The organism is Amycolatopsis sp. CA-128772 (assembly GCF_002904295.1).
GTDB lineage: Bacteria > Actinomycetota > Actinomycetes > Mycobacteriales > Pseudonocardiaceae > Amycolatopsis.
Genome location: NZ_PPHG01000067.1, coordinates 1 through 113,103 on the forward strand (window position 1 = coordinate 1; position 113,103 = coordinate 113,103).

A 113,103-nucleotide genomic window follows, 5' to 3' on the forward strand; every position below is an offset into this window, starting at 1 on the left:
CCGCGCGCGGCAGTAGCGGACCACCACGGGCTCGATCATCTGGAGCAGCGAGTGGATGGCGGCCGGATCGCCGTCGCCCGCGTCCTTCACCAGGGGGTCGAGGTCCTCCTTGGTCAGATGGCCGGCGGATCGCGGCATCGATTCCGGAGTGCGGTAGTCGCGGGCGGGGGACACGGTCTTGAACTGTGGGGCCGGTTGCGCCAGAGCCCGTTCGGCAACTGAGGCGGCAAGTGCCGGATCCGAGTGTCGTCGGATCGACCGGGCCCCGGCCGTGCCGAGCGAGGAGCGGCTGATCAGGTCATCGGAGTTGAGGACGGAGGTGACGGCAACCATGGGTGCTTTCTGGGTCATGACGTAGTCCCTCCGTACCATGCGACACCCGAACGTCTCTGCTGACGATTGATCCTCGCGCGCACGGCTCCCGGAGTTATCGGATCTCCGGCTGCTGTGAGCAGTTCGGCGATCTCGACGTAGTTGTAGCCGAGCGCGCGGTAGAGCACCGCTTTTTTGATCTCGTCGTTGGGGAGGTCACCGAAAGCGGTCCAGGCGTCCATCCAGCTGAGAACCGCACCGTCGGTTGCCGGAACCGCCGGCTCTTCGAAGTGTGTGTTGTCGACTGGGTACGGCGTGTACTTGCGTGCGGTGGCAGTCTTGCGGCATTGGTTGGGAAAACTGAGAAGACAGGCGTTGACGAAGTAGGTGGTGAGGCTCGCCCCGCTGCGGGGATCCCACTTCCCTTTGAGCAGGCCGTCTCGTTGGAAGAGTGCGATGCCGTCGATGACTGTGTCGTGGGCGAGTGATCCCCGTTCGTCGTCATCGGGAGGAGGGACGAGAGGGTGGACGTGCCAGCAGAGCTTCCCGCTGAGGCTGTAGATCTCTCCGCTGCGAATCCACGCGGTGATGACAGCGACGCCGTACTCGGCGAGCTCACCGACCAGTCTGCTCCAGAGTATGCTGTCGAAGCCCTGCTTGAGAAGGGCGTCCCGGAGCTCGTGATCGTGCTGCATGTCCGTGTCGATCTCGGAGGTTTGGTGCGGAACGTCGGTTCTCCTGCGCCCGGTGAATCGCGTGGATGCTCGTGAGAGGACGCGCCGCGCCAGAGAGTTGGACGCGGGATCGCGGTCCTGCTGATCACCCTGTGCCATACGCTTTGGCCCTTCGTGGGGAGATGTGCTCGCTGCGTCGGCTGAGGCGAGCTGGTCGTACCCACTCTTATGTCGTGCCGTCGCGGCAAGCGTACGACTGCGCGCAACATTCCTGCCCTGCCATCAACTGGCCAGAAAGAGGACACCCCGGTTCTTCAACGACTACCGAGGGCGGAATGCAATAGCGACATGAATTTTCACTCGATAAGGTGAAGATCCAAAGGGAAAGCTGACTTACAGCCCTGGCCGGAGGTAATGGGACGCTCCCAGAATGTCCTTCGGCTGAAATGAACTAGACCATGCCGGAGGGGGGCGCCTGGCCGCAGCAGGCGCCCCGACGTCCTCGGTGATTCAGCCTCGCCGGGCCTGGGTGAACTCCCAGGCGTCCCGCACGATGCCCGCCAGGTCGGTCCGCTCCGGCTTCCAGCCGAGCTCCTCCCGGGCCCGGTCGCTGGCCGCCACGAGTACCGAAGGGTCGCCCGCGCGGCGGGGGGCCACCGCGGCCGGGACCGGGTGGCCGGTGACCTCGCGGCACGCCTCGATCACCTCGAGAACGGAGAATCCCGTGCCATTGCCCAGGTTGTAGATGCGGTGCTCACCCGCCGTGGCGTGCTTCAGCGCCAGGAGGTGGGCGTCCGCGAGGTCCACGACGTGGATGTAGTCGCGGACCGCCGTGTGGTCCGGCGTCGGGTAGTCGTCGCCGAAGATCTGGATGCGCTCGCGGTCGCCCGTGGCGACCTGGAGAACGAGGGGGATGAGATGGGTTTCCGTGGTGTGGCGCTCGCCGAAGGTGCCGTACGCGCCCGCGACGTTGAAGTAGCGCAGGCTCACCGCGGCCAGGCCGTGCGCGACGGCGAAGCTGGTGATCGCCGCGTCGATGGCGAGCTTGGTGGCGCCGTAGGTGTTGGTCGGCCGCGTCGGCGCCGACTCCGGGATCGGCGACTGCTCCGGCTCGCCGTAGGTCGCCGCGGTCGAGGAGAACACCAGCCGGGGCGTGCCGTGCTCGCGCATGGCCTCGAGCAGCCGCAGCGACGTGACGACGTTGCCTTCCCAGTACTTCGCCGGGTCCGTCATCGACTCGCCGACCAGCGACTTGGCCGCGAAGTGCAGCACGCCGTCGAAGCCCTCGGCCAGCAGGCTGCCCGCCACCTCGTTGGCGTCGCCTTCGACGAACCGCGCGTCCGGGTGAACGGCGTCGGCGTGCCCGGTGGACAGGTCGTCGACGACGGTGACCTGGTGCCCGGCCTCGACCAGCCGGGCGGCGCAGACGCTGCCGACGTACCCCGCTCCGCCCGTCACGACCAGCTTCAGGGCGTTGCTCTGCTCCGACACGTCCAGGCCTTTCTGCCGAGGGTGGTGGCGGTCCGCCACGGTGCGACCAGTGTCCCGCCCCGGCGACGCGCGGTTCCGCGCGGGGGTTGCCCCGGGCGGACCCGCGCGGCCTCAGACCTCGTCGCGGCCGGCGCCGCGGGAGGGCACCGCAGTGAACATCCGCGGCCGCCGGTAGCCGGCCTTCTCGTACGCCGCGTCGACGGCCGCCTTGACCCCGTCCAGGTCCGCGTCGCGGACCAGGGCGATCGCCGAACCGCCGAAGCCGCCGCCGGTCATCCGCGAGCCGAGCGCGCCGGCCGCCCGCGCCGAGCCGACCGCGAGGTCCAGCTCGGCCGTGGAGATCCGGTAGTCGTCGCGCATGCTGACGTGCGAGGCGTCCAGGTACGGGCCGATCTCGGCCAGCCGCCCGGCGCGCAGCAGCTCGACCGTCTCGAGCACCCGCTGGTTTTCGGTCACCACGTGCCGCACGAGCGGCGCCAGCTCGGTCGGCAGCCGGCCGAGGGCGTCGTCGAGGCCCTCGACGGTGATGTCGCGCAGCGCCTTGACCCCGAGCAGCTCGGCCGCCCGTTCGGTGCCGCGGCGGCGTTCGCCGTACCCGCCTTCGGCGTGCGAATGCTTCGTGCGGGTGTCCATGATCAGCACCTGCAGCCCGGCGTCGGCCAGGCCGAACGGCACCTGCTCCTGCTCGCCCGAGCGCACGTCCAGGAACAGGACGTGGGACTCGGTGCAGCAGAGGGACGCCGTCTGGTCGAGCAGGCCGGTCGGGGCGCCGACGAAGTCGTTCTCCGACCGCTGCACCCAGCGCGCCACCTGGGGCCGCGTCGGGACGCGGTCGCCGGGGCCGTCCAGCTCCAGGCCGGACAGCCCGAGCAGGGCCAGCGACACCGCGCATTCGAGCGCGTGGGAGGAGGACAGGCCCGCCCCCGACGGCACGTCCCCGGCGACGACCAGGTCGGCGCCGGCCGTGAAGCCCTGGTCGCGCAGCACCCAGGCGACCCCGGCCGGGTACGCGGCCCACCCGTCGACGCTTCCCGGCGCCAGGTCGGCGATCTTGAGCTCGCCGGTGCGCTGGATCTGGCCGTCGTCGCCGAGGGTGGCCACGGTCAGGACGCCGTCCTCGCGGGGCGACGCCGCCGCGGCCAGCCGGTGCGGCAGGGCGAACGGCAGCACGAAGCCGTCGTTGTAGTCGGTGTGCTCGCCGATCAGGTTGACCCGGCCGGGCGCCGACCAGACGCCGGCCGGCGCGGTGCCGTAAACCTTGCGAAACGCCGCCACGGCCTCCGAGGCCGGGCTCATCGGGCCTGCGCCAGGACGGCGTGCAGCGCGGAGCTGGCGACCTGGGCGGTGGTGTCCCCGCCGGTGACCTCGATGGTGCCGCCGTTGGCCTTGCCGATGGTCACCGTGCCGCCCGGCACGATGCCGACGGACTTGAGCTCGGTCATCAGCGACTCGTCCAGCTGGACGTGCTCGGCGATGCGCCGGATCTCGACCCGGCCGCCACCGGTGCGGGCGAACTCGTCGAGCCGGACGAGGTCGGCCTCCGCGGGAGGCGCGGGGTCGCCGTCGCCCAGCTTGTCCAGGCCCGGGATCGGGTTGCCGTAGGGGGAGGTGGTCGGGTGGTCGAGCAGTTTGACCAGCTTGCGCTCGACGGCCTCGCTCATCACGTGCTCCCACCGGCACGCCTCGTTGTGCACGTGCTCCCACTCGAGCCCGATCACGTCGACGAGGAGGCGCTCGGCGAGGCGGTGCTTGCGCATCACCGCGATGGCGAGTTCGCGGCCGTGGTCGGTCAGCTGGAGGTGCCGGTCGTCGGCGACCACGACCAGCCCGTCACGCTCCATGCGGGCGACGGTCTGGCTCACGGTCGGGCCGCTCTGCTGCAGGCGCTCGGCGATGCGGGCGCGCAGCGGGACGACACCCTCTTCTTCGAGCTCGTAGATGGTACGCAAGTACATCTCGGTGGTGTCGATGAGATCGTTCACGCTGTCCCCTTCGTCCGCGTTGCTCATCGTAGTCGTTGACCTCGGCAGCGGCGGCGGGCCTCACGGGTAACAACTCGCCGGTGGGGGATATGTCCGCACCCCGGCGCGGCCGGGTGACCGGCCGCTGGAAGATGGGAGGCATGCGTCCGCTGATCAGCACCACCGACCTCGCCGCCGCGCTGGCCGGCCCGGCCGGGGACCGTCCCGTGGTCCTCGACGTCCGCTGGCGCCTGGCCGGCCCGCCCGGCGCCGACTCCTATCGGGAGGGTCACGTACCCGGCGCGGTGTTCACCGACCTCGACCGCGTCCTTGCCGCCGAGCCGGGCGAGGGCGGCCGCCACCCCCTGCCCGACCCGGCGGACCTGCAGCGCGACCTGCGCGCGGCCGGTGTCCGGGCGGGCACGCCGGTGGTGGCCTACGACGACAAGGACGGTTCGGTGGCGGCCCGCGCCTGGTGGCTGCTGCGCTGGGCGGGGCACCAGGAGGTGGCGGTCCTCGACGGCGGTTACGCGGCGTGGACGGCCGAGGGCCGACCGGTGAGCACGGAGCAGCCGAGCCCGGAGCCGGGCGACCTCACGGTCCACCCGGGCGCGATGCCGGTCCTCGACGCGGACGAGGCCGCCGCCCTGGCCCGCGACGGCCTCCTGCTCGACGCCCGCGCAGCCCAGCGCTACACGGGCGAGACGGAACCGGTGGACCCCCGCCCGGGCCACATCCCGGGCGCGGTCAACGCCCCGTTCGCCGGCCACAACCGCGAGGACGGCCACTGGCGCACGCCGGAGCAGTTGGCGGCTCGCTTCGAGGAGCTGGGGCTGCGGCCGGGGGAGCCGGTGGGCGCGTACTGCGGGTCCGGGGTGACGGCCGGCTCGGTGGTCCTGGCGTTGGAGCTGGCGGGCCACCCGGGCGCGGGCCTGTACGCGGGCTCGTGGTCCCACTGGTCCCGGGACCCCGGGCGCCCCGCGGCCACGGGCACCCTCCCCGGCTGAGGGACGGCGGCCCGGCCCGGGCTGAGTCGGGGCCGCCCGAGGCGAGCGGCCCGGCCGAGCCGCGCCCGCGCAGCCGAGACTGCCGCCGACAGCCGCCGTCCCCTGCTCACCAGGGTGCCGTGCGCCTCCCACTCCACGGATTGCCCCCGATCGCACTACAGTCGGGTGGTATGTCGCCGGCCGTCGTTTGGGACCGTGCTCTGCTGGGTTATGACCTCGGCGGGGATCACCCCTTCAATCCCGTCCGGCTGGAGCTCACCGTCCGGCTGGCCGCCGAGCTCGGCGTGCTCCAGGACGTGGAACTGCTCGTTCCCACCGCCGCCGGGGATGACGAACTGCTGCGGGTGCACGCGCCCGAATACCTCGCCGCCGTGCGGGAGGCGCCGCTTGTCGGGTGGGATGTCGGGCACGGGCTCGGGACCTCCGACAACCCCGTCTTCCCCGACATGCACGACGCCTCCGCCCTCGTCGTCGGGTCCACGCTGCTCGCCGCGCGGAAGGTCGCCGAGGGCGAAGCGAACCGGGCCGTCAACATCGCCGGCGGGCTGCACCACGCCATGCGGGACCAGGCGGCCGGCTTCTGCGTCTACAACGACTGCGCCGTCGCCATCTCGTGGCTGCTCGACCACGGCTTCGAGCGCATCGCCTACATCGACACCGACGTCCACCACGGCGACGGCGTCCAGGCCGCCTTCTACGACGACCCGCGCGTCCTCACCATCTCCCTGCACCAGCACCCCTTCACGCTCTGGCCCGGCACCGGCTACTCCGCCGAGACCGGCCGCGGGAAGGCCGACGGCACCTCCGTCAACGTCCCGCTGCCGCCGCGCACCAGAGACCCCGGCTGGCTGCGCGCGTTCAACGCCGTCGTCCCGTCGCTGCTCGCCGACTTCGAACCGCAGCTCCTGTTCACCCAGTGCGGGGTCGACTCCCACGAGGAAGACCCCCTGGCCGACCTCTCGCTGTCCGTCGACGGCCACCGCACCATCTACGCCACCCTGCGGGACCTCGCCGAGACCTACGCCGGCGGCAAGTGGATCGCCGTCGGCGGCGGGGGCTACCAGCTGATCCGCGTCGTCCCCCGGTCCTGGACGCACCTGATCGCCACCGTCCTCGACCGGGACGTCGACCCGGCGACGCCGCTGCCGCCCGGCTGGCGGGAGACCGTCATCAAGGCCGCCCCGCACGCCGAGCTGCCGCAGACCATGTCCGACGACCGCGACACGGAGTTCAAGCCGTGGGGCGACGGCGAGGACGACCCGGTCGACATCGCCGTCCGGGACACCCGCCGCGCCGTCTTCCCGCTGCACGGCCTCGACCCGGACGACCCCAGGGACTGACCATGGCCGGACGGGACCCCTTCGACTACCCCCGCGACTGGGAGGCCGACGTCGTGCTGTCCGACGGCGGCACCGTCCACCTGCGCCCGATCGTCCCCACCGACGCCGACGGCCTGGTCGCTTTCCACGCGAAGCTCTCCGAACGCACGCGCTACTTCCGCTACTTCGGCGCCTACCCGCGCATCCCGGAGAAGGACCTGAAGCGCTTCTCCACCGTCGACCACCACGACCGGGTCGCGTTCGCCGCCTTCCTCGGCGACGACATCGTCGCCGTCGGCCGGTACGAACGGCTCGACCACGGCCCCTCGGCGGAGGTCGCCTTCGTCGTCAGCGACGCCCACCAGGGCCGCGGGGTCGGCTCGATCCTCCTGGAGCACCTCGCCGCGGCCGCGTCGGAGTGCGGGCTGCGGCGGTTCGTCGCCGAGGTGCTCGCCGAAAACGCCGCCATGGTGCGGGTCTTCCGCGACGCCGGGTACCAGGTCAGCCGCGAATTCGAGGAAGGCGTGCTGCACCTGGAGTTCGACATCGACGCGACCGAGGAGTCCCTCGCCGTCGCGCGCTCGCGCGAGCAGGCCGCCGAGGCGCGCAGCGTCCACAATCTGCTGCACCCGTCCTCGATCGCCGTGATCGGCGCGTCCGCGGAGCCGGGCAAGGTCGGCCACGTCGCCTTCGTGAACCTGCTGGCCGCCGCCTTCACCGGCACCGTCTACCCGGTCAACCCCGAGCACCGCGCGATCCGGGGCGTCCGCGCGTACCCGTCCGTGCTGGACATCCCGGACCCGGTCGACCTGGCCGTCGTCGCGGTGCCCGCCGAGGCCGTCGAGTCCGTTTTGGACGCCTGCCTGGCCAAAGGCGTGAAGACGCTGCTGATCCTGTCCAGCGGGTTCGCCGAAGCCGGCCCGCACGGCCTGCACGCCGAGCTGCGGCTGGTCGGCGAGGCGCGGGCGCACGGCATGCGGGTCGTCGGCCCGAACGCGCTCGGCGTGCTCAACACCGCCCCCGCGATCCGGCTGAACGCCACCCTCGCGCCGCGGCTGCCCGGCCGCGGGCGCACCGGCTTCTTCTGCCAGTCCGGGGCCCTGGGCACGGCGATCCTCGCCGACGCCGAAGCGCGCGGCCTCGGCCTGTCGACGTTCGTCTCGGCCGGCAACCGCGCCGACGTCTCCGGCAACGACCTGCTCCAGTACTGGGAAACCGACCCGGACACCGACCTCGTCCTGCTCTACCTCGAGTCCTTCGGCAACCCGCGCAAGTTCGCGCGGCTGGCCCGCCGGCTCGCCCGGACGAAACCGATCGTCGCGGTCAAGTCCGGGCGGCACGCGGTCCGGCCGCAGCTGGCGGCGACGTCGACGGAGATCGACGAAGCCAGCGTCCAGGCGTTGTTCGAACACGCCGGGGTCGTGCGGGTGGAGTCGCTGGCGCAGCTGTTCGACACCGCGCTCGTGTTCGCCCACCAGCCGCTGCCCGCCGGGCCGCGGGTCGGCATCGTCGGCAACTCCAGCGCGATCGGCCTGCTGGCCGCCGACACCGCGCGGATGCAGGGCCTGCGGCTGGCGTCGGACCCGGTGGACGTCGGCCCGCAGGCCGGGCCGGAGGAGTTCGCCAAGGCGGTCCGCGAGGCCCTCACCTCGCCGGAGACCGACGCGCTCGTCGTCGTGTTCGCGCCGCCGATCGCCATCCCCGGCACCGCGTATGCGCGGGCGCTCCGGGAAACCGTCGTCGAACTGGGGCAGCGCAAGCCGATCGTTTCCACGTTCCTCGCCGCCGAAGGCGTGCCGGACGAACTCGCGGTCCTGAAAGACGGCGTGCCGACGCGGGGCTCGATCCCGTCGTACCCGAGCCCCGAACGCGCGGTCAACGCCCTCGCCCGGGTCGTGCGGTACGCGGCGTGGCGGCAACGCCCGCAAGGCACGCTGGTACGGCCCGCGGGGATCCACACCGAGCAGGCGCAGGGCATCGTGCGCGAGCTCCTCGAAGCCGACAGCGGCAAGACGACGCTGCTCTCGGACGCCGAAGTCGTGCGGCTGCTGGACTGCTACGGCATCGACGTCGTCCCCTTCCGCATTGTGTCCACTATGGACGAAGCGGTGGCGGCGGCGGGCGAGCTGGGTTACCCGGTGACGCTCAAGGCCGTCGACGAACGGCTGCGCGGCCGGCCCGACCTCGCCGGCGTCCGGCTCGACCTGGCCTCCGAAGACTCGGTGCGCACCGCCTACGAGACGCTGCGCGAAGTCTCCGGCGACGACGAGGTGTACGTCCAGCGGATGGCGCCCAAGGGCCTGTCGTGCGTGATCGGGCTGCAGGACGACCCGTCGTTCGGCACGCTCGTCTCGTTCGGGCTGTCCGGCTTGGTCAGCACGCTGCTGGGCGACCGCGCCTACCGGGCCGTGCCGCTCACCGACGTCGACGCGGCGACGCTGCTGCGCGAGCCGCGGACGGCGCCGCTGCTCACCGGCTACCGCGGGGACGAGCCCGCCGACCTGGCCGCGCTGCAGGACATGGTGCTGCGCGTGGCCGCGCTGGCGGAGGACAACCCGGAGGTGCGGTCGCTGGTGCTGGACCCGATCCTGGCGTCGCCGGACGGGGCCTTCGCCGCCAACGCCCGCCTCGTCCTGGGGCCGCCGCCGTCGCGGCCCGACACCGGCCCGCGCCGGCTGCGGGCGATCAACCCCCTGGCCTGAGCACCTTGTTCCGGTCAGGACGGCGCCACGGAACGCACCCCGCCCGCACGAGCCGAACCTCGCGCCGGCCGACGGCAGAATGAGGATCCGAGCATGTCCGAGCTGTCCGAGCTGCTGACCCGACACACCGGCGACCTCCCGGGCGCGGTGGCGCTCGTGGCCCGCGGCGGCCACGTCGAAGCCGCGGCGGCCGGCTCGGCCGGCGCCGGGGGCACCGTGCCGATGGCCCGGGACTCGCTCTTCCGCATCGCGTCGCTGACCAAGCCGATCACGGCCGCCGCGGTCCTGCTCCTCGTCGACGACGGCGAGCTGACCCTGGACGCGCCGGTGGCGCGGTGGCTGCCGGAGCTGGCGTCGCCGGTGGTCGTCCGGACGCCGGCGGGCCCGATCGACGACGTCGTGCCGGCCGTCCGCCCGATCACCGTGGCCGACCTGCTCACCTTCCGCTGCGGCTACGGCCTCGCCGCCGACATGACGCTGCCCGCGGTCGACCTGCTGCTGCAGGTCCTCGGCCACCCGGCCGCGTCCCCGCGCGCGCTGTCGCCGGACGCGTGGCTGGCGGCGCTGGCGCAGGTGCCGCTGCTGCACCAGCCGGGCGCGGCGTGGCTCTACGACACCGGTTCCGACATCCAGGGCGTGCTGGTCGCGCGGGTCTCCGGCCGGCCGCTGCCGGAGTTCCTGGCGGAGCGGCTGTTCGAGCCGCTGGGGATGGCCGACACCGGGTTCACCGTGCCGACCGCGGCGCTGGGCCGCTTCACCAGCGCGTACCGCCGCGGCGAGGAGGGCCTGCGGCTGATCGACTCGCCGGAGGGCCGGTGGAGCGCCCCGCCGCCGTTCCCGTCGGGGTCCGCCGGGCTCGTCTCGACGGCCGACGACCTGCTGGCGTTCGCGACCTTCCTGCGTGACGAGGGCACGGCGGGCGGCCACCGGCTGCTGAGCCGCGAGTCGGTGCACCGGATGACGACCGACCACCTGACGCCGGCCCAGCGCCAGGCCGCCCGCCTGTTCCTGCACGGCCAGGGCTGGGGCTTCGGCGGCTCGGTGGACGTCGACCCGACGGAACCCTGGGAGGTCCCGGGCCGCTACGGCTGGGTCGGCGGCGCGGGCACGGCCCTGCACCTGGTCCCGTCGACGGGCACGATTTCGGTGCTGCTGACCCAGGTCGAGCTGACCAGCCCCGCCCCGACGCCGCTGATGACGGAGTTCTGGACCTACGCGGCGAGCTAGCCGTCCGCGAGGAGGTCGCCCAAGGCCAGGAGCTGGGGGGTGGCCGGGCCGAGCTCGAACTCCAGTCGCTTCGCCGCCGCGAAGTAGCGGTGGACCACGTGGTCGACGTCGATGCCGACGCCGCCGTGGACGTGGACCGCCGTGTGGGCCACGCGGTGGCCCGCTTCGGCCGCCCAGAACTTCGCCGTCGCCACCGCCGCCGCGGCCGGGACGCCCGACGAAAGCTGCCACGCCGCCTGCAGCGTCGTCAGCCGGACCGCCTCGACGTCGAGGTACGCGTCCGCCAGCCGCTGGCGGACCGCCTGGAACCCGCCGATGACGTGGTCGAACTGCTTCCGCCCGGCCGCATACGCCGCGGTCAGCTCCAGGGCCCGCTCGACCACGCCGAGCTGCTGCGCGCACACCCCGGCCGTTCCGCGCAGCCGCAGCCATTCGCCGATGTCGCCCAGCGACACCCCCGGCGCTTCGGACAAGGAAAGCAGCGCCGCGTCCGCGTGGTCGACCGTCTGCTGCGGCCGCACCGAGACCCCGGGCGCGGCCGCGTCGACCAGGAACACCTCGTCCGGCGCCGCGACCAGGAACCCGTGCGCGAACGCCCCGAACGGCACCGCGGTCCGCGTGCCGGACACCCGGCCCTCGGCGGCCGTGAACCCGTCCAGGGCCACCGCGAGAACACGTTCTCCCCGCAGCACCGGCAGCACCCAGCGGTCCACCAGCTCCGGCGTGCCGAACTCCGCCAGCGCCGACGCCGCCATGGTGATCGACGGCAAGTAGGGGACCGCCGCCACCGCCCGGCCGATTTCGGTGAGCACCGCGCACTGTTCCAGCAGGCCGAACCCGCCGCCGCCGAGCGACGACGGCAGGGCCGCGTCCAGCACGCCCGCCTGGCCGAGGGCCGTCCACGCCACCGCGTCGAAGCCGCCGGTTCCGTGCGGGTCGTGGGTGGCCTTGTCGGTCAGCAGCCGCCGGGTCAGCGCGGCGAGGTCGGCCGACGCCTCGGAGGGGGTAAAGTCCATGGGTTCTCCTAGCGCGTGACGGGCAGGCCGAGGGCGGTCGCGGCGATCATGTCCCGCTGGATCTCGTTGGTGCCGCCGCCGAAGGTGAGGATCAGCGCCGACCGGTGCAGCCGCTCGATCCGGCCGGCCAGCAGCGCACCCGGCGAACCTTCGCGGACGACGGCGGCCGCGCCGAGCACCTCCATCAGCAGCCGGTAGGCCTCGATGGCGAACTCCGTGCCGAACACCTTCGTCGCCGACGCCTCGGCCGGCCCGAGCTCGCTCGCCGCGGCGGCCCAGGCGATCCGCCAGTTCCGCAGCTTCAGGTACTCCGCGCCCGCGTGCACCCGCGCGAGGTGCAGCCGCACCCATTCCTGCTCGATCGCGCCCGTCTCCCGAGCCCACGCCAGCACGTCGGCGAGGGCCTTGCGGATCGGCGCCGACGACGTCAGCGCGACCCGTTCGTGGTTGAGCTGGTTGGTGATCAGCGGCCAGCCCGCGTTCTCTTCGGCCACCCGCGCCGACACCGGCACGCGCACGTCGTCGTAGTAGGTCGCGCTCGTCCCGGCGCCCGCGACCGTGTGCACCTTCGTCCACGAAAACCCGGGCGCCGACGTCGGCACGATGAGGATCGACAGCCCGCGGTGCTTCTTCGCCGCCGGATCGGTCCGGACCGCCAGCCAGACGTAGTCGGCGTACTCGATCAGGCTCGTCCACATCTTCTGCCCGGTGACGACGTACTCGTCGCCGTCGCGCTCGGCGCGCGTCCGCAGCGACGCCAGGTCGGTGCCGGCTTCCGGTTCGGAGTAGCCGATCGAGAAGTGCAGCTCGCCCGCGGCGATCTTCGGCAGGTAGAACGCCTTCTGCTCGTCGGTGCCGTAGCGCATGATGGTCGGCCCGACGGTGTTCACCGTGAGGAACGGAACCGGGACGCCGGCGACGGCCGCCTCGTCGGTGAAGACGAGCTGGTCGAGCATCGGCCGGCCCTGCCCGCCGTACTCGGGCGGCCAGCCGAGCGCGAGCCAGCCGTCCTTGCCCAGCTGCCGGACGATTTCCTTGTACGCCGCGCCGTCGCCGTACTCGCCGCCGCCCGAGCGCAGGCCCTCCCGCCGCTCGGGCGTCATCAGCTCGGCGAAGTACGCCCGGAGTTCCGCGGCCAGCGCCGCCTGTTCCGGTGTGTAGTCGATCCGCACAGTCACCTCGATCCGGCGTTACAATAGAACCTGTTCTAGTTGTACCAGGGCTCACGTGGCGGAGGAAGCATGGAGATCGGCGTCGACCGGCTGGCCTGCGAGGCGAACGCGGTGTGCGTCGGGCTCGCCCCGGACGTGTTCGACCTCGACGACGACGAGGAGCTCGTCATCGCGCCCGGCGCGGTGCCGGCGGACCAGGTGGAACGTGTTTCCGATGCGGTCCAGGCGTGCCCGAAGAACGCGCTGTTCATCACCGGTTAGCGGTGGTCACCGAACCGCTTGCCCAAAACGAGAACAGATTCTAGTGTAAGCGCGAGATCCAGGACTCGATGAGGAGGCCTCGCGTGAGCCTGACCGGCAGGACAGCGATCGTCACCGGCGCCGCCGCCGGGCTCGGCCGGGCCGAGGCGCTCGCGCTGGCCGCCCGCGGCGCGACCGTCGTCGTCAACGATCTCGGCGAACCGAAGGACGTGGTCGCCGAGATCGAAGCGGCCGGCGGCAAGGCCGTCGCGGTCGGCGGCGACGTCGGGGACCGCGCCACCGCCGACGCGCTGACGCAGGCCGCGCTGGACCTCGGCGGGCTCGACATCGTGGTGAACAACGCGGGCGTGCTGCGCGACCGGATGCTGTTCTCGATGTCCGACGACGACTGGGACACCGTGCTGCGGGTCCACCTGCGCGGGCACTTCCTGTTGTCCCGCAACGCCGCGAAGCACTGGCGCGAGCAGTCCAAAGCGGACGGCGCGCCGGTGTACGGGCGGCTGGTGAACACCGCGTCCGAGGCGTTCCTCATCGGCTCGCCCGGTCAGCCCAACTACGCCGCCGCGAAGGCGGGCATCACCGCGCTCACCATGTCGGCCGCCCGCGGCCTGGCCAAGTACGGGGTCCGCGCCAACGCGATCTGCCCGCGCGCGCGGACGGCGATGACCGAAGGCGTGTTCGGCGCTCCTCCCGAGAACACCTCAGCGGGTGCCGATCCCCTCTCGGTCGAGCACGTCGCCCCCTTCGTCGCCTACCTCGCCTCCCCGGCGGCCGAGCACGTCAACGGCCAGGTTTTCGTCGTGCACGGCGGCACGGTGGCGCTGGTGGAGCCGCCGAGGATCGAGCAGCGCTGGCGCCTCGACGAGCTCGAGACGTCGATGAGCACCTTCTTCGCCGGCCGCGACCCCGGCCGGATGTTCGCCGCCACCGAAATCCTGGAGGACCTGTGAGGCTGGACGGGAAGATCGCCATCGTCACCGGCGCCGCGCGCGGGCAGGGCGCGGCCGCCGCGCGGGCGTTCGTCGCCGAGGGCGCGAAGGTGGTGATCGCCGACATCCTGGACGACGAAGGCAAGGAGCTCGCCGCCGAACTCGGCGAGCAGGCCGTCTACCAGCACCTCGACGTCGGCGACGAGGACGGCTGGGCCGCCGCGGTCGAGCGCGCCACCACGGAGTTCGGCCGGCCGAACGTGCTGGTCAACAACGCCGGCATCCTGCACTTCTCCGAGCTCGGGCAGACGACGCTGGCCGATTACGAACGCGTCATCCGGGTCAACCAGATCGGGGCGTTTCTCGGCATGCGTTCGGTCGTTGAACCGATGACCGCCGCCGGCGGTGGCTCCATCGTCAACGTGTCCTCTGTGGAGGGACTGGCCGGGATGCCCTACCTCGTCGCCTACACCGCGAGCAAGTTCGCGATCCGCGGCATGACCAAGGTCGCCGCGATGGAACTCGGCAAGAAGCACATCCGCGTCAATTCGGTGCACCCCGGCGCGATCGACACGAAGATGGTCGAGACGGCGGCGGGTGGCCAGAAAGTCGACATGTCGTACGTCGGCAAGAAGGTCGCCCTGAAACGGGTCGGGCAGCCGGAGGACATCGCGAAGCTGGTGTTGTTCCTGGCCAGCGACGAGAGCGCGTACTGCACGGGTGCGGAATTCGTCGCCGACGGCGGCGCCACGGCGACGCACGCGCTCAATTTCTGAACGGTTAACGACGCTAACGAAAAGCGGGCACCGGGTGTGGAGAAGACTCGGGGGTGACTGAGCACGGGGAGGTCCGGGTGAGCGAAAACGCCGGTACGGTGCCGGGAACCGCGGCCCTGACCCAGGTCGGCCGCCTGGCGACACTTTCCTGGGAGGTCCTGCGCGCGATTTTCAAGCGGCCGTTCCAGGCGCGGGAATGGATCCAGCAGTGCTGGTTCTTCGCCAGCGTCACGATCCTGCCGACCGCGCTGGTGGCCATCCCGTTCGGCGCGGTGATCGCGCTGCAGCTCGGGTCGCTGACCGCGCAGATCGGCGCGCAGTCGTTCACCGGCGCGGCCAGCGCGCTGGCCATCGTGCAGCAGGCCAGCCCGCTGATCACCGCGCTGCTGGTCGCGGGCGCGGGCGGCAGCGCGGTCTGCGCGGACATCGGCGCGCGCAAGATCCGCGAAGAGATCGACGCCATGGAGGTCCTCGGCGTCAACCCGATCCAGCGCCTGGTCGTGCCGCGGGTGCTCGCCGCGATGGTCGTCTCCGTGCTGTTGAACGGCTTGGTCAGCGTGGTCGGCGTGCTGGGCGGCTACTTCTTCAACGTCGTCCTGCAGGGCGGCACGCCGGGTGCGTACCTGGCCAGCTTCAACGCCCTCGCGCAGGTCCCGGATCTGTGGGTCAGCGAGATCAAGGCGCTGCTGTACGGGTTCGTCGCCGGGGTCGTCGCGGCCTTCCGCGGGCTTAACCCGGCCGGCGGGCCGAAGGGCGTCGGCGACGCGGTGAACCAGGCCGTCGTCATCACGTTCCTGCTGCTGTTCCTGATCAACGTCGTGCTCACCGCGATCTACCTGCGGATCGTCCCGCCGAAGGCGATGTGATGACCGCCGAACCCCTGGACGCCGACCGGACGCTCGAGTACCTCGCGCGCCCGGGCCAGAGCCTGGAAGGGCTCGGCAAGCAGCTGGCGTTCGCCGCGAAGGCGCTCGCCTGGTCGCCGCGCACGATCCGCCGCTACAGCCGGGAAACGCTGCGGCTGCTGACCGAGGTCTGCTTCGGCACCGGCGGGCTCGCGGTCATCGGCGGCACGCTCGGCGTGATGATCGGGATGACCCTGTTCACCGGCCTCATCGTCGGCCTGCAGGGCTATTCCGCGCTCAACCAGCTCGGCACGGCCGCGCTGACCGGGTTCATCTCCGCCTACTTCAACACCCGCGAGGTCGCGCCGCTTTCGGCCGGGCTCGCCCTGTCCGCCACCGTCGGCTGCGGCTTCACCGCCCAGCTCGGCGCGATGCGGATCTCCGAGGAGATCGACGCCCTGGAAGTCATGGGCGTGCCGAGCATGCCGTACCTGGTGACGACCCGGGTGCTGGCCGGCGTCGCCGCGGTGATCCCGCTGTACGCGGTCGGCCTGCTGTCGAGCTACCTGGCGTCCCGGCAGATCACCATCTGGCTCTACGGCCAGTCCGCGGGCACCTACGACCACTACTTCACGCTCTTCCTGCCCCCCGGCGACGTCCTGTGGTCGTTCGGGAAGGTGATCGTGTTCAGCGTGCTCGTCATCCTGTCCCATTGCTATTACGGCTTCACCGCGAGCGGCGGCCCGGCCGGGGTCGGCGTCGCGGTGGGCCGCGCGGTGCGGACGTCGATCGTGCTGATCTCGGTGCTGGACTTCTTCCTGTCCCTCGCGATCTGGGGTGCGAACACGACGGTGAGGATCTCGGGATGAGGCGCGAGGTGTGGCAGCGGCTCCGGTTACCAGGGGTTGGGCCTGGTCTTCCTGCTCGTCGCCGCGTTGTTCATCGCCTTCACCCTCGCCGTCTACCACCAGGCGTTCACGCCGGTGACGCTCGTGAAGCTGGAGACCGACCGCGTCGGCAGCCAGCTGCGCACCGGCGGCGACGTCAAGGTCCGCGGCATGCTCGTCGGCGAGGTCCGGTCGGTGCTGGCGAAAGGCGACCACGCCGAGCTGGAGCTGGCCCTCGACCCGGACAAGACGCCCGTCATCCCGAAAAACGTCTCCGCGCGGCTGCTGCCGAAGACGCTCTTCGGCGAGCGGTACGTCGCCCTGCAGCTGCCCGAGGCGCCGGAGGCGCCGATCAAGGCCGGCGACGTCATCCCGCAGGACCGCAGCAGCGCCGCGATCGAGCTGCAGAAGGTCCTGGACGACGTGATGCCGCTGCTGCAGGCGGTCCAGCCGGAAAAGCTGTCGAGCACGCTGACGGCCGTGTCGGCCGCGCTCGAAGGCCGCGGCAAGCAGCTCGGCCGGACCCTGGTGCAGCTGAGCGACTACCTCGGCAAGCTCAACCCCTCGCTGCCGGACATCAAGGCCGACATCACCGGCCTGGCGAACGTCGCGGACACCTACGACCGGGCCGCGCCGGACCTGCTGCAGGCGCTGTCGGACCTGACGACGACGAGCCGGACCATCGTCGACCAGCGCGCGCAGCTGGCCGACCTCTACGCGACCGTCACCGCGGCTTCGGTGGACCTGACGAGCTTCCTGCAGGTCAACGAGGACAACCTGATCCGGCTCACCACCGCCGTCCAGCCGACGCTGGACGTCCTCGCGAAGTACGCGCCCGAGTACCCGTGCCTGATGCGGCAGCTCGCCGAGTCGGTGCCGCGCGCGGAACTGGCGTTCGGCAAGGGCACCGCGCACCCCGAGGTCAGCCGGGTCACCATCGAGTTCGCCGCCGGCCGCGGCAAGTACCGGCCCGGCGTCGACGAGCCGAAGTACGAGGACAAGCGCGGCCCGCGCTGCTATCCGTCGGTGCCGAAGCCGGGCGTGTGGCCGCAGTACCCGCCGGACGGCGCGATCGAGGACGGTTCCAGCAAGCCTCCGCCGCCGAAGTACCCGCCCGAGACGCTGCCCGCCGGCGGTGGCGCCGTCGGGGGCGACGGCACGATCGTCGGGTCGGCCTACGAGAACGACCTGATCGACCTGCTCGCGTCGCCCGCACTCGGCACTTCGCCGGGTGCCGTGCCCGGCTGGGCGGGCCTGCTCGTCGGCCCGCTCTACCGCGGGGCGGAGGTGGAGCTGAAGTGAGGAGTTTCCTGCCGTCCCTGCTCAAGCTCGGGATCTTCGCGGTCGTCACCGTGCTGCTCACCGGGATCCTCGCCGCCACCATCGCGAACACCAACTTCGGCGAGACGTCCGGGTACCTGGCCGGGTTCACCGACGCGTCGGGGCTCAAGGAAGGCGACGACGTCCGGATCGCCGGGGTCAAGGTCGGCCAGGTCGACGCGATCGAGGTGGTCGAGGGCGAGCGGAACCTGGCCCAGGTGCGGTTCGACGTCGAGCACGCCTACCGGCTGCCGGAGACGGTGACCGCGACGATCAAGTACCGCAACCTCGTCGGCCAGCGCTACCTCGCGCTCGGCACCGACGTCCCGGGCGATCGCGCGTTGCCCGAAGGCGGCACGATCCCGCCCGAGCGCACGAAGCCGGCGCTCAACCTCACCGTGCTGTTCAACGGCTTCAAGCCGCTGTTCAAGGCGCTCAGCCCGAAGGACGTCAACCAGCTCTCGGCCGAGATCATCAGCGTCTTCCAGGGCGAGGGCGGCACGATCACCAGCCTGCTGCAGCACACCGCGTCCCTGACGACGGCGATCGCGAGCAAGGACCAGGTGATCGGCCAGGTGATCGCCAACCTCAACACGGTGCTCGGCACGGTCAACGCCCACGGCCCGCAGCTCGGCGACCTTATCGAGCAGACCCAGAAGCTGGTCAGCGGGCTGGCCGAGCAGCGCAAGCCGATCGGCGACGCGGTCAGCGCGCTCGGCGACCTCGCCGTGTCGACCACCGGGCTCCTGGCCGACGCGCGCCCGGCCCTCAAGGACGACGTGGCGCAGCTCGGCGTGCTGTCGCAGCACCTCGGCGACTCCGGGCCGCTGCTCAACCACCTCCTGGAGGTGCTGCCGGGCAACCTGCAGAAGTTCACCCGGACCCTCAGCTACGGCAGCTGGTTCAACTACTACCTGTGCGGGATCACCGGCACCATCGGCATTTCCTCGCTCGACATCACCCTGCCGATCATCCCCATCCCGGGAACGCAGCGCGCGGAGAGGTGTGGCCCATGAGTCGTTCGGGGGGTCCCGGGGGGCTTGCCCCCCGGCTGGGGTCTGGGGCTCGGCCCCAGCGGACATGGAAGCCGCTGAAGGAACGCAACCAGGCCGCGGTGGGTGCGGTCGCGCTCGTGCTGATCGTGCTCGTCACGGCCACGACGTACTTCTCCGGCCAGCTCCCGTTCTTCGGCAACGGCACGACGTACTCGGCGTACTTCGGCGAGTCTGCCGGGCTGGCGGCGGACAACGAGGTCGAGGTCGCCGGGGTCAAGGTCGGCACGGTGTCGTCGGTGAAACTGGCGGGCAAGCAGGTGCTCGTGAAGTTCCGGGTCAAGGACGTCCGGGTCGGCGACGCGACGACGGCGTCCATCGAAATCAAGACGCTGCTGGGGGAGAAGTACCTCGCGCTCGACCCGAAGGGCGGCGGCGCGCAGGAACCGGACCAGACCATCCCGCAGGCCCGCACGCGCACGCCGTTCCAGCTGCAGGACGCCTTCGAGCAGCTGTCGACGACGGTCGGCGACATCGACACGAAGCAGCTCGCCGACAGCTTCAACGCCCTCTCCGACAGTCTCAAGGACAGCCCGCAGTACCTGAAGGACACGCTGAACGGGCTGTCCTCGCTGGCTCGCACGGTCTCTTCACGCGACGCCGACCTGCACACGCTCCTGGCCAACACGAGCCAGGTCTCGAAGACGCTGTCGGACCGCAACACGCAGCTGCAGCGCGTGATCAGCGACGGCAACCTGCTGCTCACCGAGCTGCAGAACCGCAAGCAGGCGATCAACGCGCTGCTCACCGGCACCCAGCAGCTCTCGCAGCAGCTGACCGGGCTCGTCCAGGACAACCGCGCGCAGCTCAAACCGACGCTCGACAAGCTGAGCAAGGTCACCGACATCCTGCAGCGCAACCAGGGCAACCTCGACAAGAGCCTGCAGCTGATGGCGCCGTTCGCCCGCGTCGGCGCGAACGCCACCGGCAACGGCCGCTGGTTCGAGGGCTACCTGTGCGGGCTGCTGCCGCCGACGATCACCGCCGGCGGCCTGCACATCAACCCCGAGGGCTGCACCCCGCCGATCGCGGCGCCGAACCAGGGGGTGGGCCGCCGATGACCATCCACACTTCCCGCGGCCGCAGCCTGGTGACCTGGCTGGCGTTCGCGTGCGTCCTCGCGCTGCTCGTCACCGCGGGGCTGTACCTGGTGTTCCGCGGCTCCGCCGGCACGACGCTGTCGGCGTACTTCGGCAAGACCGTCGGGCTGTACGCGGGATCGTCGGTGCGGGTGCTCGGCGTGCCGGTCGGCGAGGTCACCGACGTCACGCCCGAAGGCGACGCCGTCCGCGTCGACCTGCGCGTCGACGACGTGCCGCTGCCGGCGGACGTCGGCGCGGTCGTCGTCGCGCCCAGCCTGGTCAGCGACCGGTACGTCCAGCTGACCCCGGCCTACGACAGCGGGCCGACGCTGGCGACCGGCACGGTGCTGCCGCGCGACCGCACGGCCACGCCGGTGGAGCTGGACGACCTGTATTCCAGCCTCGACAAGCTGTCCATGGCCCTGGGCCCGAACGGTGCCAACAAGAACGGCGCGCTGTCCGGCGTGCTGGACACCGCGGCGAACACGCTGAAGGGCAACGGTGCTTCGCTGAACTCGACGGTCGGGCAGCTCGCCGAGCTGGCGAAGACCCTCGACGGCTCGAAGGACGACCTGTTCTCGACCGTGCAGAACCTGAACTCCTTCACCGGCGCCCTGGCCCAGAGCGACCAGCAGCTCAACGAGTTCTACGGCCGCGTCGCCGACGTCAGCCGGTTCCTGGCGGCGGACTCGGACGACGTCGGGGCGGCGCTGCAGTCCCTGGGTGGCGCGCTCGGCGACGTCCAGCAGTTCGTCAACGACAACAAGGCGGCGCTGGAGTCCAACGTGGACAAGCTGGCGTCGCTGTCGAAGGTCCTCGTCGACCAGCGCGCCGCGCTCGCCGAGGTGCTCGACATCGCGCCGACCGGCGCCACGAACTTCATCAACTCCTACGACGCCGCGTCGGGCACGATCGCCGTCCGCGACAACCTGAACGAGCTGACCAACCCGCCGATCCTCACCGTCTGCCGGCTGATCAGCTCGGTCACGCCGAAGGAAGTCCCCGACGCGCTGGGCAACATCTGCAAGCAGCTCGCGCCGGTGCTGGACGGCGCCCTGAAGCTGCCGACCATCCCGCAGGTGCTCAACTCCCTGCAGAACGGCACCCTTCCGCCGTTGCCCCTCCCGCTCGTCGACGTCATGGAGCAGCTGTCGGGTGGTGTGAAGTGAACGGGCGCAAGCGGATCGCCGGGGCACTGGCCGGGGTGCTCGTGCTCGCGGGCTGCAGCGACGGCGGGTTCAACGGCCTCTACGGCACGCCGCTGCCGGGCGGTGCCGACGTCGGCGACCACCCGTACCACGTCACCGCGCTGTTCACCGACGTGCTGGACCTGGTGCCGCAGTCGAGCGTCAAGGTCAACGACGTCGCTGTCGGCCGCGTCGACAAGATCACCCTGACCCCGGACACGCGGTCGGCGCTGGTGGCGATGACCGTCAACGGCGACATCGCGCTGCCCGCCAACGCCCGCGCCGAGCTCAAGCAGTCTTCGCTGCTGGGGGAGAAGTTCGTCGAGCTGAGCGTGCCGACGGCCGAACCGGCGTCCGGGAACCTGGCCGACGGCGGGCAGATCCCGCTCGGGCGCACCAACCGCAACCCCGAGGTCGAGGAGGTGCTCGGCGCGCTGTCCCTGCTGCTCAACGGCGGTGGGGTCGAGCAGATCCAGAAGATCAGCCACGAACTCAACGACGCGTTGTCGGGCAACGAGCCGGAAATCCGCGCGCTGCTGTCGCGAGTGGACGAACTGGCCACGCAGCTCGACGGGCACAAGACGGAGATCCTGCGCGCGATCGACGGGCTCGCGAGGCTGTCGAAGACGCTGACCGGCCAGACGCAGAGCTTGACGAACGCGCTGGACGACCTCGCGCCGGGGCTGAAGATCGTCACCGACCAGCGTGACCAGCTCGTCGGGATGCTGACCGCGCTGAACACCCTGTCCGGCGTCGCGGTCGACACCGTCACGAAGAGCCGCGACCAGCTGGTCGCGAACCTGAAGGCGCTGCAGCCGACGCTGGCGAAGCTCGGCGAGGCCGGGCAGAACCTGCCGAACGCGCTGCAGATCCTGCTCACGTACCCGTTCCCGGACTACGCCGGCAACGTGATCAAGGGCGACTACGCGAACGTCGAGGCGAACGTGAACCTCGACCTGGACACGCTGATCTCCAACTTCACGAACTCCTCGCAGCCGCCGATCGCGCTGCCGCAGGCCATCGGCGGCGGGCCGCCGTCCGCCGCGCTGCCGCCGTTGCCGCTGCCCGACCTGGGCACCGCCCCGCCGGCCGCCGGGTCCGACCTGCTGGGCGGGCTGCTCGGCCTGATCGGGGGCGGCCGGTGACCCGCAAGATCCGGATCCAGCTGTTCGCGTTCGTCGTCATCGCGGTGGTTTCGGTCGTCTACGCCGGCGGCCGGTACGCCGGGCTGGACCGGCTCTTCGGCCACCGCGGCTACGTCGTCACCGCGCAGCTGACCGACTCCGGGGGCATCTTCGTCAACTCCGAGGTCGCCTACCGCGGGGTCACGGTCGGCCGGGTGACGTCGATGACGCTGACCGAGCACGGCGTCGACGTCGCCCTCGACATCGACGCGGGCGCACCGGACATCCCGGCCGACGCGCACGCGCAGGTGGCGAACCGGTCGGCGGTGGGGGAGCAGTTCGTGGATCTGCTCCCCGCAACCAACGGCGGCCCGTTCCTGAAGGACGGTTCGGTGATCACGGTGGACAAGACGTCGCTGCCGCCGTCGCCGGACACCGTGCTCAGCCACCTCGACGACCTCGTCGCGAGCGTGCACCCGGATTCGCTGCGGACGGTCGTCGACGAGACGTACAACGCGTTCGCGGGCGCGGGGCCGGAACTGCAGCAGCTGCTGGACAGCACGGGCTCGCTGACCGCGGTGGCCGCCCAGTACGTCCCGCAGACGCAGGGGCTGCTGGCGAATTCGCGGATCGTGCTCGGCACGCAGGAACGGCAGGCGGCGAACATCACCGACTTCGCGTCCGGCCTCCGCACGATCGCCGGTCAGCTCAAGAAGTCCGATCCGGACCTGCGGCGGGTGATCGCGCAGGCGCCGCGGCTGAGCCGGCAGATCAGCGACGTGCTCGCCGCGTCGGGCACCGACCTCGGCGTGCTGTTCGCGAACCTGCTGACCACCGCGCAGATCACGACGTCCCGGAAGGACTCCATCGAGGAACTGCTGGTGGCTTACCCGATCATTTCGGCGTTCTCGCCGTCGACGTCCCCGGACGGCACCGGCCACCTGGGCGTGGTGTTCAACTTCTTCGACCCGGCTTCGTGCACGAAAGGCTACGAAGGCACGAAACAGCGTCCGGCGAACGACGAGACCGAAGCGCCGGTGAACATGAACGCCTACTGCGCCGAGCCGCCGGGCAGCCCGACCGGGGTGCGCGGGGCGCAGAACGCGCCGTACGCGGGGAAGCCGCCGGCGATCCCGGCCGCGCCGTCGCAGACCGCGTCGGCACCCGCGCAGGCCCAGTTGCCGGGAATGCTGAGCCTGCTGACCGGGCCGTCTTCGGGTGGGCTCGGCAAGCTGCTGGGCGCGCCGTGAAGCAGCGTCTCCTGGTCGTGCTGGCGGTCTTGTCGGTGCTGGCGGCGGCTTTCTCGGGCTGGTCCTGGTGGCGCGCGGCGGCGGACGACTCCGCCGCGCGCGGCCGTGAGCGCGACGCGGTGCTCGCCGCGGCGGGTCCCCAGCTGGTCACGTTGAACACGATCGACTACCGCACGGCGGCGGCGGACGTGGACCGCTGGATCGCGGCGACGACGGGCCAGTACGGAACGGACCTGGCGGGCGACCGCCAGCTCCAGATCGACCGCGCCTCGGCGGCCCGCACGGTCTCGTCCGCCTCGCTGGTCCAGGCGGCGGTGACGGAGATCGACCCGTCCCGGGGCGCGGCGCGTCTCCTGGCGGTGCTGGACGTCCGGATCTCCACGGCCGGCGGCGCGGCGTCGCCGAAGACGAACCGGCTGACGGTGGACGCGTCCCGGTCCGCGGACGGCTGGAAGATCGCCGGCGTCCAGGCGGCGGGCTCGTGAACCGCGTGCTGGTCGCGGTGGTGGCGCTCACGCTGGGTTGCACGGCGTGGTTCGCCATCGAGACGGCTTCCCTGTCACCCGGCGACAACCTCGCCTTGGTGGATGCCTCGGCGACGGCCAAGGTTTCGGCGGAGGTGAGCGACGCGGTGAAGGCGGTGTTCTCCTACGACTACGCGAACCTGCCCCGCACCGAGCGAGCGGCTTCCGAGGTCTTGACGGGAGAGGCGGTCCGGCAGTACCAGGCCCAGTTCGCCGCGGCCCGCACCCGCGCGACGACGGAGAAGCTGATCCGCACGACCACGGTCCGCGCGGTGGGCGTCCGGTCGCTACACGGCGACGAGGCATCGCTGTTGTTGTTTCTGGACCAGCAGACGGTGGCCCAGGGCGGCGGCGCACCGTCGTCGTCGGTGGCCCAGCTGGCGGTGACGGCGAAGCGGGTGGACGGGCACTGGAAGCTGGCGAGTCTGACGGCCCTTTAGCCGTCCCAGACTCCCGCGCCTTGGCGCAGGACCTCGACGCCGGACGGCGACGAAACCGGCCACAGCTCCACCACGTACCGGTAGTGCTCGCCGTACTCGTGGTCGTTCCAGTCCGCCGGCGGCGGACCGGCCGGCACGTACGAAACCCGCGCCCGGTACCGGCCCGGCAGCACCGAAAAGTACTTCTGCTGCGACGGGTAGTCGGCCGGACCGGAGATCACCAGCCGTCCGGTCGGAACCGGAAGGTCCGCTTCCACCACGTGCTCGGCGGAAGGCGACAACGGCGGCGGCGAGGGCAGGAGCGTCACCGAGGACTCCACCAGGTCCGAGCGCGCCGTCGCGATGGCGATCCCGCCGGCCTCCACCCCGATCCGGTGATGTTCCACCGCTTCGGGAGACCAGCCGCTGCCGTCCAGCCGGGAACCGGAGTCGCGCAAGGAGAACTGCCGCTGGTCGGCGTGGACGACGAGGTGCACACGAACCACCCTAGCCAGGACCCGCCCCGGAATGGTATCGACACCGGGTTTAGCGTTGACCCCATGACCACTGCTTCCGTCGACGTCGACACGGCCCGCAGCGAGTACGCGGCCCTGGTCGGCCGAGGCCTCTCCCTGGACATCACCCGCGGCAAGCCGTCCCCCGAGCAGCTCGGCCTTTCGAACGCGCTGCTCGGCCTCCCCGGCGACGGCACCTTCAAGGCCGAGGACGGCACCGACGTCCGCAACTACGGCGGCCTCAACGGCCTGCCCGAGCTGCGCCGCATCTTCGCCGGCGCGCTGCAGGTGCCCGCCGCGCAGCTGCTGGCCGCGGGCAACTCCAGCCTCGAGCTGATGCACGACGCCGTCGTCCAGGCCCTGCTGAGCAAGGTCCCCGGCGCCGAGCGCCGCTGGGCCGACGAGCCGCAGGTGAAGTTCCTCGCGCCGGTCCCGGGTTACGACCGCCACTTCGCGCTCACCGAGCGGTTCGGCATCGAGCTCGTCGGAGTCGCGATGACCGACGAGGGCCCCGACATGGACGCGGTCGAGACGCTGGTCGCCGAGGACGCGAGCGTCAAGGGCATCTGGTGCGTGCCGAAGTACAGCAACCCCACCGGGGTCACGTTCAGTGACGACGTGGTCAAGCGGCTCGCCACCATGCGCACCGCGGCGCCGGACTTCCGGATCTTCTGGGACAACGCCTACGCCGTGCACCACCTCACCGACGCCGAGCCGGAGCTGGCCGACCTGCTGGCCCTGGCCACCGAGGCCGGCCACGCCGACCGCGTCTTCGTCTTCGGCTCGACCTCGAAGATCACCCTCGCCGGCGCCGGCGTCGGCTTCTTCGGTGCCTCCGAGGCCAACCTCGCCTGGTGGACCGGCAACGTCGGCAAGCGCACGATCGGCCCGGACAAGGTCAACCAGCTGCGCCACGCGCACTTCCTCAAGGACGAGGAGGGCGTGCGCGCCCACATGCGCAAGCACGCCGAGATCATCGGCCCGAAGTTCGCCGCCGTCGACCGCATCCTCGGCGAGGAGCTGGCCGACCTGGCGTCCTGGACCAAGCCGACCGGTGGCTACTTCATCACGCTGACCGTCCCGCAGGGCACCGCGAAGGAGGTCGTGCGGCTGGCGAAGGAGGCCGGTGTCGCGCTGACCCCCGCCGGGGCGACCCACCCGCACGGGAACGACCCGGCCGACGCGGTCATCCGCATCGCGCCGACTTTCCCGAAGCTCGCCGAGGTGGAAGAGGCCGTCCGCGCGCTGGCCGTGTGCGTCCGGCTCGCCGTCGCGCAGCGCAGCTGACCAGGCAAAACGGAAGTCGATCAAAAATTTTCCCGGTTTGACCGAGCCGGGGGGCGCCCTCGTACGTATGACCGGTGGGTGAGGTGGACGAACTCGTCACGAGAGGACGTCCCCCGGTGTTCGGAAAACGCTACACAGAGCAGCTGATCGAGCGCAGCGCGGAGAACGCGACCGACCGCCGCCGCTTCCTCAAGGCTGCGGGAGCGGCGGGGCTCGGCGTCGCGGGTGCCGGCGCGCTCGGCACGGCGCTGTCGCTGGGCCTCGGCTCGGCGGGTGCCACGTCGCAGTACGGTGCGCAGGGAGGTGACAAGGCGAAGGAGGCGGCGAGCGACGCCGCCGTGCTGAACTTCGCGTTGAACCTCGAGTACCTCGAGGCGAACCTGTACTCGTTCGCCGTCTACGGCTACGGGCTGAACGAGAAGTACGTCAACGGCGTCGGCAACCTCGGCAAGGTGTCCGGCGGGCACGCGGTCAAGTTCAAGAGCGAGCACACGAAGCAGCTCGTCCAGGAGATCGCCGGCGACGAGGTCGCGCACGTCAACTTCCTGCGCAAGGCGCTCGACAAGGCCGCCGTCGCGCAGCCGGAAATCGACTTCCAGAACAGCTTCACCGCGGCCATGCAGGCCGCCGGGGTGATCAAGCAGGGCCAGACGTTCGACCCGTTCGGCAGCGAGAACAACTTCCTGCTCGCCGCCTACCTGTTCGAGGACGTCGGCGTGTCCGCCTACAAGGGCGCCGCCCCGCTGGTCAACAACAAGACGTTCCTCGACGCGGCCGCGGGCATCCTGGCCGTCGAGGCCTACCACGCCGGGATCGTCCGGTCGGCGCTGTTCGAGCGCGGCCTGGGGGACATCACGAACAAGATGTCCGACGCCCGCGACAGCCTCGACGGCAAGGCCGACGACGACGAAGGCGTCATCAAGGACGGCAAGGCGAACCTCGTCCCGGCCGACGCCAACGGCATCGCGTTCGGGCGGTCCGCCGAGCGCGTGCTCAACATCGCGTACCTCAACCCGGACAAGGTGTCTTCGGGTGGCTTCTACCCGCGCGGCCTGAACGGCGACATCGCCACCAGCGGTGCGAAGGAGAAGTAGGCGCCGCGTGCCGCCGTCACGGTAACGTCGACGACGGCGGCACGCGGAGTCGAGGGGGCGCGAAGTGCGGGTACTGGTCGCGGGTGGCGGGATCTCGGGCACGGTGACGGCGATGGCGCTGCGGCTCGCCGGGCACGAGGCGATCGTGTACGAGGCCTACCCCGCGGGTGGGGACGACATCGGCGCGTTCCTCACGATCATGCACAACGGCATGGACGCCCTGCGCGCGATCGGCGCCGACGGGCCGGTGATCGACAGTTCCTTCGCGGCGTACGGCGTCGAGCTCGTCGCCCCGAACGGGGAGACCGTCGGGCGGCGCGAGTTCGACACCGAAGGTCTCGACGGCCCGCGCACCCTGACCCGCGCGACGCTCTACGGCGTCCTGCAGGACGAAGCCGCGCGCCGCGGTGTCCCGCTGGAGCGCGGCCGCCGGCTGGTGGGCGCCCGGCCGGGCCCGGACGGGATCACGGCGGAATTCGCCGACGGCACCACGTCGACCGGTGACGTCCTGGTCGGCGCGGACGGCCTGCGTTCGGTGGTCCGGCGGCTGATCGACCCGGCGGCGGACGAGCCGCGGTACACCGGGCTGACCGTCGTGTACGGCTACACGCGCGCGCCCGGGCTGCCGGCAGCACCGGGGATCTACCGGATGGTCCGCGGCAGCCGGGCGGCCTTCGGGTTCACCACGGACCCGGATGGCGCCACGTTCTGGTTCGCCCGCATCCCGGACCCCGAGCGGTCCCGCGAGGACATCGCGGCGGTGACCCCGGCGGGCTGGCGCGAGTTCGCCCACGCGGCGTTCGACGGCGACCCGTTGCCCTGCACGGACATCATCGCGGCAACCGGCGACGAGGTGTTCGGCGGCCACTCCTACGACGTCCCGGAGACGCGGGTGTGGTCGACGCCCGAGATGGTCCTCGTCGGCGACGCCGCGCACGCCGCATCACCGGCCGCGGGCCAAGGGGCGTCGATGGCGCTGGAGGACAGCGTGGTGCTGGCCCAGTGCCTGCGCGACCTGCCGGACCCACCCTCGGCTTTCGCGGCGTACGAAGCACTTCGCCGCGAGCGGGTGGAGAAGCTGGTGAGGGCGAGCGCGGGCGGAGACGTCGGCGAGGAACGCGGCTGGCTGTACTCGCACCACATCGACTGGGAAGCCAAGATCACCGGTTAGCCCCGCTCGCCCCCCGCCGCCCCAATGTGGCGTTGGTGGCGTCCAGCGCACCCAATGTGGCGTTCGGTGCGTCCGACGCACCCAATGTGGCGTTGGGTGCGTCCGACGCACCCAATGTGGCGTTCGGTGCGTCCAACGCACCCAACGCCACATTGGGGCGCTTTGGCCTAGCGGACCGGGCGGGAGCCGCACGAGCCGCGGATCACCAGCTTCGTCGGCAGCTGCACCGGTTCCGGCACCTCCGCGCTCCCGATCATCCGCAGCAACGCGCCCGCCGCCGCGGTGCCGAAGCCCGGCTTGTCCTGGGCCACCGTCGTCAGGGCCGGGTCCACCAGGGACGCCACCTCGATGTCGTCGAACCCCACCACCGCCAGGTCGGCCGGCACCCGCAGCCCCGCCGCGCGGGCCGCCAGCAGGGCACCCACCGCCATCTCGTCGCTCGCCGCGAACACCGCCGTGGGCGGGTCCTTGCGGGCGAGCAGCCGCCGCATGCCGACGAAGCCGCTCTCCCGGTAGAAGTCTCCCGTGATCACCAGGTCCTCGCGCACCGGCAGGCCCGCCTCGGCCAGGCCGCGCAGGTAGCCCTCGGTGCGGGCGGTCGCCGGGGCGTTGCCGCGCGGGCCGGTGATCGTCGCGATGCGGTGGTGGCCCAGGGCCGCCAGGTGCCGGACCGCCGCCGCCGCGCCGCCGGCGTTGTCCGACGTCACGTAGGTCGCCCGCGGGCCGGCCAGCGCCACGTCCACGGCGACGCACGGCAGCCCCGACTGGGCGAACGCCGTGAACGCGTCGGCGTCCGTCCCGCTGTCGATCAGCACCAGCCCGGCCAGGTGGTGGCGCCGGGTCATGCTCACGTAGGCGAGCGGGTCGGCCAGTGACACGCCGGGGTGGCGGTCGCGGGCGTCGTCGCTCGTCGCCAGCATCAGCAGGTGGTAGCCGTGCGAACTCAGCGCGGACTTGAGGCCCAGCAACAGGTCCTGCAGGAACGGGTGCCGCCAGCCGGGCCGCCGGTGGTCGGTGTCCCAGACCAGCCCGACCATCGCCGACTGCTGCCGCGACAGCGCGCGCGCCGACTCGTTCGGCGAGAAATCGAGGTCCCGCGCCACGCGTTCGACGCGTTCGCGCGTCGTCGCGCTGACCGTGGTCGGGCGGTTGAACACCCGCGACACGGTGGCGACGGAAACCCCGCAGAGCTGCGCGACCTCGCGAGCCGTGACCATGGTGTTCTCCGTTCTTGTAACCGGTTACATCATTAGCACACCATCTCAGGCTGCGTAAACGCCGGAGTGGGTTATCATTTCGTTACTTGACGGATGGCTGCTGGGAGCGCTCTCATGGGACCCGCGTTTTCCCGACCGGCCCGTAGAACAACGGAGATCTCATGCGCCCGAAAACGAGAAACCGCCGGATCCGCCTGCTCGCCGGGGTGGGCGCCACCCTGGTCGCGCTCACCGCGCTGAGCGCCTGCGGGGACAGCGGTGCCGCCGGTGGCAAGGTCAAGCTGAGCCTCGGCCTGTTCGGCAACTTCGGCTACACCGACCTGATCAAGGAGTACCAGGCGGCGCACCCGGACATCGAGGTCACCGAGCGGACCGCCGCCTACTCCGACCACCACAAGAACCTCGCCGCGCACCTGGCCACCGGGGCCGGCGCCGCGGACGTCGAGGCCATCGACACCGGGTACGTCGCCCAGTTCAAGGCGACGCCGGACAAGTTCGTCGACCTGAACACCGTCGGCGGCGACCAGCTCAAGGACCGCTGGCTGGGCTGGAAGTGGGCGGCCTCGCTGGCCAAGGGCGGCCAGCAGATCGGCTACGGCACCGACGTCGGCGGCCTGGCCATCTGCTACCGCCGCGACATGTTCAAGACCGCCGGGCTGCCCGAGGACCGCGACGCGGTGTCCGCGCTCTGGCCGACGTGGCAGGCGTTCTTCGAGACCGGCAGGCGCTTCCAGGCGCAGGCGCCGAACGGCGTCAAGTTCATGGACGGCGGCCCGACCGTGCTCAACGCGATCGTCGGGCAGGCGCCGCAGGGCTACTACGACCAGAACGACAAGATCATCGTGGCCGACAACCCGGCGCTGCGCCAGGGCTGGGACCTCGTGGTCGACGCGGTCAAGGCGAACCTCAGCGCCGGCCTGCTCTACAGCACGCCGCAGTGGAACACCGGCTTCACCCAGGGGCAGTTCGCGACCGTCACCTGCCCGGCGTGGATGATGACCAAGATCAAGGACCAGGCGCCGGACACCGCGGGCAAGTGGGACGTCGCGGCCGTGCCCGGTGGGGGCGGCAACTGGGGCGGTTCGTACCTGACCGTGCCGAAGCAGGGCAAGCACACCAAGGAAGCCGCCGACCTCGCCGCGTGGCTGACCGCGCCCGAGCAGCAGGCGAAGGTGTTCACCAGCAAGGGCCTGCTGCCGTCGGCGCCGTCGCTCTATGCCGACCCGAAGATCACTTCCTACACCAATCCGTTCTTCACCAACGCGCCCGTCGGCAAGGTCTTCACGGATGCGGCGAAGAAGCTGAACCCGCAGTACCAGGGCCCGAAGGCCGGCGACGTGCAGACCGAGTTCGGCAACGCGATGCAGCGCGTCGAGCAGGGCAAGCAGGACGGCCCGGCGGCGTGGCAGCAGCTGGTCGGTGACGTCGCGAAGATCAAGTGATGGCGCTGACCTTCGCCGAGCGGCGGCAGAAGTGGGACGTCAAGCTGTCGCCGTTCGGTTTCATCAGCCCGTACTTCCTGATCTTCGGCGTCTTCGGGTTGTTCCCGCTGCTCTACACGGCGTTCGTGTCGCTGCAGCAGCGCAACCTCATCGACGCCGAGGGCGCGAAGTTCATCGGGTTCGGCAACTACGAGCAGCTGCTGTTCCACGACCCGTACTTCTGGAACTCGATGGGGAACACGGTCAGCCTGTGGCTGCTGACCACGGTCCCGCAGATCCTGTTCGCGCTCGGCATCGCGCACCTGCTCAACCGGCGGCTGCGCGGGCGGATGTTCTTCCGGATGGGGATGATCCTGCCCAACATCACCTCGGTGGCGGCGGTGACGATCATCTTCGCGCAGCTGTTCGGCCGGGACTTCGGGCTGGTCAACTGGGTGCTGAGCTGGTTCGGCGCCGGCCAGGTCGACTGGCAGGCCGGCACGGCCAGCTCGCACACCGCCATCGCGGCGATGGTGGTGTGGCGCTGGACCGGCTACCACGCCCTGATCTTCCTGGCGTCGATGCAGGCGATCCCGTCGACCATGTACGAGGCCGCCACCCTCGACGGCGCCAAGGGCTGGCAGCAGTTCTGGCGGATCACCGTGCCGCTGCTGCGGCCGCAGATCATCTTCTCCACGGTGATCGCGACGACCGGGAACATGCGGCTGCTCGCCGAGCCGCTCCTGTTCAACCCCGGCACCGCGGCCGCCACCGGCGGCTCCGACCGGCAGTTCCAGACCGCCGCGCTCTACCTCTACGAACAGGGCTTCACCAAGTACGACTTCGGCTACAGCTCGGCGATCGCGCTGATCCTGGCCGTGGCCACGATGCTCGTCGCGGGCCTGTCGTACCTGGTGACCCGGCGGATCCAAACGGACTGAGGAGCGACATGACTTCCGTGCTGACCCCGGCCGCGCCCGCGCCGCCGGCCGCCTCGCCCGGACGGCTCCGGCGGATCTCCCGGCGGGTCGCGAGCCCGTGGACCTACGCCGCGCTCATCGCGATCCTGGCCGGCTCGGCGTTCCCGGTGTACTGGTCGTTCGTCGTCTCCTCGCAGACGACGGAGGCGGTCGGGAAGGTGCCGCCGGTGCTCGTGCCGGGCGGGCACCTGTTCGAGAACATCGCCCGCGTCTTCGACGAGACGGACTTCGCGCTGGCGCTGGGCAACTCGCTGATCGTCGCGGGCACGATCACCGTCTCGGTGGTGCTGTTCTCGACGCTGGCCGGGTTCGCCTTCGCCAAGATGCGCTTCCGCGGGCGGACCGCGCTTTTGCTCGTCGTGGTCGCCACCCAGGCGATCCCGACCGAGCTGGGTGTCGTCCCGCTGTACATGATGATGGCCGACTTCGGGTGGGCCGGGCAGCTGCAGGCGGTGATCGTGCCCGGCCTGGTCACCGCGTTCGGCGTGTTCTTCATGCGCCAGTACTTCGAGCGGGCGCTGCCGCTGGAGCTGCTGGAAGCCGGGCGGATGGACGGCTGCGGCTCGCTGAGGCTGTTCTGGCACGTGGCCTTGCCGGCCGCCCGCCCGGCCGCCGCGGTGCTCGGGTTGTTCACGTTCATGCAGGCGTGGAACGACTTCTTCTGGCCGCTGGTGGTGCTCGTGCCGGAGAACCCGACCGTCCAGACCGCACTGTCCACACTGGCCAGTGGCTACACCACCGACTACACGCTCGTGCTCACCGCCGCCACCATCGGCACCGTCCCCGTCCTGATCGTGTTCCTGCTGTTCGGCCGCCAGATCGTCGGCGGCATCATGCAGGGCGCGCTCAAGGGCTGATTCCCCGGGAGCAGACAGTGACCAGCAGTGACAACCGGGGCTTCGCCCCGGGCCGGGGGCCTCGCCACCCGGACCCCCGAAAAGCCGGCTTCCCGCCCGGTTTCCGCTGGGGCGTCGCGACTTCGGCGTTCCAGATCGAGGGCGCCACCACCGCGGACGGCCGCGGACCGTCCATCTGGGACACCTTCGCCGCGGTGCCCGGCGCGGTGGCGGGCGGCGACACCGGCGAACCGGCGGCCGACCACTACCACCGCTGGCCGCAGGACCTGGCCCTGCTGACGGACCTGGGCGTCGACTCCTACCGGTTTTCGGTGTCCTGGCCGCGGATCCAGCCGGACGGGCGCCGCGCCGAGCGCCGCGGCCTCGACTTCTACCGGCGGCTCGCGGAAGGGTTGCGGGAGAGGGGGATCGAGCCGTTCCTGACGCTCTACCACTGGGACCTGCCCCAGGCCCTGGAAGACGAGGGCGGCTGGCGGAACCGCGACACGGCGTCGCGGTTCGCCGACTACGCGGCCCTGGTGCACGCGGAGCTGGGCGACCTGGTCGAGCACTGGACGACGCTGAACGAGCCGTACCCGTGCGCGGTCGCGGGCTACGGCGAAGGCCGCCACGCGCCGGGGGCACGGGAGGGCGACGGCGCGCTGGCGGCCGCCCACCACCTGCTGCTCGGCCACGGCCTGGCGGTGCGCGCGATGCGGGCGCTGGCCCTGCCCCACCACCAGTTCGGCATCGTGCTGAACCAGTCGCCGGCGGTGCCGGTCTCGGATTCGGCGGCGGACACGGCCGCAGCGGCCCGCCAGGACACGCTGCTGCGCCGCCAGTTCACCGATCCCCTGTTCGGCGGCCGCTACGCCCCGGGACTGGCGGCGATGTTCAGCGGGGTCTCGGACTTCTCGTTCCGCCACGACGACGACCTCGAGACGATCGCCGCGCCCCTGGACTACCTGGGCGTCAACTACTACTACCGCCTGCACGTCGCGGACGCCCCGCACCGCGAGCCGGACCCGGCCCTGCGCACGGTGGCCGACATCGGGGTGGACACCACGCGCCTGCCGGACGTCCCGCGGACGGGCATGGGCTGGCCGGTGGAGCCGGAGGGCCTCACCGAAGCCCTGGTCGGCCTGCACAACCGCTACCCCGGCCTGCCGCCGGTGTACGTCACGGAGAATGGCTGCGTGTACGCCGACCGCAGCGATTTCGCGGACTACGAGCGCATCACGTTCCTGAACGAGCACATCGAGGCGGCCCGCACGGCCGCGGCGGCCGGGGTGGACCTGCGCGGCTACTTCTGCTGGTCACTGCTGGACAACTTCGAGTGGGCGCACGGGTACAAGCACCGGTTCGGGCTCGTCCACGTGGACTACGAGACGCAAGAGCGCACACCGAGGTCGAGTTACCGCTGGTACCGCGACTTCATCGCGGCCCAGCGGGGCTGAAGGCGCCACGCGCACGCCGGGCACCACGAGCAGTGGTGCGACGACCGCCACCGACCTACTTCTTGTACAGCCCTTCGATGTCGGTGGCGTAGTTCTTCGAGACCACGTTGCGCTTCAGCTTCAAGCTCGGCGTGATCTCGCCACCGGCTTCGGTGAAGTCGTTCGCCAGCACGGTGAACTTCTTGATCGCCTCGGCCTTGGACACCGACTTGTTCGCCTCGTCCACCGCGGCCTGGATCTCCGCCAGGAGGTCCGGGTCCGCGGCCAAGTCCGCCACCGTCGCCGAAGAAGGCTTGCCGTGCTGGGTCTTCCAGGACGGGAAGTACTCCTCGTCCACCGTCACCAGTGCCGCGATGAACGGGCGCTGGTCGCCCACCACCATCGCCTGGCTGATCAGCGGGGACGCCTTGATCGTGTCCTCGAGGCCGGACGGGGCGACGTTCTTGCCGCCCGCCGTCACGATGATCTCCTTCTTGCGGCCGGTGATCTTCAGGAACCCGTCGGTGTCCAGCTCGCCCAGGTCGCCGGTGTGGAACCAGCCGTCGGTGAGCGCTTCCTTCGTCGCCTGCGGGTTGTTGTAGTACGCCCGGAACACGACGTCGCCCTTGAGCAGCACTTCGCCGTCCTCGGCGATGCGGACCGACGTGCCGTTGACCGGCTTGCCGACCGTGCCGACGCGGAACGCCGTCTGGGTGTTGACGTTCGCCGCCGCGGACGTCTCGGTCAGGCCGTAACCCTCGAACACCGGGACGCCGATGCCGCGGAAGAAGTGCGCCAGCCGCGCACCCAACGGCGCGCCGCCGGACACCGCCGCGACGCAGCGGCCGCCGAGGGCCGCGCGCAGCTTGCCGTAGACCAGCTTGTCGAACACGAGGTGCTTCAGCTTCAGCGCGAACCCGGCGCCGCCGTGGTCCTGCGCCTGGCTGTACTCGACCGCGACCGCCTCGGCGGCGTCGAAGATCTTGCCCTTGCCGTCGCCGTGGGCCTTCTGCTTCGCCGAGTTGTAGACCTTCTCGAACACGCGTGGCACGGCGACGACGAACGTCGGCCGGAACGTGCCCAGGTCGGCGACCAGGTTCTTGACGTCGGGGGTGTGCCCGAGGGTGACGCGGGCGGTGAGCGCGGTCACGGCGATCGCGCGGGCCAGCACGTGCGCCAGCGGCAGGAAGCACAGCAGCGAGTTGCCCTGTTCCATCAGCTGCGGGAACGCCTCGATGTCGGCGCGGATCTCGGCCAGCAGGTTGCGGTGGGTCAGCTCGACGCCCTTGGGGCGGCCGGTGGTGCCCGAGGTGTAGACGATGGTGGCGAGCTCGTCCGCGGACACCTCGCGGCGCCGGTCGTGCAGCTCGTCGTCCGACAGCGAAGCGCCCAGCGCGGAGAGTTCCTCGACGGCGGGGGAGTCGCCCTCGATCTGCCAGGTGGTGGCCAGGTCGGTGAGCCGGTCCCGGATCTCCTCGACCGCCGCCGCGTGGCCGTTCGTCTCGACGAACACGCCCTTCGCAGCCGAGTCGGAGAGGATCCAGTACACCTGTTCGGGGGAGGACGTGTCGTAGATCGGGACGGTGACCGCGCCGGCCGCCCAGATCGCGAAGTCGATCAGCGTCCACTCGTAGCGCGTCTTCGACATGATCGCGACGCGGTCGCCGCGGCCGATCCCGGCCTTGGCCATGCCCTTCGCCACGGCCAGCACCTCGGCCGCGAACTCCTTGGCGGTCACGTCCAGCCAGCTGCCCTCGACCTGGCGGCGGAAGCTCACCACGTCGGAGAACCGCTCGGCGTTCGCCCAGACGACATCGGACATGTTCTCGTCGTCGGCCACCGGCTTGCCGGCGGGAGCGCTGTATTCGCGCACGTGGACCTCCGTGTTCAACGCGTGCGGCAGGCGACACCGCTGTTACCCGCCAGTCAACTTAGCGTGGTGAGCACCTTAAGACCATGCTGATCGCCGTCGCGCGGCGAGGCCGTGACATTCTTCGCACGTGACCGCGCCACCCTCCCTCGACATCGTCGACGAGACCTTCCTCGCCGTGCCACCGGCCACCGTGGCCGCGGTCTTCGCCGAGCCGGCGTCCTGGCGGCGCTACTGGCCCGACCTGGTCCTCGAGGTCTACACCGACCGGGGCGACAAGGGCCTGCGCTGGACCGTGCGGGGCGCGCTCGTCGGTACGATGGAGGTCTGGCTCGAGCCGGTGCTCGACGGCACCCTGCTGCACTACTTCCTGCGGGCGACGCCTGCCGATGCGGCCGGGACGCCGCGTGCGCTGGGTCCGCGCGAACTGCGCCGGGAGTTCGACCGGCGGGCCCGCGCGGCGAAGGCGATCGCGCTCGGGCTGAAGGAGATCCTGGAGGACGGGCGCGAGCCCGGGGTTCCTCCGCGCGGCGAGGGCTAAGGGGACCAGGGGTGCGAGTTCACGTCGTCTCGGACGTGCACGGCAACGCCGACGCGTTGAAGCGGGCGGGCGACGGGGCGGACGCCCTGGTCGTGCTCGGCGACCTGATCGACTTCGTCGACTACCGCGACCACGAGAAGGGCATCATGGGCGCCCTGTTCGGCGCGGACAAGGTGGGCGAGTTCGCCCGCCTGCGCCGCGAGGGCACCCGTGACGAAACCGTTGCCTACTCGCGCACGCTCTGGGCGGGCCTCGAAGACCCGGCCGGCGCGGTCGACGAGGCCGTCCGCGCCCAGTACGCCACCCTCTTCGCGGCGATGACCGCGCCGACCTACGCCACCCCCGGCAACGTCGACACCCCGGACCTGTGGCCCGAGTTCGCCGGCGAGGGCATCCGGGTGCTGGACGGCGAGGTGGCCGAGATCGGCGGCCTGCGGTTCGGGTTCGTCGGCGGCGCGCTGCTGCCCGACGGCGTCGTCCCGCGCCGCCGCAAGGGCGCCGCCTGGCGCCCCTACCTGCGGGATCGCGAGGACTACGACCGGAGCGTGGCCGCACTGACCGACGTCGACGTCCTCTGCACGCACGGCCCGCCGGCCCTGCCCGAGCTGGTCTACGACGTCGTGGCGCGGCGCAGCGAGATCGGTTCGGCGGCGTTGCTGGAGCTGATCCGGGTGCAGCGGCCGCGCTGGTCGGTGTTCGGGCACGTGCACCAGCCGCTGGCGCCGCGCGCCCGGGTCGGCCTGACCGAGTGCCGTAACGTGGGTCACTTCAAGGAGACCGGGCAGCCGTACGTGCTGCGCTGGTGACCAACCGCGGCGGCTACGCTTCGACCCATGGCCGAGCAGTCCACACAGTCCATCGAGGTCGACGCCGAGCCCAGCCGGGTGATGGCCGTGATCGCCGACTTCCCCGCCTATCCGGAATGGGCCAAGGCCGTCCGGGAGACCGAGGTCCTCGACACCGACGCCGGCGGGCGGGCCAAGCAGGTCAAGCTCACCCTCGACGCGGGCCCGATCAAGGACGTCTACACCCTCGAATACGACTGGGACGAAGACGGCCTCGGCGTCAGCTGGCACCTGGTCAAGGGCCAGATGCAGAAGGCGCAGAACGGCCGCTACGCGCTGGCCGACCTGGGCGGCGGCCGGACGCGGGTCACCTACACGCTCTCGGTCGAGCTGGCGCTGCCGATGATCGGCCTGCTGCGCCGCAAGGCCGAGAAGATGGTCATGGACACCGCGCTGAAGGAGCTCAAGAAGCGGGCTGAGGGGTAGCGTGCGGATCCTGCTGTTCACCGGCAAGGGGGGTGTCGGGAAGACCACGCTGGCCGCGGCCACCGGCGCCGCCCTCGCCGCCCGCGGCAGGAAGACCCTCGTCGTGTCCACCGACCCGGCGCACTCCCTCGGCGACGCGTTCGCCCGGCCGCTGGGCGCCGAGCCGTCCGAAGTGGACACCCTGCTGTCCGGCGTGCAGATCGACTCGCGCACCCTGGTGGACGCCACCTGGGCCGGCCTTCGCGGCGAGCTGCGGGCGGTGCTGGCCGGTGCGGGCCTGGACGACCTCGACGCCGAAGAACTCACCGTGCTGCCCGGCGTCGACGAGCTGCTCGCGCTGACCGAGGTGCGGCGGCTGGCCGAGGACGGGCCGTGGGAGACGGTCGTCGTCGACTGCGGGCCGACGGCCGAGACGCTGCGGCTGCTGGCCCTGCCCGAGGCCTTCTCCGGCTACCTGACCCGCGTGTTCGGGCGCCGCGTCACCGAGCCCGTGCGTCGCCTCGGCGCCCACCTCGACGGCCTGCGCGGGCTGCTCACCGACCCGGCGGTGACGACGGTCCGGCTGGTCCTGACCCCGGAGCGGGTGGTCGTCGCCGAAGCGCGGCGCACGCTCAGCTCGCTGGCCCTGCGCGGCATCGCCGTCGACGGGCTGATCGCGAACCGCCTGATGCCCGCGCCCGGGATGTGGCGCGGCGCCGCCGCGTCGTGGCTGCGGACGCGCCGCACCCAGCAGGACGCCGTCCTCGCCGGGCTGGCCGCGGCCGGGATCACCCCGGTCACCCGGGTCGAGCACCGCGCCGCCGAGCCGGTCGGGCTGCCCGCGCTGCTGGAGATCGCCGCCGAGCTGTACCGCGACGGCGACCCGCTCGACGGGAACGGCACCCCGGTGACCCCGCTGCTGCGCGTGCGGCCGGGCCCGGCCGGGTACACCCTGCGCGTCGCGATCCCGCTGGCGCGGGACGCCGAGGTCGACCTCGCCCGCGTCGACGACGACCTGGCGATCACCGTGGACGGCTTCCGCAGGCTCATCGCCCTGCCGGAGCCGCTGCGGCCGTGCCGGATCACCGGCGCGGAATCCGACGCCGACGGCCTGGTCGTGCACCTGGCCGGGAACCGGGGACGCGGGTGAGCGAAGAGGAACACGGGCCGCGCCTGGCGGAGGAGATCCGCCTGCTCGCCGAGCTGGTCGCGGAGAAGGCGGCGCCGTGGCTCGACGGGGTGCTCGCCGCCGGGCACGGCAGCTTTTCGGGGGTTCCGGGTGGCGGAGCCCCCGGCTCGGGGCGAAGCCCCGGGGATCACAGCACCCCTGACGAGGCGAACCCGGACGGTTCGGCGTGCGGCTGGTGTCCGCTGTGTGCGATCGTCGCCGTGGTGCGCGGTGAGCGGCCCGAACTCCTCGTGCGGCTGACCGAGCAGCTCGCCCAGCTGGTCGCCCTGCTGCGCGCGGTGCTCGCGGACCGCTGGGAACCGGAGGAGGGCGTGCACATGCCCGGGTTCAAACCCGCACCGCGGCCCGCCGCGGACGCCACGGTGCCGGCCAGGGTGCAGCACATCGCCGTCCGCCGGCGCGACGAGTGGGAGAGCTGAGTGCGGACGATAGGGGTGGACGTCGGCGGGACGAGTGTCCGGGCCGGCGTGGTGGACGAACGCGGCTCGCTGCTCGACACGGCCCGCGTCGCGACGCCGACCGAGGAAGGCGCCCTCGAGGACGCGATCGCCGGCGTGGTCGAGGACCTGCGCAACCGCCACGAGGTGGCCGGGGTGGGCCTGGCCGTGGCCGGTTTCGTGGCGCGCGACCGCCGGTCGGTGATGTTCGCCCCGCACCTGGCCTGGCGCGGCGCCCCGGTGGCGGACCGGATCGAGAAGCGCGTCGGCCTCCCGGTGCTGCTGGAGCACGACGTCAACGCGGCCATGGTGGGCGAGCACCGCTTCGGCGCGGCCCGCGGCGCCCACGTGGCGGCACTGGTGGCCCTGGGCACGGGCATCGGCGCCGGGCTGCTGCTGGACGGCAAGCTGTTCCGCGGCGCGTACGGAGTGGCCCCGGAGCTGGGGCACCTGACGGTGGTCCGCGGCGGCCGCCCCTGCCCGTGCGGCAAGTACGGCTGCTGGGAGCGCTACTGCAGCGGAACGGCCCTGGCGGCCACGGCGGTGGAGCTGCTGGCCCGCCACCCGGGCCGTTCGACGGTGCTGGCCCCCCAGGTGGCGGGCGACCCGGGCTCGGTGACGGGCCGCCGGGTGGCGGGCGCGGCCCGGGACGGCGACCCGATCGCCCAGCTGGCGATGGCGGAGCTGGCCAAGTGGCTCGGCGAGGGCCTCGCCCTGGTGGCGGACGTGTTCGACCCGGAGATCATCGTGATCGGCGGCGGAGTGTCGGAGTCGGCGCCGTTGTTCTTGGACGAGGCCCGCGAACACTACGCGGGCGCGATCACGGGCGCGAGGCACCGGCCCCTGGCGAGGATCCGCACGGCCCACCTGGGCGACGACACGGCGATCGTGGGCGCGGCGGCCTTGGCGCTGGAGGCGGCGAAGACCCCGGTCTGACCCTGTGGATGGCACCCGCCGCAACCAGACGGCGATCGTGGGCGCGGCGGCGCTGGCGCTGGAGGCGGCGAAGACCCCGGTCTGACCTGGTGGGGGTGCCCGCGGCAACCAGCTCCGCGCGCACGGAACTGTCGGTGCCTCCCGGTAACGTGGAAACCGGGGGCGGGCCCGCGAGGGGTTCGCCCGTTCCCGGCACTGGGTACTCCCCGGCCATGGGGATCGCGATCGGGCTCGGGGCGTGCTGCTGCTGGTGGCCGTGGCAGCGGTCGTGCGCCGGAAGACCCGCCGCCGGTGGGTGGACGTCACCGCGTCCCAAGTGGCGCTCGCCGGCTGGGTGGTGGCCGCCCACTTCCTGCTCCAGCCCCTGATCCCCGCCTCGGTGCTCGCCGTGGTCATCCTCGCCGGCAGCACGCTGGCCATCCTGCTCACCGCCGTCATCGGCGGCCGCGCTCACTCCTCGGGGAAGCCGGCCGACGGCACCAGGCCCTCGGCGAACGCCCGGAACGTCGGCGCCAAGGCCAGCTCGGCACCCAGCTCCACGTCGAACCACGTCACCGACGGCTCCGCGGACTTTCGGTAGTCCAGCGCGATCCACGTGTGGCCGTCGCCCGACAGCACCACCACCCGCTTCGGCAGGTCCCACTCGCCGCTCAGGTACGGCGAGTCCAGCAGCGACAGCCGGCCGCCGACGCCGAGCAGGTGGTCGAACGGCACGTGCGTGTCGCTGTACGACGTCGGCGCGCTCGTCGGGAAGGCGTCGAACGGGGCCGCCACCGTGCCGCCGTTGCGCAGGCCGAGCAGTTCGCCCAGCTCGAGCGGCAGCCGAACGCCCAGTTCGCGGCCGGCGTGGGCGAAGGTGCGGGCACTCAGCGGCTCGCCGGGGCCGGCGTCCCAGAAGGTGGGCTTGAGCCGATCGAACGGGGTCACGCCCGCGAGTGTGACAGGCTGGCCGGGTGAGTGCCCCCACCGCGAGCGTGTTCGTCAAGTGCTCCTGCGGGCACGTCCACTGGGGCCGCTACGGTGCCGCCGGCCTGCTGCTCGTCGACCCCGCCCGCGGCGTCCTCCTGCAGCGCCGGGCCTGGTGGGTGCACCACGGCCGGACCTGGGCGCTCCCCGGCGGGGCCATCGAAGCCGGCGAAACGGCGCGAGGAGCGGCCGCCCGCGAAGCGTTCGAAGAAACGTCCATCCCCGCCGATGCCTTCCGCGCCGTCTCGGCCTCCGTGGTGGATCATGGGGACTGGAGCTACACCACCGTCCTCGCCCTCGCCGAGGGCGCCGAGGCGCGGGTCGCCAACACCGAAAGTGCGGAGGTGCGCTGGGTGGATCCCGACGACGTCCCCGGGTACCGGCTGCACCGCGACTTCGCCGCCGCCTGGCCGGACCTGCGCGAGCGCGTCGGGCAGGAGCTCGTCCTGGTCGTCGACGCGGCCAACGTCGTCGGCTCGCGCCCGGACGGCTGGTGGCGTGACCGGCACGGCGCCGCCGAGCGCCTGCGCGACCAGCTCGCCAAGCTCGCCGAAGCCGGCGTGCCGGACCCCGGGGACCCGGCCGTCAGCTGGTGGCCGCGGATCATCCTGGTCGTCGAGGGCCAGGCCAAGCACGTCACGCCGGCGACCGGGGTCGAGGTCGTCGCCGCGGACACCGACGGGGACTCGAAGATCGTCGAAGTCGTCGCACGGCAGCAGGCCAGGGTCCTGGTCGCGACGGCCGACCGGGAGCTCAAACGCCGCGTCGAAGCGCTCGGCGCGGAAATCCTCGGCCCCGGCACCCTCCGCCGGCAGCTCGACGAGCTCTAACCGCGAAGGATCCCTTCGCGCATCTCGGCGACCAGGGACGCCGTCACCGCCTTGAGGCTGCCCTTGTGCCGTTCCGCCACCGCCCGCTGCCGCCGGTAGCTCGGCCCGTGCCGCAGGATCGTCTCGACGTCGCGCAGCTCCGCCACGCAGTCCAGGCGCCGCGCCACCGGCTCCAGGCGGTCCAGCAGGTCGGCCACGTCGTCGGTGACCAGCCGTTCGCGCCCCGCCGCGTCCAGGATGACGATCGCGTCCGTGCCGTAGCGCGCCGCGCGCCACTTGTTCTCCTGGACGTGCCACGGCGGCAGCGTCGGCAGGATCTCGCCGTCTTCGAGGCGCTCGACGAAGTCGTCCACCAGGCACTGCGTCAGCGCCGCGATCGCGCCGACCTCCTGCAGCGTCGGCAGGCCGTCGCAGACGCGCATCTCGATCGTGCCCAGGTGCGGGGCCGGCCGGATGTCCCAGCGGATCTCCGAGAAGTGGTCGATCACGCCGGTGGTGAACATGTCCTCGACGTAGCTCTCCAGCTCCGCCCACTTCCGGAACTGGAACGGCAGCCCGGCCGTCGGCAGCTGCTGGAACATCAGCGCCCGGTTCGACGCGTACCCGGTGTCCTCGGCGCCCCAGTACGGCGACGACGCCGACAGCGCCTGCAGGTGCGGCGCGTAGTTGAGCAGCGCGTCGAGGACCGGCAGCACCTTCTCGCGGTGGTCGACCCCGACGTGGATGTGCACGCCGTAGATCAGCATCTGCCGGCCCCACCACTGGGTCCGGTCGATCAGCTTGGCGTAGCGCTCCTTGTCGGTGACCTTCTGCTGGTACCAGTTCGAGAACGGGTGCGTCCCGGCCGAGAACATTTCCACGCCGAGCGGGTCGGCGATGCCGTGCACGACGTCGAGCGAGTCGTTCAGGTCGGCCTTGATCTCGGCGATCGTGTCGCAGACGCCGGTGATGATCTCGATCGTGTTGAGCAGCAGCTCCTGCTTGATCTTGGGGTGCTCGGCCTGCCCGTCGGGCCGGACGGCGTCGAGGATCTGCTCGGCCACCGAGGACAGCTCGCCGCTGCGGCGGTCGACCAGGCCGAGCTCCCATTCCGCGCCGACGGTCGATCGCCGCGAAGGGCTGAACTCGATGTGCATCGCCGTCGCGTCAGACCTGGGCGCCGTTGCTGGGGTCCGCGCCGGGCGGCGGACCCTGCCGCACGCGCAGCAGCAGCAGCGCGATCGCCGTCGCGAGCGCGAGGATGCCCAGCGGCGTCGCCACCGTCGGGCCGACGCCGATCGCGCCGGGCAGGATCAGCAGGAACAGCCCGGCCAGGAACAGCAGGAGGATGAGGAACGCGCCCATCTTCGGCCGGGGCAGCGGCGGCGGCTCCGGCGGCACGTAGTGCTCGTCGTCGTCCGCCGGGTCGTCGGAGAACATCGTGGTGTCCCACGACGTCCCTCCGCCGGACCGCCAGCCGGGGTCCGGCGTCGAGTCGGCGGCCGGCGGCTCGGCGGGCCGGTCCGGCGTCTTCCGCGGCTCGTTCCCGGCCCCGGTGGCGCCGGCGCTCTCCGTGGTGCCGGTGGTGTCGGCGGTGTCGTCTTCGGGCAGCCCGAACCCGCCGGCGCGCAGGTCGGCGACGATCTCGGCGAACGTCGCGTCGACGTCCTCCGGCCCGTCCTTCCCCCGGCTCATGCGGTCTCCTCCGGCTGGGCGGCGTGCGCCTGCGCGAACTCGACGCTGCGCGTGAAGATCACTTCGGCGTCGTTGTCCTGCGTCGCCACGTGGTAGCTGTTCTCCAGCACGACCTCGGTGACGTCGGTGCTCGAGACGCCCTGCAGCACCAGCTGCGAGTTCACCGGCTCGACGACGTGGTCGACCGACGAGTGCAGCAGCAGCACCGGCTGCGTCACTTTCGCCAGGTCGGCGCGCACGACCGTCCACAGCTTCGCCAGGCTCGCGGCGGCCCGCACCGGCGTGCGCGGGTAGGCCAGCTCCGTCTCGCCCGGCTTCTTGATGTCGTTCGCGATCGCCGGCACCGACGGCACGATCCGGCCCAGCACCGGCAGCAGCCGCGTGTCCCACTTCAGCCGCGTCACCGACGGGTTGACCAGGACGATCCCGGCGATCCGGTCGCCGAACTCCTCGGCCAGGCGCAGCGTGAGCGTGCCGCCCATGGACAAGCCGCCGACGAACACGGTCCGGCACGTCGAGAGCAGCGCGAGCAGGGCCTCGCGGACGGCGCCGTACCAGTCCTCCCACGTCGTGCGGTTGAGGTCCGGCCAGCGGGTCCCGTGTCCCGGCAGCAGCGGGCAGCGCACCGTGAACCCGGCCTCGGCCAGGTGGTCACCCCAGGCCCGCATGCTCGCCGGGGTACCGGTGAACCCGTGGCAGAGCAGGAACCCGGTATCGGCCGAACCGGTGTGGCCGAACGGTTCCGCGCCGGCGAGCACGCCCATGCGATCGCCTTCCGTGTGAGCGGGGCAGTCCCTCCATGCTCTCACGGCCGGCGGACGTTGTGGGGGTCCGCCCGGGCCCGGAATTCGCTGTGAGATCGATCGCTGCCGAAGTGGTAACCGGGTGGTCCGCGTTGTGCGGCGGCCACCGGTGTTCGTAGGCTGTTCGTCTCGGGTGAACAGGGGCTGCGCTGCGATGGAGGACTGAGGCACCGGTGCTGTACTGGCTCATGAAGTGGGTATTCATCGGACCGCTGCTCAAGACGCTGTGGCCGACCAAGGTCGTCGGCGCGGAGAACATCCCCGAGACGGGCGGCGCGATCCTGGCCGGCAACCACCTGGCGGTCGCCGACTCGTTCTTCATGCCGCTGCGGGTCAAGCGCAAGGTGACCTTCCCGGCGAAGTCGGAGTACTTCACCGAGCCCGGCTTCAAGGGCACGCTCAAGAAGTGGTTCTTCACCGGCGTCGGCCAGTTTCCGATCGACCGCTCCGGCGGCAACGCCGCGCAGGCCGCGCTCGACACGGCGATCCGCCTGGTCAAGGCCGGCCACCTGCTCGGCATCTACCCGGAGGGCACCCGCTCCCCGGACGGCCGCCTCTACAAGGGCAAGACCGGCGTCGCCCGGATCGCCCTGGAGTCCGGCGGCGTCGTGGTCCCGGTGGCCATGGTCGGCACCGACAAGGTCAACCCGATCGGTTCGAAGATGTGGTGGCCCCGCCGCCTCGAAGTCCGCTTCGGCAAGCCCTTGGACTTCTCGCGCTACGAGGGTCTCTCGGGTGACCGCTTCATCGAGCGGTCCATCACGGACGAGATCATGTACGCGCTGATGGAGCTGTCCGGTCAGGAGTACGTGGACATCTACGCGGCGAAGGCGAAGGAACTCCTCGCCGCGGAGGCGGCCGGTGTGAAGCCGAAGGTGCCTTCCCAGCCCGCCGCGCGTGATGCGGCCCGGGTGCCGGATTCCAAGGTCGGCTGACCCACCACCGCCCTCAACGGAGGCGCCGCGCGCCACTGCTAGTTTTCACCGGTGCGTTTTTTCTACGACACCGAGTTCATCGAAGACGGCGTGACCATCGATCTGGTGTCGATCGGGGTGGTGGACGAACGCGGCCGCGAGTTCTACGCGGTCTCGACGGAGTTCGACCCCGCGAAGGCCGGGCCGTGGGTCCGCGACAACGTCCTCGACAAGCTGCCGTCCCCGGCCGACCGGGCGTGGCGCAGCCGCGAGAAGATCCGCACCGACCTGCTCGAGTTCTTCGGCAAGCCCCCGGGCGGCATCGAGCTGTGGGCCTGGTTCGCGGCGTACGACCACGTGGCGCTGGCCCAGCTGTGGGGCCCGATGCCCGCCCTGCCCCGGCAGCTGCCGCGGTTCACCCGCGACCTGCGTCAGCGCTGGGAGGACGCGGGGAAGCCGAAGCTGCCGGCCGCGCCCACCGACCAGCACGACGCCCTGGCGGACGCGAAGCACAACCTGGCCCGCTGGGAAGTCATCGAGGAGTACTTCCACCGCCGCTGATGCGCGCGGCGATGCCGTCGAGCAGGAACTCGAGGCCCAGCCGGAAGGTTTCGCCGGCGGTCAGGTGCGGGCCGTCGCGAACCATCGAGGCCACCGCGGGGAACCGGCCGGTGGCGAAGGTCCGCTGCAGGTAGGGCCCGTAGGCGGCCTGCCACTGCCGCTGGTCCAGCCCGCTGACCCGTTCGGCCCGCCGCTCGCCGATCTCCCGGCGCACCGCCCCGATCACGTACGCGTTGACCGCGGCGACCGCCGGCACGACGACGTCCAGGTCGATGCCGCTCAGGCCGGCCAGCACGGCGTCCCCGCCGGCGAGGGTGTTCGGCCCGAGCTGCGGCCGCCCGCCGATCAGGTCGGCGAGCCATTCGTGCCGGTGGACCGCCCGGCGGACGGCTTCGGCGTGGGAGCGCAGCACCTCGCGCCAGCCGTCGCCGTCCGCCCGGATCCCGGCGTAGACCGCGTCGACCATCAGGTCGAGCAGCTCTTCCTTGGTGTCGATGTAGCCGTACAGCCGCATCGGTCCGACGTCCAGGGCGCCGGCGACCTTGCGCAGGGAGACCGCGTCCAGGCCGTCCGCGTCGGCCAGCCGGATCGCCGCGCGGACGATCGCCTCCCGGCTCAGCGGCCCCGGCGCCGGCCGCTCGGGCGGCTCGGGTCGTTCCCACACCAACATGCCGGGGACGATACATCGCCTCCTGCGATACGGTGTATCGATATGTACAGCGTATTAAGGGGACGACCATGACGATCGCCATCATCGGAGCCGGGATGGGTGGCCTGGCCCTGGCCCGGGTGCTGCACGTCCACGGCATCGACGCCGCCGTGTACGAGCGTGAGCCGTCGCGGGGCGCGCGGGACCAGGGCAGCATGCTCGACATCCACTCCGGACAGCGCGCGCTGCGCGAGGCGGGGTTGCTCGAAGAGTTCTTCACGATCGCCCGCGGCGAGGGGCAGGACATGCGGCTCCTGCGGCCGGACGGCACCCTGCTGCTGCAGGAGGACACCCCCGACGACGCACCGCTCCTGCGGCCGGAAGTGGACCGCGCCGACCTCCGCAACCTGCTGCTGGATTCGCTCCCCGAGGGCGCCGTCCACTGGGGACACGCCTACGAGTCCGCCGCCGACGGCGTGGTCCGCTTCGCCGGCGGCGGCAGCGCGCGGTACGACCTGCTGGTCGGCGCCGACGGCGCGAAGTCCCGGGTCCGCCGGCTGGTGACCGACGCCCGCCCGGAGCACCTCGGCCAGAACGCCGTCGAGATCGGCATCCCGGACATCGACCGCACCCACCCGGACCTCGCGGCGATGGTCGGCCGCGGCAACTACTGGGTGCTCGGCGACGGGATTTCCCTGGCGGCCCAGCGCAACGGCGACGGCCGCGTCCGCATCGGCGTGAGTTTCTACAACACGGGCGAGGACTGGTTCGCGACGAGCGGCATCCCCTTCGACGACCCGGCGGCGGCCCGCGCCCGCCTGATCGAGCTGCTCCCAGGCTGGGACACGAGGATCACGGCGTTGATCGAGGCGTGCGACGACCGGATAGCGCCCCGCACGCTCACGACGCTGCCGGTGGGCTTGACCTGGCCATCCCACCCGGACGTGACCCTGCTCGGCGACGCGGCGCACCTGATGCCCCCGGTGGGCGAGGGCGCCAACATGGCCCTGCTGGACGGCGCGCTGTTGGCTCTGGCGCTGGTGGCGCACCCGGACGACCAGGTGGCGGCGGTGGCGGAGTACGAGAAGGAGATGTTCGAACGCACCGAAGCGGCGGCCCGGATGTCGGCGGGGATGCAGGAACTGCTGATGTCCCCGGACGCGGCGCAGCGGCTGCTGGAGTTCTTCCAGCCGGGCTGAGTCCCGGGCGGTTCGGGTCCGTGCGGACCGGGTGGGCCCGGCTCGCACGAACCGAAACTGTCGGTGCCTATCGGTAACGTGAAAGCCGGGGATCCCCCGGGCGGGGACCCCCGGCTGGCGCGCGCGCCGCCGAGAGGCCCCGAAGCGGCTCGGCGGCGCGCCGCCGAGAGGTCCGGACGCCGAATCCCCTCCGGCGCGCACCCGACAAGCCCGACCCGAATCCCGTCGCCGGCGCGCACCCGCCCAGCCCGACCCGAACCCCGCCAGCTGCGCGCCGCCGAGAGGCCCGGAAGCCGAGCCCCCTCACCGGCGCGCACCCCCCGCCAAGCCCGACCAACCCCCGTCAGCGGCGCGCCCGCACCGCCGAAGCCAGCTCCTCCAGCAGCGGTGCCGTGTCGTCCCAAGCCAGGCACGCGTCCGTGATCGACTGCCCGTAGGTCAGCTCCTCCGCCCGCCCCAGCGCGAGCTCCTGCCGCCCGCCGGCGATGAAGCTCTCCATCATCAGCCCCGAAATCCCGCGCTCGCCGCCCGCGATCCGTGAAGCCAGCTCCCGCACCACCGCGCCCTGGCGCACGTGGTCCTTGCCGCTGTTGCCGTGCGATGCGTCGATGATGACCCGCTCCGGCAGCCCCGCCTTCGCCAGCCGTGACAGAGCGTCCACCACCGAAGCGGTGTCGTAGTTCGGGCCGCCGTTGTGGCCGCGCAGGATCACGTGGCAGTCCGGGTTGCCCGCCGTCGTCAGGAGGGCCGCCAGGCCGTCCGTGTTGATGCCCGGGAACACGTGGCTCGCCGCCGCCGCCCGGGTGGCGTCGATCGCCACCTGGACGTCGCCCTCCGTCGAGTTCTTGATGCCCACCGGCATCGACAGGGCGCTGCACAGCTGGCGGTGCACCTGGCTCGCCGCCGTGCGCGCGCCGATCGAGCCCCACGTCACGATGTCCGCGATGAACTGCGGCGTGATCGGGTCGAGGAACTCGCAGCCCACCGGCAGGCCCAGCGCCGACACGTCGAGCAGCAGCCTGCGGGCCAGCCGCAGGCCCTTGTTGACCGCGAACGTGCCGTCCAGGTCCGGGTCGTTGATCAGGCCCTTCCAGCCCAGCGTCGTGCGCGGCTTCTCGAAGTACACGCGCATCACGACGTGCAGTTCGCCGCGCAGCTCCTCGGCCTTCGCCGACAGCCGGCGGGCGTAGTCGAGGGCCGCCTCGGGGTCGTGGACCGAGCACGGGCCGACCACGACGAGGAGCCGGTCGTCGCGGCCCTCGAGGATGTCGACCGTTTCGGCGCGGCCGTGCCGCACCACCTTCGCGACGGCGGCGTCGACCGGATGGTCTTCGCGCAGCAGCGCGGGCGAAATGAGCGGACTGATCGACGTGGTGCGCGCGGCGTCGAGGTCACCGATGGTGGCCGGTCCGGCGGAGAGCGTCATGGCGGGGGTGTTCCTTCCTGGTGGACACCGACCCGCGGGGGACTCGCCGAGCCGGTTTCGAAATCCGGCTCGGGGTGGGAGGTCAGCGCAGGTTCACGCCGCCGTGCCCACCCGGGGCCGGCTTCGTAAACCAGAAATAGCGCTGCACGGGGCCAACGTAGCACAGCCGTCACGAGGGACCGATCCGGCAGGTGGTACGCCCTGCACCGATCAAGACGAGAGCCGCTACGCTGGCGGACGACGAAATGTGACTGTCATCTCCCGAGAACAGACGGAGGCTTCTCATGCGTGTCGGTGTGCTGACCGGCGGCGGCGACTGCCCGGGGCTCAACGCGGTGATCCGCGCCGTGGTGCGCAAGGGCATCGAGGTGCACGGCTGGGACTTCGTGGGCTTCCGCAACGGCTGGAACGGCCCCCTCACCGGCGACAGCCGTCCCCTGGGCCTGAACGACGTCGAGGACATCCTCACCCGCGGCGGCACCATCCTGCGGTCCTCGCGCACCAACCCGTACAAGGTCGAGGGCGGCGTCGACAAGATCAAGCAGGTCCTCGCCGAGCAGGGCGTCGACGCGCTGGTCGCGATCGGCGGCGAGGACACCCTCGGCGTCGCGAAGCGGCTGACCGACGACGGCGTCGGCGTCGTGGGTGTACCGAAGACGATCGACAACGACCTCGGCGCCACCGACTACACGTTCGGCTTCGACACCGCGGTCTCCATCGCGACCGAGGCGATCGACCGGCTGCACACCACGGCCGAGTCGCACCACCGTGCGCTGGTCGTCGAGGTCATGGGCCGGCACGCCGGCTGGATCGCGCTGCACTCCGGCCTGGCCGGCGGCGCGAGCGTGATCCTGGTGCCGGAGCGGCACTTCGACGTCGACCAGGTCGTCTCCTGGGTCGAGCGCCGCTTCGAGAAGGAGTTCGCGCCGATCATCGTCGTCGCCGAGGGCGCGCTGCCCGAGGGCGGCGAGGAGAAGCTGCTCACCGGCGAGAAGGACGCCTTCGGGCACGTCCGCCTCGGCGGCATCGGCACCTGGCTGGCCGACGAGATCGCCCACCGCACCGGCAAGGAGTCCCGCGCGGTCGTGCTGGGCCACGTCCAGCGCGGCGGCACCCCGACGGCCTACGACCGCGTCCTCGCGACCCGCTTCGGCCTGCACGCGGTCGACGCGGTGGCGGACGGCGACTTCGGCGTCATGGTCGCCCTCAAGGGCACGGACATCGTCCGCGTGAAGCTGTCCGAGGCGACGGCCGAGCTGAAGACCGTCCCGGCCGAGCGCTACCAGGAAGCCGAAGTCTTCTTCGGCTGAGTTCCTCGTCGAAGGGCCGCCCCGGGATGCCCGGGGCGGCCCGGGTGACGTCCGGCAGGGCGCGCGCCTTCGCGGCCGCGGTGTACCGGATGCCCACCGGATCGGTCACCGGTCGCGCCGGAGCGGGCCCGACGGAGCGTCCGCCGGCGTGAGCACGACGACGTCCGCGTCGTCCCCGGCTTCACCTGGTGACCTCGAGGAACCGCCTGCCTGTCGCATCCATCTGGCCCGTTGCCGGCGGAACGGGCGGATCGGGTGCACGCTAGATGCGGGCCAGCTCGTCCAGGACGCCGACCGCGGCGGCGATGTCCCCGGTGAGCGGCCGGTCGTCGAGACTCGGCTCCAGCACCGCCGACGCCGCTTCGAAGGCGTCCCGCACCGGCAGCTCCACCAGGTCCGCCTCCCGCATCCGCAGGGCCCGCACCGCCGCCACCAGCTCGCACGCCAGCACCTGCTGGTAGGCCGCGCACGCAGCCGTCGCCGCGCGGGCCGCCTGGGTCGAGAAGCTCGCGTGGTCCTCGATGCCGCGGGACACCACCGCCGTGCCGAGGGTGGCCGGCAGGGCCGCCTGCCGCAGCTCCGTGAGCGCGTCGTGGGCCACGTACTCCAGGATCATCACGCCCGAGCTGCCCGGCGGCCCCGCGGCCAGGAACGGCCGCAGGCCGGTGAACTCCGGCTCCACCAGGTCGCCGAGGCGCGCCACCGACAGCTCCGCCACCTGGTGCACGGTCGCCCGGGCCTGGTCCAGCGCCGTCGACACGTACGCGGTGTGGAAGTGCGCGTGGTGGTAGGCGTCGTTGTGGACGGTCGAGATCATCGGGTTCTCCGTGCTGGCGTTGATCTCCACGGCGAGCACGTCCCGCAGGTAGTGGATCGCGTCCAGCGCCGGGCCCTGCACCTGCGGGAACGCCCGCAGCCCGAACGGGTCCTGGAGCCGGCGGCCCGGCTTCGGCGTCTGGTGCATGCCCAGCAGCCGCCGCATTTCGGCCGCGCAGGCGACCTGTCCCGCGTGCGGCCGTGCTTCGTGCACCGGCGTCGCGTACGCCTCGGGGTTGCCGTCGAGCGCGACGTACGTCAGCGCCGCGACGGCGTGGCTCGCCCGGGTCAGCGTGTCCAGCCGCATCGCCGCGAGGGTCGCTTCGGCGAGCGTGGCGGCGTTGCTGCTCATGAACGCCAGCGCGTCGCCCGCCCGTACCGGCACCGGCGGCACGTCCCCGGTGACCCACGGCCGTTCGCCGGTGAGCGCCAGCGCCGCCTCGGCGAGCGGGGCCAGGTCGCCGGTGCCGATCGCGCCGAGCCGGTGCACCAGCGGGCGCGCCCCGGCGCGGACCGCGCCGGCCAGCGCGCCGATCAGCTCGAGGCTGATCCCGGACCGCCCGGCCAGGAGCTGGTTGAGCCGGATCAGCAGCATCGCCCGCACGTGGCCCGGCGGCATCTCGTCGCCGCTGCCGCCGGCGTGGCTGCGCAGCAGCCGCAGGCCGTGCTCGGTCGAGCTCTCGACGGAGTCGTCCTTGTTGGCCCCGACGCCGGTGGTCCGGCCGTAGACCACCCGGCGCGTGCTCAGCTCTTCGGCGAGTTTCCACGCGTGCTCGGCGCCGCGCAGCGCGGCGATCGACACGTCGATGCCCAGCGGACCCTCGGTGCGCGCCGCGGTCACCACGTCCGCGCAGCGCAGGGTCCGGCCGTCCACCCTGATCAACGGCAGCCCTCCTTCCGGCTGCCCCTCACTATGCGGCTAGGGCGCCGGTGGCTGCCAGGGCGGCATCGGCCAGTCCCAGTGCGGCACGGGCTCGTGCGGGCTCGGCTCGGCGCCGGGCGCGGAGAAGACGACGGCCAGCCGGCTGCCCCACTCGAGGTAGCCGGCGAAGGCGGCCCGGAACTCGGGGTCGCCGGGCAGGCCGACCTCGTCGGCCGCGTCGAGCAGCAGGTTCACCCACCGGCGGCGCTGCTCTTCGGTGATCTTGCGGCCGAGGTGGCGCCCGACCATGTGCGCGTGGCCGCCGTGGCCCGCGGAGTAGCCGGACGGCCCGCCGAAGACCTCGCCGAGCCACACCGCGACGTGCTTCGGGTGCTCCGGGTCCATGCCGCGGAAGACCGGTTCGAGCAGCGGGTCTTCGAGGACGTGGCCGTAGAAGACGGTCAGCAGCTTCACGAGGGCTTCGTGGCCGCCGGCCCACTCGTAGAGACTGGGGGTCGGCGGGGTTTCGGGCACGATCACCGGACCAGGCAACCAGGGGCGGCCCGGCCGGGCAACCACGTACTTTCCGGTGCGTAGGAGGAGCGGGATGAAGCGGTACCACTGCGCGACGGAACTGGCGGTCGACCTGATCGGCGGCAAGTGGAAGCCGGTGATCCTCGCCCACCTCAAGGAGGGCGCCCACCGCTACGGCGAACTGCGGCGCCGGATGCCCGCGGTGAGCGAGAAGATGCTGACCCAGCAGCTGCGCGAGCTCGCGGCGGACGGCATCGTCCGCCGCGAGGAGTTCGACGGCCGCGTCCCGCACGTCGAGTACCACCTGACCGAGGTGGGGGAGGAGCTCCGCCCGGCGCTGACGGCGCTGTACGAGTGGGGCGAGCGCCGCGCGGCGGACCGGGGCATCACGTTCGAGCCGGGCTGACCCGAACGCCCCAATGTGGCGTTCGGTGCGTCAGACGCACCGAACGCCACATTGGGTGCGTTGGATGCAACCAACGCCACATTGGGGCGCTTCAGGTCTGGTCGAGGCGGCTTTCGAGGGCGTCCAGCCGGTCCGACCAGAAGCGGCGGTAGGGCGCCAGCCACGCGTCGACCTCGGCCAGGGGCTCCGGGCGCAGCGCGTAGCACCGCCGCTGCGCCGCGACGCGGACCGTCACCAGCCCGGCCTCCCGCAGCACCCGCAGGTGCTTGGACACCGCCGGCTGGCTCAGGGCCAGCTCGTCGACGAGCTCGCCGACCGAGCGCTCGCCGTCGCGCAGCAGGTCGAGGATGGTCCGGCGCCGCGGTTCGGCGAGGACGTCGAAAGTCTGCATCACCCCTGAAATGTGCTCCGCCGGGCATATTCCTGTCAAGGAATGTGGACCTTGCATGGTCTGAACCATTGACCTAGTGGTCTAGTCCACTTACGGTGAGTGTGGTCCCCACCACTCCGGCACCGACGCCGTGAGTAATTCCCGGGAGGGAGAACGCATGTCCCGTTTCCGCAGGAAGAGCTTTTCGGCCCTGCTGACCGTGGCGGCCGCCGCGGGGCTCGTCGCCGGCGGCGTGAGCGCCCCCGCTGCCACCGCTGCCACCGCCGCGACCGACGCCTCCGTCGGCAAGGTGGTCGGCTACTTCACCGAATGGGGTGTCTACGACCGCAACTACCACGTCAAGAACATCGAGACGTCGGGCTCGGCGAGCAAGCTGACCCACATCAACTACGCGTTCGGCAACGTCACGAACGGCGGCTGTGCGATCGGCGACGCCTACGCCGACTACCAGAAGACCTACGACGCCGCGAGCAGCGTCGACGGCGTCGCCGACACCTGGGACCAGCCCCTCGCCGGCAGCTTCAACCAGCTCAAGAAGCTGAAGGCCAAGCACCCCGGCCTGAAGGTCATCTGGTCCTTCGGCGGATGGACCTGGTCGGGCGGCTTCGGCCAGGCCGCGAAGAACGCGAGCGCGTTCGCGAACTCCTGCTACAACCTGGTCAACGACCCGCGCTGGGCCGGTGTCTTCGACGGCATCGACATCGACTGGGAGTACCCCAACGCGTGCGGCCTGTCCTGTGACACCAGCGGCGCGGCGGCGTTCAAGAACCTCCTGCAGGCGCTGCGGGCGAAGTTCGGCTCGAAGCTGGTCACCGCGGCGATCACCGCCGACGGCACGAGCGGCGGCAAGATCGACGCGGCCGACTACGGCGGCGCGGCCCAGTACGTCAACTGGTACAACGTGATGACGTACGACTACTTCGGCGCCTGGGCGGCCCAGGGCCCGACGGCCCCGCATTCCCCGCTCACCAGCTACGCCGGCATCCCGACGGCCGGCTTCTACTCCGACGCGGCGATCCAGAAGCTCAAGAGCAAGGGCGTCCCGGCGAGCAAGCTGCTGCTGGGCATCGGCTTCTACGGCCGCGGCTGGACCGGCGTCACGCAGAGCGCCCCGGGCGGCACGGCGACCGGCCCGGCGCCCGGCAAGTACGAGCAGGGCATCGAGGACTACAAGATCCTCAAGAACAGCTGCCCGGCGACCGGGACCATCGCGGGCACCGCGTACGCCAAGTGCGGCAGCAACTGGTGGAGCTACGACACGCCGTCGACCATCGCCGGCAAGGTCTCGTACGCCAAGACCCAGGGCCTCGGCGGCGCGATGTTCTGGGAGCTCTCCGGTGACACCACGAACGGCGAGCTGATCACGGCCGTCGCCAAGTAGCACGGCACCCGGGGGCACCGGCGGAACCTGCCGGTGCCCCCGTTTATCGTCGCGGGCGTGACGTTCAGCGGATTCGGCGAGTACGCCGTCGACTTCTTCGACGGCCTGGTGGAAGACAACTCCAAGCCCTACTGGGACGACCACCTCGAGACCTACAAGACCGACGTCCGCGCCCCGATGGAGGCGCTCCTGGCCGAGCTCGCGCCCGAGTTCTCGGACGGCTTCGGCGAGCCCAAGGTGTTCCGCCCGTACCGGGATGTCCGGTTCGCCAAGGACAAGACGCCGTACAAGACCCACTGCGGCGCGGTCATCGAGCAGGGCCGCGGCGGCGGGGCCTACTACGTCGAGGTCGGCCCGGACGGCCTGCGCGTCGGCGGCGGTTGCTTCCACCTCGAGTCCGACCAGATCGCCCGGTTCCGGACGGCCGTCGACACCGAACTGCACGGCGAAGCCCTCCGGAAGCTCCTCGCGAAGCTGGAGCGCGCCGGCTGGGAGGTCAAGGGCGACCGGCTCAAGTCGAAGCCCCGCGGGTTCGACGCCGACCACCCGCGGCTGGAGCTGCTGCGCTACCGCTCGGTGTACGCCGTGCGCGGCTGGGAGCCCGACGACGTGCTGCACGAACGGGGTGCGCTCGACCGCGTCCGGAAGGCCTGGCGGCAGCTGCGGGAGTTCAACGAGTGGGCCCGCGACCGGGTCGGACCCACCGAACGCCCGCGTCGCTGACCGTGACCTGACGCGGCAGGTTTCTGAACATCTTCTTGAACATTCGGGATCGGTACAGACGAACGCGCGAAGAGGGTCTACGCTATGTGGACGTGAGCCGACGCGCGAAGATCGTTTGTACCCTGGGCCCCGCCACCGCGACCCCGGAGAAGATGCGGGCCCTGGTGGATGCCGGCATGGACGTGGCCAGAATGAACTTCAGCCACGGCAGCCACAGCGACCACAAGGAGGTCTACGACCTCATCCGGTCCGCGGCCGCCGAGAGCGGGCGGGCGGTCGGCGTCCTCGCCGACCTGCAGGGCCCGAAGATCCGCCTGGGCACGTTCGCCGGCGGGCCGGTCGAGTGGCACAACGGCGACATCGTCCGGATCACCGTCGAGGACGTCGCCGGCACCCACGACCGGGTCTCGACCACCTACAAGGGCCTGGCGAGGGACGCCAAGCCCGGTGACCGCCTGCTCGTCGACGACGGCAAGGTCGGCCTGGTGGTCCGCAAGGTCGAGGGTCAGGACGTGGTCTGCGAGGTCACCGAGGGCGGCCCGGTCAGCAACAACAAGGGCGTCTCGCTGCCCGGCATGGACGTCTCCGTGCCGGCGCTGTCCGAGAAGGACATCGAGGACCTCGAGTTCGCGCTCGAGCTGGGCGTCGACTTCATCGCCCTGTCCTTCGTCCGCTCGCCCGCCGACATCGACCTCGTCCACCAGGTGATGGACCGGGTCGGCAAGGGGCGCCTGCCGGTCGTCGCCAAGATCGAGAAGCCCGAAGCCGTCTACAACCTCGAAGCCATCGTGCTGGCCTTCGACGCGGTGATGGTCGCCCGTGGCGACCTGGGCGTCGAGCTGCCGCTGGAGCAGGTCCCGCTGGTGCAGAAGCGCGCCATCCAGATCTGCCGCGAGAACGCGAAGCCGGTCATCGTCGCGACGCAGATGCTCGAGTCGATGATCAACAACTCCCGCCCGACCCGCGCCGAGGCCTCCGACGTCGCCAACGCGGTGCTCGACGGCGCCGACGCCCTGATGCTGTCCGGCGAGACCTCGGTCGGCCGGTACGCGATCGAGGTCGTCGAGACGATGGGCCGGATCATCGAGGCGGTCGAGACCGACTCGCCGATCGTGCCGCCGCTGTCGCACGTCCCGCGCACCAAGCGCGGCGTGATCTCCTACGCCGCCCGCGACATCGGCGAGCGGCTCAACGCGAAGGCCCTGGTCGCGTTCACGCAGTCCGGTGACACCGTGCGCCGGCTGGCGCGGCTGCACACCCGGCTGCCGCTGCTGGCGTTCACGCCCGAGGAGTGCGTGCGCAGCCAGCTCTCGATGACCTGGGGCACCAACACCCACATCGTCCCGCAGGTCAGCTCGACCGACCAGATGATCCAGCAGGTCGACCACGCCATGCTGGAGATGGGCAAGTACCAGAAGGGCGACCTGGTCGTCATCGTGGCCGGTTCCCCGCCGGGCACCGTCGGGTCGACCAACCTGATCCGCGTGCACCGCCTCGGTGAAGACGACCACGCATAAGGGACGTGTCACCCGTCCAGCGCATAGGGTCTGGCCATGACTGAAATGGCCAGGGCCGCCGCCGAACAGGAAACCCCCGGTGGCGGCCAGCCGGTGCTCGACCGCCTGATCGCGCTGCTCGACCTGGAGAAGATCGAAGAGAACATCTTCCGCGGCGTCTCGCCCGCCCACTCGCCCGTGCGGGTGTTCGGCGGGCAGGTCGCCGGCCAGGCGCTGGTCGCGGCCGGGCGCACGGTTCCCGAGGAGCGCCGGGTCCACTCGCTGCACGCGTACTTCATCCGCGGCGGCGACCCCAGCGTGCCGATCGTCTACGAGGTCGACCGGATCCGCGACGGCCGGTCGTTCACCACCCGCCGGGTGGTGGCGATCCAGCACGGCAAGGCGATCTTCTCGCTGTCGGCGTCGTTCCAGACCGACGAGCCGGGCATCGAACACGCCGAGGAGATGCCGGCGGACGTCCCGGCGCCGGAGACGCTGCCGACGCTGATGGAACGCGCCGAGGGCTACGCGATCGGCGCGCACGCCCGGCCGCGGCCGATCGACGTGCGGTACGTCAACGAGCCGCCGTGGGTCACCCGGGAGACCGGGGAGCGGCCCGCGCGCAACCGGGTGTGGATGCGGGCCGACGGGAAGCTGCCCGCGGACCAGCTGCTGCACGTCTGCGTGCTCACCTACGCCTCCGACATGACGCTGCTGGACTCGGTGCTCGCGCGCCACGGCGTCTACTGGGACACCGACAAGGTGCTCGGCGCCAGCCTCGACCACGCGCTGTGGTTCCACCGGCCGTTCCGCGCCGACGAGTGGTTCCTCTACGACAGCGCCTCGCCGACGGCGTCCGGGGCCCGTGGTCTGGCCACCGGCCGGTTCTTCGCGCAGGACGGCACGCTGATCGCGACGGTCGTCCAAGAAGGACTCTTGCGCGTCTTGTGAAGTTCGCCGGGAAATCACCCTTCCGGGCGATGAATAGCTCGAATACCAGTCGCGGTAAAAGGGCACTTGGCCCACGTGAGGGGGCCGGACCGATCGGGGGACGGCCCCGGACCCCTTCGCCCGACGACCGGGCAGCACTTCGCGCGATCATCGTCTACCCTGCTCAGAGGCCGGTCGAAGCCACGGCGGGCCGACCGTCGAGCGCCCGTTGCAGTGCAGGGTGCGAGCGTACAAGAGCATTTTGCAAATTGCAGATCCGGTGCCGGCAATCGCCTCGTGTTAATGGTCCACCGAGTCTGCGACCGGCTGGTTAGATACAGGAACGTCGAGATCCGGAGGTGCCGCGATGGCAAGGGGACAGAGCCCCACGGTTCGCCGCCGGAGGCTCGCGGGGGAGCTGCGCCGGCTCCGCGAGGCCGCGGACCTCACCATCGACGAGGTGGGCGAGAAGCTCGAATGCTCCGCCTCGAAGATCAGCCGCATCGAAACCGGCCACGTCGGGGTCACCCCGCGTGACGCCCGCGACATGCTGGCCCTCTACGGGATCACCGGCGACGAGCAGGAGGCGCTGGTCCAGCTGGCCAGGGAGGCCCGCAAGCGCGGCTGGTGGCACGCCTACAACGAAGTCTTCACCGGCACCTTCGTCGGGCTCGAAGCCGACGCGAGCTCACTGCGGGCGTTCCAGGCGCTGCTGGTGCCGGGCCTGCTGCAGACCGAGCGGTACGCCCGCGCGGTGATCCGCGCGCTGCGCCCGGACGCCGACGAAGCCGAGATCCGCCGCCGCGTCGCCGCCCGGATGGCGCGCCAGGAACTGCTGTCCGAGACCCCGCCGCCGGAGTACTGGGCGGTGATGGACGAAGCCGTCCTGCGCCGCGTGGTCGACACCCCCGAGGTGATGGCCGAGCAGCTGTACCGCATGGTCGCCCTCGCCGAGAAGCCCAACGTGACCATCCAGGTGGTGCCGTTCGGCGCCGGCGCGCACCCCGGCATGGAGGGCCCGTTCCTCATCATGGGCTTCCCCGAGCAGGCCGACCCGGACGTCGTCTACGTCGACGACAGCACGTCCAGCGGCCTCTACCTGGAGGAACCCACAGACGTCCGGCGCTACGGGCTGATGTTCGACCATCTGCGCGCGGCCGCACTGAAGCCGGACGACTCGGTGGAGCTGATCGCCGAGGCGGCCGGACGGTTCGCCGAACAGGCGGCCGTACCGGCTCGGGTGCACCAACTGGATCCGAGGACACAGTAAGGAGTGGGGACCATGGAAGCCGAATTCTCCAGGGCGCGGTGGCGCAAGAGCAGCCACAGCGGCGGCGGCAACGACTGCGTCGAGGTGGCGTTCGTCGAAGGCGGCGCCGCGGTGCGCGACTCGAAGGACCCCGAAGGGGGTGCGTTCCGCCTGCCCGCGTCGGGTTGGCGGGGGCTGCTGGCCGCGGTGCGGACCGGTGGCCCGGCCCTCGACTGAGGCGCTCGGGAAGACCCCTTACCCCCGCCGAGCTGGGCTCGGCCGGGAGTAAGGGGTCTTTTCGCGGCCAGGCATGCGTGATCACCCGATGCCTGAGGTGTCTCCTCAGGACGAACCTGAGTGCTACCGAACCGGAGAACCCAGGGAACAGGGGAACACGATGCACAGCGATCTCATGCTCGACGCAGTCCGGGCCGAAGCGGCCTACCGGGCCGAGGAACTGCGGAAGGCCGGGCGCAGCGCCTGGGCCGCCCGCGCCCGCCGCGCCGTCCGCCACCTGCGGGCCGCGCACAGCGACGTCGAGGTACCGAAGCAGGAGCGCCGCGAGGCCACGCGGGAGACCGCGGGCGCCGGCGAGACCGCCCGGTAAGGGGCGGCGAGATGGTGTCGAAGGCGATAAGCGGTCGGAAACCGTCGGGGACATCTGGGGCTTCGCCCCAGGTCGGGGGCCTCGCCACCCGAACTCCTGAAAAAATGTCGGCGGTGTGAGCCACAATGCTCCTCGTGCCCCGACTCGGCTCCGGAATCCCGCTCGTCGCCCGTACCCACGAGATGCGGCGGCTCCGCGCCGCCTTCGCCCGGGCTGAACGGGGCGAAGCCGGCGCGGTGCTGCTCTCGGGGGACGCCGGGGTCGGCAAGACCCGGCTGCTGACCGCGCTCGGCGAGCACGTCGGCGCGTGCGGTGGGCTGGTGCTCACCGGCCGCTGCATCGACGTCCGCGAGGGCGGTCTTCCTTATCTTCCGTTCGCCGAGGCGCTCGCCCCGCTGGGCAGCGCGACGGACCCGGTGGTCGCCGCCGCGGTGCGGGCCCGGTTCGCGCTCGGGCGGCTGCTGCCGCAGGGCGCGGGCTTCGAGGAGCCCCGGACGGCCGAACACCCGCCGATGACCTCCAACGACCGGGAAACCATGGTGCGTCCCCGGCCGGAGCAGGACCTCGGTCAGCTGCAGTTGTTCGACGCGGTACTGGGGGTGCTGACCGAGATCGCCGAGTCGCGCCCGGTGGTGGTCTTCCTCGAGGACCTCCACTGGGCCGACGCGTCGACCCGCAACCTGCTGTCCTTCCTGCTCAGCCGGCTGCGGGCGCAGCGGCTGCTGGTCGTGGGCAGCTACCGCGAGGAGGACGTGCACCGCCGCCACCCGCTGCGCGGCGTGCTCGCGGAGCTGGTCCGGCTGGCCACGGTCGAGCGCGTCGACCTGCATCCCTTCGGCGCCGTCGACGCCCGCAAGTTCGTCGAGGCGCTGGCCGACGAGCCGCTGCCGGCGGACGTCGTGGCCGACATCGTCAGCCGCTCGGAGGGCAACCCGTTCTTCGCCGAGGAGCTGCTCGCCACCAAGACCGAGTGCAACGACCTGCCCGCCGGGCTGGCCGAGGTGCTGCTGTCCCGGCTCGAGCGGCTCTCGCCGGACGCCCGCCGCGTCGCGCGGGTCATTTCGGTGGCCAACGAGCCGGTCATGCACGCGGCGCTCGCCGAGGTCTCCGGGCTGGGGGAGTTCGAACTCGACGACGCGCTGCGCGAAGCCGTCCAGCACCACGTGCTCGTGGTGCTGTCCGACGGCTCCTACACGTTCCGGCACGCGCTGCTGCAGGAAGCGGTGTACGGCGACCTGCTGCCGGGGGAGCGCTCGCGCACGCACGCGGCGTACGCGGCGCGGATCAAGGCGCGGCCCCAGGGCCGAGGGCACGACGCGAAACTGGCCTACCACTCGATGCAGAGCAGCGACCTGGTCACCGCGCTGCCGGCGTTGCTGCGCGCGATGGACGAAGCCGAGAAGCTCGGCGCGCCCGGGTCGGCGCTGCAGCACGTCGAACAGGCACTGTCCATCTGGGACGCCGTCGCCCCGGCGGACCGGCCGGCCGCCTTCGACGAGCTGCGGCTGCTGTACGAGGCGTCCTACTTCGCGGGCACCTCGGGCGAGCCCGAGCGGGCCGTCGCGTTCGCCCGCTCGGCCACCCAGGCGCTGACCCCGGACGTCCCGAACGACCGCGCCGCGAAGGTGTGGCGGCGGCTGGCCGACGCGCTGCTCGCGCTGGAGGGCACCCTCGAGGAGGCCGTCGCGGCCATCGACCGGGCCTGGGGCCTGGTCGAGGACACCGAACCCAGCCCGGCACGCGCGTGGGTGCTGGCCAGCCGGGCCGGGTTCCTGCGGATCCTCGAGGAGCCCGAGGCGGCGCTCGACAGCGCCCTCACCGCGGTCGCCGACGCGCAGGTGGTCGGCGCGACGGGCGCGGAGGCGTCGGCGCTGGTCACCCTGGGCACGCTGGCCGACTCGCGGGGCGAAGCGGCCGAAGCGCGCGAGTGGCTGCGCCAGGCCGAACGCAAGGCGCGGGACTCCGGCGCGCTGAACACCGAGATCCGCGCGACCTACTTCCTCGCGCTGAGCCACGACGACCAGGGTGAGTTCGCCGAAGCCCTGGAGCACGCGGCACGCGGGGTCGCCCGGGCCGAGGAGTCCGGGCTGAGCTGGAGCGTCTACGGGCTGGAGCTGCGGGCGCGGCACCTGATGCTGCGCTATCTGGTGGGCGACTGGCCGGACGAGAGCGCCGGCCGGGCCGGGCGCGGGGTGTCCAGCGCGGTCGCCGCGCGGATCCAGGCGATCTGGTCGCTGTTCGTCGTCGCCCGCGGCCGGTTCGACGAAGGCGCAAAGCTGCTCGGCAGCCTGCGGCAGCACTGGACGGCGGACATGCAGATCCCCCTGGCGGCCGGCGGTGCCGGCATCGAGCTGGCGTACTGGCGGGGCGACCACGCCGAGGCGGTGCGCCGCGCCGAAGACCTCATCGGCTGGCTGGAACGCATCGAGTCCGGCCTGCTGGCCGGCATCCGGGTGGCCGCGCTGGGTGTGACGGCCGCGGCCGCGCTGGCCGCCGGCGCCCGGATCCACGGCGACCAGGCCGCGGCCGACGCGGCGGTCGCGGCCGGCGAGCGGATGCTGACCCACGGCCGGATGTGCGCGGTCGTCGGGCAGCCGCGGTCGGGCACGCTCGGGCCGGAAGGCCGGGCCTGGCTGGCCCGGCTGGAAGCGGCGGCGACGTGCCTGACCGGCCGCGGCGACGCGCAGAAGTGGGCGGCCACGGCGGCGGCGTTCGGCTATGGCGCGGTGTACGAGCAGGCGGTCTGCCGCCGGCACGAAGCCGAGGCGCTGCTGGCCGCGGACGCCGACGCCCACGCCGCCCTCGAAGCGGCCCACGCGGTGGCGGTCCGCCTCGGCGCGATCCCGCTGCGCGATGCCGTCCGCGACCTGGCCCACCGCGCCCGCGTCGAGCTGGCGGGGGTTGAACCGGCGGCCCCGGCCCGCACGGTCACCGACCCCCTGACCGACCGCGAGCGCGACGTCCTCGAGCGCGTGGCCCTGGGCCGCACCAACCGCCAGGTCGGCGAAGAGCTCTACATCAGCGAGAAGACGGTGAGCGTCCACCTGTCCCGCGTGATGGCCAAGTTGGGCGCCGGCCGCCGCGCGGAAGCCGTGGCCATCGCCTACGACCGCGGCCTCCTGACGGCCCCCACCGCCGAACACGCATAGCGAACCGGCTGTCCAGGTACGCGAACCGGCTGTCCGGGTACGTCAGCGGGGGAGGCGGCGGAGGGCTTTGAGGCCGAACGTCATGCCGCGGGACCATAGGGAACCCGGGACCGCGCGGGGCGGGCGGAGGGCCAGGCCGCGCTGCAGGGCGATCGACTGGGATTCCGTGTACTTCAGGAGCCCTTCGGCGCCGTTGCGGCGGCCGACGCCGGAGTCCTTCATGCCGCCCATCGGGACGCCGACGCTGCCGAACGTCGCCGCGTAGCCCTCGTTGACGTTGACCGTCCCGGCCTTCAGCCGCGCCGCGACCTCCCAGCCCGCGCGGCCGTTGCGGGACCAGACGCTGGCGTTGAGCCCGAACGGCGTGTCGTTCGCCCGCTCGATCGCGTCCGTGACGTCGGTGTAGCCGTAGATCGACACCACCGGCCCGAACGTCTCCTCCGCGAACGGCAGCATGTCCGGGGTGACGTCCGAAAGCACCGTCGGCTCGTAGAACAGCGGGCCGAGGTCCGGCCGCGCGCGGCCGCCGGTGAGCACCGACGCGCCCTTCGCGCGGGCGTCTTCGACGTGCTTCGACACCGCCGCGAGCTGGTCCTCCGACGTCAGCGAGCCCATCTGGGCCTGGTAGTCGAGCGCGCCGCCGAGCCGCAACGCCGCGGTCCGGGCGACGAACGCGCGGGTGAACTCGTCGCGGACGTCCTCGTGCACGTAGATCCGCTCGACCGACACGCACAGCTGCCCGGCCGAGGAGAAGCACGCCGTCACCGCGCCCGTCGCGGCTTTCGCGACGTCGGCGTCCGGGAGCACGACCATCGGGTTCTTGCCGCCGAGCTCCAGCGAGTACGACGTCAGCCGCTTCGCCACCTGCCCGGCCAGCTCCTTGCCGGTCGGCGTGGACCCGGTGAAGCACAGGTAGTCCGACTCCTCGACCAGCGCGGTGCCGATCTTCGACCCGCGGCCGAGCACGATCTGCCACGTCCCGGCGGGCAGCCCGGCCTCCTCGGCGAGCTCGTGCAGCCAGAGCGCCGACAGCGCCGTCTGGTTGTCCGGCTTCTGCACCACGGCGTTGCCCGCGGCCAGGGCGGGCAGGACGTCCATCGCGGTCAGGGCCAGGGGGTAGTTCCACGGCGAGATGATCCCGACGACCCCCTTGGGGTGCCGGATCTCGCCCGCGCGGGTCAGGCCGGGGATGACGCCGGCGACGCGGCGGGGCGCGAGGATCTTCGGGGCGTGCTTGCCGTAGTAGGCCGCCACCAGTGCGGTCGCGCTGACCTCGTCGAACGCGTCGAGCCGGGCCTTGCCCGCCTCGACCTGGACCAGGTCGAGCACCTCGTCCTGCTTCGCGAGCACGAGGTCGTGCAGCCGGGTGAGAACGCGGGCGCGGTCGGCGGGGGAGCGATCCGCCCACGCGCGCTGGGCCGTCCGCGCACTGTCGAACACCGCGCGGACGTCGGCGTCGGTGGCCTGCGGCAGGGTCGCGATCGGCTGCCCGGTGAAGGGCGCGGTCATCCGGATCGGCGCCGAGTCCGCCCCGCCCGCCACCCGGGCGACGAGCTGGGCCGCCCGCGCCGCACCCGGCGCCCCGGCGACGCCGCCGACGGTCGGGGGCAACGGGGTGTCTTCGACGGCCTTTGCGGGGGTGGTGCTGGTCATGACGTCTCCGTTCCACGGCGTCCGGAGTCCCGCGCGCACGCCGCGCAGGGGTTACCGACGAGTACACCATACCGTCGGTACGTCAGTTGTCCAGTCTGATGTGAATATGTTTCACGTATTGGGCGGGTTCAGCGGCGGCAGCTGGTAGTTCGGCTCGGTCGGCGACGCGGGTCCCGGCGGCGACGGGTGCGGCTGCGCCTGCGTCACACCGCCGTAGGGGTCGTCGAGCCGCGACGACACCCCGCCGGGCTCCGGCGCCTCGCCGGAGGACCCGGGGAACGGCCGGCTGCCGGCCGGGGGCTGGGCCGGGAACGGCTGGGACTGCGGCGCGCCCGGCGGCTGCGCGACGAACGGCTGCGACGGCGGCCCGCTCGCCGGCACCCCGCTCGCCGGCACCCCGCTCGCCGGCGGCGCGCCGAACGGCTGCGGACCGCCCGGCGGTGGCGCCGGGAACGGCTGGTGCTGCGGCCCGCCGTAGGGCCCGCCCGGCGGGTACTGCTGCGGGTACGCCGGCGCCGCGTAGGGCGCCGGCGGCGGTCCGCCCGCAATCGCGGCGGGCGCCCGCCGTCCGGCCAGCACCGCGACCACCAGCGTCACCAGCGCGACGATCCCGCCGCCGAGCAGCAGCCAGAACCCGGTGCCGGTCGCGTAGTGCGACTTGACCGTGCCTTCGTCGGTCTCGTAGCTCAAGGTCGCCGAGACGTCCATGCCGAGCATCCATACCGCCGCGGTCACCCCGGCGGCCCCCGCCACCAGGGCCGTCCGCGCGCCCGCGCGCAGCCCGGGCCCCGCCGTGCGGCGCGCGCCGGCGAACGCGAGCCCGGCGCCGGCCAGCAGCACCACCGCGCCGGCGGTGAGCGGGATCCCGTACCGCGCCACGTGCGTCTGCTCGTAGAACTTCTTCGCCTCGGCCCCGGGTTCGACGGCGAACGAGCGCGACCAGGCGGTGATCGTCTGGCTGCTCTCGGTCTTCCCGTCGACGACCTGCTCGAACGACGTCTGCGGCAGGAACGTCCCGGCGATCACCAGCACCGCGGCGAGGGCGCCGAGGATCCCGGCGAGCAACCGGAGGAACGCTGCCGGGCCGGCCGGCGGCGGCGCGATCGGCTGGGCGGGCGGCGGCCCGTAGGAGTACGGGTACGGGGCGGCGGTCATCGGAACTCCCCTCGTTCGAGGGGATTGGACCACGAAGTCTGCCTGCGGGATAAGGGGCAAAGCCGCCTTGTGGTCAGCTCGGCGCAGTGGTGGCGTCCTGGTAGAGCAGGACGGCGATGCGCTTCCACTCCTCCAGCAGCTGGCGGCGCCGGGCCGGGTCGCCGCCGAGTTCGGCGTCCAGCGCGAGCCCGCGGGTGAGGTTGACGGTGAGCCAGAACAGCAGCTCCGCGCGTTCGGGCGGGAGCTCGCCGGCGACCTGGGTGACGTGTTCCAGGGTGGCCCGGCCGAGCGCGCGGTCCACCGGGCGGATCGCCGCGCGCAGCTCGGGATCCGTGCGGGCGGCGACCCACAGCTCGGTGACGGCGGTCGAGAGCGTGCCGGAATAGCCGGTCCACAGCAGGTCGATCGCCGCGGCGACGCCGGTGCCGCCGCCCGGCAGATCGTCGAGCGAGGCCGCGAGCTGGCGGCGCAGCTTCGTCGTCAAGTGCTCGACCGCGGCCGCCATCAGCTCGGCCTTCGCGGTGAAGTGGTGCTGCACCGCGCCCTTCGACACGCCCGCGCGGGCGCAGATTTCCTGCACCGACGTGCGCGCGTAGCCGACCTCGACCAGGCAGTCGATGGTGGCGTCGAGCAGCGCCGTGCGGGTCTGTTCGCGCCGCTGCGCCTGGGTCCGGTGCGCCGTCTCGGTCACCGCGGCCTCCCTGCTTTACCTACCGGACGGAATGGATGTACATTCCGATCAGAACTTACATGCTGATCGGAATGTTTTCCAGCAGGAGGGTCCCCGTGCCACTGCAACTGCCGAAGAGCTCGTGGAGCACGACCGAGCTCGATGACCTCCGCGAGCTCGCGCGCTCGTTCCTGCAGAAGGAAGCCGTCCCGCACCAGGAGCGCTGGGCGGCGGAGAAGAAGGTCGACCGCGAGCTGTGGACGAAGGCGGGCGACGTCGGCCTGCTCTGCCTGTCCATCCCCGAGGAGTACGGCGGGGGCGGCGGCACCTTCGCCCACGAAGCCGTCCTCTACGAAGAGCAGGCGCGCGCCGGCGACAGCGCGTGGGGCGTCACGGTCCACAACGGAATCGTCGCGCACTACCTGCTCGCCTACGCCTCGGAAGAGAAGAAGCGCGAGTGGCTGCCGAAGCTGGCCAGCGGCGAGCTCGTCGGCGCGATCGCGATGACCGAGCCCGGCACCGGCTCCGACCTGCAGGGCATCAAGACGCGCGCCGTCCGCGACGGCGACCACTACGTCATCAACGGCGCGAAGACCTTCATCACCAACGGCCTGCACGCCGGCCTCGTCGTCGTCGCGGTGAAGACCGACCCGGACGCGGGCGCCCAGGGCGTCTCGCTGGTCGTGGTCGAAACGGACACGCCGGGCTTCCGCCGCGGCCGCGTGCTCGACAAGGTCGGCCTCAAGGGCCAGGACACCGCGGAGCTGTTCTTCGACGACGTCCGCGTGCCCGCCGGCAACCTGCTCGGCGACGCCGAGGGTCAGGGCTTCTTCCAGCTGATGCTGCAGCTGCCGCAGGAACGGCTGATCATCGCCGTCACCGCGGTGGCCGGGCTGGAGGCGGCCGTCGACCTCACGCTCGAGTACACCAAGGAGCGCACGGCATTCGGCCGGCCGATCTTCTCCTTCCAGAACACCAAGTTCACCCTCGCCGAGGCGGCGACCGAGGCGGCGGTGGCGCGGGCGTTCCTCGACCAGTGCATCGAACGCCACCTCAAGGGCGAGCTCGACGTCCAAGGCGCGGCGATGGCGAAGCTGTGGACCACCGAGCGCGTCAACAAGGTCATCGACGACTGCGTGCAGCTCTTCGGCGGCTACGGCTACATGACCGAGTACCCGATCGCGCGCGCCTGGGCCGACGTCCGGATCTCCCGGATCTTCGGCGGCACCAGCGAGATCATGAAGGAAATCATCTCCCGCTCGCTCTGAAGGGAACTCTCGTCATGAAAGCAGGTCCGCTCAGCGGCCTGAAGGTGGTGGAGCTCGCCGGGCTCGCGCCCGGGCCCTTCGCCACGATGGTCCTCGCCGACCTCGGCGCCGACGTCGTCCGCGTCGACCGCGCGCAGCCGGGGGAGGACGTGCTCGGCATCGGGACCGACCCGCTCGCCCGCGGCCGCCGGTCGGTCGGCATCAACACGAAGACGCCCGAAGGCGTCGAGCTCGTGCTGAAGCTCTGCGACACGGCCGACGTGCTGATCGAGGGCTTCCGCCCGGGCGTCGCCGAGCGGATCGGCCTCGGGCCCGACGTCGTGCACGCCCGCAACCCGCGGCTGGTCTACGGCCGCATGACGGGCTGGGGCCAGGACGGCCCGCTGGCGAAGGCGGCCGGGCACGACATCAACTACATCGGCATCGCCGGCGCCCTCGAACCGATCGGGCGCGCGGGCGAGCGCCCGGTGCCGCCGCTCAACCTCGTCGGCGACTTCGGCGGCGGCGGGCTGCTCCTGGCGATGGGCGTCCTGGCCGCGCTGTACGAGCGGACCACGTCCGGGCGCGGCCAGGTCGTCGACGCGTCGATGGTCGACGGCGCGGCGCTGCTCACCACGAGCCTGCACGGCATCAAGGCGGCGGGCCTCTGGTCGGAGGAGCGCGGCGAGAACATGCTCGACGGCGGCGCGCCGTTCTACGACACCTACGAAACGGCGGACGGCAAGTACGTCGCCGTCGGCGCGATCGAGATGCGGTTCTGGGGCGACCTGGTCAAGGTCCTGGAGCTGGACCCGGCGCAGCTGCCGCTGCACATCGACAAGTCGCAGTGGCCTCGCCTGCGCGAGATCGTGGCGGGCGCGATCGCCAAGCACACGCGAGACGACCTGGTCGCGCGCGCCGAAGGCACCGACGCGTGCCTGACGCCGGTGCTGTCGCCCACCGAAGCGGCGTCCCACCCGCACAACGCGGCGCGCGGCACGTTCGTCGAGATCGGCGGCATGGTCCAGCCGGCCCCGGCACCGCGCTTCGACCGGACGCCGCCCGCGACGCCGGAAGCGCCGCGCGTCAAGGGATCCGACACCGAGGCGGTGCTCGCCGAGCTGGGTGTCACGGACCTCGGTGCGCTGCGCGAAGCCGGGGTGATCGCCTAGTCCTTCGCGACGTCGGAGCGCACGACCGAGTAGATGACGTGGTCCCGCCACTCGCCGTCCCGGAAGTCGTAGCCGCGGAGGACGCCTTCGCGGGTGAAGCCGGCTTTTTCGAGCGAGCGTTGTTCGGCGCGGTTGCCGGTCTCGGTCGTCGCTTCGACGCGGTTGAGCTGCGTGTGCGCGAAGAGGTAGGCCACGAGCAGGCGCTGGGCCTCGGTGCCGTAGCCGTGGCCGCGGGCTTCCGCGGCCAGGACGAGACCCATGTTCCAGCAGTAGGCCGCCGGCCCGGTGCGGGTCCGGTGCCAGGAGACGAGGCCGAGCACGCGGCCGCCGAGGGTCGGCACGAGCATGCCGCTCTCGGTGGTCAGCATCCCCGTTTCGTGCCACCGGCGGCGCAGGTAGCCGGGGTCGTGCCAGCCGAACCACTGGTGCTCGCCGGCGGCGACGGGATCGTTGGTCAGCCGTTCGAGGAGCTCGAGATCGGCCTCGGCCACCGGCCGCAGCTCCACTCTGGAACCTTCGTCGTCCATCGGCAGACCTTATCGGCCGCTCAGCCGGAATCGAGCCCTCCGCGCGGCTGATCGCCCGCTGGAGGCACGGCCGGTGACGGAACGCGCACCTCGCCGCTCCGGGGTGTCTTCCGGGGCGGCCTTCCCTAAAGTATCCGGTGTGGCCACTCCCAGGACGGGAACGGCGAGCCGGGGAGGAAGCACATGTCGGGCGGCGTGAAGAAAGTTCTCATCGTGGGCGTGGTCGCGCTCGTGCTGTTCCTCCTGATCACCCAGCCCCAGCAGTCCGCCGACTTCGTGCACCGGGTGCTCGGCTGGCTCAAGGACGGCGCCGAAGCGATCGTCACGTTCTTCCGCGCCCTGTTCTCCTGACCTCGCGCTTCTCCGTACCGGCACCGCCACGGGCGGTGCCGGTGGCTACCCTGCGTGTTAGCGGACGGTAAATCACCCTGTGTCACCAATCCCGGATTTCGGACTCCTACGCTCGACCATCCGGGTGGATTGCCGTCGAAAACGCGCAGGTCGCCGAATTCGTGGCATCGAGGGTCTGGCGAAGGGGACCACCCCGGCCCTACGGTGCTCACATTGCGTGATCGGGTGGTTCGCCACCCCCTCGGAGAACCCCGGTACGCAGGCAGTTTCCACTCAGCAAGGTGCAGGTTGGTGCGTGCGGCACCACCGCGTGGGACAGGCGTCAGGCCCTGTCCGTCGGGGACCTACCAAGGAGGCAGGGATGACCGGAGATCCCGGAGTGGACGCGTTGATCCGGCAGTGGGCCGCCGAGCGCGAGAGGACTCCCGAGGAGCAGGAGGTCGACCGCATCGCTTCCGCGTGGCTGGCCGACGCACCCGCGCAGGCGCCGGGCATTCCCGGCCAGCGCGCCCGGACCGGGCAGTCCCGGTTCGTCCCCGTCGAGTCGGCCGACCCCGGCTACCTCGCCGCGATGCGCAGCCGCCTGCCGGACGTGCCCGAAGAACTCCTCACCGCCGCCGCGGGCTGGTGGCAAATGGTCGGCGGCGTCGCCGAGGCCGAGGAGTGGTGGAACGCCGGCATCAGCCCGCTCGACCAGCGGGCCCTCGACTACCGGGCGGCGGGACTCGCGCCGTCCGACCTGAGCCGCCGGCTCGGGCCGATGACCGTTCTGCAGCACCTCCGCCGCGGCAGCGCCCCGGCTTGGTGCGTCGCGCGCCTCGCGCGACAGCAGAAGTCCGCCTGATTTCCACTCGGCCGGGTGACCCGGTGAGGTGAGACGATCGAACGGGCCCGCGTAACGCTAACCTGCGCGGGCTCGTTGACAGATCGTCGACACCACGCTGGAGAACCGGAGTTTCGTGCGCACCAGGACCGGAAAGACCGAGGACGACCCGATCGGCGGCGACGCCGAGGAAGCCGCCCCCGCCGCACCGGCACCGGCGCCGCGCTCCCCGGGCGTGGCCGTGCTCACCCGGCTGATCGTGGTCCTCGCCGTGCTGGCCGTGGCCGGCGGCGGGATCTGGCTCGTCACCCGCGTGGCCACGCCGGAAGCGAGCCCGACGACCACCGAAATCCCCGCCCTCCAGGTGAAGGCGGCCGACGTCCGCCCGGGCTCGGTCGCCCCGGCCGGCGGCGCGGTGGCGGGCGGCGCCGAGCAGCAGACATCGCCGCAGCAGGCCCGCCCGGGCAGCACGGGCCCGGCCACGCTCACGCAGTGGGCGACCCAGGTCGCGGCGGCCACGGGCGTCCCGGCCCGGGCGCTGCAGGCGTACGGCAACGCGGAGCTGGCGATGCGCGCGGACCAGCCGTCCTGCAAGATCTCGTGGGCCACACTGGCGGGCATCGGCCGCATCGAGTCCAACCACGGCCAGTACGCGGGCGCGGTCCTCGGCGCCGACGGCCGCCCGTCGAAGCCGATCATCGGCGTCCCCCTGGACGGATCGGCGGGCGTCCAGGCGATCGGCGACACCGACGGCGGCCGTTACGACGGCGACCCGGGAGTCGACCGGGCGGTGGGCCCGATGCAGTTCATCCCGGGCACGTGGCGCAAGTGGGCCTCGGACGGCAACGGCGACGGCCTCGGCGACCCGCAGCAGATCGACGACGCGGCCTTGGCGGCGGCGCGGTACCTGTGCGCGGGCGGGCGCGACATGGCCAGCCCGGGCGGGTGGTGGGCGGGGATCCTGTCGTACAACAACTCGACGGAGTACGCGCAGAAGGTGTTCGGCTTGGCGGATGGGTACGCGAAGGCGGCGCAGTCGGTGCGGAAGCAGGGCTGAGGGCCGGTTTCGGTTCTGCCCGCGGAAGGTTGTCAGGTCGGTCACCCACCCGGGTGGGTGATGCTGCGGTTGCTCGGGCTGCCGCGCCGTTGGGTTTCCGATGAGCCGGCGTCGCGGCCGCTGCGCTGGGCTGCGGACGCGGTCGCGGGTCGAATCCGGACAGCTGCGCGCTGCCGAGCCGGGGTGAACAGCCGCGCTGCCGAACCCAGATGACAGCCGCGCGCTGCCGAACCCAGACGAACAGCCCGCACACTCCCGAGCCCGAGCCCGAGCCCGAGCCCGAGCCCGAGCCCGAGCCCGAGCCCGAGCCCGAGCCCGAACGCGCTCGGCCCACCCTGGCGACAACCCGGGAGCCGCCCAGGTGGCAGGGTCGCGGCCCGCCAACACAAACCCGCCCTCCCTGGGGGCTGCCCCCGCTTCCAGCGTATCGCCGCCCACCGACAGAACCGCCCGCAAAAGGCACCGAACCCCCGAGTTGTCCACAACCCCCCGAACCTGGGGACAACCCTGAGAGCCGGGCCACCCCGGCCCGCGGTCGGCCGTCGCCTCTCAGGTGCCCAGTGCTAGCGTCGAAGCGTGCCAGCTTCCCCGCCACCGGCCGCCTCCCCGTGGGGACGGCGGATCGCGATCGTTGCGACCTGCCTGGTGAGCCTGCTCGTCTGCTGCGGGCTCGCCTGGTGGCAGTGGGACCGCTTCACCTCGGCGAACGGCACCTTCCAGAACCTCGGCTATGTCCTGCAGTGGCCGCTGTTCGGGCTCTTCCCCGCCTTCATGTTCTGGCGGATCCGCAAGCTCCGCCAGAAAGCCGAGGCCGAGCCCGGACCGCCCGCGACCCCCGTCGAGGTGCCCGCTCCCCGTCCGGACGCCGACCGGACGTACACCGACCGGACGTACACCGACCGGACGTACACCGACGAGGACGAGGAGCTGGCCGCGTACAACCGTTACCTGCGCGAGCTCAACGCCCGCGACCAGCAGGCCGCAGAGTGAGGACGACGACCCGATGACCACCAGCACCGAAGGCGCCCGGACTGCGGTACCGCTCGCCGGCCCCCTCGTCCGGTTCCGCACCGCCGCCTACGTCACCGGTGTCGGCCTGCTCGGCCTGTGCTTCGTGATGGTGCTGCGGTACGGCTTCGACAACCCGACGCCGTCGGCCGTCTACTCGCCCATCCACGGCGTGCTGTACATGATCTACCTCGTGCTGACCATCGACCTGGCCATCAAGGCCCGCTGGTCGATCAAGGGCACCGTGCTGGTCCTGCTGGCCGGGTGCGTCCCGTTCGTCTCGTTCCTCGTCGAGCGCCGGGTGACGCACAAGGTCAAGGCCGGGCAGAAGCTGTAGCCCGGCGGAACGTCAGCGCCACCAGGACCGTGCCGGCCGCGATCACCGCGGCCGTCGCGAACGCCGACGTCATGCCGTCCACCACCAGCTGCGGTCCGGTGGTGCCCGCCGCGGCCGCCGAGCGGGTCGCCGAGCCGAACACCGTTACCAGGACGGCCAGCCCCAGCGTGCTGCCGACCTGCTGCATCGTCTGCAGCACGCCGCCCGCGGCGCCGGCGTCCTCGGCCGGCACGGTGGCCATGATGATCACGTTCAGCGGCGCGAACGCCAGCCCGCCGCCCAGGCCCATCAGCAGCAGCGGCCCGAGCAACGCCGGGAAGTACGTGCTGTCGGTGGTGAGCAGCGCGAGCCAGCCGACGCCCGCCACCATCAGCAGCGAGCCGGTCAGGGCCAGTGGCTTCGGGCCGTAGCGGGGGAGCAGCCGCGGCACCAGGCGGCTCATCGTGAAGATCAGCGCCGCCATCGGGAGGAAGGCGAACCCGGTGGCCAGCGCGGCGAAGTGCCGGATGTCCTGCATGAACTGGGTCAGGAAGAAGAACATCGACATCATCGCCATCGGCGCGAGGAAGAAGTTGACGTAGGCCGCGCTGCGGTTGCGTTCGGCGAACAGCCGCAGCGGGACCAGCGGCAGCGCGGTGCGGGCCTCGAGGACGACGAACCCGGCGAGCAGCGCCACACCGGCGGCCAGGGAGCCGAGCGTCACCGCGTTGCCCCAGCCGTCGGAGGCCGCGTGGGTGAAGGCGAACACGAGCGCGCCGACGCCGAGGGTGCCGGTGACCGCGCCGGGCAGGTCCAGGTGCGCCCGGCGGCGTTCGGGCTCGGCCACGAACCGCGGGGCGAGCAGCGCGATCGCCAGCCCGAACGGGACGTTGATGAACAGCGCGGCGCGCCACGAGAACCACTCGGTGAGCAGGCCGCCGACGATCAAGCCGATCGCGAAGCCACCGCTGGACATCGCGGAGAACAGGGCCAGCGCGCGGACGCGGGCCTTGGGCTCGGTGAACGTCGTGGTCACCAGGGCCAGGGTGCTCGGCCCGGCCATCGCGGCGCCGACGCCCTGCAGGGCGCGGGCGGCGATCAGCAGCGCGGCGGAGCCGGCGAGGCCACCGGCCAGCGAGGCGAGGGTGAACACGACGATGCCCGCGACGAACATCCGCCGCCGGCCGAACAGGTCGCCCGCGCGGCCGCCGAGCAGCAGCAGGCCGCCGAAGACCAGGCTGTAGGCCGTCATCACCCAGGACAGGCCGGTGGCGGAGAACCCCAGGTCGGACTGGATGCGCGGGAGCGCGACGTTCATCACCGTCGCGTCGAGGACGAGCATGAGCTGGCAGGTGAGGATGATCGCGAGGACCAGCCCGCCGCGCCGCGGGCCCGCGGCCACGGGCGCGGGGTGGAGCGTCTGCTGAGACAAGGGATACTCCCCCAAGGAGCACGAAGAGAAGCGGAGAGTTTCTCCACTTGGTACGACGCGATAATATGGAGAGCGTCTCCGGATGCGCAAGGGGATTCGGAGAATCTCTCCGGTTAGGTGGCGAGGAGGCCGGGATGCCGGATGCGGAGCGTCCGATGCGGGCGGACGCGAGGCGCAACTACGAGCGCATCGTCGCGACGGCGAGGGAGCTCTTCACCACGGGCGGCGCCGACGTCCCGCTCGACGACATCGCCAAGAAGGCGGGTGTCGGAGCCGGCACGCTCTACCGGCACTTTCCGACGCGGGAGAAGCTGTTCGAAGCGGTCTACCGCGAAGAGATCGCGGTGCTCGCCGACCGTGCGTTCGTCCTGCACGACGAGCTGGCGCCGTGGGCGGCCCTGGAAACCTGGCTGGGGGAGCAGGTCACCTGGGTCGTGGAGCGGTACAAGCTGGCGATGCTGCTCAAGGAGTCGATCGACTCCGGCTCGGAGACCTTCCAGTACTGCCAGAAGCGGCTGCGCGAGGCGGTCGGGGTGCTCGTCGAGGGAGCGGCGGGGCTGATCCGGCCGGACATCTCGGCGCCCGACGTGCTCCGGCTCGGGCACGGGGCCGGGATGGCGGTGCGCAACTGCACCCCCGAAGAGGGCAAGCGGGTGCTGACCGTGATCCTGGCCGGCCTGCGCGCGTGACGCAGGCCGGCCGGCCCCTCAGCTCCCGATGCCGGTCATCGACCGGACCTCCATCTCGGCCTGCTTCTCCGGGTCCGCCTTCGGCCGGCCGACCAGCGTCCCGACGAAGCCGCACAGGAACGAGAACGGGATCGACACCAGGCCCGGGTTCTTCAGCGGGAACCAGGCGAAGTCGACGCCCTTGAAGATCGCGTCGGGGGCGCCCGAGACGACCGGCGAGAAGAGCACGAGCAGCAGGCACGCGATCAGGCCGCCGTAGATGCCCCACAGCGTGCCGGTGGTGTTGAACCGCTTCCAGAACAGCGAGTACAGCAGCGTCGACAGGTTCGCCGACGCCGCGACCGCGAAGGCCAGCGCCACCAGGAACGCGATGTTCTGCCCGTTCGCGAGCACGCCGCCCGCGATGGCCAGTACCCCGACCGCGATCGCCGTCAGCCGCGCCATCCGGACCTCGTCGGCCGGGTCGGCCTTGCCGCGCTTGAAGATGTTGGCGTAGACGTCGTGGGCGAACGAGGCCGACGCGGTGATCGTCAGCCCGGCCACCACCGCGAGGATCGTCGCGAACGCCACCGCGGCGATGACGCCCAGCAGCAGCGTCCCGCCCACGTGCAGGGCCAGCAGCGGCGCCGCGGAGTTCTCGCCGCCCGGCGCGCTCTTGATTTCGTCCGCGCCGACCAGCGCGGCCGCGCCGAAGCCGATCACCAGCGTGCACAGGTAGAACACGAACATGCACGCCGTCGCCCAGACGACCGAACGACGGGCCTCGCGCGAGTTCGGCACCGTGTAGAAGCGCATCAGCACGTGCGGCAGCGCCGCCGCGCCGAGCACCAGGGCCAGCGACAGGGACACGAAGTCGAGCTTGGTCGTGTCGTTCTTGCCGTACGAGCCGCCCGGTTCGAGGAGCCTGTCGCCGAGCGGGCTGTTCTGCGCCGCGGAGGAAAGCAGGTCGGAGAAGGAAAAGCCGAACTTGCCGAACAGGAACACCGTGAGCAGGGCGCCGCACAGCAGCAGGATGGCCGCCTTGATGATCTGCACCCACGTGGTGCCCTTCATCCCGCCGACCAGCACGTACAGCACCATGACCAGCCCGACGACGCCGATCACCAGCGCCTGGCCGAGCCGGGTGTGGACGTTCAGCAGCAGCGCGACCAGGCCGCCGGCACCCGCCATCTGCGCCAGCATGTAGAAGAAGGACACCACCAGCGTCGACGTCGCCGCCGCCGCGCGGACCGGGCGCTGCTTCATCCGGAAGCTGAGCACGTCGCCCATCGTGAACCGGCCGGTGTTGCGCAGCAGCTCGGCGATCAGCAGCAGGTCGACCAGCCAGGCGACGAGGAACCCGATGGAGTAGAGGAATCCGTCGTAGCCGTGGATCGCGATGGCGCCGGCGATGCCGAGGAAGGACGCCGCCGACAGGAAGTCGCCGGAAAGGGCGATGCCGTTCTGGCGGCCGGTGAACGCGCTGCCCGCGGCGTAGTAGTCCGCCGTCGAGGAGTTCCGGGCGCCGGCCCGGTAGACGACGTACAGCGTGATCGCGACGAACAGGGCGAACACGGCCGTGTTGACGATCGGGTCGCTGGCGGGCACGCCCGCGGCGAGGGCGGTCACCGGCGCGTCCCTTCGGGCAGTCCCGCGCGGGCGCGCAGCTCGGCGACGCGCGGGTCGAGCCGGCGGCGCGCGTAGCGCAGGTAAAGCCAGGTGACCAGCGCGGTGCTGGCGAACTGGCCGATGCCGAGCGCGATGCCGACGTTGACCTGGCCGAACACCTTGCGGCTCATGAAGTCGTGCGCGTACGCGGCCAGCAGCACGTACGTCATGTACCAGGCGAAGAAGGCGAAGCTCATCGGGAAGACGAAGCCGCGGAACCGGCGGCGCAGCGAGACGAACTCGGGGCTGGCCTGGATCGCGGCGTAGTCGGGGCCGGTGCGGGCGGCCGTCCGGTGGGGCGCGGCCGGCCCGTCACCGGTGAACAAGACCGGCAGCACACCGGTTTCCTCGAGGGCGTTGCCCGGTGAGGGCCGCGCTGCGTCGTACATGGTGCCTCCGGCGGGGTGCCTCCGTGGCGGCGGGATCCGGGCGCCTGTGTGTGTGGCGCCCGGCCGCCCTTGCGGACTGCGAGGGCACATCGTAACTACGCCGTCCGGCCGATGCCGAAGGCGGCCGCACCGGCCGGTCGGCCGGCGCGGACGGTATTCGTTTTCCTGTCGAACATGTCGAATCCGCGCCGGTGACAAGGCTGCGGAGAGCACCGGGCAATGCAGAAAAGAATTGTGACGCCAGGTTGTTGCCGGTGCTATTCACTACGACGAACGGGCTAACGGACGGCAAAGCCTCGGTAATCTGGTTACGGAATGTAGCGAAAAGCGGCATCACCTGCCGCCTGTCAGTGGTCCCGGACGGGCGTAGGGCGACGAAGATCCACTGGTCAGCGCGGTGTTCTGTCAGAAATCACCGGGTCGTGGCACGTCGGGACGCAACGCCACAACATCGGGCACACCTTGAGACTTGACCCACCCGTTGGTGGTACGGAGTGTAGATCGTCCGAGGGATGCTGCTACCCTGGATGGGCTAATCGGGTGACGGCCGGATGCTCCTGGTCTCCCCGTCCGGTAACCGGAATTCCCTCTTCGGGGGCGGTGAGGGGGAATGGCGTGGCCCGTGGCCGGTCGCGAAAGCCCTTTTCGCAGGTCAGCGGCCGAACGGGGAAGGAAATTGACCGTCCGGGCATCGGGGGTACGATTCTTTGGCCCAGCTGACCGCAGCGATCGATTGGCACCGATAAAGTTGATCTCGACCACCGTGCACAACGCAAGTTGCGACATGCACGTGCAGAGTCCCGGGCACGGGACGGCGGGACGGTGCCTGCCCGGTGACGGGCGCGCGGACGGCCGGGCGGCCGGGGACGAGCGAGGGCGCCGGGAAAGCGGCCGGGCGGGGGCGGCACGGCCGTCCGGCGGCCCGCTGCGAGCCGGGACGCCGCGCCGTCGACGCGGATCCATGACGCCGGACAGGGAGTCACTTACGTGACCGTTGCAGGAGAAGGTCAGGTGCCCGTCGGGGAGCTGCTCGGCCGAGCGCCCCGGCGGTCGAAGGGGAAGGCCCTCTGGCACGCGCTGGTGCAGTGGCGCGACTGGAGCCTGCCCGTCAAGCTTTCGGCCGTCACCGTCGTACCCATCGTGCTCGCGCTGGTGCTGGGCATCACGACGATCGCCGCGCAGGTCGGCCGCTCGGGCGAGTACCAGCGGCTCGACCGGCTGGTCGCGCTCGGCGGCGGGGTGCGCGCGCTCACCGGCGCGCTGCAGCAGGAGCGCACGGTCACCTCGGCGATGCTGACCGCGGGCACCGTCGGCGGCACCCCCGAGCTGGCCGCGGCCCGCACGGCAACGGACGCGGCCATCGGCCCGTTCACCGCGGAGCAGGCCCGCGCGTCCGAAGCCGAGCCCGGCGTGTCCGGCGCCGCGGGCGCGGCCACGGCGCAGGTCGGCAACCTCTCCTTCCTCCGCCGCCAGGTCGACGGCGGCCAGCTCGACCCCGCCCAGGCCATCTCGGCGTACGCCGCCCTCACCGGCTCGCTGATCAGCCTCGACACCGCGGTCACCGCGGGCGCCGGTGACGGCACCCTCGGCGGCACCCCCGCCGGGCTGCACGAACTGCTGGTCGCGGGCGAGCAGGTGTCGCTCAGCCAGGCGCTGGTCTCCTACGGCATCGGCCGCGCCGCGCTGACGCCGAGCGAGCTGGCCACGCTGCGCGCCGCCGAGCTGCGGCTCGCCGACCGGCTGGTCGACTTCCGGTCCGCGGCGGGCGACACGCTGCAGCGCGACTTCGCGGCCATCGCGGAGGGCACGCAGGCGCAGAGCCGGGCCCGGATGGTCGAGACGGTGCTGAACGCCCCGCCCGGCGGCGTGGATGACGCCTTCCGCGCGCTGTCGCCCCAGGACTGGACCGCCGCCTCCGCGGCGATGCGCGCGCAGATCGGCCAGGTCGCCGACCGGCTGGGCGCGGCGGCGGCGACGACCGCGGCGGACCTGGTCGACGAGTCCAGCAGCGGGGCCGGCCTGCTCGCGGTGGTGCTGTTCGCCGCGATGGTGCTGGCCGTCGCGGTCGTCTTCCTCATCACCCGCCAGCTGCTGCGCTCGCTGAAGGTGCTGCGCCGCAGCGCCCTCGACGTCGCCGAGACCGCGCTGCCGGAGGCGGTCCGCAACATTCAGGAGGGCCGCGCGCAGGGCACCGACGTCCGGCCGGTCGGAGTGCACACCGACGACGAGGTCGGCGAGGTGGCGCGCGCCTTCGACAAGGTGCACCACCAGGCGCTGCGGCTGGCCACCGAGCAGGCCGCGATGCGGACCGGCTACGGCAGCGTGTTCGTGAACCTCTCGCGCCGCAGCCAGAGCCTGGTGCAGCGGCAGCTGCAGCTGATCGAGCAGCTCGAGCGGGACGAAGAGGACGCCGACCAGCTGGCGACCCTGTTCCAGCTCGACCACCTCGCCACCCGGATGCGGCGCAACAACGAGAACCTGATGGTGCTCTCGGGCGCCGAGCCGGGCCGCCGGTCCGGGAAGCCGGTCGGCACCACCGACATGCTCCGCGCGGCGGTGTCGGAGATCGAGCAGTACCAGCGGGTCCAGGTGCAGCCGCCGCCCCCGGCCCGGATCGTCGGCTACGCGGCGAGCGACCTGATGCGCCTGGTCGCCGAGCTGCTGGACAACGCCGCGGCGTTCTCCGCGCCGGAGACCACGGTGACCGTGGCGTCGCGGCTGGGCGAGGACGGCTCGCTCCACATCGACATCCTGGACAAGGGCATCGGGATGAACGAGTGCGAGGTCATCGAGGCCAACACCCGGCTGACCGAGGCCGGGTCGGTCGACCTGGTGACGTCGCGGCGGATGGGCCTGTTCGTCGTCGGCCGGCTGGCCAGCCGGCACCGGATCGGCGTGTCGCTGCACGGCGGCAAGGACATCGTCGGCGTCCGCGCCACCGTCGTCGTCCCGGCGGAGCTGGTGATGCCGGTGACCGACGGCCCGGCCACCGGCCCGATCGGTGCGCTCCAGCAGCACCCGGCGAGCCCGGCGGCGGGCAACCAGCTGCCGCGCCGCCCGGTCAACGGCCACGCCCGCCCGCGCCCGGTGGTGCCGCCGCAGCCGGCGATGGGGGAGGAGCGCTGGCCGTCGGCGAGCGACCTCGCCGGCCTGTCCGGCGTGCGCCCGCCGTCGGACCTGGAGATTTCCGGCACGGCGCTGTTCGCCCCGATCCCGAAGGACGACGACGTCCCGCCGCAGCGCCCGGCCCTGCCGCCGGTGCCCGCGGTGCTCCCGCTGCCGCAGCCGCCGCCGCGCGCGGACGACCTGCCGGCGGGCAAGGACCTGTTCACGGCCAACGAAACGACGCTCAGCGACTGGTGGCAGGAGGCGACCGCGGGGCAGGAGCCGCCCCCGCCGGCCCCGGCCCCGGACCGCTCGGAGACGACGCCGATCTTCGACGAGATGCTGTCGGCGTGGTTCCGCGAGGACAAGCCGGCCGTTTCCGAGGAAGAACCGGCGGCGGCCGCGGCGGAGGAGGTGCCGCCGGAGGAGCGCCGCAGCTGGGACTTCGCGAGCGACGAGAACTTCCGCACGGTCCAGGAGCGCACGAAGGCCGAGCCGACGGCGTTCACGGAGGCGGGCCTCCCGCGCCGCCGCCGCGGCGAGCAGCTGCTCCCGGGCAGCGCCACCCCGGCCGTGCCGGGCGTCCCCGAGCCGGCCCCGCCCCGCCCGGACCTCCCGGTCCGCGACCCGGCGGACGTCCGCGGCCGGTTGACCAGCTTCCAGCAGGGCGTGACCCGCGGCCGCCGCCAGGCCCGCCAAGCCCGCCAGACGGCGGCCCAGCGCCCGAAGCCGGCGCAGAGCGGCCCAGCGGTGCCGGGGTTGGGCACGGCCCAGTCGGCGGGCGCGCCGGAGCAGACGGCGCCGGGTTCGGCGGCAGCGGAGAACCAGCCGGTTCCGGGCTTGCCGGCGGCGGCTCAGGAGCCCGGGTCGGCTCACCAGCCGGCGGCGGCTGGGCAGCATGCATCGGGTCAGCCGGCCGCGGAGGAGAGCGGGCAGCACGGCTCGGGTCAGCCGGCCGCGGAGGAGAGCGGGCAGCACGGCTCGGTTCAGCAGGCGGCGGAGGCGGCTGGGCAGCACGCATCGGCCCCGCCGGCCGCAGAGGTGACCGGGCAGCATGCCTCGGGTCAGCGGGCCGCGGAAGGGACCGGGCAGCACGCCTCGGCCCAGCGGGCCGCGGAGGCCCCGCAGCCCGGGCACAGCGGCGGCCTGCCGCAGCCGAGCGGTCAGTCGGGGCCTGCGCCCGCCGGTTCGCAGCCGGGCGGTCTTCCGCAGCGCGGAGAGCACACGGCCCAACCAGCCGCGGAGGCGAATGGCCTCCCGCAGCGCGGGGAGCACCCAGGCGCGGCCACGGAGGCGTCCCAGCTGAACGGTCTCCCGCAGCGTGCGCCGCGCACGGGCGGCCTGGCGCGCACGAGCGGCCAACCGGCCCCGAAGCTGCAGGGCGACATCTTCGCCGCCGGGCTGCAGCCGCCGGAACAGCAGCCTGCCCCCCAGCCGCCGGGCCAGGCCGAAGCGCCGCAAACCGCCCTCCCTCAGCCGACCACCAACGGACGGCCGGCGTACCGCGACACCGAACCGCCCACCGTCTTCCACGACTCCGGGCAGCTGCCGATCGCCGCCGGGCCGCCGTCGGCCCTGCCTTCCCGGAAGGCGCCGGAGACGCCCGCGCCGCGTCGGGAAGAATCCGGGGTGGAGACCACCGCCGAGTGGAACTTCGGGACGGACGACGGCTGGCGAGCGGTGCAAGCGGTGTCCCAGTCGGCGCCCGCCACCTTCACTTCGGCAGGATTGCCCCGGCGCCGTCGCGGGGAGCAGCTGCTCCCGGGCAGCGCCGGACCGTCCACCGGGGCCACGGCCCCCCGACCACAACGGGACGCACACGACGTGCGCGGCCGCCTGCGGAGCTTCCAGCAGGGCATCGAGCGCGGACGCCACCGCACCGCACAGGCGGCCGAGACCAACCACGAGACCTTGGAGGGTGAATGACCTCGCCGAGTAGTGCTCAGCCGACGCAGAACCAGTTCGGCTGGCTGGTGAACGACTTCGCGGAGCGGGTGCCCGGCGTGGCCCACGCCGTGGTCGTCTCGGCGGACGGCTTGCTGCTGACCGCGTCGAACCGGCTCCCGCTCGACCGGGCCGACCAGCTCGCCGCCGTCGCTTCGGGCCTGGTCAGCCTCACCCAGGGCGCCGCCCGCTGCTTCGAAGCCGGCGCGGTCAACGAGACCGTCGTCGAGATGGAGCTCGGGATCATGGTGCTGATGTCGATCAGCGACGGGTCGTGCCTGGCCGTGCTCGCCGCCCCCAACTGCGACATCGGCCAGGTCGCCTACGAGATGACCATGCTCGTCGACCGGGTCGGCCAGATCCTGACCCCGGAACTGCGTGCCCAGCTCCAGGGCTCCGGTGGGTCACTGATCGGCGAACCGGTGGGATGATGGCGCGATGAGCACGGGGTCCGGATTCGACGGCGAACCACCCGCGGGGCGCAACCCCGCCGAGCGTGGGGACGACGGCACGTTCGCCGACGTCCTCAACGGGTTCACGCTGGATTCCGGCCGTGCCCGCCGGAAGCGCAAGAAGAGCAAGGAGACCCCGCCACCCCCGGCCGCCGGTGCGCACGCGGCCGCGGAACCGCCGGCGCCCGCGCCGTCGGCCGACCCAGGAGATCGTGTGACCTCTCTAGTCTCGCCGCCCGGCAGTACCGACGGGGACAGCCCCAGACCAGGCGGTTTGTTCGACCCGGGCCCGCCCAGCGGCGAGTTCGTCATGCCCGCGGTGTTCGAGCAGCCGCCCGCGCCCGAGGAGCTGACGGCCATCGTCCGGCCCTACGCGCTGACCGGCGGCCGAACCCGGGCGAACTACGCGCTGGAGCTGGAGACACTGATCTCCGCGAAGGACTACGCTGCCACCGGTGGCTTCCCCGAAGTCGCCGCGGAGCAGATCGAGTGCATCTCGATCATGGAAGAGTGCCGGACCCCCCGTTCGGTCGCCGAGATCGTGTCGGCGCTGCGGGTGCCACTGGGCGTGGCCCGGGTGCTGATCAGCGACGCGGCCGACGCGGGGCTGGTCACGGTGCACAAGACGATTACGGGCAATGACGGCGCCGAGGCACATCTGGTGTTGATGGAAAGGGTTTTGAGTGGACTCCGTCGGCTTTAAGGCACCGCGGGACACCGCGCCCCCGACCATGACATCCGCCAAGATCGTGGTGGCTGGCGGTTTCGGTGCGGGGAAGACGACGTTCGTCGGGTCGGTGTCGGAGATCGTGCCGCTGACCACCGAGGCGATGATGACCGACGCCAGCGTGGGGGTCGACAACCTCGACCACACGCCGGGCAAGTCGACGACGACCGTGGCGATGGACTTCGGCCGCGTGTCGCTGGACGCGGACCTGATCCTCTACCTGTTCGGCACGCCCGGGCAGCAGCGGTTCTGGTTCATGTGGGACGACCTGGTCCGCGGCGCCATCGGCGCGGTGGTCCTGGCCGACACGCGCCGGCTGGCCGACTCGTTCGCCCCGATCGACTTCTTCGAGGACCGCGGGCTGCCGTACATCGTCGGCATCAACACGTTCGACGGCGTGCTGGAGCACGACATCAACGACGTCCGCGAGGCCCTGTCGATCGACCCGAACATCCCGATCGTCCGCTGCGACGCCCGGGACCGCGAGTCGACCAAGCAGACGCTGATCACCCTGGTCGAGTACGCGATGCGGCAGTGGATCGCGCTCCGGGCGGCCAACGCGCGCTGACGCCGTGGGCCCGGGGGATGCCCGGGCCCACGCCGCTCGCCCCCGGGCAGCCCGACCGGCCCGCCGAATGCGCGACTCGGCCCGTCCGAGGCCGAGCCACGCGGGTACTTCGGCGAGCGGGCAACCTGCTGCCGCTCGGGGTGCCCTCAGTACTCGTCGTGGCGGCGCCACCACGAGCCGGGGCCGTCGTTGCCGCGGCTCTCCTCCTCCCACGCCTCCTGGCGGCCCAGGGGCGTGACGTCGAGGTACCGGTGCGACGCGAGGAACATCTCGCCGCCGCGGCCGGAGGTGAAGTACGTCCGGTAGACGTCGTCGCCGTCGCGGAGGAACACGCTGACGCCGAAGCCGCGGCCGACGCCGCAGTCCTCGGTGAAGTCGCTGCCGTGCGCCGACACCCACGGCACGTCCCAGCCCATCCGCGCCTTGTACCGCTCGATCTCCGCGGGCGTCGCCGGCGCGACGACCTTCAGCGTGACGTCGCGGGCGTGCAGGTGCGCCAGGTGCGGCAGGTTGTCGACGATCAGGGAGCAGCCGGGGCAGCCCGCTTCGTCGCCCGGGTGAAGCATGAAGTGGTAGACGATCAGCTGGCGGCGGCCGTCGAACAGGTCGAGCAGGCTCTGCTTCCCCGCGCCCGAGTCGAACTCGTACGGCTTGGTGAAGGGCACCATCGGCAGCCGGCGGCGTTCGGCGGCGAGGTGGTCGGCCGCCTTCATCAGCTCCTTCTCCTTGGCCAGCAGCGCTTCGCGCGCGGCCTGCCAGTCCTCCGGCGAGACGATCTCGGGCAGGGTGGCGGTCATCGGGCGTCCTTTCCTCGGATGAAGCCGGTCAGGTCCTCGAAGCTGGAGGTCCAGCCCTCGTCGTGGCCGTCGCGGTCGGCGGCGGTCGGGAAGCCGGTCTGGACGAAGGTCATCTCGGTCTTGCCGTCGAGGTCGGCGAAGGCGATCGTCACCAGGGTCTCGGCGCGCAGGTCGCCTTCGGTGTCCCAGGCGAAGGTGAACACCAGCCGCTCGGGGGCGGTGATCTCGCGGTAGGTGCCGTGCATCCAGTGCTCGTCGCCCTCGGGGGAGCGGATGCACGCCCGCCACGCGCCGCCGGGGCGGGTGGCGAGGGTGACGGCGGAGCCGGTGTAGCCGCGCGGGCCGAGCCAGCTCGCCAGCTGGTCGGGGTCGGTCCACGCGGCGAAGACGAGCTCGCGCGGGGCGTCGAACACGCGCGTGATGGAGAGGTCAGGCATCGCCGGTCAGCCTCCTCAGGTGGTCCTCGAGGCGGTCGAACCCGTCGTCCCAGAAGGGGCGGTAGGTCGCGACCCAGTCCGCGACGTCTTCGAGGGGCTTGGCCTCCAGCCGGCAGGGCCGCCACTGGCGGGTGCGGCCGCGGGTGATCAACCCGGCCTCTTCCAGCACCTTCAGGTGCCGGGACACCGCGGGCAGGCTCATCGGCAACGGCTCGGCCAGCTCGTTGACCGTCGCTTCGCCGGCCGACAGCCGCGCGAGGATGGCGCGCCGGGTCGGGTCGGCGAGGGCCGAGAACGTCCGGCTCAACGTGTCCGTCATTTCACCACCTCGTTAATTAACGTACCTGTTAACTACCGGTACGAGCAGGTGGTTGTCAAGGTTCTCCCCGCTTGCCCTGAGAGCTGCGTCACTGGTCCTCGGGTTTCCAATAGTAGGAAGCCAAAGTATTTTGGAAGGATGAGCAGTGAGCTGCACCGCCCCGTGCACCCCGTCCGGTTCGTGACGGCGTCGAGCCTCTTCGACGGTCACGACGCGTCGATCAACATCATGCGGCGGATCCTGCAGTCGCAGGGCGCGGAGGTCGTGCACCTCGGCCACAACCGGTCGGTCGACGAGGTCGCCACCGCGGCCATCGCCGAGGACGTCCAGGGTGTGGCCATCTCTGCTTACCAGGGCGGGCACGTCGAGTACTTCTCCTACCTGGTCGAGCTGCTGCGCGAGCGCGGCGCCGGGCACATCAAGGTCTTCGGCGGCGGGGGCGGGGTGATCGTGCGCGAGGAGATCGAGCTGCTGCACTCGCGCGGCGTCGCCCGCATCTTCTCGCCCGAGGACGGCTACGAGCTGGGCCTGCCGGGCATGATCAACCTGATGATCAAGGCCTGCGACGTCGACCTGGCGGCCGAGGCTCCGGCCCTGGACAAGGTGCTCTCCGGCGACGTCGCCTCGCTTTCGCGCGTCATCACGCAGCTGCAGGCCGAGAAGCTGCCCGGCGAGCTGCTGGGCGGCCTCACCGCGGCCGCGGGCAAGCGCGAGGTCCCGGTGCTCGGCATCACCGGCACCGGCGGCTCGGGCAAGTCGTCGCTCACCGACGAGCTCATCCGCCGCTTCCGGCTCGACCAGGAGGACAAGCTGCGGATCGCGGTGCTCGCCGTCGACCCGTCGCGGCGCAAGGGCGGCGGCGCGCTGCTCGGCGACCGCATCCGGATGAACTGCCTCGACGGCTCGCCGGTGTACTTCCGCTCGCTGGCCACGCGCACGACGTCGGGGGAGATCCCGGCCGGGCTGCGCGAGTCGATCCTGGCCTGCAAGGCCGCCGGCTTCGACCTGGTGATCGTCGAGACGCCGGGCATCGGGCAGGGCGACGCCGGGATCGTCGACTTCGTGGACGAGTCGCTGTACGTGATGACGCCGGAGTTCGGCGCCGCGTCGCAGCTGGAGAAGATCGACATGCTCGACTTCGCCGACGTCGTCGCGATCAACAAGTTCGAGCGCCGCGGCGCCGAGGACGCCCGCCGGGACGTCGCCCGCCAGCTGGTCCGCAACCGCGAGGCGTTCTCGTCTTCGCCGGAGGACATGCCGGTGTACGGCACGAGCGCGGCGAAGTTCAACGACGACGGCGTCACCGCGCTTTACCAGCACCTGCGGGGAATGCTCGCCGAGCGCGGCCTCGGCGTGTCCGCGGGGACGCTGCCGCAGGTGGCGGGCAAGGTTTCGACCGACGCCTCGACGATCATCCCGGGCAACCGGTCCCGGTACCTGGCCGAGATTTCCGACACCGTGCGCGGCTACCACGCGAAGACGCAGCAGCAGGTCGCCGCGATCCGCAAGCGCGAGGCGCTGGCCGTCGCGCGCGAGGAGCTGGCCAAGGTGGACGCGTCGACCGACGCGCTGGACGGGCTGCTCGCCGCGGCCGAGTCCGCTGTGGACGGTGAGGCCACCGAGCTGCTGGCGCGGTTCCGGACGCTGGCCGGGGAATACCGCCAGGACGAGCTCGTCGTGAAGATCCGCGACAAGGAACTGCGCACGCAGCTGTGGCGCGACACGCTGTCGGGCAACCGGATCCCGCGGGTCGCCCTGCCGCGGTACGCCGAGTCCGGCGAGCTGCTGTCGTTCCTGCGCCGCGAACACCTGCCGGGCTACTTCCCCTACACCGCCGGCGTTTTCCCGTTCAAGCGCGACGGCGAGGACCCGGCGCGGATGTTCGCCGGCGAGGGTGACGCGTTCCGCACCAACCGGCGGTTCAAGCTGCTGTCGGCCGACTCGGAGGCCAAGCGGCTCTCGACGGCCTTCGACTCGGTGACCCTCTACGGCCACGACCCCGACACGCGCCCCGACATCTACGGCAAGGTCGGCACGTCGGGCGTGTCGATCGCGACGCTCGACGACATGAAGGCGCTCTACGACGGCTTCGACCTGACCGCGCCGAACACGTCGGTGTCGATGACGATCAACGGCCCCGCGCCGACAATCCTGGCCTTCTTCCTCAACACCGCGATCGACCAGAAGCTCGAGGCGTTCCGGGCCGAACACGGGCGCGAGCCGTCCGACGCCGAGGCCGCCGAGCTGCGCGAGTGGGTGCTGCGCAACGTCCGCGGCACGGTGCAGGCCGACATCCTCAAGGAGGACCAGGGTCAGAACACCTGCATCTACTCCACCGAGTTCAGCCTCCGGATGATGGCCGACATCCAGGAGTGGTTCATCGAGCACGGGGTCCGCAACTTCTATTCGGTTTCGATCTCCGGCTACCACATCGCCGAGGCCGGGGCGAACCCGATCTCGCAGCTGGCCTTCACGCTGTCCAACGGCTTCACCTACGTCGAGTCCTACCTCGCGCGCGGGATGGACATCGACGACTTCGCGCCGAACCTGTCGTTCTTCTTCTCCAACGGCATGGACGCGGAGTACTCGGTGCTCGGCCGGGTGGCGCGGCGGATCTGGGCCGTGGCCATGCGCGAGCGCTACGGCGCGAACGAGCGGTCGCAGAAGCTGAAGTACCACGTGCAGACGTCCGGGCGGTCGCTGCACGCGCAGGAGATGAGCTTCAACGACATCCGCACCACGCTGCAGGCGCTGTGCGCGCTGTACGACAACGCGAACTCCCTGCACACCAACGCGTTCGACGAGGCGATCACCACGCCGTCGGAGTCGTCGGTGCGCCGCGCGATGGCCATCCAGATGATCATCAACAAGGAGTGGGGCCTGTCGAAGAACGAGAACCCGCTGCAGGGTTCGTTCGTCATCGACGAGCTGACCGACCTGGTCGAGGAGGCCGTGCTGGCCGAGTTCGACCGGATTTCCGAGCGCGGCGGCGTGCTCGGCGCGATGGAAACCGGCTACCAGCGCGGCAAGATCCAGGACGAGTCGATCCTGTACGAGCGCAAGAAGCACGACGGCTCGCTGCCGATCATCGGCGTCAACACCTTCCGCAACCCGCACGAGGGCGAATCCGACGTCGAGGTCGAGCTCGCGCGGGCTACGGAGGACGAGAAGCAGTCCCAGCTGGACCGCCTCGCGGACTTCCAGCACCGCCACCACGAGGAGGCCCAGCAGGCGCTGAAGACCCTGCGCGAGGCGGCCACCCGCGGCGGCAACCTGTTCGGAGTGCTGGTGGATGCCGCGCGGGTGTGCTCGCTCGGTCAGATCACGGAGGCGTTCTTCGAGGTCGGGGGCCAGTACCGGCGCAATGTCTAGCGGCGGACCGCGGTCAGGGACCAGACGGGGACGAGGACACGGCCATCCGCGTCGGGGGCCAGCCCGGTCAGGTCGGCGGACTCGTCGCCCAGCACGGCCCGGACGCTTTGGCGCAGCTCCTCCGGCGTCATCGACGTCGTGTAGACCGCCGGTTCGAGCTTCTCGATCGTCCAGTCCTGCCCGACGGTCTCCCGCAGGTTCGCCTCGCTGATCAGGTACGGCGCCGGGAAGCCGGCCGGCACCTCCGGGGAGAAGGCGAAGAGGTGCAGCCGCGCGCCCGGGCGGGTCGCGCGGGTCAGGGCGGCGAGGTACGCGCGGCGCTCGTCCTCGCCGAGGCAGTGGTAGAGCGCGCTGTCGAGAACCGTGTCGAAGCGGCCTTCGTAGCCTTCGAGCTTCGTCGCGTCGGCGACGGCGAACTCGATGTCGAGGCCCTTCTCCGCGGCACGGGCCCGGGCCTGCTCGACGGCCGACGGCGCGCCGTCCAGGCCGGTGACGTGCAGGCTGCGGGAGGCGAGGAAGGCGGAGTTGTCCCCGAGGCCGCAGCCGATGTCGAGGACGGCACCGGTGAACGCGCCCGCGTCGGCCAGCGCGACGACGGCGGGCTGCGGCTCGCCCAGGTCCCACGGCAGCTTCCGGCCGATCGGCGAGCCGCCGCGGTAGAGCTCTTCGAAGTCGACGTCCCGCACGTCCATGACCACCCCTTTATTCAACGTATGATGAGATCACTCCATCCTGCACTCCCGGCCGGCCGGGTGGTAGTCCTGGAAGCATGGAATTCGGGATTTCGACCTTCGTGACCGACGAGGGCATTAGGCCGGACGTGCTGGGTGCGGCCCTGGAAGAGCGCGGCTTCGACTCGCTGTGGCTGGCCGAGCACTCGCACATCCCGGCGAGCCGGGAAACGCCGTACCCGGGCGGGGGCGAGCTGCCGCGCGTGTACTACCGCACGCTCGACCCGTTCGTGGCGCTCACCGCGGCGGCGACGGCGACCTCGGAGCTGCTGCTGGGCACCGGGATCGCGCTGCTGATGCAGCGGGACGTGATCCACACGGCGAAGGAGGTCGCCTCCCTGGACCTGGTTTCCGACGGCCGCGCGCTGTTCGGCGTCGGCGTCGGCTGGAACCGCGAGGAGATGCGCAACCACGGCACGGACCCGAAGACCCGCGGCGCGCTGATGGACGAGCAGCTGGCCGCGCTCAAGGAGATCTGGACTTCGGAGCAGGCGGAGTTCCACGGTGCGCACATCGACTTCGACCCGATCTTCAGCTGGCCGAAGCCGGTGCAGCAGCCCCACGTCCCGATCTACATCGGCGGCGAAAGCGAGGCGGCGCTGAACCGGCTGGTCAAGTACGGCGACGGCTGGCTGCTCCGGGGCTACACGAAGTACCAGGAGGCCCAGCGGGTGCGCGGCTGGCTGGCCGACCAGGGCCGTGCGGACGTCCGGTTCGCGGTGTTCGGCGGCCCGACGACGCCGAAGGTGATCGAGGGCTTCCGCGAGGCGGGGGTGGAGCGGTACACGTTCCTGCTGGACACGCTGCCGGAAGCGGAGACGCTCAAGGCGCTGGACGAGCTGGCCGAGGTGGCCGCCGCCCACCGCTGAGGATGACTTCCGCGACGCTCGGCGCCGGAACTGTCGGTGCCGGGCGATAGCGTGGAACCGGGGGTGTTCCTATGTGGTTGTCAAGCCGCGGCGGGGGCTGGTTGGGGGTGTCGGTAGTGGGTGCCGTTGCGGAGCATGGCGTAGAGGACGTCGCAGCGGCGGCGGGCTAGGCAGATGAGGGCGGCGTTGTGTTTCTTGCCCTCGGCTCGTTTGCGGTCGTAGTAGGTGCGGCTGGTCGGGTCGGACAACGAGGCGAAGGCGGCGAGGAAGAACGCGCGTTTGAGCTGGCGGTTGCCGGTGCGGGCGGGGTGTTCGCCCTTGATGCTGGTGCCGGAGCTGCGGGTGACCGGGGCGATGCCGGCGTGGGCCGCCAGATGCCCGGAGCTGGCGAAGTTCGAGGCGTCGCCGACTTCGAGGAGGATGCGGGCTGCGGTCCTGACGCCGATGCCGGGCATCGAGGTCAGCGGGTGGACATCACCCTCGACCTGCTTCGCCTCGACCAGTCTCTCGCCGAGGCGGGGGTGCGTGGACCTTGGCGATCGCGGTGAGCTTGCGGCGGCCGGCTTTGGCGATGCGGGCCGGGCCTCCGCAGCGGGAGAGGATCTCCAGCGCCGCCGGATGCGAGATCCGCGGGCCGATCGCGTGCTCGAGAGCGGGATGGATGCCGGTGAGCAAGCCCCGGATGCGGTTGCTGATCCGGATCGCTTCGCCGGCCAGGTCGTCGTCGAACCCGACCAGCACCTCCAGTTCGGCCAACACCTCGTCTCCGACATCGACGGGTCGAAGGGTGTGGGGCAGCGATCGGCCGCGTCGGCGATGACGAACGCGTCCCGGGCGTCGGTTTTCGCGCGTCCCGGGTAGAGGTCGGCGATGCGGCGCATGGCCAGGCCGGGCAGATAGGAGACCTGCTGCCCGGCCGCTCGGGCGACGGCGACCGGCAGCGCCCCGATGGTGGCGGGCTGGTCGACCACGACCAGCAGTTCCATGCTGGGCGAGCTTGTCGAACAAGGCTCGCAGCTTCGGTTCGCTATTGGGCAGAGGCCCGTCATGCAGTCGCTTGCCGTCGGGATCGACGCCGACGACGTGGTGGTCGTCCTTGCCGACGTCCAGGCCGAGGAACACGCTGAAAGTGCTGCTCATCCACCATGCCGTTCGTTCGCCGCGATGTGGTCACCGATCAGGCATCGAGCGCCGGCACCCACGCCTGCGACGAGACCTGCCAAGCCGGTGGCCGTGTGGCTATCAGCGGTCGGTCGATGCCACCAAACCCGGTGACACCACCTCCCGGATCATGCCTTCGACTGGGGGCGCAAGTCATGCCGGACCTGGTGACCACAGCTCCTCGATCAGGAACTACGAAAAAGGTAATGTGGGGCGCCCCCGCGGGCCATGGCGCAGGGGACGTCGCAGCGGCGGCGGTTGCCGGTCCGGGCGGGGTGTTCGCCTGTCCGGAGCCGGCAAACGGGAAGCGTGCCCCGCGGGGCCGGGTGCGGCGGCTACTTGTCCAGCAGCAGGTGCACCGAGAGTTCGAGGCGGTTCGCGACGTCGGCGGCCGAGGCGCGGCGGGTGACCCAGGCCACCAGGTTGGCCATCCACACGTCCGCGACGACGTGGAAGATGTCGCGGTCCGCCTCGGCCGGCTCGGCGATGCCCATCGCCTTGGCGAACATGTTCTCCATCAGCCGCCCGACCTGCTCGACCTCGGCGGCCGCGGACGTGTCGGCGAACATGAACGCGCGGACCATGGCCTCGGTGAGGTGCGGGTCGCGCTGCATCAGGCGCGTGTTGCGGCCGAGCACGAACATCAGCCGCTCGGCCGGCGTGTCGCCGGGGATGGCCTGGCGTTCCAGCTTCTCCTGCGCGCGCTCGAACTCGCGGGCCAGCCCGGACACGAGCAGGTGAATCTTCGAGGGGAAGTACCGGTACAGCGTGCCGAGGGCGACGTCGGCCTTCTCGGCGACCGCGCGCATCTGCACCGCGTCGTAGCCGCCCTTCGAGGCCAGCGCGAGCGTGGCGTCGATGATGCGGCGGCGGCGGTCGCGCTGGGCGGCCGAGCCGAGTTCGTCAGCCCCGATCGCGCTCAGGCCGTTGCCGCGGGCCTTCGTCTTGCCGGGCATCGGCGTTCCCCCGTCCTTCGGAACTTGTTCCAGTTCACGACGTAGGTTACCTGTCCTGGCGAACCCCGCGACAGCTGACCCACTGGCCGAAAAACTGTAACACGTTCTACACTCGCGAGTAGTGTCATGCTCTGCGAGGAGGCCCGATGCCGGTCGCGCTCACCGAGGAACAGGCCGCGCTGGCCGCGGCGATCCACGCCTGGTCCGCGGCGCACCACCCGCGAGAGGCGGTGCGCGCGGCGGAAACCGGGGCCGGCGCGGGGATCCCGGCGGGCTTCGCCGGCCTCGGCCTGCTCGGCGTCGCGCTGCCCGCGGCGGCCGGCGGGGCCGGCGGCAGTCTCGCCGATCTCGCCGCCGGGCTCGCCGCGGCGGCGGAAGAACTCGTTCCCGGGCCGGTACTGGGGACCGCCCTCGCCGGGCTCCTGCTGGCCGGAGTGCCCCAGGCGAAGGAGCTGCTCGCCGCCGTCGCCGAGGGGGAGGCCACCGTCGCCGTCCTGCTGGACGCCCCATCGTTCGAGGACGGCGTCAGCGGGCCCGTCCCCGGCGCGGATCCCGGGACCTGGCTGCTGGTGCCGGCCGACGGCGGCCACGTGCTGCTCGCGCCCGGGACGCCCGGGGTGAGCGTCGAGCCCCTCGGCGCGTTCGACTTCTCGCGTTCGCTGGCCCGCATCCGGTTTTCCGGCGTGCACGCCGACCCGCTCGCGGTGCCGCCGGTCGAGCCGTTGGCCGCGATCCTGGCCGCGGCCGAGGCGGCGGGCGTCGCGCGGCGGTGCCTGACCATCGCCGTCGACCACGCCAAGGTCCGCGAGCAGTTCGGGAAGCCGATCGGGGCGTTCCAGGCGGTCAAGCACCTGTGCGCCGAGATGCTCTGCCGCGCCGAAGCCGCCGAGGCACTGGCCTGGGACGCGGCGTCCGGGCAGCACCCGCTGTCGGTGGCGAGCGCGGCCGTCGTCACCCTCGACGCGGCCGTCGCCAACGCCAAGGACTGCGTCCAGGTGCTCGGCGGGACCGGGTTCACCTGGGAGCACGACGCGCACCTGTACCTGCGCCGGGCGGTGGCCCTGCGGCAGTGGCTCGGCGGGTCGTGGCGGCGGCGGGCGGCTTCACTGGTCCTCTCCGGTACCGAGCGGACGCTGGGTGCCGACGTCGGTGACGATCCTTCGCTGCGGGACGAGGTGGCGCGGATCGCCGCGCTGCCCGCGGCCTCGCAACGCGTTGCGCTGGCTGACTCGGGGCTGCTGACGCCGCACTGGCCGGCGCCCTACGGCCGCGGCGCCGATGCCGCGGAGCAGCTGCGGATCGACGCCGCGTTGAGCGCGGCCGGAGTCCGCCGTCCGGACCTGGTGATCGGCGCGTGGGCCGTGCCGACGATCCTCGAACACGGCAGCGACGAGCAGCGCGCGCGGTTCGCCCGGCCGACCCTGCGGGGCGAGCTCACCTGGTGCCAGCTGTTCAGCGAGCCCGGCGCGGGCTCGGACCTGGCCGCGCTGCGGACGGCGGCCCGGCGCGTCGAGGGCGGCTGGCGGCTGTCCGGGCAGAAGGTGTGGACGTCGCTGGCCCGCGAAGCCGACTGGGGCATCTGCCTGGCCCGCACCGACCCGGGCGCCCCCCAGCACCGGGGCATCACGTACTTCCTGGTCGACATGCGCGCCGAGGGCATCACGACCCGGCCGTTGCGGGAGATCACCGGGGAGGCCGTGTTCAACGAGGTGTTCCTCGACGACGTGTTCGTGCCGGACGCGGACGTCGTCGGCGCCCCGGGCGGCGGCTGGCGGCTGGCGCGCACGACGCTGGCCAACGAGCGGGTGGCCATCGGCAGCGGCTCGGCGGTCGGCGAGAGCGTGCGGTCGCTGGTGTCCACATTGGACGCCGCGCTGCTGGACGAGGTCGCGGTGGACCGGCTCGGCGCGCTGGTGGCGGCCGGGGTCGCGGGTTCCGTGCTGGACCTGCGGGCGGCCCTCCGCCGGCTGGAGGGCCAGGACCCGGGCGCGGAGTCGGGCGTCCGCAAGCTGCTCGGCGTCTCGCACCGGCAGGACGTGGCCGAGTTCGCCCTGGAACTGGCCGGCACGGGCGCCCTGCTGGCCGACGGCCCGGCGCAGCACGAGTTCCTGCTGACCCGCTGCCTCTCGATCGCCGGCGGCACGACCCAGGTCCTGCGGTCCCTCACGGCCGAACGGCTCCTGGGCCTGCCCCGCGGCTGATGCCCCGCCGGTCACGCGTGCGGCCCTCCTGATCACGCGTGCTGCCTCCCCGATCACGGGTGATGCCCCTTCGCGCCCGGGTGGGTTGCGTTGAGAAACGGTGCGAAAGGACCGTTCGCGCCGCCGAGGGCAAAACTGTCGGGGTCGTGTTCTAGCGTGGCGGTCGTGGAGTTCAGCGCAGACACCCAGGCCACCTACCTTCCCGCGGATCCCCCGCGGGACGGCGTGCTGGCCTTGTGGGGCGAGGACGTGGCCGGCGGGACCACGATCGAGCTCGTGCTGCCCCGGGGAGCCAAGTTCGCGCGGACGAAGGTCGACGCGGAGCTGGTCCCGCTCGAGCGGGCGCTGCCGCGGCTGCTGGCGGTGGGGGAGGGGGCCAGCCCGGCGGTCGCGGCGTGGTCGGCCGCGGTCAACGCGGGGGTGAACCTCGTCGCCCGGGGCCGGCTGCGCCCCGCGGTGTCCCCGGCCGGCGCGGCGGCCTGGCGCATCGGCCCGCTCGACGCCGCCGACGAAGAGCTGCTGCGAGGGCTGGCGGGCGCGCTGCCACCGGAGGCGTACGCGCTGCCGCTGACGGGGCTGAAACGCATCCGCCTGCACTCGCCGGACTCCCTGGTCCGCGCGCTCTGGGACGCGACGGCCGACCTGCTGGTCCGCAGCCCGGCCGCGCCCGTCGGCGCCGGCGACCCGGCGTTCGCGGCCCGCGAGCCGGCGTTGCCGGGCCCGGACGGCGCCGCGTGGCTGACGGAACTGGAGGCCCGCGAGCCACGCGGGGTGCAGGTGCTCCTGCGCGTCGAGGGCCGGGACGACGACTCGTTCGCCGGCGTGCTGGCGGTGCGCAGCCGGGCGGAGCCGAGCCTGGTGGTGGAGGCGGCGACGCTGTGGGACGCGCCGGACGCGGTCCTGAACCGCCTCGGTGACCAGGTCGAGACGCAGCTCCTGCTGGGCTTGCGCCGCGGCGCGCGGGCCTGGGCACCGCTGAGCCGCGTGCTGGCCGAGCCGGCGCCGGCGTCCCTCGCCCTGTCCGACGACGAGGTGGTCGACCTCCTCACCGACGGCGCCCGCGAGCTGGGCGGCGCGGGCATCGAGGTGCTGTGGTCGAAGGGGCTGTTCGCGGGCGAGGTGAAGGCGAAGGCGAGCGCCACCCAGGCGCCGGCGAGCGTCGCGGGGCCGGAGTTCGCGCTGCGTTCGCTGCTGGAGTTCCGCTGGCAGCTCAGCCTCGGCGGCGAGCAGCTGACCGAAGCCGAGGTGGCGGCCCTGGCCGAGGCGAAACGGCCGCTGGTCCGCCTGCGCGGGCAGTGGGTGCGGGTGGATCCGCAGCTGCTGGCCCGGGTCCGCGGCCGCACCCGCAAGCTGGACGCGGGCGAGGCATTGGCGGCGGCGCTGACGGGCGAGCTGGAGCTGGACGGCGAGCGGGTGGAGTTCGTGGCACCGCCGGCGCTGGGCGGGCTGGCCGCCCGTATCCGGGACCGGGCGGAGGCCGCGGTGGCGCCGCCGGAGGGGCTGCGGGCAACGTTGCGCCCGTACCAGCAGGCGGGCCTGGCCTGGCTGGCGACGATGACGGGGCTCGGGCTGGGTGCGTGCCTGGCCGACGACATGGGGTTGGGGAAGACGATCCAGTTGATCGCCCTCCACCTGCACCGGCGAGAGCTGGCGAGGTCGGCCGGGCTCGCCTCGGCCGGACAACCGGGGGCGGCGCCCGTGGTGGCTGGTGGTGCGGCGGTGCCGGGGGAGGCGCCGCAGGCGGGGCCGGCGCCCGCGGCGGGTGGTAATGCGGCGGTGCCCGTCGAGGTCGCGCAACCGGGGCCGGCACCGGTTGGCGAGCCGGTGGCAGCCGGTGATGAGCCGTTTCCCGCCGAGCCCCCGCTCACCGCCGGCGGGCCCACCCTCGTCCTCTGTCCCACCTCCCTCCTCGGCAACTGGGAGCGCGAGTTCGCCCGCTTCGCCCCCGGCATCCCCGTCCGCCGGTTCCACGGCGGCCGCCGTCACCTCGACGATCTCGCGGCCGACGAGGTCGTCCTCGCCACCTACGGCGTTCTCCGGCGGGATCGCGAGACCCTGTCCGAAGTGGACTGGGGTCTCGTCGCCGCCGATGAAGCGCAGCACGTCAAGAATCCGCTGTCCGCCACCGCCAAGGAACTGCGCAAGATTCCCGCGCAAGCCAAAGTCGCCCTCACCGGCACCCCGGTCGAAAACCGGCTCACCGAACTGTGGTCCATCGTGGACTGGACCACGCCCGGCCTGCTCGGTCCGCTCGACCGCTTCCGCCGGACCGTCGCGCGGCCGATCGAACGCGACCGGGACAAGGCCGTCACCGAGCGGCTGGCCGCCACCGTCCGGCCGTTCCTGCTCCGGCGGCGCAAGAGCGACCCGGACATCGCCCCGGAGCTGCCGCCCAAGACCGAGACCGACCGGTTCGTGCCGCTGACCGCCGAGCAGACCACGCTGTACGAGGCCGTCGTGCGGGAGAACCTCGCCGAAATCCGCGAGACGCAGGGCATCAAGCGGCGCGGCCAGGTGCTGCAGCTGCTCACCGAGCTCAAGCAGATCTGCAACCACCCCGCCCAGTTCCTCAAAGAACCGCACGGCGCGCTCACCGGCCGTTCCGGCAAGCTCGCCGCGTTCGAAGAACTGCTGGACGTGATCCTCGACGAGGGCGAAAGCGTGCTCGTCTTCAGTCAGTACGTCCAGCTCTGCCGGCTGCTCCGGCGCCGGCTCCAGGACCGCGGCCTGCCCACCGAACTGCTCTCCGGCGACAGCTCGCCGGCGAAACGCCAGGACATGGTCGACCGGTTCCAGGCCGGCGAAATCCCGGTCTTCCTGCTCTCGCTCAAGGCCGGCGGCGTCGGGCTCAACCTGACCCGGGCCACCCACGTGATCCACTACGACCGCTGGTGGAACCCCGCGGTCGAAGACCAGGCCACCGACCGCGCGTACCGCATCGGGCAGGACAGGCCCGTCCAGGTGCACCGGCTGATCGCCGAGGGCACCCTCGAAGAGCGGATCGCGCAGGTCCTCGAAAAGAAGCGCGGGCTCGCCGAGTCGATCGTCGGTGCGGGAGAGGACTGGATCACCGAGCTGTCCGACGACGAGCTCGCCGACCTCGTCCGGCTCGGGAGCGGGTGATGCCGCCACGGCGGAACTTCGGCACCACCTGGTGGGGCCGCGCCTGGGTCGACGCCCTGGAGCAACGCGCGAAGCTCGACCCGAACCGGCTGCCGCGCGGGCGGACGTACGCGCGCAAAGGCACGGTCAGCGAGCTGCACGTCGGCGCCGGCGACGTCACGGCGCGGGTGCGCGGCAGCCGGCCGCGGCCCTACCAGGTGAAGATCACCATGCGCACCTTCACCGACGGCGAGTGGGACACCCTGCTCGGCGTGGTCGGCACGCAACTCGGGCACGCGGCCGCGCTGCTCGACGGCGAGCTGCCCGGCGCGCTGGCCGAGCAGGCCCGGGAAGCGGGTGCCGACCTGCTGCCGGGCCCGGGCGACCTGCGGCCGCGGTGCTCGTGCCCGGACTCGGCGAACCCCTGCAAGCACGTCGCCGCGGTGTACTACCTGGTCGCCGACGAGGTGGACCGCGACCCGTTCACGCTCTTCCTGCTGCGCGGCCGTCCGCGGGCGGACGTGCTGGCCGAACTCCGCGCCCGCCGGTCGCCGGCGCGCGGTGAACGACCGAAGCTGCCGAAGCCCGCCGACGAAGGTCTGACCCCGCGAGCGGCCTACACGCGGCGGCCGGGCCCGCTCCCGGCGTTGCCCCCGCCACCGCGGATCCCCGGACCGCCGGCGGTCCTGGACCTCGACCCGCCCCCGGCCACGGGCTGGACGGCCGCGGCCCTCTCCGCCCTCGCGGCGGACGCGGCCGCCCTCGCCCGCGATCTCCTGACGAGCGACGTGACGGCGACGCAGCTGACGTTCGAGGAGGACCTCGCCCGCCGCGCGGCCGCCCGCACCGGCCCGGAGATCACCGCCCTGGCCACGGCGGCGCACCTCCCACCCCGCGACCTGACCCGCTGGGCCGAGGCTTGGCGCGAAGCAGGCCGCGGCGGCTTGGCCGTCCTGCGCGACACGTGGCAGCCCGGCCCGGGCCCCCTGGCCGAGGCGCAGCAGATCCTGGCGGACGCGGGCCTGCCGGGAACGCCGAAGGTGTGGCGAAACCGCCTCACCCAAGGAGAACTGCAACTCCGCTACGGCCGCGACGCGCGCTGGTACCGCTTCGTCCGCGAAGGAGGGGAGTGGTGCCTTGACGGCCCACCCTCGGCGAGCCCCCTCGACCTCGTCTACTGAGCTTCAGCGTGCTCGGCCTTCCAAGCGTTGTACGTGTAGTCCAGGAACCGCGCCACCCCGCGGACCACGTGCGCCGACCGCACCGACGTGAACACGTCGAACGCGTGCTGCGCTCCCGCCAGCTCCGCGTACGCCACCGGCTGCCGGGACTTCTCCCGCAACCGCCGCACGAACTCGCGGGCCTCGCGGACCGGGACCAGGGAGTCGTCGCGCCCGTGGATCACGAAGAACGGCGGTGCGTCCGACGTGATCCGGTCCAGCGGGGACGCCGCGATGTAGTCGTCCAGGTGGGACACCGGGTCGCGGTCCGGGGCGAACACCCGGCGTGCGATCAGGCTTTCCAGCCGGTACTTGCTCGCCGGCGCCCCGGAGGTCGCCGCGAAGTCGTACACGCCGTAGTGGGGGACGCACGCCTGGACGCTCGTGTCCGCGTCCTCGAACGACGGCTGCAGCGCCGGGTCGTTCTGCGACAACGCCAGCAACGCCGACAGGTGCCCGCCCGCCGAACCGCCCGTCACCGCCACGAACCGGGGGTCGCCGCCGTACGCGGTGATCGATGAGCGGATCCAGGCCAGTGCCTGCTTCGCCGCGACGATGTGCGCCGGCCAGCGGTGGGCCGGGGCCAGCGGGTAGTTGATCGCGACGCACACCCAGCCGCGGCGGGCCAGGTAGCGCATCAGGGGCCGGCCCTGCTCCTCCTTGTTGCCGATCACCCACGCGCCGCCGTGGACCTGCAGCAGCACCGGGGCGCCGGAAACCGGTTCCGCCGGGCGGTAGACGTCCAGCAGGAACCGCTTGCCGCCCGGGGCGTAGGCGATGTTGCGGTCGACCCGCACGTCCGGGGCGCCCATCCGGAACGGCAGCGCCAGTTCGCCCCACGGCAGGCCCAGGTCCGAACGGCCCAGCTCCTCCGCATAGTCCGAACCCAGCGCCGACGTCAGTGCCTTCTCGATCTCCTCGCGGGCGCCGTGCCCGGTGCGGACCAGCGTGGCCAGCCCGGCGGCGGACGCGGCCGCCATCGCCAGGCCGGCCTTCGTCGACCGGTCGCCGACGCCGTGGCGGGCGGTGTGGATCAGGGCGTCCGCCGCCGTCAGGGCCAGGAACTGCGGGGCCAGTTCGCTGGTCAGCCAGCCGGCGAAGAACGCCGGGATCGTCGTGGACCGGGCCCGCAGCGGGCGGAGCGCGTTCGCGGTCAGACCGAGCTGGACCGCGCGACGGATCAGGAAGTTCGGCTGCACCAGCGCGATGATACCGGCGAGTAGGGTGACGCGCCGCTCACCGGAAGTGGCCTACCCTGGCGCCATGCAGAGACTGAGCGGCCTCGACGCGAGCTTCCTCTACCTCGAGACGCCCGCTCAGGTCCTGCACGTCTGCGGACTGCTCGTGCTGGACGGTTCGACCGTCCCCGGCGGCTATTCGTTCGCGAAGCTCGAGGAGAAACTCGACGCGCGGGTCCGGGAAATCCCGGCGTTCCGCCGCAAACTGCACAATCCGCTCTGGAACCTCGGCCACCCCGTGTGGGTCGAGGACGAGGACTTCGACCTCGACCACCACGTGCACCGCATCGGCGTGCCCGCCCCGGGCGACCGCACCGAGCTGGCCGCCCTGTGCGCGCACATCGCCGGGCAGCAGCTCGACCGCGCGCACCCGCTGTGGCAGCTGTACGTCATCGAGGGCCTGGCCGACGGCCAGTTCGCCGTCCTGCTCAAGATGCACCACGCGAGCGTCGACGGCGTCAGCGGCGCCGGCCTGATCACCCACCTCGCCGGGCTGGAGCCGGACGGGCCGATGCCGGAGGTCGGCGAGCGCGGCAATGCCGGGCCGCCGTCGCCGCTGGACCTGCTGCGCTCCGGTGTCGAGAACGTCGTGCGACGGCCCGCCGAGGTCGCGCGGCTGCTGCCGGACCTGCTGGGTCTGGTGCCGCGGTGGCTCGGCCGGGCGGTGCGCGGCCAGGGGATGCCGGTGCCCTTCACCGCGCCGAGGACGTCGCTCAACGGCACGATCACCGGGCACCGCAGTGTCGCGTTCGCGCAGCTCGACCTGGCCGAGGTCAAGGAGGTCAAGAACGCCTTCGGGGTCACGGTGAACGACGTCGTGCTCGCGCTCGTCGCCGGGGCGCTGCGGGAGTTCCTCGCCGCGCGCGGCGAGCTGCCGGCGGACCCGCTGGTGGCGACCGTCCCGGTCTCGGTGCACGACCGCACCGAACGGGAGCACGGCAGCAACAAGGTTTCGGCGTTCTTCGCCTCCCTGCCGACGCACCTGGCCGACCCGGCCGCGCGGGTGTTCTTCCTCGCCGAGGCCAACCGGCGGTCGAAGGACCACCACCACGACATCGACGCCGACATGCTGCAGGACTGGGCGCAGTTCTCGGCCGCGACGGCGTTCGGGCTCGCCGTGCGCGCGTATTCGGCGCTGCGGCTGGCCGAAAAGCACCCGGTGGTGCACAACCTGGTCGTTTCGAACGTGCCCGGCCCGCCGATGCCGCTGTACTTCCTCGGCGCGCGGATCACCGGTTTCTACCCGCTCGGCCCGGTCTTCCACGGCGCCGGGCTGAACGTCACGGTGCTGTCCAACGCCGGCCGGGTGCACGTCGGCCTGCTCGGCGCGCGCGAGCTGGTCAAGGACCTGTGGCCGCTGGCCGACGCGCTGCCGGACGCGCTCGCCGAGCTGCTCAAGGCTGCGGGCTGAGCACCACGACCGGGATCTCCCGCTCGGTCCACGCCTGGTACTTCGCGAAGTCCGCGTACAGCTCGACCAGCCGCGGCCAGAGCTCGTCGCGTTCGGCCGGCCCGGCCTCCCGCGCCCGGACCGGGACCCCGCGGCGGCCCTTGAGGCCGATCCGGGTTTCGGGGTGCGCCAGCAGGTTGAAGTACCACTGAGGGTGCCTGGGCAGGCCGCCTTGGGACGCGACGATGACGACGTCCTCGCCGTCCCGCAGGTACAGCAGCGGCGTGGTGAACAACCGGCCCGACCTGCGGCCGCGGTGTTCCAGCAGCAGCGTCGGCACCGGCTTGCGGAACCCGGCCCCGATCCGCCAGGTGCTGCCGACCCGCCCGCCGGTCAGCCGGAAGACCGCCACCTGCGCCTTCGCCGCGTACTTGATGACCTTGGCCGTGACCGGCGAGTCCAGGCCGCCGGGGGCCTGCTCCGGCAAGCTGAAGCGTCCCAACGTGAGCTCCTTCGTCGGCGTGGACGGCGGCCCGTGCCCGGCGGGGGTTGCCGTGCCGGTGCTTTCCGGTTAAGACTAGAACATGTTTCAGTATTGCGTCGATCCGGAGGGCGGGCGTGGACTTCACCCTTGACGAAACCCAGACCGAGATCGCCGCGCTGGCCGCGAAAGTGCTCGGCTCGGAAGACGATCCGTGGCGCGCACTGGCGGCGGCCGGGCTGCTCGCCCTCGCGCTGCCGTCGGACCTCGGAGGCGACGGTCTCGGCGTCGCGGAGGTCGCCCAGGTCCTCACCGGAACCGGCCGGGTCGCCGCGCCTGCGCCCGCCTACGCCGCGCTGGCGCTGGGTGTCCTGCCCGTCGAGACGCTCGGCACGCCCGCGCAGCGCGCCGCCCTCCTGCCGCCGGTCGCGGCCGGGGACGGCCTGCTGACCGCGGCCCTGCACGAGCCGTCCGCCCCGCTGGCCGCCCGGCCCGCGACCACCGCGCGCGCCGACGACGGCCACTGGGTGCTCGACGGCGTCAAGACCGCCGTCCCGTACGCGGCCGAGGCGCAGCGGATCCTCACGCCGGTGTCCACTCCGCACGGCACCGCCGTCTACCTGGTCGATCCGCACGCCGAGGGCGTCACGCTCGTCCCCACGCGCAACTCGGCCGGAACTCCCGAATGCACCGTGCGCCTGGCCGCCGTCGCCGTCGAGGAGACCGACCTGCTGGCCGACGGGGACGCCGTCGCCGTCCTGCACCGGTTCGCGCTGGCCGGCGCGCTCGCCCACGGCGACGGCCTGCTGGCCGGCGCGCTCGCGCTGACCGTCAAGCACGTCGGCGAACGCACCCAGTTCGGCCGTCCACTCGCGACGTTCCAGGCGGTGGCCGGGCAGATCGCCGACGTCTACGTGGCCGCCCGGACCGTGCACCTCGCCGTGACGTCCGCGGTGTGGCGGCTGGCTTCGGGTCTCGACGCGGACGCCGAACTCGACGTCGCCGCCTACTGGTTCGCCTCGCAGGCCCCGGAAGCGCTGGCGACCTGCCACCACCTGCACGGCGGCGTCGGCGTCGACGAAACCTATCCGCTGCACCGGTATTCGTCGGCGGTCAAGGATCTCGGCCGGGCGCTCGGCGGCGCCGCGCACCGGCTCGGCAGGCTCGGCGAACGAGTGGCGGGGTGAGCGGATGCACGTCGAACTGACCGCAGCGCAACGGGAACTGCGGGCCGAGCTGCGGGCGTACTTCGCCGGGCTGATCAGCCCGGAGGAGCGCCGGGCCATGCGGCGCGAGCGGCACGGGCCGGTGTTCCGCGAGATCGTCCGCCGGATGGGCCGCGACGGCCGGCTCGGCGTCGGCTGGCCGGTCGAGTACGGCGGCCGGGGTTTCGGCGGGATCGAGCAGCACCTGTTCGTCGACGAGGCCGCGCGCGCCGACGTCCAGCTGCCGTCGGTCACACTGCAGACGGTCGGGCCGACGCTGCAGGAATTCGGCACGGACGAACAGAAGTCCTTCTTCCTGCCCAAGATCCTGGCCGGCGAGATCCACTTCGCGATCGGGTACACCGAGCCGGAGGCGGGGACCGACCTGGCGGCGCTGCGGACGACGGCGGTGCGCGACGGCGACTCCTACGTCGTCAACGGCCAGAAGATTTTCACCACCGGCGGGCACGACGCCGACTACATCTGGCTCGCCGTGCGGACCGCCCCGGACGCGCCGCGGCACAAGGGCATCTCGATCCTCATCGTCGACACGAGCGATCCCGGCTACTCGTGGACGCCGATCATCACCTGCGACGGCGCGCACCACGTCAACGCGACGTACTATTCGGACGTCCGCGTCCCGGCGAACCGCTTGGTGGGCACCGAAAACGCGGGCTGGCGGCTGATCACCACCCAGCTGAACCACGAGCGCGTGATGCTCGGCCCGGCCGGGCGCGTCGGCGGCCTGTACGACCGCGTGCACGCCTGGGCGGCCGCGCACGGCCTGCTGGACCTCGCGGATGTGCGGGCCGTGCTGGCCGACGCGCTCGCCGTGACGCGGGTGAACGAGCTGCTGAACTGGCAGGTCGCGGTGTCCTCGGCCGGCGCGCCGGTGAGCGTCGCCGACGCGTCGGCGACCAAGGTGTTCAGCTCCGAGGTCATCCAGCGGATCGGCCGGAGCCTGGAAGAGCTGGTGGCGCGACACGGCGATCTGTCCGATCCGGACACCGCGGAGCTGGCGGACTGGCTCGACCTCACGGCGAAGCGCAACATCGTGCTGACGTTCGGCGGTGGCGTCAGCGAAATCCAACGGGAGCTGATCGCGTCGATCGGCCTGGGCCTGCCGAGGGTGCCACGATGAACATCGAAGAGGCCGCCGCGGCGATCGCCGCGCGCGGGGAGTGCGCGCCGCGCCTCGCCCGCGATCCGGTCAACCAGGCCATGGTCAACAACTGGGTCGAGGCGATCGGCGACCGCAACCCGGTCTACACCGACCCGGAGTTCGCCGCGGCCAGCGTCCACAGGGGACTCGTCGCGCCGCCCGCGATGGTCCAGGTGTGGACGATGGGCGGCCTGAACGCGCCGCGGGGCAGCGACGATCCCCTGGGTCTGATGATGGAGCTGCTCGACGAGGCCGGGTTCACCTCCGTCGTCGCGACGAACTCCGAGCAGACCTACCACCGCTACCTGCGGCCCGGCGAACAGGTCCGGGCCCGCACGCGGCTGGAGAGCGTCGCCGGGCCGAAGAAGACCGCGCTCGGGGAAGGCTGGTTCGTCACCACGCGGATGACCTGGTACGTGGAGGACGAGGCCGTCGCCGAAATGCTGTTCCGGGTGCTGAAGTTCCGGCCGGCCGCCCCGAAGCCGCCGCCGTCGCCGGTGCTGCGCCCGGTGATCAGCCGGGACACGGAGTTCTTCTGGGCCGGTCTTCGCGAAGGGGAACTGCGGATCCAGCGGTGGGGGGAAACGCTGCGGCACCCGCCGGGGCCGATGCCGCCCGACGGCTCGCTGGACACCAAGCCCGACTACGTCGTCGCGAGCGGCCGCGGGACCGTGTTCTCCTACGTCGTGCACCACCACCCGCCGGTGCCGGGCAAGGACCTGCCGTTCGTGGTGGCCCTGGTGGAACTGGAGGAAGGGGTCCGGGTGCTGGCCGAGCTTCTGGACGCCGGTCCGGACGAGGTCCACATCGGACTGCCGGTGGTCGCGGCGTTCGTCCGCGTCGACGACGACCTGACCCTGCCCGCGTGGAAGGTGGCCCGATGACCGCCGTCGCCGAAGGGGCCGAGCTGCCGCCGCTGACGATCGAGGCGACGCCCACGTTCGTGGTCAGCACGGCGCTGGCCACCCGCGACTTCCAGGACGTCCACCACGACCGCGACTCGGCCGTGGCCCGCGGTTCGCAGGACATCTTCCTCAACATCCTCACCGACACGGGCCTGGTCCAGCGGTTCGTTTCGGAGTGGGCCGGGCCCGAGGCGCTGATCCGGTCGATCAAGATCCGGCTCGGTGTGCCCTGCTACGCCTACGACACGCTGACGTTCACCGGCCGCGTGGTTTCCGCCGACGGCAAGGACGTCGTCGTCTCGGTGTCCGGTGTGGGCAGCCTCGGCGAGCACGTCGCCGGGACCGTGGAGGTGACGCTGCCGTGACGTTGTCCGGGAAGGCGGCGATCGCCGGGATCGGCGCGACGGAGTTCTCGAAGGACTCCGGGCGCAGCGAACTGCGGCTGGCGGCCGAATGCATCTCGCACGCGCTGACCGACGCCGGGCTCGCGCCGTCCGATGTGGATGGTCTGGTGTCGTTCACCATGGACGGCAACGCGGAGATCGCGGTCGCGCGGGAACTGGGCATCCCCGAGCTGAAGTTCTTCAGCCGGATCCACTACGGCGGCGGGGCCGCGGCGGCGACCGTGCAGCAGGCCGCGATGGCGGTGGCGACCGGTGTCGCGGACGTCGTGGTCGCGTACCGGGCGTTCAACGAGCGGTCCGGACACCGCTTCGGCCAGGTGTCGTCCGCGGCGGCCGGCCAGGTCAACTCCTCGGGCGTGGACAACGCGTTCCACTACCCGATGGGCATCGCGACGCCGGCGGCTACGGTGGCCATGGTCGCGCAGCGGTACCTCCACGACTACGGCGCGACGAGCGAGGACTTCGGGCGGGTCGCGGTGATCGACCGCAAGCACGCGGCGACCAACCCGGACGCGTGGTTCCACGGCCGGCCGATCACCCTGGCGGAGCACCAGGCGTCACGCTGGGTGGCCGAGCCGCTGCACCTGCTCGACTGCTGCCAGGAGAGCGACGGCGGGGTCGCGCTGGTCGTCACCAGCGTGGAACGGGCGCGTGACCTGGCGCGGCCGCCGGCGGTGATCGCCGCGGCGGCGCAGGGGAGCGGGCCGGACCAGTACGTGATGACCAGCTACTACCGCGACGACCTGGCCGCGCTGCCGGAGATGGGCGTCGTCGGGCGGCAGCTGTGGGCGCAGGCGGGCCTGGAACCGTCCGATGTGGACGTTGCCGTGCTCTACGACCACTTCACGCCGTACGTGCTGATGCAGCTGGAGGAGCTGGGCTTCTGCGGCCGCGGCGAGGCGAAGGACTTCATCGCCGACGGGGCGCTGGAGCTCGACGGCGCGCTGCCCCTCAACCCGCACGGCGGCCAGCTCGGCGAGGCGTACATCCACGGCATGAACGGCATCGCGGAGGGGGTCCGCCAGCTCCGCGGCACGGCGGCCAACCAGGTCGCGGGCGCGGCGCGGGTGCTGGTCACGGCCGGGACCGGGGTGCCGACGAGCGGGCTCATCCTGACGGGTGACTGACTCGTCACCTCATTGACGGCTGGTGCACGGCCGTCGTGGATGTCACGGTGGAGACACCATCCACGACGGAGAGTGAGGCGATGGCGGTCGACTGGGTGCTCACCGTGGTGTTCGCGGCGCTGGTCCTGCCGTGCGTGTTGCGGCTGGTCCGCCTCGACTACGCGCGGCTCGGGCACGGCGTCCGCCACGGCGACCTGGCCGAGCTGCTGCTGGTGGTGGCGATGGTGGCGATGGTGTCCCCGGTCGGCGGCCCGATCCCGGCGGCGGGCTGGCAGGCGGTGCTGGCCCTGACGGCGGGCTGGTTCGCGGTGGCCTGGTGGCGCGCCCGGGCGTGCGCCCACCACGCCCTGTCGGCGGCGGCGATGTTCTACATGGTGACGGCAATGCGCCACGGCGGCATGGACCACGGCCCGTGGCTGACGATGTCCACAATGGACGCCCGGCTGGCGTTGCCGCTGGTGGCGGTGGCGGCGGCCGGGTACTTCGTGGTGGATGCGGCGTGGTCGGGGGTGCTCGCGGTGCGCGGGTCGCCGGTGGTGGGGCAGGCATCACGCGCGGTGTGCCGGACAACGATGGGTGCCGGGATGGGCTACATGCTGCTGGCCTCGGCCTTGTGAGGCCGGTCACCACCGACAATTCCGGGCGGTGCGGCTCACCCCGCCACCCGCCGCACCTCGCCCAACGGGCTCTCGCCACCTTCCGGCAGCGAAGCCGCCGGGTGCGCTGCCGTCCACTGGGCCGCCGTTGCGATGTCGTTCTTCAACGCCGTGATCAAGTCCTCCGCCGAGGCGTACTTCTCCTGGTCGCGCAGGTGGGCGCCCAGCCAGACCACCAGTGTCTCGCCGTACAGGTCGCCGCTGAAGTCCAGGACGTGGGCCTCGAGGAGGCGGTAGCCGTCCGCGCCGTAGTACGTCGGACGGCGGCCGACCGAGATGGCCGCCGGGAGGCGGGTGCCGTCCGGGCGGCCGATCCAGCCCGCCCACACGCCGTCGCCCACCGAGCCGGCCTGGTCGCTCAAGGCGATGTTCGCCGTGGGGAAGCCCAGCTCGCGGCCGCGCTGGTCACCCGGCTCGACCGTTCCCCGCACCACGAAGTATGCAGTCACCCCACCACGGTAGCGGCTCGGACAACCCGGCTCAGGAAGTGGACACCAGCACCGTGTCCGCCAGCACCGGCGCGTCGTCGCGCTCGGCCGCCGACGTCGTCACCAGCAGCCGGTCGCCCTGGCGCCACACCCGGATCCGCAGCGTCTCGCCCGGGAACACCACGCCGGCGAACTTCGCCGCGAACGACGCCACCCGGGCGGGGTCGCCGTCCAGGAACTCGTTCACCAGCACCCGCGCGACGATGCCGTACGTGCACAGCCCGTGCAGGATCGGCCGGTCGAAGCCCGCCGCCCGGGCGAACGCCGGGTCCGCGTGCAGCGGGTTCCGGTCGCCGCACAGCCGGTACAGCAGCGCCTGCTGCGGCAGCGTCGGCGTCTCCAGGACGACGTCCGGCGACCGCTCCGGCCAGGAAAGCCGGTCCGAGGGCCCCCGCGAGCCGCCGAAACCGCCTTCGCCACGGGCGAAGATGCTCGACCGGTCCGTCCACAGTGGATCCCCGGCTGACGACGTGACCGCCACCTCCTGGACCACCACCGCGGCCTTGCCCTTGTCGTACACGTCGGCGATCCGCGACCGCGCCACCGCCTTCCCGGCCGGCGGGATCGGCTGGTGCAGCGTGATCTCCTGCTTGCCGTGCAGCACCTTCGCGAGGTCGATCTCGACGCCGGGGAACGACACCGCCGGCGGGTCGAACACGCGCAGGTTCGCCGCGACCGTCGCGAACGTCGGCAGCACCACCAGGTCCTGCTCGTAGGTGAACCGCAGCTCGTCCGGGCCCGCGCCGAGCGCCAGGTGGTACAGCAGCACGTCCGACGACGTCCAGGCGAAGTTCACCTCGCCGATCTCGGCACCGATGGCGATGTCGGGGTCGATGGGCACGCGGGACTCCTATTCGTACCTGATCGAGACCTCGTCGGTGACCGGCAGCGACTGGCAGGCCAGCACGATGCCGTCCGCCGTGTCTTCGGCGTCGAGGACCTCGTTGTGCAGCATCTTCACCTCGCCGGACACGACCCGGCAAGCGCAGGCGCTGCACTGCCCCTCGCGGCACGAGTACGGCGCGTCCAGGCCGTCTTCCAGGAGCCGGTCCAGCAGCTTCCGCTGCCGCGGCCACCCCATCGACCGCGTCTCCCCGTCGAGGGTCACCGTCAGCGACGCCGGTGCTTCGTCGGACTCCGGCTCCGCGACGACCTCGGCGGTCTCCGCGAACGGGTTCCCGGTCAGCGACGTGAACTTCTCGACGTGCACCCGGTCCCGCGGCATGCCGAGCTGCCCCAACGCTTCCCGTACAGCCGCCATGAACGGCGCCGGGCCGCACAGGAACGCCTCGTAGGAGGTGTACACCGACGCCAGACCGCGCAGCTGCGAGACGTCCGGCAGGCCCTGGACGCTTTCCAGCCAGTGGACGACGACCAGGCGGTCGCCGTAGCGCTTCGCCAGCGACGCCAGTTCACCCGCGAAGATCACCGACTGCTCGTCGCGGTTCGCGTAGACCAGCACCATCCGGCCGGAACCGGTCTCCAGGGCCGTCTTCAGGATCGCGATCACCGGCGTGATGCCGCTGCCCGCGGCGAACAGCAGGAAGTCTTCGTCCACCGACGCCGGGCAGAACACCCCGGCCGGCGCCAGCACGTCGACCTGCATGCCCGGCCGCAACGCCGAACAGATCCAGCCGGACCCGTAGCCGCCGTCGGTCCGCTTGACCGTCACCTGCACGCGGTTTTCGTGCGGCGCGCTCGAAAGCGAGTAGCACCGCGCCACCGAACCGGTCCGCTCGCTGGGGATCTTCAAGGTCAGAAACTGCCCGGCGGAATAGCGGAACGCGTCGGCGTGCGCGGGCGGGATCTCGAAGACCACCGACCGCGCGTCCGGCGTTTCGACGACGACGTCGGCGACGGTCAGCGTGTAGACCCGGTCAGCCATCGGCCACCGCCAGCGTGCCTTCGCGCACGGCGTCGCCGATGCTGTCGGCCAGCTTCGGGCACGTGTCGAGCAGCGCCGACGGGCCGCCGGAGTCCGCGAACACCGGGCAGGTGTCCGCGGGCCGGGACGTCCACTGGATGCTCGTGTGCTGGATGCTGTTCTTCTTGACCAGCACGCACGTCCCGCAGCTGCGGCATTCGTGCGGCCGCAGCCCGCCCGAGAGGAACTCGGTCTGCTCGGCCGTGGTCACACTTCCGCCTCGGTCTTCTGCCGCGCCAGGTTCTCCGCGACCTCCGCCGCCCACGCCTCGTTGGCCTTCGTGGTGTCCACTTCGAACTCGAACCGCTGCGTCATGTCTTCGGTGACGTCGGCGGCGTCGACGTAGAACTGCTGGTACCACCGGCGAAGCTGGTAGACCGGACCGTCCTCTTCGCACAGCAGCGGGTTGTCGATCTGGGTCTTGTGCTTCCAGATCTCGACGTCCTGCAGGAAGCCGGCGCCGATCCCGCGGGCCAGCTTCGCGGCGATCTTGTCCGCGTGCTCGTCGGAGATTCCCGGCAGCTTCTTCACCTTCATGCCGTACTGCAGCACGAACGACGTCGGCGTGACGGGGTAGTGGCAGTTGATGAGCACGCTCTCGATTTCGTAACCCTGGAACGAGTTCACCAGTTTGTTGATCATGTACGACGGGCCGAAGTACGACGCTTCCGACCGCAGCAGGTTGTCTTCGCCGCCGTAGTTCGACGCCATGCCCATGTCCGGGCGGCCCTTGGTGTTGAGGTACTGCGTGGCGATGTGGCCTTCGAACACGTTCTTGAAGTAGGTGGGGTAGGCGTAGTGGATGTAGAAGAAGTGGGCCATGTCCACGACGTTGTCGATGATCTCCCGGCAGTGGGAGCCGTCGATGAAGATCTCGTCCCAGGTCCAGTTGCTCCACTCGTCGCTGTGGGCCGCCTCGATCCGCGGGATCGCCAGCTCTTCGGGCGGCGGGTTGCCCTCCGGGTCGTGCCACACCAGCAGCTGCCCGTTCTGCTCGGAAGCCGTCCACGACCGCGTCCGCGCGCGTAGCGGAACCCGCTTGGCGTAGGGGATCGAGACGCACTTGCCCTTGCCGTTCCAGCGCCAGTCGTGGAACGGGCAGGCCACTTCGTCGCCCTTGACGCTGCCCTGGGTGAGGTCGCCGCCCATGTGCCGGCAGTAGCCGTCGAGCACGTGCAGCTGCCCGGCCGAATCCGCCCACACCACGAGCTTCGTGCCGAACGCCGTGACCGCATGGGGTTTCCCGTCGCGGAAGTTCTGCGCCAGGCCGAGGCAGTGCCAGCCGCGGGCGAACCGGGTCGGCGGCTCACCGGCGTAGATGGTGCGTACCGAATCCTGTGTCATCGCTGCCCTCCCGTGGTCCCCTGATCTTCGTTCGCCAGCCGCGTCGCCGCAAGGTAGCCGAACACCATGGCGGGCCCGATGGTCGCGCCGGGCCCGGCGTACGTCCGCCCCATCACGGCCGCACTGGCGTTGCCCGCGGCGAACAGGCCCGGCACGGCCGAGCCGTCCTCGCGCAGCACCTGCGCGTGTTCGTCGGTGCGCAGGCCGCCCTTGGTGCCCAGGTCGCCCGGCACGATCTTCACCGCGTAGAACGGCGCCTTGTCGAGCGGGCCGAGGCTGGGGTGGGGTTTGTTGCGCGGGTCGCCGTAGTAGTGGTCGTACTTGCTGACCCCGCGGTGGAAGTCCTCGTCGACGCCTCGGCGGGCGAAGCCGTTGAAGCGCTCGACGGTGGCCTCCAACACGGAAGCCGGGACGTCGATCTTCGAAGCCAGCCCGGCCAGCGTCGACGACTTCGCCGCGATCCCGGCCTTGAACCAGCGGCCCGGCAGCGGCTGGCGCGGCCCGATGCCGGTGAACATGTACCGGTCCTTGTAGCGCTGGTCGAACACCAGCCAGGTCGGGATGTGCTCGCCCGGCCCGTCCCCCTCGCCGTACATCGCGTGCACGGCCTCGACGTAGGGCGCCGACTCGTTGACGAACCGCTTCCCCCGCGCGTCGACCATGATGCTGCGCGGGCGCGACCGCTCGGCCAGCGCGAACCACGGCCCGCCGGTGAGCGGCAGGGTCGGGCCCCACCAGGCGTCGTCCATCAGGTCGAGGGCCGCGCCCAGCTTGAGGCCGGCGGTGATGCCGTCGCCGGTGTTGGCCGCCGCGCCGACGGTCCAGTCGACGCCGATCGGCGCGCGCTGGTACTTCTCGCGCATCTCCAGGTTCCGCTCGAACCCGCCGCTGGCGAGGATCACGCCGCGCCGCGCGCCGATGGCGCCGGTCCCGGTGACCACGCCGGTGACGCGGTCGCCGCCGACCTCCAGGTCCACCAGCGGGGTGTTCAGCCGGACCTCGACGCCGGCCCGGGCGAGCCCCACGCGCAGGCCGGCCGCAAGCGCTTGCCCCATGCTGAGCAGCCGCTGCCCGCGGAGTTTCCCGACG

Annotated in this window: 106 protein-coding genes and 2 pseudogenes (1 of these 108 only partly in view); 68 read left to right on the top strand and 40 right to left on the bottom strand. The window is 72.0% G+C overall.

From position 1 onward, the window contains the following. The 5 genes and pseudogenes from C2L59_RS49145 to C2L59_RS23080 form a co-directional block, all read right to left on the bottom strand. A pseudogene (locus tag C2L59_RS49145) lies at positions 1-351 on the bottom strand (RNA polymerase subunit sigma-70); the annotation flags it as partial. After that, the gene (locus C2L59_RS23065) at positions 348-1,007 is read right to left on the bottom strand and encodes an RNA polymerase sigma factor (protein ID WP_146060424.1); all 660 of its coding nucleotides are present in this window, start codon (positions 1,005-1,007) and stop codon (positions 348-350) included. The pseudogene C2L59_RS49145 and the gene C2L59_RS23065, both read right to left, overlap by 4 nt. A 489-nt stretch (positions 1,008-1,496) precedes the next feature. Next, entirely contained in the window at positions 1,497-2,477 is a 981-nt protein-coding gene (gene galE, locus C2L59_RS23070) for a UDP-glucose 4-epimerase GalE (protein ID WP_103351704.1), read from the bottom strand. A gap of 111 nt (positions 2,478-2,588) precedes the next feature. Further along, a complete protein-coding gene (gene galK, locus C2L59_RS23075; protein ID WP_103351597.1) occupies positions 2,589-3,773 on the bottom strand; it encodes a galactokinase in 1,185 nt (394 codons plus the stop codon). Next, positions 3,770-4,486: a metal-dependent transcriptional regulator gene (locus C2L59_RS23080; protein WP_103351598.1), complete on the bottom strand. Its 717-nt coding sequence runs from the start codon at positions 4,484-4,486 to the stop codon at positions 3,770-3,772. The genes galK and C2L59_RS23080 overlap by 4 nt, the downstream gene beginning before the upstream one ends. Before the next feature lie 113 nt (positions 4,487-4,599). Between C2L59_RS23080 and C2L59_RS23085 the strand changes: the two genes are divergently transcribed. The 4 genes from C2L59_RS23085 to C2L59_RS23100 all read left to right on the top strand — a co-directional run bounded on the left by C2L59_RS23085 (position 4,600) and on the right by C2L59_RS23100 (position 10,693). Continuing rightward, positions 4,600-5,445, top strand: coding sequence for a sulfurtransferase (locus C2L59_RS23085; RefSeq protein ID WP_103351599.1), 846 nt, complete (start codon positions 4,600-4,602; stop codon positions 5,443-5,445). A 170-nt stretch (positions 5,446-5,615) separates the two neighbouring features. Next, a complete protein-coding gene (locus tag C2L59_RS23090; protein ID WP_103351600.1) occupies positions 5,616-6,785 on the top strand; it encodes an acetoin utilization protein AcuC in 1,170 nt (389 codons plus the stop codon). Between the two features lie 2 nt (positions 6,786-6,787). After that, positions 6,788-9,466, top strand: coding sequence for a bifunctional GNAT family N-acetyltransferase/acetate--CoA ligase family protein (locus C2L59_RS23095; protein WP_103351601.1), 2,679 nt, complete (start codon positions 6,788-6,790; stop codon positions 9,464-9,466). A 93-nt stretch (positions 9,467-9,559) separates the two neighbouring features. After that, a complete protein-coding gene (locus C2L59_RS23100; RefSeq protein ID WP_103351602.1) occupies positions 9,560-10,693 on the top strand; it encodes a serine hydrolase in 1,134 nt (377 codons plus the stop codon). Here the strand turns inward: C2L59_RS23100 and C2L59_RS23105 are convergent. Both C2L59_RS23105 and C2L59_RS23110 read right to left on the bottom strand, forming a co-directional pair. Then, positions 10,690-11,709 carry an acyl-CoA dehydrogenase family protein gene (locus C2L59_RS23105; protein WP_103351603.1) on the bottom strand — a complete coding sequence of 340 codons (1,020 nt, stop codon included), beginning with the start codon at positions 11,707-11,709 and terminating at the stop codon, positions 10,690-10,692. The genes C2L59_RS23100 and C2L59_RS23105 overlap by 4 nt on opposite strands. 8 nt (positions 11,710-11,717) lie before the next feature. After that, the gene (locus tag C2L59_RS23110) at positions 11,718-12,881 is read right to left on the bottom strand and encodes an acyl-CoA dehydrogenase family protein (RefSeq protein WP_103351604.1); all 1,164 of its coding nucleotides are present in this window, start codon (positions 12,879-12,881) and stop codon (positions 11,718-11,720) included. 69 nt (positions 12,882-12,950) lie between these two features. On the opposite strand from C2L59_RS23110, the gene C2L59_RS23115 reads away from it, so the two are divergent. From C2L59_RS23115 to C2L59_RS23175, 13 genes are all read left to right on the top strand, one after another. After that, positions 12,951-13,142, top strand: a complete 192-nt coding sequence (locus tag C2L59_RS23115) for a ferredoxin (RefSeq protein ID WP_103351605.1) — start codon at positions 12,951-12,953, stop codon at positions 13,140-13,142. Positions 13,143-13,225: 83 nt separating this feature from the next. Then, positions 13,226-14,092: a 3-oxoacyl-ACP reductase gene (locus tag C2L59_RS23120; protein WP_103351606.1), complete on the top strand. Its 867-nt coding sequence runs from the start codon at positions 13,226-13,228 to the stop codon at positions 14,090-14,092. Further along, positions 14,089-14,847 carry a glucose 1-dehydrogenase gene (locus tag C2L59_RS23125; protein WP_103351607.1) on the top strand — a complete coding sequence of 253 codons (759 nt, stop codon included), beginning with the start codon at positions 14,089-14,091 and terminating at the stop codon, positions 14,845-14,847. The genes C2L59_RS23120 and C2L59_RS23125 overlap by 4 nt, the downstream gene beginning before the upstream one ends. A gap of 77 nt (positions 14,848-14,924) precedes the next feature. Beyond that, complete coding sequence (locus C2L59_RS23130) at positions 14,925-15,713, top strand: ABC transporter permease (protein ID WP_103351608.1); 789 nt, start codon at positions 14,925-14,927, stop codon at positions 15,711-15,713. Then, the gene (locus C2L59_RS23135; protein ID WP_199199211.1) at positions 15,713-16,561 is read left to right on the top strand and encodes an ABC transporter permease; all 849 of its coding nucleotides are present in this window, start codon (positions 15,713-15,715) and stop codon (positions 16,559-16,561) included. Before C2L59_RS23130 ends, C2L59_RS23135 begins: the two co-directional genes overlap by 1 nt. A 36-nt stretch (positions 16,562-16,597) precedes the next feature. Next, positions 16,598-17,881: an MCE family protein gene (locus C2L59_RS23140; protein WP_199199212.1), complete on the top strand. Its 1,284-nt coding sequence runs from the start codon at positions 16,598-16,600 to the stop codon at positions 17,879-17,881. Then, a complete protein-coding gene (locus tag C2L59_RS23145) occupies positions 17,878-18,915 on the top strand; it encodes an MCE family protein (RefSeq protein ID WP_103351610.1) in 1,038 nt (345 codons plus the stop codon). The genes C2L59_RS23140 and C2L59_RS23145 overlap by 4 nt, the downstream gene beginning before the upstream one ends. Before the next feature lie 98 nt (positions 18,916-19,013). After that, the gene (locus tag C2L59_RS23150; RefSeq protein WP_233223644.1) at positions 19,014-20,012 is read left to right on the top strand and encodes an MCE family protein; all 999 of its coding nucleotides are present in this window, start codon (positions 19,014-19,016) and stop codon (positions 20,010-20,012) included. Continuing rightward, positions 20,009-21,202, top strand: a complete 1,194-nt coding sequence (locus C2L59_RS23155) for an MCE family protein (RefSeq protein WP_103351611.1) — start codon at positions 20,009-20,011, stop codon at positions 21,200-21,202. The genes C2L59_RS23150 and C2L59_RS23155 overlap by 4 nt, the downstream gene beginning before the upstream one ends. Next, entirely contained in the window at positions 21,199-22,365 is a 1,167-nt protein-coding gene (locus C2L59_RS23160; protein WP_103351612.1) for an MCE family protein, read from the top strand. Before C2L59_RS23155 ends, C2L59_RS23160 begins: the two co-directional genes overlap by 4 nt. After that, the gene (locus C2L59_RS23165) at positions 22,362-23,594 is read left to right on the top strand and encodes an MCE family protein (RefSeq protein ID WP_103351613.1); all 1,233 of its coding nucleotides are present in this window, start codon (positions 22,362-22,364) and stop codon (positions 23,592-23,594) included. The genes C2L59_RS23160 and C2L59_RS23165 overlap by 4 nt, the downstream gene beginning before the upstream one ends. Beyond that, a complete protein-coding gene (locus C2L59_RS23170) occupies positions 23,591-24,079 on the top strand; it encodes a hypothetical protein (RefSeq protein WP_103351614.1) in 489 nt (162 codons plus the stop codon). Before C2L59_RS23165 ends, C2L59_RS23170 begins: the two co-directional genes overlap by 4 nt. Beyond that, positions 24,076-24,558, top strand: a complete 483-nt coding sequence (locus C2L59_RS23175; RefSeq protein ID WP_103351615.1) for a hypothetical protein — start codon at positions 24,076-24,078, stop codon at positions 24,556-24,558. The genes C2L59_RS23170 and C2L59_RS23175 overlap by 4 nt, the downstream gene beginning before the upstream one ends. On the opposite strand, the gene C2L59_RS23180 is transcribed toward C2L59_RS23175, so the two are convergent. Beyond that, positions 24,555-25,034, bottom strand: a complete 480-nt coding sequence (locus C2L59_RS23180) for a hypothetical protein (protein WP_103351616.1) — start codon at positions 25,032-25,034, stop codon at positions 24,555-24,557. The two genes, C2L59_RS23175 and C2L59_RS23180, sit on opposite strands and share 4 nt — an antisense overlap. Before the next feature lie 63 nt (positions 25,035-25,097). Between C2L59_RS23180 and C2L59_RS23185 the strand changes: the two genes are divergently transcribed. From C2L59_RS23185 to C2L59_RS23195, 3 genes are all read left to right on the top strand, one after another. Further along, positions 25,098-26,339 (top strand): aminotransferase class I/II-fold pyridoxal phosphate-dependent enzyme, encoded by a 1,242-nt coding sequence (locus C2L59_RS23185; RefSeq protein ID WP_103351617.1) that lies wholly within the window; start codon positions 25,098-25,100, stop codon positions 26,337-26,339. A gap of 116 nt (positions 26,340-26,455) precedes the next feature. Continuing rightward, entirely contained in the window at positions 26,456-27,433 is a 978-nt protein-coding gene (locus C2L59_RS23190; protein WP_103351618.1) for a ferritin-like domain-containing protein, read from the top strand. Between the two features lie 64 nt (positions 27,434-27,497). Further along, positions 27,498-28,604: an NAD(P)/FAD-dependent oxidoreductase gene (locus C2L59_RS23195; RefSeq protein ID WP_103351619.1), complete on the top strand. Its 1,107-nt coding sequence runs from the start codon at positions 27,498-27,500 to the stop codon at positions 28,602-28,604. 167 nt (positions 28,605-28,771) lie between these two features. Here the strand turns inward: C2L59_RS23195 and C2L59_RS23200 are convergent, their stop codons facing one another. After that, the gene (locus C2L59_RS23200; protein ID WP_103351620.1) at positions 28,772-29,821 is read right to left on the bottom strand and encodes a LacI family DNA-binding transcriptional regulator; all 1,050 of its coding nucleotides are present in this window, start codon (positions 29,819-29,821) and stop codon (positions 28,772-28,774) included. Positions 29,822-29,982: 161 nt separating this feature from the next. Here C2L59_RS23200 and C2L59_RS23205 point away from each other — a divergent pair, with 161 nt between their 5' ends. The 4 genes from C2L59_RS23205 (at position 29,983) to C2L59_RS23220 (ending at position 34,515) form a co-directional block, all read left to right on the top strand. Continuing rightward, positions 29,983-31,263, top strand: coding sequence for an extracellular solute-binding protein (locus tag C2L59_RS23205; protein ID WP_103351621.1), 1,281 nt, complete (start codon positions 29,983-29,985; stop codon positions 31,261-31,263). Beyond that, positions 31,263-32,183 (top strand): carbohydrate ABC transporter permease, encoded by a 921-nt coding sequence (locus tag C2L59_RS23210; protein ID WP_103351622.1) that lies wholly within the window; start codon positions 31,263-31,265, stop codon positions 32,181-32,183. The genes C2L59_RS23205 and C2L59_RS23210 overlap by 1 nt, the downstream gene beginning before the upstream one ends. Before the next feature lie 8 nt (positions 32,184-32,191). Then, on the top strand, positions 32,192-33,079 hold the full coding sequence (locus C2L59_RS23215) for a carbohydrate ABC transporter permease (RefSeq protein ID WP_103351623.1): 888 nt from the start codon (positions 32,192-32,194) through the stop codon (positions 33,077-33,079). Between the two features lie 134 nt (positions 33,080-33,213). Next, positions 33,214-34,515 carry a GH1 family beta-glucosidase gene (locus C2L59_RS23220; RefSeq protein ID WP_233223647.1) on the top strand — a complete coding sequence of 434 codons (1,302 nt, stop codon included), beginning with the start codon at positions 33,214-33,216 and terminating at the stop codon, positions 34,513-34,515. 55 nt (positions 34,516-34,570) lie between these two features. On the opposite strand, the gene C2L59_RS23225 is transcribed toward C2L59_RS23220, so the two are convergent. Continuing rightward, positions 34,571-36,367, bottom strand: coding sequence for a long-chain fatty acid--CoA ligase (locus C2L59_RS23225; protein WP_103351624.1), 1,797 nt, complete (start codon positions 36,365-36,367; stop codon positions 34,571-34,573). A gap of 127 nt (positions 36,368-36,494) precedes the next feature. Here C2L59_RS23225 and C2L59_RS23230 point away from each other — a divergent pair, with 127 nt between their 5' ends. The 6 genes from C2L59_RS23230 to C2L59_RS23255 are packed head-to-tail and all read left to right on the top strand — an operon-like array spanning position 36,495 to position 40,717. Further along, positions 36,495-36,905 (top strand): polyketide cyclase / dehydrase and lipid transport, encoded by a 411-nt coding sequence (locus C2L59_RS23230; RefSeq protein ID WP_103351625.1) that lies wholly within the window; start codon positions 36,495-36,497, stop codon positions 36,903-36,905. 11 nt (positions 36,906-36,916) lie between these two features. Then, the gene (locus C2L59_RS23235; RefSeq protein ID WP_103351626.1) at positions 36,917-37,711 is read left to right on the top strand and encodes a metallophosphoesterase; all 795 of its coding nucleotides are present in this window, start codon (positions 36,917-36,919) and stop codon (positions 37,709-37,711) included. A 27-nt stretch (positions 37,712-37,738) separates the two neighbouring features. Beyond that, complete coding sequence (locus tag C2L59_RS23240) at positions 37,739-38,176, top strand: SRPBCC family protein (protein ID WP_003074379.1); 438 nt, start codon at positions 37,739-37,741, stop codon at positions 38,174-38,176. Between the two features lies 1 nt (position 38,177). Beyond that, on the top strand, positions 38,178-39,305 hold the full coding sequence (locus C2L59_RS23245) for an ArsA family ATPase (RefSeq protein WP_103351627.1): 1,128 nt from the start codon (positions 38,178-38,180) through the stop codon (positions 39,303-39,305). After that, positions 39,302-39,763, top strand: coding sequence for a hypothetical protein (locus C2L59_RS23250; protein ID WP_103351628.1), 462 nt, complete (start codon positions 39,302-39,304; stop codon positions 39,761-39,763). The genes C2L59_RS23245 and C2L59_RS23250 overlap by 4 nt, the downstream gene beginning before the upstream one ends. A gap of 15 nt (positions 39,764-39,778) precedes the next feature. Further along, complete coding sequence (locus C2L59_RS23255) at positions 39,779-40,717, top strand: ROK family protein (protein ID WP_003074370.1); 939 nt, start codon at positions 39,779-39,781, stop codon at positions 40,715-40,717. A gap of 450 nt (positions 40,718-41,167) precedes the next feature. Here the strand turns inward: C2L59_RS23255 and C2L59_RS23265 are convergent, their stop codons facing one another. Further along, positions 41,168-41,644 carry an SMI1/KNR4 family protein gene (locus C2L59_RS23265; RefSeq protein ID WP_103351629.1) on the bottom strand — a complete coding sequence of 159 codons (477 nt, stop codon included), beginning with the start codon at positions 41,642-41,644 and terminating at the stop codon, positions 41,168-41,170. Between the two features lie 26 nt (positions 41,645-41,670). Between C2L59_RS23265 and C2L59_RS23270 the strand changes: the two genes are divergently transcribed. Beyond that, positions 41,671-42,513, top strand: coding sequence for an NUDIX hydrolase (locus tag C2L59_RS23270; RefSeq protein WP_103351630.1), 843 nt, complete (start codon positions 41,671-41,673; stop codon positions 42,511-42,513). On the opposite strand, the gene C2L59_RS23275 is transcribed toward C2L59_RS23270, so the two are convergent. The 3 genes from C2L59_RS23275 to C2L59_RS23285 are packed head-to-tail and all read right to left on the bottom strand — an operon-like array spanning position 42,510 to position 44,951. Further along, positions 42,510-43,649 carry a glutamate--cysteine ligase gene (locus C2L59_RS23275; protein ID WP_103351631.1) on the bottom strand — a complete coding sequence of 380 codons (1,140 nt, stop codon included), beginning with the start codon at positions 43,647-43,649 and terminating at the stop codon, positions 42,510-42,512. The genes C2L59_RS23270 and C2L59_RS23275 overlap by 4 nt on opposite strands. A gap of 10 nt (positions 43,650-43,659) precedes the next feature. Continuing rightward, complete coding sequence (locus tag C2L59_RS23280) at positions 43,660-44,187, bottom strand: hypothetical protein (protein ID WP_103351632.1); 528 nt, start codon at positions 44,185-44,187, stop codon at positions 43,660-43,662. Continuing rightward, positions 44,184-44,951, bottom strand: coding sequence for a carboxylesterase (locus tag C2L59_RS23285; RefSeq protein ID WP_103351633.1), 768 nt, complete (start codon positions 44,949-44,951; stop codon positions 44,184-44,186). Before C2L59_RS23285 ends, C2L59_RS23280 begins: the two co-directional genes overlap by 4 nt. A 212-nt stretch (positions 44,952-45,163) precedes the next feature. Here C2L59_RS23285 and C2L59_RS23290 point away from each other — a divergent pair, with 212 nt between their 5' ends. Together C2L59_RS23290 and C2L59_RS23295 are read left to right on the top strand one after the other, a co-directional pair. After that, positions 45,164-45,925, top strand: coding sequence for a 1-acyl-sn-glycerol-3-phosphate acyltransferase (locus C2L59_RS23290; RefSeq protein ID WP_103351634.1), 762 nt, complete (start codon positions 45,164-45,166; stop codon positions 45,923-45,925). 51 nt (positions 45,926-45,976) lie between these two features. Next, the gene (locus C2L59_RS23295; RefSeq protein ID WP_103351635.1) at positions 45,977-46,465 is read left to right on the top strand and encodes a polyadenylate-specific 3'-exoribonuclease AS; all 489 of its coding nucleotides are present in this window, start codon (positions 45,977-45,979) and stop codon (positions 46,463-46,465) included. Here the strand turns inward: C2L59_RS23295 and C2L59_RS23300 are convergent. After that, entirely contained in the window at positions 46,437-47,135 is a 699-nt protein-coding gene (locus tag C2L59_RS23300) for a TetR/AcrR family transcriptional regulator (RefSeq protein ID WP_103351636.1), read from the bottom strand. The two genes, C2L59_RS23295 and C2L59_RS23300, sit on opposite strands and share 29 nt — an antisense overlap. Before the next feature lie 68 nt (positions 47,136-47,203). Here C2L59_RS23300 and C2L59_RS23305 point away from each other — a divergent pair, with 68 nt between their 5' ends. Further along, positions 47,204-48,313 carry an NAD(P)/FAD-dependent oxidoreductase gene (locus C2L59_RS23305; protein ID WP_103351637.1) on the top strand — a complete coding sequence of 370 codons (1,110 nt, stop codon included), beginning with the start codon at positions 47,204-47,206 and terminating at the stop codon, positions 48,311-48,313. 343 nt (positions 48,314-48,656) lie between these two features. Here the strand turns inward: C2L59_RS23305 and C2L59_RS23310 are convergent, their stop codons facing one another. Then, on the bottom strand, positions 48,657-49,739 hold the full coding sequence (locus C2L59_RS23310; RefSeq protein WP_103351638.1) for a 3-deoxy-7-phosphoheptulonate synthase: 1,083 nt from the start codon (positions 49,737-49,739) through the stop codon (positions 48,657-48,659). Positions 49,740-50,023: 284 nt separating this feature from the next. Here C2L59_RS23310 and C2L59_RS23315 point away from each other — a divergent pair, with 284 nt between their 5' ends. Next, the gene (locus C2L59_RS23315) at positions 50,024-51,049 is read left to right on the top strand and encodes a 6-phosphofructokinase (RefSeq protein WP_103351639.1); all 1,026 of its coding nucleotides are present in this window, start codon (positions 50,024-50,026) and stop codon (positions 51,047-51,049) included. Between the two features lie 262 nt (positions 51,050-51,311). Here the strand turns inward: C2L59_RS23315 and C2L59_RS23320 are convergent, their stop codons facing one another. Next, positions 51,312-52,748, bottom strand: coding sequence for an aromatic amino acid ammonia-lyase (locus tag C2L59_RS23320; RefSeq protein WP_103351640.1), 1,437 nt, complete (start codon positions 52,746-52,748; stop codon positions 51,312-51,314). A gap of 36 nt (positions 52,749-52,784) precedes the next feature. Then, positions 52,785-53,267 (bottom strand): group II truncated hemoglobin, encoded by a 483-nt coding sequence (locus C2L59_RS23325; protein ID WP_103351641.1) that lies wholly within the window; start codon positions 53,265-53,267, stop codon positions 52,785-52,787. A 67-nt stretch (positions 53,268-53,334) separates the two neighbouring features. On the opposite strand from C2L59_RS23325, the gene C2L59_RS23330 reads away from it, so the two are divergent. After that, entirely contained in the window at positions 53,335-53,667 is a 333-nt protein-coding gene (locus C2L59_RS23330) for a helix-turn-helix domain-containing protein (protein ID WP_103351642.1), read from the top strand. Between the two features lie 91 nt (positions 53,668-53,758). Here C2L59_RS23330 and C2L59_RS23335 read toward each other — a convergent pair whose 3' ends face one another. Continuing rightward, a complete protein-coding gene (locus C2L59_RS23335; RefSeq protein WP_199199214.1) occupies positions 53,759-54,058 on the bottom strand; it encodes a helix-turn-helix transcriptional regulator in 300 nt (99 codons plus the stop codon). A 157-nt stretch (positions 54,059-54,215) separates the two neighbouring features. Between C2L59_RS23335 and C2L59_RS23340 the strand changes: the two genes are divergently transcribed. The 8 genes from C2L59_RS23340 (at position 54,216) to C2L59_RS23375 (ending at position 63,593) form a co-directional block, all read left to right on the top strand. Next, positions 54,216-55,439: a glycoside hydrolase family 18 protein gene (locus tag C2L59_RS23340; RefSeq protein ID WP_103351644.1), complete on the top strand. Its 1,224-nt coding sequence runs from the start codon at positions 54,216-54,218 to the stop codon at positions 55,437-55,439. Positions 55,440-55,496: 57 nt separating this feature from the next. Further along, complete coding sequence (locus C2L59_RS23345; RefSeq protein ID WP_103351645.1) at positions 55,497-56,162, top strand: DUF2461 domain-containing protein; 666 nt, start codon at positions 55,497-55,499, stop codon at positions 56,160-56,162. Between the two features lie 92 nt (positions 56,163-56,254). Continuing rightward, complete coding sequence (gene pyk / locus C2L59_RS23350; protein WP_103351706.1) at positions 56,255-57,679, top strand: pyruvate kinase; 1,425 nt, start codon at positions 56,255-56,257, stop codon at positions 57,677-57,679. 36 nt (positions 57,680-57,715) lie between these two features. Next, the gene (gene tesB, locus C2L59_RS23355; RefSeq protein WP_103351646.1) at positions 57,716-58,609 is read left to right on the top strand and encodes an acyl-CoA thioesterase II; all 894 of its coding nucleotides are present in this window, start codon (positions 57,716-57,718) and stop codon (positions 58,607-58,609) included. A 346-nt stretch (positions 58,610-58,955) separates the two neighbouring features. Next, a complete protein-coding gene (locus C2L59_RS23360) occupies positions 58,956-59,858 on the top strand; it encodes a helix-turn-helix transcriptional regulator (RefSeq protein WP_103351647.1) in 903 nt (300 codons plus the stop codon). Between the two features lie 12 nt (positions 59,859-59,870). Continuing rightward, complete coding sequence (locus tag C2L59_RS23365; RefSeq protein WP_103351648.1) at positions 59,871-60,074, top strand: DUF397 domain-containing protein; 204 nt, start codon at positions 59,871-59,873, stop codon at positions 60,072-60,074. Positions 60,075-60,234: 160 nt separating this feature from the next. Further along, the gene (locus C2L59_RS23370) at positions 60,235-60,444 is read left to right on the top strand and encodes a hypothetical protein (RefSeq protein WP_103351649.1); all 210 of its coding nucleotides are present in this window, start codon (positions 60,235-60,237) and stop codon (positions 60,442-60,444) included. Between the two features lie 125 nt (positions 60,445-60,569). Further along, the gene (locus tag C2L59_RS23375) at positions 60,570-63,593 is read left to right on the top strand and encodes a helix-turn-helix transcriptional regulator (RefSeq protein ID WP_103351650.1); all 3,024 of its coding nucleotides are present in this window, start codon (positions 60,570-60,572) and stop codon (positions 63,591-63,593) included. 42 nt (positions 63,594-63,635) lie between these two features. Here the strand turns inward: C2L59_RS23375 and C2L59_RS23380 are convergent, their stop codons facing one another. The 3 genes from C2L59_RS23380 to C2L59_RS23390 all read right to left on the bottom strand — a co-directional run bounded on the left by C2L59_RS23380 (position 63,636) and on the right by C2L59_RS23390 (position 67,092). Then, the gene (locus C2L59_RS23380) at positions 63,636-65,246 is read right to left on the bottom strand and encodes a succinic semialdehyde dehydrogenase (RefSeq protein WP_103351651.1); all 1,611 of its coding nucleotides are present in this window, start codon (positions 65,244-65,246) and stop codon (positions 63,636-63,638) included. A gap of 111 nt (positions 65,247-65,357) precedes the next feature. Beyond that, positions 65,358-66,401, bottom strand: a complete 1,044-nt coding sequence (locus C2L59_RS23385) for a hypothetical protein (RefSeq protein ID WP_103351652.1) — start codon at positions 66,399-66,401, stop codon at positions 65,358-65,360. A 73-nt stretch (positions 66,402-66,474) separates the two neighbouring features. Beyond that, a complete protein-coding gene (locus C2L59_RS23390; protein WP_103351653.1) occupies positions 66,475-67,092 on the bottom strand; it encodes a TetR/AcrR family transcriptional regulator in 618 nt (205 codons plus the stop codon). Positions 67,093-67,187: 95 nt separating this feature from the next. On the opposite strand from C2L59_RS23390, the gene C2L59_RS23395 reads away from it, so the two are divergent. Next, positions 67,188-68,339: an acyl-CoA dehydrogenase family protein gene (locus tag C2L59_RS23395; RefSeq protein WP_103351654.1), complete on the top strand. Its 1,152-nt coding sequence runs from the start codon at positions 67,188-67,190 to the stop codon at positions 68,337-68,339. A 14-nt stretch (positions 68,340-68,353) separates the two neighbouring features. Then, complete coding sequence (locus tag C2L59_RS23400; protein ID WP_103351655.1) at positions 68,354-69,490, top strand: CaiB/BaiF CoA-transferase family protein; 1,137 nt, start codon at positions 68,354-68,356, stop codon at positions 69,488-69,490. Here the strand turns inward: C2L59_RS23400 and C2L59_RS23405 are convergent. Further along, positions 69,487-70,017 (bottom strand): GNAT family N-acetyltransferase, encoded by a 531-nt coding sequence (locus C2L59_RS23405; protein WP_103351656.1) that lies wholly within the window; start codon positions 70,015-70,017, stop codon positions 69,487-69,489. The genes C2L59_RS23400 and C2L59_RS23405 overlap by 4 nt on opposite strands. A gap of 195 nt (positions 70,018-70,212) precedes the next feature. On the opposite strand from C2L59_RS23405, the gene C2L59_RS48180 reads away from it, so the two are divergent. The 5 genes from C2L59_RS48180 (at position 70,213) to C2L59_RS23430 (ending at position 73,593) form a co-directional block, all read left to right on the top strand. Next, positions 70,213-70,368 (top strand): hypothetical protein, encoded by a 156-nt coding sequence (locus C2L59_RS48180; protein ID WP_199199216.1) that lies wholly within the window; start codon positions 70,213-70,215, stop codon positions 70,366-70,368. A 361-nt stretch (positions 70,369-70,729) separates the two neighbouring features. Next, entirely contained in the window at positions 70,730-71,212 is a 483-nt protein-coding gene (locus C2L59_RS23410) for a transcriptional regulator (protein ID WP_103351657.1), read from the top strand. Positions 71,213-71,327: 115 nt separating this feature from the next. Further along, positions 71,328-72,248, top strand: a complete 921-nt coding sequence (locus C2L59_RS23415) for a lytic transglycosylase domain-containing protein (RefSeq protein WP_103351658.1) — start codon at positions 71,328-71,330, stop codon at positions 72,246-72,248. A 576-nt stretch (positions 72,249-72,824) separates the two neighbouring features. Further along, entirely contained in the window at positions 72,825-73,238 is a 414-nt protein-coding gene (locus C2L59_RS23425; RefSeq protein WP_370444768.1) for a hypothetical protein, read from the top strand. A gap of 13 nt (positions 73,239-73,251) precedes the next feature. Then, complete coding sequence (locus C2L59_RS23430) at positions 73,252-73,593, top strand: DUF3817 domain-containing protein (protein ID WP_086857625.1); 342 nt, start codon at positions 73,252-73,254, stop codon at positions 73,591-73,593. Here C2L59_RS23430 and C2L59_RS23435 read toward each other — a convergent pair. After that, the gene (locus C2L59_RS23435; protein WP_103351661.1) at positions 73,571-75,004 is read right to left on the bottom strand and encodes an MFS transporter; all 1,434 of its coding nucleotides are present in this window, start codon (positions 75,002-75,004) and stop codon (positions 73,571-73,573) included. The two genes, C2L59_RS23430 and C2L59_RS23435, sit on opposite strands and share 23 nt — an antisense overlap. Before the next feature lie 134 nt (positions 75,005-75,138). Here C2L59_RS23435 and C2L59_RS23440 point away from each other — a divergent pair, with 134 nt between their 5' ends. Continuing rightward, positions 75,139-75,693, top strand: coding sequence for a TetR/AcrR family transcriptional regulator (locus tag C2L59_RS23440; RefSeq protein WP_103351662.1), 555 nt, complete (start codon positions 75,139-75,141; stop codon positions 75,691-75,693). An 18-nt stretch (positions 75,694-75,711) separates the two neighbouring features. On the opposite strand, the gene C2L59_RS23445 is transcribed toward C2L59_RS23440, so the two are convergent. Both C2L59_RS23445 and C2L59_RS23450 read right to left on the bottom strand, forming a co-directional pair. Then, complete coding sequence (locus C2L59_RS23445) at positions 75,712-77,301, bottom strand: cation acetate symporter (protein WP_103351663.1); 1,590 nt, start codon at positions 77,299-77,301, stop codon at positions 75,712-75,714. Further along, positions 77,298-77,729: a DUF485 domain-containing protein gene (locus C2L59_RS23450; RefSeq protein WP_103351664.1), complete on the bottom strand. Its 432-nt coding sequence runs from the start codon at positions 77,727-77,729 to the stop codon at positions 77,298-77,300. The genes C2L59_RS23445 and C2L59_RS23450 overlap by 4 nt, the downstream gene beginning before the upstream one ends. A gap of 1,011 nt (positions 77,730-78,740) precedes the next feature. Here C2L59_RS23450 and C2L59_RS23455 point away from each other — a divergent pair. From C2L59_RS23455 to C2L59_RS23470, 4 genes are read left to right on the top strand one after another with little or no spacing between them, the layout of a single operon-like run. Next, positions 78,741-82,760 (top strand): nitrate- and nitrite sensing domain-containing protein, encoded by a 4,020-nt coding sequence (locus C2L59_RS23455; RefSeq protein ID WP_103351665.1) that lies wholly within the window; start codon positions 78,741-78,743, stop codon positions 82,758-82,760. Further along, positions 82,757-83,209, top strand: a complete 453-nt coding sequence (locus C2L59_RS23460) for a roadblock/LC7 domain-containing protein (RefSeq protein ID WP_004561253.1) — start codon at positions 82,757-82,759, stop codon at positions 83,207-83,209. The genes C2L59_RS23455 and C2L59_RS23460 overlap by 4 nt, the downstream gene beginning before the upstream one ends. 7 nt (positions 83,210-83,216) lie before the next feature. Beyond that, positions 83,217-83,933 carry a DUF742 domain-containing protein gene (locus tag C2L59_RS49150; RefSeq protein ID WP_233223645.1) on the top strand — a complete coding sequence of 239 codons (717 nt, stop codon included), beginning with the start codon at positions 83,217-83,219 and terminating at the stop codon, positions 83,931-83,933. A 28-nt stretch (positions 83,934-83,961) separates the two neighbouring features. Beyond that, positions 83,962-84,525 carry an ATP/GTP-binding protein gene (locus tag C2L59_RS23470; RefSeq protein WP_004561255.1) on the top strand — a complete coding sequence of 188 codons (564 nt, stop codon included), beginning with the start codon at positions 83,962-83,964 and terminating at the stop codon, positions 84,523-84,525. A gap of 146 nt (positions 84,526-84,671) precedes the next feature. On the opposite strand, the gene C2L59_RS23475 is transcribed toward C2L59_RS23470, so the two are convergent. Genes C2L59_RS23475 through C2L59_RS23485 form a run of 3 tightly spaced genes read right to left on the bottom strand, consistent with a single transcriptional unit; the run spans position 84,672 to position 86,078 of the window. Beyond that, a complete protein-coding gene (locus tag C2L59_RS23475; protein ID WP_103351666.1) occupies positions 84,672-85,322 on the bottom strand; it encodes a DUF899 domain-containing protein in 651 nt (216 codons plus the stop codon). Further along, complete coding sequence (locus C2L59_RS23480) at positions 85,319-85,759, bottom strand: SRPBCC domain-containing protein (protein ID WP_103351667.1); 441 nt, start codon at positions 85,757-85,759, stop codon at positions 85,319-85,321. Before C2L59_RS23480 ends, C2L59_RS23475 begins: the two co-directional genes overlap by 4 nt. Continuing rightward, positions 85,752-86,078, bottom strand: a complete 327-nt coding sequence (locus C2L59_RS23485) for a helix-turn-helix transcriptional regulator (protein WP_103351668.1) — start codon at positions 86,076-86,078, stop codon at positions 85,752-85,754. The genes C2L59_RS23480 and C2L59_RS23485 overlap by 8 nt, the downstream gene beginning before the upstream one ends. Before the next feature lie 138 nt (positions 86,079-86,216). Here C2L59_RS23485 and icmF point away from each other — a divergent pair, with 138 nt between their 5' ends. After that, complete coding sequence (gene icmF, locus C2L59_RS23490) at positions 86,217-89,450, top strand: fused isobutyryl-CoA mutase/GTPase IcmF (RefSeq protein ID WP_103351669.1); 3,234 nt, start codon at positions 86,217-86,219, stop codon at positions 89,448-89,450. Here the strand turns inward: icmF and C2L59_RS23495 are convergent. Further along, positions 89,447-90,142 carry a class I SAM-dependent methyltransferase gene (locus C2L59_RS23495; protein WP_103351670.1) on the bottom strand — a complete coding sequence of 232 codons (696 nt, stop codon included), beginning with the start codon at positions 90,140-90,142 and terminating at the stop codon, positions 89,447-89,449. The two genes, icmF and C2L59_RS23495, sit on opposite strands and share 4 nt — an antisense overlap. A gap of 77 nt (positions 90,143-90,219) precedes the next feature. On the opposite strand from C2L59_RS23495, the gene C2L59_RS23500 reads away from it, so the two are divergent. Next, on the top strand, positions 90,220-91,050 hold the full coding sequence (locus tag C2L59_RS23500; RefSeq protein ID WP_103351671.1) for an LLM class F420-dependent oxidoreductase: 831 nt from the start codon (positions 90,220-90,222) through the stop codon (positions 91,048-91,050). A gap of 80 nt (positions 91,051-91,130) precedes the next feature. Here C2L59_RS23500 and C2L59_RS23505 read toward each other — a convergent pair. After that, positions 91,131-92,190: pseudogene (locus C2L59_RS23505) on the bottom strand (IS110 family transposase). A 356-nt stretch (positions 92,191-92,546) separates the two neighbouring features. Further along, on the bottom strand, positions 92,547-93,167 hold the full coding sequence (gene kstR / locus C2L59_RS23510) for a cholesterol catabolism transcriptional regulator KstR (RefSeq protein ID WP_103351672.1): 621 nt from the start codon (positions 93,165-93,167) through the stop codon (positions 92,547-92,549). 146 nt (positions 93,168-93,313) lie between these two features. Here kstR and C2L59_RS23515 point away from each other — a divergent pair, with 146 nt between their 5' ends. The 3 genes from C2L59_RS23515 to C2L59_RS23525 all read left to right on the top strand — a co-directional run bounded on the left by C2L59_RS23515 (position 93,314) and on the right by C2L59_RS23525 (position 99,651). Beyond that, the gene (locus tag C2L59_RS23515) at positions 93,314-95,368 is read left to right on the top strand and encodes an acyl-CoA dehydrogenase family protein (protein WP_103351673.1); all 2,055 of its coding nucleotides are present in this window, start codon (positions 93,314-93,316) and stop codon (positions 95,366-95,368) included. Between the two features lie 165 nt (positions 95,369-95,533). Continuing rightward, positions 95,534-98,491: a DEAD/DEAH box helicase gene (locus tag C2L59_RS23520; RefSeq protein WP_233223646.1), complete on the top strand. Its 2,958-nt coding sequence runs from the start codon at positions 95,534-95,536 to the stop codon at positions 98,489-98,491. Beyond that, positions 98,491-99,651: an SWIM zinc finger family protein gene (locus C2L59_RS23525; RefSeq protein ID WP_103351674.1), complete on the top strand. Its 1,161-nt coding sequence runs from the start codon at positions 98,491-98,493 to the stop codon at positions 99,649-99,651. The genes C2L59_RS23520 and C2L59_RS23525 overlap by 1 nt, the downstream gene beginning before the upstream one ends. On the opposite strand, the gene C2L59_RS23530 is transcribed toward C2L59_RS23525, so the two are convergent. Then, positions 99,645-100,889 carry an alpha/beta hydrolase gene (locus C2L59_RS23530; RefSeq protein ID WP_103351675.1) on the bottom strand — a complete coding sequence of 415 codons (1,245 nt, stop codon included), beginning with the start codon at positions 100,887-100,889 and terminating at the stop codon, positions 99,645-99,647. The genes C2L59_RS23525 and C2L59_RS23530 overlap by 7 nt on opposite strands. Positions 100,890-100,953: 64 nt before the next feature. On the opposite strand from C2L59_RS23530, the gene C2L59_RS23535 reads away from it, so the two are divergent. Continuing rightward, entirely contained in the window at positions 100,954-102,339 is a 1,386-nt protein-coding gene (locus tag C2L59_RS23535; protein ID WP_103351676.1) for a wax ester/triacylglycerol synthase family O-acyltransferase, read from the top strand. Here C2L59_RS23535 and C2L59_RS23540 read toward each other — a convergent pair. Continuing rightward, entirely contained in the window at positions 102,323-102,820 is a 498-nt protein-coding gene (locus C2L59_RS23540) for a nitroreductase family deazaflavin-dependent oxidoreductase (RefSeq protein ID WP_103351677.1), read from the bottom strand. The genes C2L59_RS23535 and C2L59_RS23540 overlap by 17 nt on opposite strands. 116 nt (positions 102,821-102,936) lie before the next feature. On the opposite strand from C2L59_RS23540, the gene C2L59_RS23545 reads away from it, so the two are divergent. The 6 genes from C2L59_RS23545 (at position 102,937) to C2L59_RS23570 (ending at position 108,219) form a co-directional block, all read left to right on the top strand. Next, positions 102,937-103,986, top strand: coding sequence for an acyl-CoA dehydrogenase family protein (locus C2L59_RS23545; RefSeq protein WP_103351678.1), 1,050 nt, complete (start codon positions 102,937-102,939; stop codon positions 103,984-103,986). A 4-nt stretch (positions 103,987-103,990) separates the two neighbouring features. Further along, on the top strand, positions 103,991-105,145 hold the full coding sequence (locus C2L59_RS23550; protein ID WP_103351679.1) for an acyl-CoA dehydrogenase family protein: 1,155 nt from the start codon (positions 103,991-103,993) through the stop codon (positions 105,143-105,145). Beyond that, entirely contained in the window at positions 105,142-106,050 is a 909-nt protein-coding gene (locus C2L59_RS23555; RefSeq protein ID WP_103351680.1) for a bifunctional MaoC family dehydratase N-terminal/OB-fold nucleic acid binding domain-containing protein, read from the top strand. The genes C2L59_RS23550 and C2L59_RS23555 overlap by 4 nt, the downstream gene beginning before the upstream one ends. Further along, positions 106,047-106,436 carry an acyl dehydratase gene (locus tag C2L59_RS23560; RefSeq protein ID WP_103351681.1) on the top strand — a complete coding sequence of 130 codons (390 nt, stop codon included), beginning with the start codon at positions 106,047-106,049 and terminating at the stop codon, positions 106,434-106,436. Before C2L59_RS23555 ends, C2L59_RS23560 begins: the two co-directional genes overlap by 4 nt. After that, complete coding sequence (locus C2L59_RS23565) at positions 106,433-107,602, top strand: lipid-transfer protein (RefSeq protein WP_103351682.1); 1,170 nt, start codon at positions 106,433-106,435, stop codon at positions 107,600-107,602. The genes C2L59_RS23560 and C2L59_RS23565 overlap by 4 nt, the downstream gene beginning before the upstream one ends. An 80-nt stretch (positions 107,603-107,682) precedes the next feature. After that, entirely contained in the window at positions 107,683-108,219 is a 537-nt protein-coding gene (locus tag C2L59_RS23570) for a DUF5134 domain-containing protein (RefSeq protein ID WP_103351683.1), read from the top strand. A 35-nt stretch (positions 108,220-108,254) separates the two neighbouring features. On the opposite strand, the gene C2L59_RS23575 is transcribed toward C2L59_RS23570, so the two are convergent. The 6 genes in view from C2L59_RS23575 to kstD are tightly spaced (at most 31 nt apart) and all read right to left on the bottom strand, a layout consistent with a single transcriptional unit that may run on beyond the window. After that, a complete protein-coding gene (locus C2L59_RS23575; protein ID WP_103351684.1) occupies positions 108,255-108,707 on the bottom strand; it encodes a riboflavin kinase in 453 nt (150 codons plus the stop codon). 31 nt (positions 108,708-108,738) lie between these two features. Continuing rightward, entirely contained in the window at positions 108,739-109,587 is an 849-nt protein-coding gene (locus C2L59_RS23580) for a MaoC/PaaZ C-terminal domain-containing protein (RefSeq protein WP_103351685.1), read from the bottom strand. A gap of 9 nt (positions 109,588-109,596) precedes the next feature. Continuing rightward, entirely contained in the window at positions 109,597-110,631 is a 1,035-nt protein-coding gene (locus tag C2L59_RS23585; protein WP_103351686.1) for a ferredoxin--NADP reductase, read from the bottom strand. Continuing rightward, positions 110,624-110,881 (bottom strand): hypothetical protein, encoded by a 258-nt coding sequence (locus C2L59_RS23590; protein ID WP_103351687.1) that lies wholly within the window; start codon positions 110,879-110,881, stop codon positions 110,624-110,626. Before C2L59_RS23590 ends, C2L59_RS23585 begins: the two co-directional genes overlap by 8 nt. Beyond that, positions 110,878-112,014 (bottom strand): Rieske 2Fe-2S domain-containing protein, encoded by a 1,137-nt coding sequence (locus tag C2L59_RS23595; protein ID WP_103351688.1) that lies wholly within the window; start codon positions 112,012-112,014, stop codon positions 110,878-110,880. Before C2L59_RS23595 ends, C2L59_RS23590 begins: the two co-directional genes overlap by 4 nt. Continuing rightward, positions 112,011-113,103, bottom strand: partial view of a 3-oxosteroid 1-dehydrogenase gene (kstD, locus tag C2L59_RS23600; protein ID WP_103351689.1) — the 3' portion only. Its footprint extends 572 nt past the window's final position; the window shows 1,093 of its 1,665 coding nt (coding positions 573-1,665); its start codon lies off the right edge, out of view — the gene reads right to left on this strand; its stop codon occupies positions 112,011-112,013. The genes C2L59_RS23595 and kstD overlap by 4 nt, the downstream gene beginning before the upstream one ends.

What these genes read in the sequence shown, in the direction of transcription:
- C2L59_RS23065 (WP_146060424.1), bottom strand. Translation starts at nt 1,007, where the DNA reads ATGCAGCACGATCACGAGCTCCGGGACGCCCTTCTCAAGCAGGGCTTC.
- galK (WP_103351597.1), bottom strand. Translation starts at nt 3,773, where the DNA reads ATGAGCCCGGCCTCGGAGGCCGTGGCGGCGTTTCGCAAGGTTTACGGC.
- C2L59_RS23080 (WP_103351598.1), bottom strand. Translation starts at nt 4,486, where the DNA reads ATGAGCAACGCGGACGAAGGGGACAGCGTGAACGATCTCATCGACACC.
- C2L59_RS23085 (WP_103351599.1), top strand. Translation starts at nt 4,600, where the DNA reads ATGCGTCCGCTGATCAGCACCACCGACCTCGCCGCCGCGCTGGCCGGC.
- C2L59_RS23090 (WP_103351600.1), top strand. Translation starts at nt 5,616, where the DNA reads ATGTCGCCGGCCGTCGTTTGGGACCGTGCTCTGCTGGGTTATGACCTC.
- C2L59_RS23095 (WP_103351601.1), top strand. Translation starts at nt 6,788, where the DNA reads ATGGCCGGACGGGACCCCTTCGACTACCCCCGCGACTGGGAGGCCGAC.
- C2L59_RS23100 (WP_103351602.1), top strand. Translation starts at nt 9,560, where the DNA reads ATGTCCGAGCTGTCCGAGCTGCTGACCCGACACACCGGCGACCTCCCG.
- C2L59_RS23105 (WP_103351603.1), bottom strand. Translation starts at nt 11,709, where the DNA reads ATGGACTTTACCCCCTCCGAGGCGTCGGCCGACCTCGCCGCGCTGACC.
- C2L59_RS23115 (WP_103351605.1), top strand. Translation starts at nt 12,951, where the DNA reads ATGGAGATCGGCGTCGACCGGCTGGCCTGCGAGGCGAACGCGGTGTGC.
- C2L59_RS23135 (WP_199199211.1), top strand. Translation starts at nt 15,713, where the DNA reads ATGACCGCCGAACCCCTGGACGCCGACCGGACGCTCGAGTACCTCGCG.
- C2L59_RS23155 (WP_103351611.1), top strand. Translation starts at nt 20,009, where the DNA reads ATGACCATCCACACTTCCCGCGGCCGCAGCCTGGTGACCTGGCTGGCG.
- C2L59_RS23185 (WP_103351617.1), top strand. Translation starts at nt 25,098, where the DNA reads ATGACCACTGCTTCCGTCGACGTCGACACGGCCCGCAGCGAGTACGCG.
- C2L59_RS23200 (WP_103351620.1), bottom strand. Translation starts at nt 29,821, where the DNA reads ATGGTCACGGCTCGCGAGGTCGCGCAGCTCTGCGGGGTTTCCGTCGCC.
- C2L59_RS23205 (WP_103351621.1), top strand. Translation starts at nt 29,983, where the DNA reads ATGCGCCCGAAAACGAGAAACCGCCGGATCCGCCTGCTCGCCGGGGTG.
- C2L59_RS23210 (WP_103351622.1), top strand. Translation starts at nt 31,263, where the DNA reads ATGGCGCTGACCTTCGCCGAGCGGCGGCAGAAGTGGGACGTCAAGCTG.
- C2L59_RS23215 (WP_103351623.1), top strand. Translation starts at nt 32,192, where the DNA reads ATGACTTCCGTGCTGACCCCGGCCGCGCCCGCGCCGCCGGCCGCCTCG.
- C2L59_RS23240 (WP_003074379.1), top strand. Translation starts at nt 37,739, where the DNA reads ATGGCCGAGCAGTCCACACAGTCCATCGAGGTCGACGCCGAGCCCAGC.
- C2L59_RS23275 (WP_103351631.1), bottom strand. Translation starts at nt 43,649, where the DNA reads ATGCACATCGAGTTCAGCCCTTCGCGGCGATCGACCGTCGGCGCGGAA.
- C2L59_RS23280 (WP_103351632.1), bottom strand. Translation starts at nt 44,187, where the DNA reads ATGAGCCGGGGGAAGGACGGGCCGGAGGACGTCGACGCGACGTTCGCC.
- C2L59_RS23285 (WP_103351633.1), bottom strand. Translation starts at nt 44,951, where the DNA reads ATGGGCGTGCTCGCCGGCGCGGAACCGTTCGGCCACACCGGTTCGGCC.
- C2L59_RS23300 (WP_103351636.1), bottom strand. Translation starts at nt 47,135, where the DNA reads ATGTTGGTGTGGGAACGACCCGAGCCGCCCGAGCGGCCGGCGCCGGGG.
- C2L59_RS23305 (WP_103351637.1), top strand. Translation starts at nt 47,204, where the DNA reads ATGACGATCGCCATCATCGGAGCCGGGATGGGTGGCCTGGCCCTGGCC.
- C2L59_RS23310 (WP_103351638.1), bottom strand. Translation starts at nt 49,739, where the DNA reads ATGACGCTCTCCGCCGGACCGGCCACCATCGGTGACCTCGACGCCGCG.
- C2L59_RS23315 (WP_103351639.1), top strand. Translation starts at nt 50,024, where the DNA reads ATGCGTGTCGGTGTGCTGACCGGCGGCGGCGACTGCCCGGGGCTCAAC.
- C2L59_RS23330 (WP_103351642.1), top strand. Translation starts at nt 53,335, where the DNA reads ATGAAGCGGTACCACTGCGCGACGGAACTGGCGGTCGACCTGATCGGC.
- C2L59_RS23335 (WP_199199214.1), bottom strand. Translation starts at nt 54,058, where the DNA reads ATGCAGACTTTCGACGTCCTCGCCGAACCGCGGCGCCGGACCATCCTC.
- C2L59_RS23340 (WP_103351644.1), top strand. Translation starts at nt 54,216, where the DNA reads ATGTCCCGTTTCCGCAGGAAGAGCTTTTCGGCCCTGCTGACCGTGGCG.
- tesB (WP_103351646.1), top strand. Translation starts at nt 57,716, where the DNA reads ATGACTGAAATGGCCAGGGCCGCCGCCGAACAGGAAACCCCCGGTGGC.
- C2L59_RS23360 (WP_103351647.1), top strand. Translation starts at nt 58,956, where the DNA reads ATGGCAAGGGGACAGAGCCCCACGGTTCGCCGCCGGAGGCTCGCGGGG.
- C2L59_RS23365 (WP_103351648.1), top strand. Translation starts at nt 59,871, where the DNA reads ATGGAAGCCGAATTCTCCAGGGCGCGGTGGCGCAAGAGCAGCCACAGC.
- C2L59_RS23370 (WP_103351649.1), top strand. Translation starts at nt 60,235, where the DNA reads ATGCACAGCGATCTCATGCTCGACGCAGTCCGGGCCGAAGCGGCCTAC.
- C2L59_RS23375 (WP_103351650.1), top strand. Translation starts at nt 60,570, where the DNA reads ATGCTCCTCGTGCCCCGACTCGGCTCCGGAATCCCGCTCGTCGCCCGT.
- C2L59_RS23380 (WP_103351651.1), bottom strand. Translation starts at nt 65,246, where the DNA reads ATGACCAGCACCACCCCCGCAAAGGCCGTCGAAGACACCCCGTTGCCC.
- C2L59_RS23385 (WP_103351652.1), bottom strand. Translation starts at nt 66,401, where the DNA reads ATGACCGCCGCCCCGTACCCGTACTCCTACGGGCCGCCGCCCGCCCAG.
- C2L59_RS23400 (WP_103351655.1), top strand. Translation starts at nt 68,354, where the DNA reads ATGAAAGCAGGTCCGCTCAGCGGCCTGAAGGTGGTGGAGCTCGCCGGG.
- C2L59_RS23405 (WP_103351656.1), bottom strand. Translation starts at nt 70,017, where the DNA reads ATGGACGACGAAGGTTCCAGAGTGGAGCTGCGGCCGGTGGCCGAGGCC.
- C2L59_RS23410 (WP_103351657.1), top strand. Translation starts at nt 70,730, where the DNA reads ATGACCGGAGATCCCGGAGTGGACGCGTTGATCCGGCAGTGGGCCGCC.
- C2L59_RS23430 (WP_086857625.1), top strand. Translation starts at nt 73,252, where the DNA reads ATGACCACCAGCACCGAAGGCGCCCGGACTGCGGTACCGCTCGCCGGC.
- C2L59_RS23440 (WP_103351662.1), top strand. Translation starts at nt 75,139, where the DNA reads ATGCCGGATGCGGAGCGTCCGATGCGGGCGGACGCGAGGCGCAACTAC.
- C2L59_RS23450 (WP_103351664.1), bottom strand. Translation starts at nt 77,729, where the DNA reads ATGTACGACGCAGCGCGGCCCTCACCGGGCAACGCCCTCGAGGAAACC.
- C2L59_RS23460 (WP_004561253.1), top strand. Translation starts at nt 82,757, where the DNA reads ATGACCTCGCCGAGTAGTGCTCAGCCGACGCAGAACCAGTTCGGCTGG.
- C2L59_RS49150 (WP_233223645.1), top strand. Translation starts at nt 83,217, where the DNA reads ATGAGCACGGGGTCCGGATTCGACGGCGAACCACCCGCGGGGCGCAAC.
- C2L59_RS23470 (WP_004561255.1), top strand. Translation starts at nt 83,962, where the DNA reads ATGACATCCGCCAAGATCGTGGTGGCTGGCGGTTTCGGTGCGGGGAAG.
- C2L59_RS23475 (WP_103351666.1), bottom strand. Translation starts at nt 85,322, where the DNA reads ATGACCGCCACCCTGCCCGAGATCGTCTCGCCGGAGGACTGGCAGGCC.
- C2L59_RS23480 (WP_103351667.1), bottom strand. Translation starts at nt 85,759, where the DNA reads ATGCCTGACCTCTCCATCACGCGCGTGTTCGACGCCCCGCGCGAGCTC.
- C2L59_RS23485 (WP_103351668.1), bottom strand. Translation starts at nt 86,078, where the DNA reads ATGACGGACACGTTGAGCCGGACGTTCTCGGCCCTCGCCGACCCGACC.
- icmF (WP_103351669.1), top strand. Translation starts at nt 86,217, where the DNA reads ATGAGCAGTGAGCTGCACCGCCCCGTGCACCCCGTCCGGTTCGTGACG.
- C2L59_RS23495 (WP_103351670.1), bottom strand. Translation starts at nt 90,142, where the DNA reads ATGGACGTGCGGGACGTCGACTTCGAAGAGCTCTACCGCGGCGGCTCG.
- C2L59_RS23500 (WP_103351671.1), top strand. Translation starts at nt 90,220, where the DNA reads ATGGAATTCGGGATTTCGACCTTCGTGACCGACGAGGGCATTAGGCCG.
- kstR (WP_103351672.1), bottom strand. Translation starts at nt 93,167, where the DNA reads ATGCCCGGCAAGACGAAGGCCCGCGGCAACGGCCTGAGCGCGATCGGG.
- C2L59_RS23515 (WP_103351673.1), top strand. Translation starts at nt 93,314, where the DNA reads ATGCCGGTCGCGCTCACCGAGGAACAGGCCGCGCTGGCCGCGGCGATC.
- C2L59_RS23525 (WP_103351674.1), top strand. Translation starts at nt 98,491, where the DNA reads ATGCCGCCACGGCGGAACTTCGGCACCACCTGGTGGGGCCGCGCCTGG.
- C2L59_RS23535 (WP_103351676.1), top strand. Translation starts at nt 100,954, where the DNA reads ATGCAGAGACTGAGCGGCCTCGACGCGAGCTTCCTCTACCTCGAGACG.
- C2L59_RS23550 (WP_103351679.1), top strand. Translation starts at nt 103,991, where the DNA reads ATGCACGTCGAACTGACCGCAGCGCAACGGGAACTGCGGGCCGAGCTG.
- C2L59_RS23555 (WP_103351680.1), top strand. Translation starts at nt 105,142, where the DNA reads ATGAACATCGAAGAGGCCGCCGCGGCGATCGCCGCGCGCGGGGAGTGC.
- C2L59_RS23560 (WP_103351681.1), top strand. Translation starts at nt 106,047, where the DNA reads ATGACCGCCGTCGCCGAAGGGGCCGAGCTGCCGCCGCTGACGATCGAG.
- C2L59_RS23570 (WP_103351683.1), top strand. Translation starts at nt 107,683, where the DNA reads ATGGCGGTCGACTGGGTGCTCACCGTGGTGTTCGCGGCGCTGGTCCTG.
- C2L59_RS23585 (WP_103351686.1), bottom strand. Translation starts at nt 110,631, where the DNA reads ATGGCTGACCGGGTCTACACGCTGACCGTCGCCGACGTCGTCGTCGAA.
- C2L59_RS23595 (WP_103351688.1), bottom strand. Translation starts at nt 112,014, where the DNA reads ATGACACAGGATTCGGTACGCACCATCTACGCCGGTGAGCCGCCGACC.